Annotated in this window: 103 protein-coding genes and 2 pseudogenes (1 of these 105 running past the window's edge); 49 read left to right on the top strand and 56 right to left on the bottom strand. The window is 62.1% G+C overall.

The features are described from left to right. From LDH74_RS04855 to LDH74_RS04840, 4 genes are all read right to left on the bottom strand, one after another. Positions 1 to 1,469 carry the 5' portion of a formate/nitrite transporter family protein gene (locus LDH74_RS04855; protein WP_226041403.1) on the bottom strand. Its footprint begins 403 nt before the window's first position, so 1,469 of the gene's 1,872 nt are visible here — the first part of the coding sequence; the start codon lies at positions 1,467 to 1,469; the stop codon falls past the left edge of the window. Between the two features lie 94 nt (positions 1,470 to 1,563). Beyond that, entirely contained in the window at positions 1,564 to 2,736 is a 1,173-nt protein-coding gene (locus LDH74_RS04850) for an ABC transporter permease (RefSeq protein WP_226042502.1), read from the bottom strand. Between the two features lie 100 nt (positions 2,737 to 2,836). Continuing rightward, complete coding sequence (locus tag LDH74_RS04845; protein ID WP_226041402.1) at positions 2,837 to 4,714, bottom strand: PrsW family intramembrane metalloprotease; 1,878 nt, start codon at positions 4,712 to 4,714, stop codon at positions 2,837 to 2,839. Beyond that, the gene (locus LDH74_RS04840; protein ID WP_226041401.1) at positions 4,711 to 5,628 is read right to left on the bottom strand and encodes an ABC transporter ATP-binding protein; all 918 of its coding nucleotides are present in this window, start codon (positions 5,626 to 5,628) and stop codon (positions 4,711 to 4,713) included. Before LDH74_RS04840 ends, LDH74_RS04845 begins: the two co-directional genes overlap by 4 nt. 143 nt (positions 5,629 to 5,771) lie before the next feature. On the opposite strand from LDH74_RS04840, the gene LDH74_RS04835 reads away from it, so the two are divergent. Further along, positions 5,772 to 6,194: an SRPBCC family protein gene (locus LDH74_RS04835; protein ID WP_226041400.1), complete on the top strand. Its 423-nt coding sequence runs from the start codon at positions 5,772 to 5,774 to the stop codon at positions 6,192 to 6,194. 513 nt (positions 6,195 to 6,707) lie between these two features. On the opposite strand, the gene LDH74_RS04830 is transcribed toward LDH74_RS04835, so the two are convergent. Then, positions 6,708 to 7,337, bottom strand: a complete 630-nt coding sequence (locus LDH74_RS04830; RefSeq protein ID WP_226041399.1) for a flavin reductase family protein — start codon at positions 7,335 to 7,337, stop codon at positions 6,708 to 6,710. Between the two features lie 132 nt (positions 7,338 to 7,469). Between LDH74_RS04830 and LDH74_RS04825 the strand changes: the two genes are divergently transcribed. Beyond that, positions 7,470 to 7,823 carry a helix-turn-helix domain-containing protein gene (locus LDH74_RS04825; protein WP_226041398.1) on the top strand — a complete coding sequence of 118 codons (354 nt, stop codon included), beginning with the start codon at positions 7,470 to 7,472 and terminating at the stop codon, positions 7,821 to 7,823. 78 nt (positions 7,824 to 7,901) lie between these two features. On the opposite strand, the gene LDH74_RS04820 is transcribed toward LDH74_RS04825, so the two are convergent. Together LDH74_RS04820 and LDH74_RS04815 are read right to left on the bottom strand one after the other, a co-directional pair. After that, positions 7,902 to 8,348: a UPF0179 family protein gene (locus LDH74_RS04820; RefSeq protein ID WP_226041397.1), complete on the bottom strand. Its 447-nt coding sequence runs from the start codon at positions 8,346 to 8,348 to the stop codon at positions 7,902 to 7,904. 139 nt (positions 8,349 to 8,487) lie between these two features. Next, the gene (locus LDH74_RS04815) at positions 8,488 to 8,919 is read right to left on the bottom strand and encodes a DUF5820 family protein (RefSeq protein ID WP_226041396.1); all 432 of its coding nucleotides are present in this window, start codon (positions 8,917 to 8,919) and stop codon (positions 8,488 to 8,490) included. 476 nt (positions 8,920 to 9,395) lie between these two features. Between LDH74_RS04815 and LDH74_RS04810 the strand changes: the two genes are divergently transcribed. The 7 genes from LDH74_RS04810 to LDH74_RS04780 all read left to right on the top strand — a co-directional run bounded on the left by LDH74_RS04810 (position 9,396) and on the right by LDH74_RS04780 (position 18,981). After that, on the top strand, positions 9,396 to 9,623 hold the full coding sequence (locus tag LDH74_RS04810; RefSeq protein ID WP_226041395.1) for a hypothetical protein: 228 nt from the start codon (positions 9,396 to 9,398) through the stop codon (positions 9,621 to 9,623). Then, positions 9,620 to 11,692, top strand: coding sequence for a serine protein kinase PrkA (locus LDH74_RS04805; RefSeq protein WP_226041394.1), 2,073 nt, complete (start codon positions 9,620 to 9,622; stop codon positions 11,690 to 11,692). The genes LDH74_RS04810 and LDH74_RS04805 overlap by 4 nt, the downstream gene beginning before the upstream one ends. A gap of 1 nt (position 11,693) precedes the next feature. Continuing rightward, positions 11,694 to 13,982 (top strand): kinase anchor protein, encoded by a 2,289-nt coding sequence (locus LDH74_RS04800; RefSeq protein ID WP_226041393.1) that lies wholly within the window; start codon positions 11,694 to 11,696, stop codon positions 13,980 to 13,982. Further along, a complete protein-coding gene (locus LDH74_RS04795; protein ID WP_226041392.1) occupies positions 13,973 to 15,298 on the top strand; it encodes a YeaH/YhbH family protein in 1,326 nt (441 codons plus the stop codon). The genes LDH74_RS04800 and LDH74_RS04795 overlap by 10 nt, the downstream gene beginning before the upstream one ends. After that, entirely contained in the window at positions 15,291 to 17,309 is a 2,019-nt protein-coding gene (locus LDH74_RS04790; protein WP_226041391.1) for a SpoVR family protein, read from the top strand. The genes LDH74_RS04795 and LDH74_RS04790 overlap by 8 nt, the downstream gene beginning before the upstream one ends. Before the next feature lie 194 nt (positions 17,310 to 17,503). Beyond that, entirely contained in the window at positions 17,504 to 18,529 is a 1,026-nt protein-coding gene (locus LDH74_RS04785) for a HEAT repeat domain-containing protein (protein WP_226041390.1), read from the top strand. Positions 18,530 to 18,591: 62 nt separating this feature from the next. Then, on the top strand, positions 18,592 to 18,981 hold the full coding sequence (locus LDH74_RS04780; RefSeq protein ID WP_226041389.1) for a secondary thiamine-phosphate synthase enzyme YjbQ: 390 nt from the start codon (positions 18,592 to 18,594) through the stop codon (positions 18,979 to 18,981). A 100-nt stretch (positions 18,982 to 19,081) separates the two neighbouring features. On the opposite strand, the gene LDH74_RS04775 is transcribed toward LDH74_RS04780, so the two are convergent. Further along, positions 19,082 to 19,747, bottom strand: coding sequence for a glycerophosphodiester phosphodiesterase family protein (locus LDH74_RS04775; protein ID WP_226041388.1), 666 nt, complete (start codon positions 19,745 to 19,747; stop codon positions 19,082 to 19,084). Positions 19,748 to 19,931: 184 nt separating this feature from the next. Here LDH74_RS04775 and LDH74_RS04770 point away from each other — a divergent pair, with 184 nt between their 5' ends. Together LDH74_RS04770 and LDH74_RS04765 are read left to right on the top strand one after the other, a co-directional pair. Further along, a complete protein-coding gene (locus LDH74_RS04770) occupies positions 19,932 to 20,378 on the top strand; it encodes a response regulator (RefSeq protein WP_226041387.1) in 447 nt (148 codons plus the stop codon). Positions 20,379 to 20,453: 75 nt separating this feature from the next. Further along, positions 20,454 to 21,188 carry an SDR family oxidoreductase gene (locus LDH74_RS04765; protein WP_226041386.1) on the top strand — a complete coding sequence of 245 codons (735 nt, stop codon included), beginning with the start codon at positions 20,454 to 20,456 and terminating at the stop codon, positions 21,186 to 21,188. Positions 21,189 to 21,252: 64 nt separating this feature from the next. Here the strand turns inward: LDH74_RS04765 and LDH74_RS04760 are convergent, their stop codons facing one another. Beyond that, positions 21,253 to 22,605, bottom strand: a complete 1,353-nt coding sequence (locus LDH74_RS04760) for a sodium-dependent transporter (RefSeq protein ID WP_226041385.1) — start codon at positions 22,603 to 22,605, stop codon at positions 21,253 to 21,255. A gap of 157 nt (positions 22,606 to 22,762) precedes the next feature. On the opposite strand from LDH74_RS04760, the gene LDH74_RS04755 reads away from it, so the two are divergent. Then, entirely contained in the window at positions 22,763 to 24,307 is a 1,545-nt protein-coding gene (locus LDH74_RS04755) for an acyl-CoA carboxylase subunit beta (protein WP_226042501.1), read from the top strand. A gap of 4 nt (positions 24,308 to 24,311) precedes the next feature. Next, a complete protein-coding gene (locus LDH74_RS04750) occupies positions 24,312 to 24,680 on the top strand; it encodes a hypothetical protein (RefSeq protein ID WP_226041384.1) in 369 nt (122 codons plus the stop codon). Positions 24,681 to 25,074: 394 nt separating this feature from the next. Here LDH74_RS04750 and LDH74_RS04745 read toward each other — a convergent pair whose 3' ends face one another. After that, positions 25,075 to 26,235, bottom strand: a complete 1,161-nt coding sequence (locus LDH74_RS04745; protein WP_226041383.1) for an SPFH domain-containing protein — start codon at positions 26,233 to 26,235, stop codon at positions 25,075 to 25,077. A 267-nt stretch (positions 26,236 to 26,502) separates the two neighbouring features. Between LDH74_RS04745 and LDH74_RS04740 the strand changes: the two genes are divergently transcribed. Next, a complete protein-coding gene (locus LDH74_RS04740; protein ID WP_226041382.1) occupies positions 26,503 to 28,341 on the top strand; it encodes an acetyl-CoA carboxylase biotin carboxylase subunit in 1,839 nt (612 codons plus the stop codon). Positions 28,342 to 28,585: 244 nt separating this feature from the next. Then, positions 28,586 to 29,002: pseudogene (locus tag LDH74_RS04735) on the top strand (SPASM domain-containing protein); the annotation flags it as partial. A 392-nt stretch (positions 29,003 to 29,394) separates the two neighbouring features. Here the strand turns inward: LDH74_RS04735 and LDH74_RS04730 are convergent. Further along, complete coding sequence (locus LDH74_RS04730) at positions 29,395 to 29,700, bottom strand: CGCGG family rSAM-modified RiPP protein (RefSeq protein WP_226041381.1); 306 nt, start codon at positions 29,698 to 29,700, stop codon at positions 29,395 to 29,397. Positions 29,701 to 29,788: 88 nt separating this feature from the next. Continuing rightward, positions 29,789 to 30,262: a pterin cluster protein gene (locus tag LDH74_RS04725; protein WP_226041380.1), complete on the bottom strand. Its 474-nt coding sequence runs from the start codon at positions 30,260 to 30,262 to the stop codon at positions 29,789 to 29,791. A 136-nt stretch (positions 30,263 to 30,398) separates the two neighbouring features. Here LDH74_RS04725 and LDH74_RS04720 point away from each other — a divergent pair, with 136 nt between their 5' ends. Then, complete coding sequence (locus LDH74_RS04720) at positions 30,399 to 31,736, top strand: hypothetical protein (protein WP_226042500.1); 1,338 nt, start codon at positions 30,399 to 30,401, stop codon at positions 31,734 to 31,736. Between the two features lie 20 nt (positions 31,737 to 31,756). Here LDH74_RS04720 and LDH74_RS04715 read toward each other — a convergent pair whose 3' ends face one another. Genes LDH74_RS04715 through LDH74_RS04705 form a run of 3 tightly spaced genes read right to left on the bottom strand, consistent with a single transcriptional unit; the run spans position 31,757 to position 33,843 of the window. After that, a complete protein-coding gene (locus LDH74_RS04715) occupies positions 31,757 to 31,957 on the bottom strand; it encodes a hypothetical protein (RefSeq protein ID WP_226041379.1) in 201 nt (66 codons plus the stop codon). A 46-nt stretch (positions 31,958 to 32,003) separates the two neighbouring features. Next, on the bottom strand, positions 32,004 to 33,209 hold the full coding sequence (locus tag LDH74_RS04710; RefSeq protein WP_226041378.1) for a hypothetical protein: 1,206 nt from the start codon (positions 33,207 to 33,209) through the stop codon (positions 32,004 to 32,006). Positions 33,210 to 33,216: 7 nt separating this feature from the next. Next, positions 33,217 to 33,843 carry a hypothetical protein gene (locus LDH74_RS04705; protein WP_226041377.1) on the bottom strand — a complete coding sequence of 209 codons (627 nt, stop codon included), beginning with the start codon at positions 33,841 to 33,843 and terminating at the stop codon, positions 33,217 to 33,219. Positions 33,844 to 34,091: 248 nt separating this feature from the next. On the opposite strand from LDH74_RS04705, the gene LDH74_RS04700 reads away from it, so the two are divergent. After that, positions 34,092 to 34,373: a HalOD1 output domain-containing protein gene (locus LDH74_RS04700; RefSeq protein WP_226041376.1), complete on the top strand. Its 282-nt coding sequence runs from the start codon at positions 34,092 to 34,094 to the stop codon at positions 34,371 to 34,373. 94 nt (positions 34,374 to 34,467) lie between these two features. On the opposite strand, the gene LDH74_RS04695 is transcribed toward LDH74_RS04700, so the two are convergent. From LDH74_RS04695 to LDH74_RS04680, 4 genes are all read right to left on the bottom strand, one after another. Further along, the gene (locus tag LDH74_RS04695) at positions 34,468 to 34,863 is read right to left on the bottom strand and encodes a thioesterase family protein (protein ID WP_226041375.1); all 396 of its coding nucleotides are present in this window, start codon (positions 34,861 to 34,863) and stop codon (positions 34,468 to 34,470) included. Between the two features lie 111 nt (positions 34,864 to 34,974). Further along, complete coding sequence (locus tag LDH74_RS04690; protein ID WP_226041374.1) at positions 34,975 to 35,727, bottom strand: ribonuclease H-like domain-containing protein; 753 nt, start codon at positions 35,725 to 35,727, stop codon at positions 34,975 to 34,977. Positions 35,728 to 35,803: 76 nt separating this feature from the next. Continuing rightward, positions 35,804 to 37,597, bottom strand: a complete 1,794-nt coding sequence (locus LDH74_RS04685) for an AAA family ATPase (RefSeq protein ID WP_226041373.1) — start codon at positions 37,595 to 37,597, stop codon at positions 35,804 to 35,806. Positions 37,598 to 37,855: 258 nt separating this feature from the next. Beyond that, complete coding sequence (locus LDH74_RS04680; protein WP_226041372.1) at positions 37,856 to 38,533, bottom strand: hypothetical protein; 678 nt, start codon at positions 38,531 to 38,533, stop codon at positions 37,856 to 37,858. 135 nt (positions 38,534 to 38,668) lie between these two features. Between LDH74_RS04680 and LDH74_RS04675 the strand changes: the two genes are divergently transcribed. Further along, a complete protein-coding gene (locus tag LDH74_RS04675) occupies positions 38,669 to 39,403 on the top strand; it encodes a hypothetical protein (RefSeq protein ID WP_226041371.1) in 735 nt (244 codons plus the stop codon). 35 nt (positions 39,404 to 39,438) lie between these two features. Here the strand turns inward: LDH74_RS04675 and LDH74_RS04670 are convergent, their stop codons facing one another. The 3 genes from LDH74_RS04670 to hflX all read right to left on the bottom strand — a co-directional run bounded on the left by LDH74_RS04670 (position 39,439) and on the right by hflX (position 42,369). Beyond that, positions 39,439 to 39,798, bottom strand: coding sequence for a nucleic acid-binding protein (locus LDH74_RS04670; RefSeq protein WP_226041370.1), 360 nt, complete (start codon positions 39,796 to 39,798; stop codon positions 39,439 to 39,441). Next, complete coding sequence (locus tag LDH74_RS04665; protein WP_226041369.1) at positions 39,795 to 40,955, bottom strand: thiolase family protein; 1,161 nt, start codon at positions 40,953 to 40,955, stop codon at positions 39,795 to 39,797. Before LDH74_RS04665 ends, LDH74_RS04670 begins: the two co-directional genes overlap by 4 nt. Before the next feature lie 109 nt (positions 40,956 to 41,064). Then, positions 41,065 to 42,369: a GTPase HflX gene (gene hflX / locus LDH74_RS04660; RefSeq protein WP_226041368.1), complete on the bottom strand. Its 1,305-nt coding sequence runs from the start codon at positions 42,367 to 42,369 to the stop codon at positions 41,065 to 41,067. A gap of 548 nt (positions 42,370 to 42,917) precedes the next feature. Here hflX and LDH74_RS04655 point away from each other — a divergent pair. After that, positions 42,918 to 43,232, top strand: coding sequence for an FUN14 domain-containing protein (locus tag LDH74_RS04655; RefSeq protein ID WP_226041367.1), 315 nt, complete (start codon positions 42,918 to 42,920; stop codon positions 43,230 to 43,232). Positions 43,233 to 43,283: 51 nt separating this feature from the next. On the opposite strand, the gene LDH74_RS04650 is transcribed toward LDH74_RS04655, so the two are convergent. The 7 genes from LDH74_RS04650 to LDH74_RS04620 form a co-directional block, all read right to left on the bottom strand. Then, positions 43,284 to 44,009: a ribosome assembly factor SBDS gene (locus tag LDH74_RS04650; RefSeq protein WP_226041366.1), complete on the bottom strand. Its 726-nt coding sequence runs from the start codon at positions 44,007 to 44,009 to the stop codon at positions 43,284 to 43,286. A gap of 200 nt (positions 44,010 to 44,209) precedes the next feature. Continuing rightward, positions 44,210 to 44,986, bottom strand: coding sequence for an archaeal proteasome endopeptidase complex subunit alpha (psmA, locus tag LDH74_RS04645; protein WP_226041365.1), 777 nt, complete (start codon positions 44,984 to 44,986; stop codon positions 44,210 to 44,212). A 4-nt stretch (positions 44,987 to 44,990) separates the two neighbouring features. After that, positions 44,991 to 45,476, bottom strand: coding sequence for an Rpp14/Pop5 family protein (locus LDH74_RS04640; RefSeq protein WP_226041364.1), 486 nt, complete (start codon positions 45,474 to 45,476; stop codon positions 44,991 to 44,993). Positions 45,477 to 45,499: 23 nt separating this feature from the next. Continuing rightward, entirely contained in the window at positions 45,500 to 46,132 is a 633-nt protein-coding gene (locus LDH74_RS04635; RefSeq protein WP_226041363.1) for a class I SAM-dependent methyltransferase, read from the bottom strand. Further along, positions 46,116 to 46,820, bottom strand: a complete 705-nt coding sequence (locus LDH74_RS04630) for an RNase P subunit p30 family protein (protein WP_226041362.1) — start codon at positions 46,818 to 46,820, stop codon at positions 46,116 to 46,118. The genes LDH74_RS04635 and LDH74_RS04630 overlap by 17 nt, the downstream gene beginning before the upstream one ends. A 302-nt stretch (positions 46,821 to 47,122) precedes the next feature. After that, positions 47,123 to 47,941 carry a DUF5821 family protein gene (locus LDH74_RS04625; RefSeq protein ID WP_226041361.1) on the bottom strand — a complete coding sequence of 273 codons (819 nt, stop codon included), beginning with the start codon at positions 47,939 to 47,941 and terminating at the stop codon, positions 47,123 to 47,125. Between the two features lie 400 nt (positions 47,942 to 48,341). Then, positions 48,342 to 50,489, bottom strand: coding sequence for a hypothetical protein (locus LDH74_RS04620; protein WP_226041360.1), 2,148 nt, complete (start codon positions 50,487 to 50,489; stop codon positions 48,342 to 48,344). Positions 50,490 to 50,654: 165 nt separating this feature from the next. Here LDH74_RS04620 and glyA point away from each other — a divergent pair, with 165 nt between their 5' ends. The 4 genes from glyA to LDH74_RS04600 all read left to right on the top strand — a co-directional run bounded on the left by glyA (position 50,655) and on the right by LDH74_RS04600 (position 54,933). Next, positions 50,655 to 51,902, top strand: a complete 1,248-nt coding sequence (gene glyA / locus LDH74_RS04615) for a serine hydroxymethyltransferase (protein WP_226041359.1) — start codon at positions 50,655 to 50,657, stop codon at positions 51,900 to 51,902. Positions 51,903 to 52,070: 168 nt separating this feature from the next. Continuing rightward, the gene (locus LDH74_RS04610; protein ID WP_226041358.1) at positions 52,071 to 53,012 is read left to right on the top strand and encodes a hypothetical protein; all 942 of its coding nucleotides are present in this window, start codon (positions 52,071 to 52,073) and stop codon (positions 53,010 to 53,012) included. A gap of 115 nt (positions 53,013 to 53,127) precedes the next feature. Then, positions 53,128 to 53,940 (top strand): alpha/beta hydrolase, encoded by an 813-nt coding sequence (locus LDH74_RS04605; protein ID WP_226041357.1) that lies wholly within the window; start codon positions 53,128 to 53,130, stop codon positions 53,938 to 53,940. Positions 53,941 to 54,039: 99 nt separating this feature from the next. Beyond that, entirely contained in the window at positions 54,040 to 54,933 is an 894-nt protein-coding gene (locus tag LDH74_RS04600) for a bifunctional methylenetetrahydrofolate dehydrogenase/methenyltetrahydrofolate cyclohydrolase (protein WP_226041356.1), read from the top strand. 85 nt (positions 54,934 to 55,018) lie between these two features. Here LDH74_RS04600 and LDH74_RS04595 read toward each other — a convergent pair whose 3' ends face one another. Continuing rightward, positions 55,019 to 55,744 (bottom strand): Zn-ribbon domain-containing protein, encoded by a 726-nt coding sequence (locus LDH74_RS04595; RefSeq protein ID WP_226041355.1) that lies wholly within the window; start codon positions 55,742 to 55,744, stop codon positions 55,019 to 55,021. 2 nt (positions 55,745 to 55,746) lie between these two features. Here LDH74_RS04595 and LDH74_RS04590 point away from each other — a divergent pair, with 2 nt between their 5' ends. From LDH74_RS04590 to LDH74_RS04565, 6 genes are all read left to right on the top strand, one after another. Further along, positions 55,747 to 55,890, top strand: a complete 144-nt coding sequence (locus tag LDH74_RS04590) for a hypothetical protein (RefSeq protein WP_226041354.1) — start codon at positions 55,747 to 55,749, stop codon at positions 55,888 to 55,890. 216 nt (positions 55,891 to 56,106) lie between these two features. Then, positions 56,107 to 56,787, top strand: a complete 681-nt coding sequence (locus LDH74_RS04585; protein WP_226041353.1) for a hypothetical protein — start codon at positions 56,107 to 56,109, stop codon at positions 56,785 to 56,787. A 399-nt stretch (positions 56,788 to 57,186) separates the two neighbouring features. Further along, complete coding sequence (locus tag LDH74_RS04580) at positions 57,187 to 57,333, top strand: hypothetical protein (protein WP_176548075.1); 147 nt, start codon at positions 57,187 to 57,189, stop codon at positions 57,331 to 57,333. Positions 57,334 to 57,834: 501 nt separating this feature from the next. Next, the gene (locus LDH74_RS04575; protein WP_226041352.1) at positions 57,835 to 58,110 is read left to right on the top strand and encodes a PadR family transcriptional regulator; all 276 of its coding nucleotides are present in this window, start codon (positions 57,835 to 57,837) and stop codon (positions 58,108 to 58,110) included. A gap of 242 nt (positions 58,111 to 58,352) precedes the next feature. Next, positions 58,353 to 59,651, top strand: coding sequence for an MgtC/SapB family protein (locus LDH74_RS04570; protein WP_226041351.1), 1,299 nt, complete (start codon positions 58,353 to 58,355; stop codon positions 59,649 to 59,651). A gap of 61 nt (positions 59,652 to 59,712) precedes the next feature. Further along, positions 59,713 to 61,068 (top strand): aminotransferase class III-fold pyridoxal phosphate-dependent enzyme, encoded by a 1,356-nt coding sequence (locus LDH74_RS04565; protein ID WP_226041350.1) that lies wholly within the window; start codon positions 59,713 to 59,715, stop codon positions 61,066 to 61,068. A 106-nt stretch (positions 61,069 to 61,174) separates the two neighbouring features. On the opposite strand, the gene LDH74_RS04560 is transcribed toward LDH74_RS04565, so the two are convergent. From LDH74_RS04560 to LDH74_RS04540, 5 genes are all read right to left on the bottom strand, one after another. Next, positions 61,175 to 63,439, bottom strand: coding sequence for a cation:proton antiporter (locus LDH74_RS04560; protein ID WP_226041349.1), 2,265 nt, complete (start codon positions 63,437 to 63,439; stop codon positions 61,175 to 61,177). Between the two features lie 183 nt (positions 63,440 to 63,622). Then, positions 63,623 to 64,915 carry a phosphoribosylamine--glycine ligase gene (gene purD, locus LDH74_RS04555; protein ID WP_226041348.1) on the bottom strand — a complete coding sequence of 431 codons (1,293 nt, stop codon included), beginning with the start codon at positions 64,913 to 64,915 and terminating at the stop codon, positions 63,623 to 63,625. A 160-nt stretch (positions 64,916 to 65,075) separates the two neighbouring features. Then, positions 65,076 to 65,894 carry a twin-arginine translocation signal domain-containing protein gene (locus tag LDH74_RS04550; protein ID WP_226041347.1) on the bottom strand — a complete coding sequence of 273 codons (819 nt, stop codon included), beginning with the start codon at positions 65,892 to 65,894 and terminating at the stop codon, positions 65,076 to 65,078. Between the two features lie 126 nt (positions 65,895 to 66,020). Then, a complete protein-coding gene (locus LDH74_RS04545; RefSeq protein ID WP_226041346.1) occupies positions 66,021 to 66,635 on the bottom strand; it encodes a hypothetical protein in 615 nt (204 codons plus the stop codon). Next, on the bottom strand, positions 66,632 to 67,219 hold the full coding sequence (locus tag LDH74_RS04540; RefSeq protein ID WP_226041345.1) for a hypothetical protein: 588 nt from the start codon (positions 67,217 to 67,219) through the stop codon (positions 66,632 to 66,634). The genes LDH74_RS04545 and LDH74_RS04540 overlap by 4 nt, the downstream gene beginning before the upstream one ends. A gap of 175 nt (positions 67,220 to 67,394) precedes the next feature. Between LDH74_RS04540 and thyA the strand changes: the two genes are divergently transcribed. The 8 genes from thyA to LDH74_RS04500 all read left to right on the top strand — a co-directional run bounded on the left by thyA (position 67,395) and on the right by LDH74_RS04500 (position 78,131). Beyond that, positions 67,395 to 68,411, top strand: coding sequence for a thymidylate synthase (gene thyA / locus LDH74_RS04535; RefSeq protein WP_226041344.1), 1,017 nt, complete (start codon positions 67,395 to 67,397; stop codon positions 68,409 to 68,411). Beyond that, positions 68,408 to 68,965, top strand: coding sequence for a dihydrofolate reductase (locus LDH74_RS04530; protein ID WP_226041343.1), 558 nt, complete (start codon positions 68,408 to 68,410; stop codon positions 68,963 to 68,965). The genes thyA and LDH74_RS04530 overlap by 4 nt, the downstream gene beginning before the upstream one ends. A gap of 207 nt (positions 68,966 to 69,172) precedes the next feature. Then, positions 69,173 to 71,899: an aconitate hydratase AcnA gene (acnA, locus tag LDH74_RS04525; RefSeq protein WP_226041342.1), complete on the top strand. Its 2,727-nt coding sequence runs from the start codon at positions 69,173 to 69,175 to the stop codon at positions 71,897 to 71,899. Positions 71,900 to 72,614: 715 nt separating this feature from the next. Further along, positions 72,615 to 73,130 carry a calcium-binding protein gene (locus LDH74_RS04520; RefSeq protein WP_226041341.1) on the top strand — a complete coding sequence of 172 codons (516 nt, stop codon included), beginning with the start codon at positions 72,615 to 72,617 and terminating at the stop codon, positions 73,128 to 73,130. A 304-nt stretch (positions 73,131 to 73,434) separates the two neighbouring features. Beyond that, on the top strand, positions 73,435 to 73,860 hold the full coding sequence (locus LDH74_RS04515; protein WP_226041340.1) for a calcium-binding protein: 426 nt from the start codon (positions 73,435 to 73,437) through the stop codon (positions 73,858 to 73,860). A gap of 114 nt (positions 73,861 to 73,974) precedes the next feature. Continuing rightward, entirely contained in the window at positions 73,975 to 76,200 is a 2,226-nt protein-coding gene (locus LDH74_RS04510) for a thioredoxin domain-containing protein (RefSeq protein ID WP_226041339.1), read from the top strand. 198 nt (positions 76,201 to 76,398) lie between these two features. Then, positions 76,399 to 76,569, top strand: a complete 171-nt coding sequence (locus LDH74_RS04505) for a hypothetical protein (protein WP_226041338.1) — start codon at positions 76,399 to 76,401, stop codon at positions 76,567 to 76,569. Continuing rightward, positions 76,566 to 78,131 carry a carboxyl transferase domain-containing protein gene (locus LDH74_RS04500; RefSeq protein ID WP_226041337.1) on the top strand — a complete coding sequence of 522 codons (1,566 nt, stop codon included), beginning with the start codon at positions 76,566 to 76,568 and terminating at the stop codon, positions 78,129 to 78,131. The genes LDH74_RS04505 and LDH74_RS04500 overlap by 4 nt, the downstream gene beginning before the upstream one ends. Before the next feature lie 54 nt (positions 78,132 to 78,185). Here LDH74_RS04500 and LDH74_RS04495 read toward each other — a convergent pair whose 3' ends face one another. Then, complete coding sequence (locus LDH74_RS04495) at positions 78,186 to 78,566, bottom strand: thioredoxin family protein (RefSeq protein WP_226041336.1); 381 nt, start codon at positions 78,564 to 78,566, stop codon at positions 78,186 to 78,188. Positions 78,567 to 79,078: 512 nt separating this feature from the next. Between LDH74_RS04495 and LDH74_RS04490 the strand changes: the two genes are divergently transcribed. Continuing rightward, on the top strand, positions 79,079 to 80,062 hold the full coding sequence (locus LDH74_RS04490; RefSeq protein WP_226041335.1) for a PLP-dependent cysteine synthase family protein: 984 nt from the start codon (positions 79,079 to 79,081) through the stop codon (positions 80,060 to 80,062). A gap of 100 nt (positions 80,063 to 80,162) precedes the next feature. Beyond that, positions 80,163 to 80,933, top strand: a complete 771-nt coding sequence (locus LDH74_RS04485; RefSeq protein WP_226041334.1) for a hypothetical protein — start codon at positions 80,163 to 80,165, stop codon at positions 80,931 to 80,933. Positions 80,934 to 81,121: 188 nt separating this feature from the next. On the opposite strand, the gene LDH74_RS04480 is transcribed toward LDH74_RS04485, so the two are convergent. The 6 genes from LDH74_RS04480 to cyaB form a co-directional block, all read right to left on the bottom strand. Beyond that, on the bottom strand, positions 81,122 to 81,811 hold the full coding sequence (locus LDH74_RS04480) for a phosphatase PAP2 family protein (protein ID WP_226041333.1): 690 nt from the start codon (positions 81,809 to 81,811) through the stop codon (positions 81,122 to 81,124). Between the two features lie 348 nt (positions 81,812 to 82,159). Then, the gene (locus LDH74_RS04475; protein ID WP_226041332.1) at positions 82,160 to 82,786 is read right to left on the bottom strand and encodes a DUF5804 family protein; all 627 of its coding nucleotides are present in this window, start codon (positions 82,784 to 82,786) and stop codon (positions 82,160 to 82,162) included. Between the two features lie 395 nt (positions 82,787 to 83,181). Further along, entirely contained in the window at positions 83,182 to 84,360 is a 1,179-nt protein-coding gene (locus LDH74_RS04470) for a tRNA sulfurtransferase (protein WP_226041331.1), read from the bottom strand. Positions 84,361 to 84,452: 92 nt separating this feature from the next. Beyond that, positions 84,453 to 85,706 (bottom strand): MFS transporter, encoded by a 1,254-nt coding sequence (locus LDH74_RS04465; protein ID WP_226041330.1) that lies wholly within the window; start codon positions 85,704 to 85,706, stop codon positions 84,453 to 84,455. A 537-nt stretch (positions 85,707 to 86,243) separates the two neighbouring features. Then, on the bottom strand, positions 86,244 to 87,449 hold the full coding sequence (locus LDH74_RS04460; protein WP_226041329.1) for a methionine adenosyltransferase: 1,206 nt from the start codon (positions 87,447 to 87,449) through the stop codon (positions 86,244 to 86,246). Positions 87,450 to 87,529: 80 nt separating this feature from the next. Beyond that, positions 87,530 to 88,087, bottom strand: coding sequence for a class IV adenylate cyclase (gene cyaB / locus LDH74_RS04455; RefSeq protein ID WP_226041328.1), 558 nt, complete (start codon positions 88,085 to 88,087; stop codon positions 87,530 to 87,532). An 88-nt stretch (positions 88,088 to 88,175) separates the two neighbouring features. On the opposite strand from cyaB, the gene LDH74_RS04450 reads away from it, so the two are divergent. Both LDH74_RS04450 and LDH74_RS04445 read left to right on the top strand, forming a co-directional pair. Next, a complete protein-coding gene (locus LDH74_RS04450) occupies positions 88,176 to 89,153 on the top strand; it encodes a peptidylprolyl isomerase (protein ID WP_226041327.1) in 978 nt (325 codons plus the stop codon). A 103-nt stretch (positions 89,154 to 89,256) separates the two neighbouring features. Then, positions 89,257 to 90,249 carry a hypothetical protein gene (locus tag LDH74_RS04445; protein ID WP_226041326.1) on the top strand — a complete coding sequence of 331 codons (993 nt, stop codon included), beginning with the start codon at positions 89,257 to 89,259 and terminating at the stop codon, positions 90,247 to 90,249. Between the two features lie 24 nt (positions 90,250 to 90,273). Here LDH74_RS04445 and LDH74_RS04440 read toward each other — a convergent pair whose 3' ends face one another. After that, a complete protein-coding gene (locus tag LDH74_RS04440) occupies positions 90,274 to 90,900 on the bottom strand; it encodes an ATPase domain-containing protein (protein ID WP_226041325.1) in 627 nt (208 codons plus the stop codon). 232 nt (positions 90,901 to 91,132) lie between these two features. On the opposite strand from LDH74_RS04440, the gene pyrB reads away from it, so the two are divergent. From pyrB to LDH74_RS04420, 4 genes are all read left to right on the top strand, one after another. Beyond that, a complete protein-coding gene (pyrB, locus tag LDH74_RS04435) occupies positions 91,133 to 92,077 on the top strand; it encodes an aspartate carbamoyltransferase (protein WP_226041324.1) in 945 nt (314 codons plus the stop codon). Continuing rightward, a complete protein-coding gene (pyrI, locus tag LDH74_RS04430; protein WP_226041323.1) occupies positions 92,070 to 92,558 on the top strand; it encodes an aspartate carbamoyltransferase regulatory subunit in 489 nt (162 codons plus the stop codon). The genes pyrB and pyrI overlap by 8 nt, the downstream gene beginning before the upstream one ends. 323 nt (positions 92,559 to 92,881) lie before the next feature. Next, positions 92,882 to 93,727: a hypothetical protein gene (locus LDH74_RS04425; RefSeq protein WP_226041322.1), complete on the top strand. Its 846-nt coding sequence runs from the start codon at positions 92,882 to 92,884 to the stop codon at positions 93,725 to 93,727. 303 nt (positions 93,728 to 94,030) lie between these two features. Continuing rightward, complete coding sequence (locus tag LDH74_RS04420; RefSeq protein ID WP_226041321.1) at positions 94,031 to 95,389, top strand: hypothetical protein; 1,359 nt, start codon at positions 94,031 to 94,033, stop codon at positions 95,387 to 95,389. A 156-nt stretch (positions 95,390 to 95,545) separates the two neighbouring features. Here LDH74_RS04420 and LDH74_RS04415 read toward each other — a convergent pair whose 3' ends face one another. The 5 genes from LDH74_RS04415 to LDH74_RS04395 all read right to left on the bottom strand — a co-directional run bounded on the left by LDH74_RS04415 (position 95,546) and on the right by LDH74_RS04395 (position 98,477). Next, positions 95,546 to 95,959: a hypothetical protein gene (locus tag LDH74_RS04415; RefSeq protein WP_226041320.1), complete on the bottom strand. Its 414-nt coding sequence runs from the start codon at positions 95,957 to 95,959 to the stop codon at positions 95,546 to 95,548. A gap of 113 nt (positions 95,960 to 96,072) precedes the next feature. Then, a complete protein-coding gene (locus LDH74_RS04410) occupies positions 96,073 to 96,837 on the bottom strand; it encodes an enoyl-CoA hydratase-related protein (protein ID WP_226041319.1) in 765 nt (254 codons plus the stop codon). Positions 96,838 to 97,090: 253 nt separating this feature from the next. Continuing rightward, on the bottom strand, positions 97,091 to 97,759 hold the full coding sequence (locus tag LDH74_RS04405) for a helix-turn-helix domain-containing protein (protein WP_226041318.1): 669 nt from the start codon (positions 97,757 to 97,759) through the stop codon (positions 97,091 to 97,093). A gap of 192 nt (positions 97,760 to 97,951) precedes the next feature. Continuing rightward, positions 97,952 to 98,092 carry a hypothetical protein gene (locus LDH74_RS04400; RefSeq protein WP_226041317.1) on the bottom strand — a complete coding sequence of 47 codons (141 nt, stop codon included), beginning with the start codon at positions 98,090 to 98,092 and terminating at the stop codon, positions 97,952 to 97,954. 226 nt (positions 98,093 to 98,318) lie between these two features. Beyond that, positions 98,319 to 98,477, bottom strand: coding sequence for a hypothetical protein (locus LDH74_RS04395; protein ID WP_226041316.1), 159 nt, complete (start codon positions 98,475 to 98,477; stop codon positions 98,319 to 98,321). A 270-nt stretch (positions 98,478 to 98,747) separates the two neighbouring features. On the opposite strand from LDH74_RS04395, the gene LDH74_RS04390 reads away from it, so the two are divergent. The 3 genes and pseudogenes from LDH74_RS04390 to LDH74_RS04380 all read left to right on the top strand — a co-directional run bounded on the left by LDH74_RS04390 (position 98,748) and on the right by LDH74_RS04380 (position 101,594). Continuing rightward, the gene (locus tag LDH74_RS04390; protein ID WP_226041315.1) at positions 98,748 to 100,232 is read left to right on the top strand and encodes a hypothetical protein; all 1,485 of its coding nucleotides are present in this window, start codon (positions 98,748 to 98,750) and stop codon (positions 100,230 to 100,232) included. Positions 100,233 to 100,397: 165 nt separating this feature from the next. Beyond that, a pseudogene (locus LDH74_RS26630) lies at positions 100,398 to 100,853 on the top strand (site-specific integrase); the annotation flags it as partial. A 60-nt stretch (positions 100,854 to 100,913) separates the two neighbouring features. Then, positions 100,914 to 101,594, top strand: a complete 681-nt coding sequence (locus LDH74_RS04380; protein WP_226042499.1) for a site-specific integrase — start codon at positions 100,914 to 100,916, stop codon at positions 101,592 to 101,594. A gap of 62 nt (positions 101,595 to 101,656) precedes the next feature. Here LDH74_RS04380 and LDH74_RS04375 read toward each other — a convergent pair whose 3' ends face one another. The 6 genes from LDH74_RS04375 to LDH74_RS04350 form a co-directional block, all read right to left on the bottom strand. Next, a complete protein-coding gene (locus tag LDH74_RS04375; RefSeq protein ID WP_226041314.1) occupies positions 101,657 to 102,145 on the bottom strand; it encodes a hypothetical protein in 489 nt (162 codons plus the stop codon). A 2,345-nt stretch (positions 102,146 to 104,490) separates the two neighbouring features. Further along, positions 104,491 to 105,747 (bottom strand): hypothetical protein, encoded by a 1,257-nt coding sequence (locus tag LDH74_RS04370; protein ID WP_226041313.1) that lies wholly within the window; start codon positions 105,745 to 105,747, stop codon positions 104,491 to 104,493. Then, positions 105,710 to 106,201 carry a hypothetical protein gene (locus LDH74_RS04365; protein ID WP_226041312.1) on the bottom strand — a complete coding sequence of 164 codons (492 nt, stop codon included), beginning with the start codon at positions 106,199 to 106,201 and terminating at the stop codon, positions 105,710 to 105,712. Before LDH74_RS04365 ends, LDH74_RS04370 begins: the two co-directional genes overlap by 38 nt. Further along, positions 106,201 to 106,662 (bottom strand): SocA family protein, encoded by a 462-nt coding sequence (locus tag LDH74_RS04360; protein ID WP_226041311.1) that lies wholly within the window; start codon positions 106,660 to 106,662, stop codon positions 106,201 to 106,203. Before LDH74_RS04360 ends, LDH74_RS04365 begins: the two co-directional genes overlap by 1 nt. A 1,049-nt stretch (positions 106,663 to 107,711) precedes the next feature. Then, on the bottom strand, positions 107,712 to 108,131 hold the full coding sequence (locus tag LDH74_RS04355; RefSeq protein ID WP_226041310.1) for a hypothetical protein: 420 nt from the start codon (positions 108,129 to 108,131) through the stop codon (positions 107,712 to 107,714). A gap of 374 nt (positions 108,132 to 108,505) precedes the next feature. Next, entirely contained in the window at positions 108,506 to 109,474 is a 969-nt protein-coding gene (locus tag LDH74_RS04350; protein WP_226041309.1) for a hypothetical protein, read from the bottom strand. Between the two features lie 2,318 nt (positions 109,475 to 111,792). Here LDH74_RS04350 and LDH74_RS04345 point away from each other — a divergent pair. Then, positions 111,793 to 112,029 (top strand): hypothetical protein, encoded by a 237-nt coding sequence (locus LDH74_RS04345; RefSeq protein ID WP_226041308.1) that lies wholly within the window; start codon positions 111,793 to 111,795, stop codon positions 112,027 to 112,029. 208 nt (positions 112,030 to 112,237) lie between these two features. Here the strand turns inward: LDH74_RS04345 and LDH74_RS04340 are convergent, their stop codons facing one another. Together LDH74_RS04340 and LDH74_RS04335 are read right to left on the bottom strand one after the other, a co-directional pair. Continuing rightward, positions 112,238 to 113,278 (bottom strand): hypothetical protein, encoded by a 1,041-nt coding sequence (locus tag LDH74_RS04340; protein WP_226041307.1) that lies wholly within the window; start codon positions 113,276 to 113,278, stop codon positions 112,238 to 112,240. Positions 113,279 to 113,643: 365 nt separating this feature from the next. Continuing rightward, positions 113,644 to 114,915: a hypothetical protein gene (locus tag LDH74_RS04335; protein WP_226041306.1), complete on the bottom strand. Its 1,272-nt coding sequence runs from the start codon at positions 114,913 to 114,915 to the stop codon at positions 113,644 to 113,646. Positions 114,916 to 115,343: the final 428 nt, after the last annotated feature.

Genomic DNA, 115,343 nt, shown 5'->3' with positions numbered 1-115,343 from the left:
GAGGTGTCCAGGTCTCGGTCCTTGAGGACGAGGAAATCGCAGGGGAGGTTGTTGGTCAGCTTTCTGATCCGGCTCTCGGCGGGACCCGCGCCCCACGGTTGCTTGTCTCCCCAGCCGAGGACGACGAGGTCCGCCCGCTCGCGCTCCGCCGTGTCGAAGACGTCCTCGAACGACCGGTGGGAGACGACCGTCGAGGTCTCACAGCCGATATCGTACGACGAAATCGTCTCGCGGATCCCGTCCATCTTCCGCTCGGATTCGGAGACGATCCGCTCGTTCCGTCCGGAGCCGTAGCGCATCGACCGCCGATCGGGTATCTGGACGATGTGGACGGCGTGGACGACCGCGTTCTCGTGGTCGTTCGCCAGCGTACAGGCCAGATCGACGATCCGCGACTCGGTGCGCGGATTCGAGATCGGGACGAGCACGCGGTACGTCCCGCTCTCTTCGATCTCCGACACGCCGGCGGTGTCGATCAGGGGGACGTACGACCGACCGGCGTAGCCGCCGAACAGCCACTCCCGTATCGAAAGCTGGCGTTCGTTCCCATCGAACCGGGCCGACTCGAGGCGGCGTTCGCTCGTCTGGAAGTAGTTGACGACGGTCACCAGCAAGATGCCGCCGATGGTGTTTCCGAGGAGGACCGGGAGAACGAACTGGGTCAGGCCGGCGAAGAGACCGAACTCACCGAGGAAAACGACGTAGGCCATCTCGGTGAACGATGTGACGACGTGGAACAGGTTGCCGATCGGGATCGCGAGGAACGCCATGTAGACGATGACGATTCTGGCGATCGTTTCGCGCGCGGAGTACTCCACCCAGACGACGCCGGCGACGATCAGGCCGGCAAAGGTCGCCTTGAAGAACAGATCGAGCCACGCCGTTTCCATGCCGTGGGTCCCGAGATACATCGCCGCGTCTGCCGCTTCGGGCGAGAACACGCCGCCCCACGCGAGCGCCGCCGCACCGATCGCACTGCCGGTGAAGTTGCCGGCGAGCACGATCGTCCAGTGGCGCAAGAGCGCGGGAATGCTCGCGATTCGTTCGAGGGAGAGCGCGACCGGCGGGAGCGTGTTCTCGGTGTAGAGCTGGTAGCCGCCGATGATGATGTAAATGAAGCCGAGCGGATAGAGCAGCGCGCTCAGTATCGGATGGCCGTCGGTCGAGGCGTACAGCGAGGCGTATAGCAGGACAGTGATCGTGATCGCGAAGCCGGCGGCGATACCGCTGAAGAAGAGTTCGCGGCTCCCCGAGGTGACTTCCTCGTCGGCCGCGGCGACGATCCGCTGGAAGACCTCGTCGGCGGAGAAGCGATCCCGAACGACCGCGCCGACCGCCGGTGCGCCGCTTCTGGATCGTTCGACCGCCTCTCGGACCTGTTCTTGCTCGGGCCGATCGCTGTCCCGCTGCTCCTGATCGGGCGGCTCTCGGCCCGTCCGCTCCTGATCGGGTGGGTCGGGGTTACTCATTACCAGATACGCACCCCTAGAGGGACTAAGCGTTTAGGATCTGCCATCGCCGTCCCGTCAAAAGGGTCTCGTGGAGCGGGGACCGTCTCGAGCCCTACAGCGAGTCGGGATCGAGTCGATCGATACCGCGCTCGAGGGCGACGAACGCGCCGATCGCGAGGAGACCGTACGCGGCGAGCAGCACCCACGTCGTCGGCGTCGGGTTCCCGATCGCGAACTTCGCGACGGTGTTCGCGGGGTGCTCGGGCAGGACGGTCGCGAGGACCAGCGCGCCGACGGTGGCCGTCGAGTAGAGCAACTGGGCCTGTCGCCTGTCGGGTGCCCACAGCGCGATCGCGACCCCGCCGGCGACGACCAGCAACGATAGCGCGGCCACCAGAACGACCAGCGCCACGGGACTCGCGATCGCGGTCCCGTTGAACGAGAGCAAGAGGAGCCACGCGATCGCCTGTAGCGGTGCCAGTGCCGCCGTCGCCAGCAGTTTCGCGTCGATCACGTCCGCGAGCGAAAGCGGCGCGACGCGGAGCAACTCGAGGGTTCCCCGCTGGCGCTCCTCGATCAGCGAGTCCACGACGATGGAGCCGCTGATGAACACCGGCAGGAAACACAGCAGCGGCAGCAGGATGGTGTAGGTGAAGCCGACGTACGGGCTCGCCTCGATCTCGTCCGGTACCGGCACCGGTGACTGCTCCAGTCGACCGCTCTCCACGTGTCCCTGGCGCTCGACGCGCTCGACGTGCTCCAGGGTGTCCCGAAGCTGGACGACGAGCAGGGTCGTCTGGAGCCCCGACTCGGGCGCGGTCGCTCTGACGACGAGTTGCCCGTCATCGTTTCTGTTCGCATCCAGGACGGCGGAGACGCTGCCGCGCTCGAAGGCGTCGTAGGCAGCCCCTCGATCGTCGTACTGTTGAGCGGTGACGCCGTCACGTTCGTTCGCGACCGCGAGCAGCGTATCGGTATCGTCGCCCGTGACGGCGATTTCGGTCTGATAGCCGTCGACCGCCCCCGGATCTGACAGCGAGACGAGGCCGACGACCAGAAACGAGGAGAAGGCCGCGATGAACAGCTGAATCGCGAGCGCCAGCAGGATCGTCTTCTCGGAGCGCAGCGAGGCCAGTTCGCGGCGCGCGATAGCCCAGCGCGCACCCCAACTCGAGCCCGCGTCGGTCCCGCCGTCCGCTCGTACCGGGGGATTCGGCCCCCGTCGGCTCGAGTCTCGGGGATCGTCGGCTCCGCTCGAGCGGGACCGCCACTCGGTCCGCGCAATTCGAGCGCTCTCGCCGTCTCCGTCGCCGATCTCGCCGTCGTCACGCTCACCGCTGCCAATCTCACTGTCGCCGATCTCACCGTCATCGGTGCGGTCGCGCTCACGCGACAAGGGTGATCACCCCCAGATTGTAGGCCGCGTGAACGACGATCGCCGCGAGGAGGCCGCCGACGTAGCCGAGCCGGCTGCGACTCGCCCCGAGCGCCGGGATGACGGCCGTCACGACGTGCAGGGCCAGCGGCGCGAGAAAGACGACGGCGAGAACGAGCGGCTCGTCCGAGACGGCCGGACCGAACGCGGCGGTGCCGACCGGGAGATCGGGGAGGCCCACGAACTGGACGACGTGGGTGAGCTTCTCGCCGACGAAGAAGCCGGCTCCGGAGAGCGCGCCGAGCACCGCGGCGGTCCCCAGTGTCGGCTCGAATCGCGATCGGGCGAAGCCGGCGTAGACGTGCACGCTCTTCGCGATCTCCTCGACCGTCGCCGCGATGAGGATGATCAGCGGTACGGCGATCGCCTGGGGGACGACGAACAGCAGGGCGACCGCGAGGAGCTGACTCGCGAACACGAACGGAATGAACAGGATCGGCAGCACGAAGACGCTCCGGCGACCGCGAATGCGGTTCGCGATCGCGTCAACGACTTTGGCCGGGATCGGCTTCTGGGCGAACATGTCCTCCTCGCGGTAGACGCCGATCCCGAGCAGGAAGCAGACGGCCGCGCCGAGGTAGAAGGGACCGGTCGAGAACAGGTACTCCCCGAGTCGGACCGACTCGCCCTGGAGATCCATCACGACCAGCGTCAGCGGTGAAATCAACGCGATGGCGTTCACGTCGGCGAAGACCGCCGGAATGAACGTGTACGTCGTCAGGAAGACGCTGATCGTGACCGTCACGAAAGTGAGTTCCTTGAACGAGCGGGCGAGCATCGCCCCGACGAACGTGGCCCCGAGGAAGAGCAGGGCGATCGGTAGCGCCGCCGCGATCGCTATCGGCCCGCCCTCGATCACCCACGCGATCGCGACGACGACCCCGACGAGTCCGAGCAAGTACGGGAGGGTCTTCCCCGCGACGATCTCGTGACTCGAGGCCGGCGAGACGAGCAGCAGTTCGCCGCGGCGTTTGACCCGCTCGTCCATGATCGTGCTCCCGTAGGCCTGAATGACGAAGTTCATCGGGACGACGAAGAGGAACGCGAGCACGAGCGATTCGAACGGGAACGGCGGCGAAATCGAGCCGGGGCGGTCCGGTGCCGTCGTCGACGTCGATCCGTCGCCGACGTTCGGGACCTGCGTTCGGCCGTCTCCGTCGTCGGTCCCGCTTCCGCCGTCTCCGTTCGCCCCGGATTCGTCTCCGGTGCTCCCGTCCGTGTTCCCGCCGGTTCCGTCCCCGCTTCCGCCGTTCGTCCCGTCCCCGCTATCGGTTCCGTCGCCGGCTCCATCTCCGTCACCGGCTCCGGAATCGGTCGCCCCGCCGAGATCGCGCTGCTGATACTCGATCGAGACGAGCACCGGGTACGCGGCCGCCTGGTCGGCTTCCTCGTCCATCAGTTTCCCGTTGTACGCCTCGACGGACTCGCGAAACGCGTCGTAGGCGGCCGCGCCGTTGTCGCCGAGGTGACCGATCCGACCGTCTCGAGTCACGACCACGTCGACGGACGCCTCGTCGCGAACGGCGATGGTGCCGGCGTTTCCGTCGCCGTCGGTCGTGACGTCCTCGAGCGGGACGGGCCGAAACTGCTCGCTGTCGACGGCGACGTCGTAGTACCGGCTGTCCTCGTCGACGCCGACGGTGTAGATCTCCCGCTCGAGGCCGAGTCCCTCGTCGGCGACCGAGAACCCCGCGGTCCCGATCGCGGCCACCATCACGACGAGGACGAGCGCAGTCTTTCGATCGACGGTGCCGGCGCTCCGGGCGACCTCCCAGCGAGCGATCCGGGCCGTGCGCGAGACGATCCCGCGGAGACGGCCGTCGCTCACGTCTCGGCCTCCACCGGCTCGCTCGCCACCTCGAGGAAGATATCCTCCAGGCTCGGGGTCTTCGTCTGGATATCGGTGACGCGGCCGCCCGCCGCCTCGACGGTCTCTCGGACGGCGTCGACGGCGGTCATATCGCCGACGACGTGGCGGACCTGCCCGTTCTCGTGAGTCACGTCGATCGGCGAGCCGGCGTCCGCGAGGCCGTCGCTGCCGTCTCCGGTCGCGTAGACGTGATACTCGGTGCCGCCGTGGGCGTCCCGAATCTCCTCGAGCGTGCCGCGGGCGACGATCCGGCCGTCGTTCATGATGACGATCCGATCGCAGATGCTCTCGACGTGGAAGAGGTTGTGTGCGCTGAAGACGATCGTCTTCCCTTCGTCGCTCAGTTCCTCGGTGAACTCGATGATGTAGTTGGTCGTCAGCGGATCCAGTCCCGACGCCGGCTCGTCGAAGATCAGCACGTCGGGGTCGTTCACCAAGGCCCGCGCGATCGCGACCTTCCGCTGCATCCCCTTCGACATGTTGCCGATCTTCCTGTCGCGGTGCTCGAGGTCGAGGCGGTCCAGCGAGTCGTGGATCCGCTCGCGGGCCGCGTCGCGGGGCACGTCGTAGAGATCGGCGAAGAACTCGAGGTAGTCGATCGCGGTCATCTCCTCGTACAGCGGGGACTCCTCGGGGAGGAAGCCGAGGCGGCGCTGCATCGCGGGCTCGCCGGGGGTGTGGCCGGCGACGACGGCGGTGCCGGCGGTGGGCTCGATCAGCCCGGCCAGCATCTTCAGCGTCGTCGTCTTTCCCGCGCCGTTGGGGCCGACGACGCCGAAGACCTCGCCTCGCTCGATGTCGAAGGAGCTGCCCTCCACGGCGACGAAGCCGCCGTACTCCTTCCGGAGGTCGTCCACTTCGAGTATGGCCATTGGATAGCGCGACTGAGGGAGCCACCCCAGTAAAATCTAGCGGCCAGTGACTTTCAGGCCGAAGGCACTGATCTGTCCGTCGTGAGCGCGTCCGACCTCATTTCGTGGTAATCCCCATAGGTCGGGAGCGCGTAGGAACGACCATGACTCGAGTCAGGACCACGAGAACACCCGACGGCCGTCGCCTCGAGGTTTCGAACGTCATGGCCGTCCCCGCAGCCGACGCCTGGGAGATTCTCATCGACACGGTACAGTGGCCGGAATGGTCCCCGATCGTCCGCGGCGTCGAGTCGACCGATCGTCGGGTTCGATCCGGGACGACCGGGCGGGTCAGAATACCCGGCGCTTGGATCCCCTTCCGTATCACGGAGTGCACGGAACGACGGTGGACCTGGCGCGTGACGGGGATTCCGGCCGCCGGACATCGCGTCGACGACCTCGGTCGCGACCGCTGTCGGATCGCGTTCGAACTCCCGATTCACCACGCCGGATCCGCACCGGTCAGTCTGCGAGCGCTGGAAAATATCGAAACGCTGCTCGAGGACGAAGCGGCGACCGTTCGATAGTAGGAAAACCACATCTCACTCCAGACCGGCCACCCGGCGTGCGGTGGCGCGCGCTGTCGGCCGACCGAACGTCGCGAGGCGCGAACATTGTGAGCGCCTCGAAAAGCGAGCGGTGACCGCAGGGAACCGTGAGCACAGTGAGGGCGGCCGACGATGCTGCGCGTGGTCGTCGCGAGCAGAGCGAGTGACGGCTTGGAAGTCGCGGAGCGTCTTCCAGTGGATGAGCGAGCGACGATAGGAGCGAGCGAATCGGTTGGGGAGGGCGTGGCGATTCCGTGTGCCACGATAGCAGGACACTTCTTCCCATTCATTCCTATCAGAACTAACTGCTCCATCCACACCTCGCACCGATCAAACCGGATGCGCCGTTTGCGACACGCTACTCGCCGACCGTTTCGGCCTCGAGCCCGAGTGTATCGAACCGATCGTTCGTCCCGACGGACACGCGATTGCGGCCAGCAGCGACAGTTAGTGCTGTATGAAAAGTGGCGGTTTCACGACACCGACCGCGGGCTACGGCGGCCGCTCGAGCGAGAACCGATCGGTCGTCCGCGCGTAGTGACTCCCTGCGAGTCGGCCGACGGCGTCGATCTTCCCCACGTCGATCTTCCCGTCGGTGGTCACGGATTCCTCGAGGTGAACGTGGCGAACCTCGCCGAGGACGAGCGTCGAGCCGCCGACGTCGACGAGGTCGTGGAGGGTACACTCGAAGGCCACCCTCGCATCGGCGACTCGCGGTGGGTCGACCGCGGTCGAGTCAGCCCGCTCGAGGGCGGCGTGATCGAACTCGCTCTCGCCGGCTGGCAGCGTGGCGCTAGTTTCGTTCATTGCCGCGGCGAGGTCCTCGGTCACGAGGTTGACCACGAATTCGCCGGTGTCGCGGGCGTTCCGCGGGGTGTCCTTGAGTCCCTCGGCACCGTCGACCGGTGCGAATAGCAGGACGGGCGGCTCGACCGACGCGACGGTGAAGAAGCTGTACGGCGCGAGATTGTCGACGCCGTCCTCGCTCCGGGTGCTGACCCACGCGATGGGGCGCGGGACGACCGCACTCGAGAGGATTCGGTAGAGGGACCCGTCGGTTTCGTCGACGTCGATCTCGAGGGCGTCGGTTTCATCACCGGCGCTCGACCCGTCGTCCGTCATCGCGGTCCCTCCGGCGATCGATCTCCGGTCGGCGTCAGAGCTGAACGCCCGCAATCTACTAACACGATGTTATCCGGTTCGGAACCGAACTACTAAAACGGTTCGCGACGTAGCCGTGACCAGATCCCACCGATGTCATCCCCGCAAACGAAATCCCGCGAGACACACGACGACGCCTGTCCCGTCATCGCCTCCCTCGAGCAGATCGGCTCCCAGTGGCGGCTGGCGGTGCTCCACGAACTCCTAGACGGCGAACAGCGCTTCAACGAACTCAAGCGCTCGACCGGCGCGAACGCGCGGACCCTCTCGCGCGTGCTCGACGACCTCGGCGAGATGGGCTTCGTCGAACGACGCCTCGAGGAGGACGCCCCCGTCGCGACCTTCTACAGCCTCACCGACAAGGGCGAGTCCCTGGAGCCCGTGTTCGGCGAAATCGAGTGCTGGGCCGGCTCGTGGCTCGAGGACGGCGAACTCGAGGCGCAGTAGTCGAGACCGTTTCCCGGCGAGAATAGAGCCGAAGCGGACGAGTATCCGCAGAAAAGACGTTCTCCGGACGCGAGTCGATCAGTCGTCCGTCTCGAGTTCGACTAACTCGAGCGGCCGGTCGAGATGACAGACATCGTGTGGCGGCTCGCCGATGATTTCTCGAATGCGATACTCCTCGTCGAATTCGACGCCGTCGGGCTCACAGTACTCGTGGCTCGGACAGGCGACGTAGGGACAGGGACCGGGGAGGCTCGTCTTGCTGCCGGCGAACGCTCCCTTGGACGTGATGTTCGCGCGCGTTGGCGCGGGTTCGACCTCGACGGCGCGAACGCCGCCGTCGTGCATGGCGCACTCGAGCGTCTGGGCGTTCTCGCGGATGGAGGTGATGCGATACTTCGTTCCGGGCTGGAGATTGAGACACTGACTGCGATAGGGACAGCCGGCGCAGCCGTCGGCCTCGCCCTGATAGACGAACTCGGTTCCGGGCTCGGCCAGCCGGGAGCCGACGAGTGTAACGGTCGACATACCCACGCGTAGTTTCCACTGGCGGTTAAGCGTCACGTCCCGGCGGTCGATCGGAGTGTCGCATCCCAGCGGTCAACCGGAGTGTTACGACGAAGGGGTCGAACGGGGTTCACGGTGAGGTGGCCGGACTCGAGCGCGGTCACTCCGCGCTCTCGCCGTCGGTGAGGTCGTCGAGGCGGTCGAAGTACTCCTCGCGAGGAACCTGATAGAGCGATCGGTAGTCGATCTCGCCGTTATCGAACTGGCGGGCGAGTGCAACGGTCCGTTCGAGGGCTTCCTCCCGGGTCGGGAACCGAAGTGTCTCGTTCAGCGAGACATCTGGCTCGAGGTAGAGGGTGACGAACCAGTCCGCTGAGTCGGCGGTATCGGCGGGGTTGACACCGGGGCGGCGGGTCCGCTTGCCGTGGGTGAGATACAGCGTCGGCAGACAGGGTGCCGGGAAGTCCGCGGCGTTGAAGACGTCCGGTCGGTACGCGAGGACCAGCCGGCCGTCTTCCCCCTGGCTCCAGACGGTCCAGTCGTCGGGGAGCCGCGAGCGGTCGATTCCACCGTCCGTCTCCGAATCCGGCATGGGGGTCGATAGGACTGCCGGCCCTATAGTAGCCACCGAATCGGTGGGGGAACCCTCCCCGTGGACACCGCAATCAGTCGGTCGATGGACCGCCCGGCCGCACCGGTTCGCCGGTCGAGAGCGACGGATCGAACCAGTCGAGAGCGGTCCGTCGAACCCGTCGAGATCGACGTGACGAACCGAACGTGGAAGAGCGCGCGCGAGCCGACGTGGACGTTGCAGGCCGGTGATTTATCCGATAGATCGCTGAATATGTGGTGTGATACCGACCACCACTATAGACTTCTGGCAGTATTTGCCTGCAATAAACTTCTGACAAATATCTTTTGGGGCTAAGGCTAAGTACCTGGATTACTCACTCATTAAATACTATCGGTATCCGTTCAGCGGACCGATCCACTCCGCGCCCGTCCCCGGCGCATCGTTGTCCGCGGCCAGCGGGGTCACCGCACGACATCGAGTGGAAGAGACGACACATGACACGCAATATAGCCGCCCGCGACGGAGTCGCGCTCCACGAGAATCTCCTCGAGGAGCCCGACGAGTACGACGCGCTCACGTCTGGTGACGCGACGCGACGGATTCCGACTGTTCGGCCACGAGATGGCTCGATCGGTCGAACGACGTCCGCTCACGTCGTCCGAACACGCACGGACGACTGCACTGCAGACGGGGGAACCCCGAAACTGGCAATGATACCATGACCGGCGACATCGAGACACTCGAGCAGCTCAGTACGGATTACCAGGAATCGATGCCCGCAGACCTGCGGGAAACAAAGTCCTTCGACTGGTACCTCGAGGCGGTGTACGAGGACCCGAAGATCGCCCGCAACGCCCACCAGCGCGTCGCGGACATGTTCGATTACTACGGCACCACCTACGACGAGACCGAAGGGGTGGTCGAGTACCAGCTCGCGAGCGAGGACCCGCTCGGCGACGGCGAGAACACCTTCTACGGAAAGGTGATCCACCAGTCGATCCACGAGTTCGTGAACAAGGTCAAATCGGGTGCGCGACGCCTCGGCCCCGAGCGCCGAATCAAGCTCCTCCTCGGTCCGGTCGGCTCCGGGAAGTCCCACTTCGACAAACAGGTCCGCAAATACTTCGAGGACTACACGCTCAGGGACGACGGTCGGATGTACACCTTCAAGTGGACGAACCTCTGTGACGTGATTCAGGACCAGGACCCGGCCGACGACACCGTCCGGTCACCGATGAACCAGGACCCGCTCGTCTTGCTCCCCGTCGAGCAGCGCCAGCGGGTCATCGACGACCTCAACGAGAACCTCGATGCGCCGTACACGATTCAGAACGAGCAGGCGCTGGATCCCGAAAGCGAGTTCTACATGGACCGGCTGCTGGCGTACTACGACGACGACCTCCAGCAGGTCCTCGAGAATCACGTCGAGATCGTCCGCTTCGTCGCCGACGAGAACAAGCGCCAGGGCCTCGAGACGTTCGAGCCCAAGGACAAGAAGAACCAGGACGAGACGGAGCTGACGGGAGACGTCAACTACTCGAAGATCGCCATCTACGGCGAGAGCGATCCGCGCGCGTTCGACTACTCGGGTGCCTTCTGTAACGCCAACCGCGGCATCTTCTCCGGCGAGGAGTTGCTCAAACTCCAGCGGGAGTTCCTCTACGACTTCCTCCACGCGACCCAGGAGCAGACGATCAAGCCCAAGAACAACCCGCGGATCGACATCGATCAGGTAATCGTGGGTCGCACCAACATGCCCGAGTACAAGGACAAGAAGGGCGACGAGAAGATGGAGGCGTTCAACGACCGGACCAAGCGGATCGACTTCCCGTACGTCCTATCCTACGAGGACGAGGCCAGCATCTACGAGAAGATGCTTACCAACGCCGACGTCCCCGACATCAACGTCGAGCCACACACCCTCGAGATGGCGGGGCTCTTCGGCGTCCTCACGCGCATCGAGGAGCCCGACACCGAAACCGTCGAACTGCTCTCGAAGGCCAAGGCCTACAACGGCGAGATCGACGAGGGCGACGACATCGACATCAAGAAGCTCCGCGAAGAGGCCGAGGCGACCGCCGAGATCGGTGAGGGCATGGTTGGCGTCTCGCCCCGATTCATCGGCGACGAGATCGCCGAGGCGATCATGGACTCGAAACACCGCCAGCGCGGGTTCCTCTCGCCGCTGACGGTGTTCAACTTCTTCGAGGAGAACCTCGAGCACCACGGCTCGATTCCGGAGGACAACTTCGAGAAGTACTACCGCTACCTCGAGACCGTGCGCGAGGAGTACAAGGAGCGGGCCATCGAGGACGTCCGCCACGCGCTGGCCTACGACCTCGACGAGATCCAGCGCCAGGGCGAGAAGTACATGGACCACGTGATGGCCTACATCGACGACGACACCATCGAGGACGAACTCACGGGCCGCGAGCAAGAGCCCGACGAAACCTTCCTGCGCAGCGTCGAGGAGAAACTCGACATTCCCGAAGATCGGAAGGAGGACTTCCGACAGGAGGTCTCGAACTGGGTTTCCCGCCGTGCGCGTGAAGGTGAAGCGTTCAATCCGCAGGACAACGAGCGCCTGCGCCGCGCCCTGGAGCGCAAACTCTGGGAGGACAAGAAGCACAACATCAACTTCTCCGCGCTGGTGTCGGCCAACGAGTTCGACGACGACGAGCGCTCCGCGTGGATCGACGCGCTGATGGAACAGGGCTACTCCGAAGGCGGAGCCAAGGAAGTACTCGAGTTCGCCGGCGCGGAGGTCGCCAAAGCAGAGATGGAAGACTAACATGGCACGAGGAACCGACTACGTCAGCGACGCCGACCGCGCCCTCGAGGAGACCTACGAGGAGCCGATGCACCTCGCGGCGTACGTCGATCGCATCTTCGAGAACCCCTCGATCGCTTCTCACGCCTCGAAGTACCTGCTCGAGGCGATCGAGGCCGCCGGTACTCGAACCGTCGTCGAGGAGGGCGAGGAAAAGGAGCGCTATCGCTTCTTCGACGACCCGCACAACGACGGCGAGCACGCGATCCTCGGCAACACCGAGGTGCTCAACGGGTTCGTCGACGACCTCCGATCGATCGCCGCCGGCCGGGCGAAAGACGAGAAGATCATCTGGTTCGAGGGGCCCACGGCGACCGGCAAGTCCGAACTCAAACGGTGTCTGGTCAACGGGCTGCGCGAGTACTCGAAGACGCCCGACGGTCGCCGCTACACGGTCGAGTGGAACATTTCGACCGCCGCCGCCGGCGAGCGCGGCCTGAGCTACGGCGGCGACGCGAGCGCCGCCGACGAGCAAAACTGGTACGAGAGTCCCGTCCAGGCCCACCCGCTGTCGGTGTTCCCCGAGGACGTTCGCGAAGACCTGCTCGAGCGACTCAACGCGGAACTCGACGATCACGTTCCCGTGCAGGTCGACGCGCAACTCGACCCGTTCTCCCGGGAGGCCTACGACTTCCTCGAGGAGCGCTACCGCCGGGAAGGCGAGGAGGAACTGTTCTCGGCCATCACGGACGAGGATCACCTCCGCGTGAAGAACTACGTCGTCGACGTGGGCCAGGGCGTCGGCGTCCTCCACTCGGAAGATGACGGCCCGCCCAAGGAGCGCCTCGTCGGCTCGTGGATGCACGGCATGCTCCAGGAACTCGACTCGCGGGGCCGGAAGAACCCGCAGGCCTTTAGCTACGACGGGGTGCTCTCGCAGGGCAACGGCGTCCTCACTGTCGTCGAGGACGCCGCCCAGCACGCCGACCTGCTCCAGAAGCTGCTGAACGTCCCCGACGAGCAGTCGGTGAAGCTCGACAAGGGAATCGGAATGGACGTCGACTCCCAGCTGCTGATCATCTCGAACCCCGACCTCGAGGCCCAGCTCAACCAGCACTCGGATCGAAACGGGATGGACCCGCTGAAGGCCCTGAAGCGCCGGCTGGACAAACACCGCTTTGGCTATCTAACGAATCTAAGCCTCGAGACGGAGCTGATCCGCCGCGAGCTGACCAACGAGACCTCGGTCTGGGAGGCCGAGAGCTACGACGAACTCGAGGATCGGATCCGCGCGCCGGTGACGGTGACGGTCAAAGGTCAGGACGGCCGCACGCGGACGCAGGAGTTCGCCCCGCACGCAGTCGAGGCGGCCGCGCTGTACGCCGTCGTCACGCGACTGGACGAGGAGAACCTTCCGAACGGGCTCGATCTGGTCGACAAAGCCCGGATCTACGATCAGGGTTACCTTCAGGAGGGGGACACCCGGCGGGAGAAAGACGAGTTCGACTTCGACGACGACGGCAACGACGGCGACCACGGGATTCCGGTCACGTACACGCGAGACACGCTCGCCGAACTGCTTCAGGCGGATCTCGATCGCCACCACCCTGACCTGCGGGTCGAGGACGTCGTCATGCCCCGCGACGTGTTGAACGCCATGGTCGAGGGGCTGGCCGACGCGCCGGTCTTCTCGACGGGCGAGCGCTCGGAGTTCGAGAACCGCGTCGTCCCCGTGAAGAACTACGTCTACGACCAGCAGGAGTCGGACGTCATCGAGGCCATCATGCACGACAAACGCGTCGACGAGGAGACCGTGGCCGAGTACGTCGAACACGTCTACGCCTGGGAGACCGAGGAGCCGCTGTACAACGACCGCGGCGAGCGCGTCGAGCCCGATCCGCTGACGATGAAGCTCTTCGAGATCGAGCACCTCGGTCGGTTCTCCGAGTCCGAATACGAGGGGAACCTCCCCCGCGAGAGCGTCCGGAACTTCAGGCGCGAGAAGGTCATCACCTCTCTGAACCGCCACGCCTGGGAGCACCGCGACGAGGACTTCTCCGTCGAGGACGTCGACCTCACGGCGATCCCGGTGATCAAGACCGTCCTCGAGAGCCACGACTGGGACGACGTTGAACGGACCTTCGAGGACTTCGACCCGCGACAGTGGAGCGATCCCCCGAGCGGCACCCAGACGGCGGCGGTCAAGGAGGGAACGATCGCAACGATGGTCGACCTCTTCGGGTACTCCGAGGCGTCGGCCGAACTGACCAGCAGACACGTCATGGGACAGGTGAGCTACAGATGGGACTGAGAGACGACCTCGAGCGATTCCGCGAAGTCGGCGAGGAGCGCCGCGAGGACCTCGCCGACTTCATCCAGTACGGCGACCTCGGCCGGAGCGGGCCGGGGGAGATCAACATCCCGGTGAAGATCGTCTCGCTGCCGGAGTTCGAGTACGACCAGCGCGACAAGGGCGGGGTTGGCCAGGGCGAGGACGGCACGCCCGACGCCGGCCAGCCGGTCGGACAGCCCCAGCCACAGCCGGGCGACGACGGCGAGGACGGCGACCCCGGCGAGGAGGGCGGCGACCACGAGTACTACGAGATGGACCCCGAGGAGTTCGCCGAGGAGCTCGACGAGGAGCTCGGCCTCGACCTCGATCCGAAGGGGAAGAAGGTAATCGAGGAAAAGGAGGGGCCGTTCACCGATCTCACGCGAAGCGGCCCCAACAGCACGCTCGACTTCGAGCGGATGTTCAAGGAGGGGCTCAAGCGCAAGCTCGCGATGGACTTCGACGAGGAGTTCCTGAAGGAACTGTGCAAGGTCGAGGGGATCGAGCCCCGCGAGGTCTTCGAGTGGGCTCGCGGCGAGAGCCTCCCGGTGTCGATGGCGTGGGTCGAAGAGGCCTACAGCAACATCCCCGACGAGGAACGCGGCAAATGGGCCTCGATCGAGGAGGTCGAGAGCGAGGTCGAGCGGGAGAGCGTCCAGCAGAAGATCCGCCGCGAGGGGATCAAACACGTCCCCTTCCGTCGCGAGGACGAGCGCTACCGCCACCCCGAGATCATCGAAGAGAAGGAGAAGAACGTCGTGGTCGTCAACATCCGCGACGTCTCCGGCTCGATGCGCGAGAAGAAGCGCGAACTCGTCGAGCGAACGTTCACGCCGCTGGACTGGTATCTGCAGGGGAAGTACGACAACGCCGAGTTCGTCTACATCGCCCACGACGCGGACGCCTGGGCGGTCGAGCGCGACGAGTTCTTCGGCATCCGCAGCGGCGGCGGGACGAAGATTTCGAGCGCCTACGAACTCGCCGCCCAGCTACTCGAGGAGTACCCCTGGAGCGACTGGAACCGGTACGTCTTCGCGGCGGGCGACTCGGAGAACTCCTCGAACGACACCGGCGAGCGCGTGATCCCCCTGATGGAGGAGATCCCGGCGAACCTCCACGCCTACGTGGAGACCCAGCCCAGCGGGAACGCGATCAACGCCACCCACGCGGAGGAACTTGAGCGGCACTTCGGCACCGACGCCGAGGACGTCGCGGTCGCGTACGTCAACGACGAGGCGGACGTGACCGACGCGATCTACGAGATCCTCTCCACGGAGAGTGATGACAATGAGTAATTCGGACAGATTCCGCAAACAGGCGATCGCCAGCGATCTCGAGGAACCGGTCGAAGAAGCCCGGAACCTCGCGGAAAAGCTCGGCCTGGAGCCCTACCCGGTGAAGTACTGGATCATCGACTACGACGAGATGAACGAGCTCATCGCGTACGGCGGGTTTCAGAGCCGCTACCCGCACTGGCGGTGGGGCATGCAGTACGACAAACAGCAAAAGCAGGGCCAGTACGGCGGCGGGAAGGCCTTCGAGATCGTCAACAACGACAATCCGGCCCACGCGTTCCTCCAGGAGTCGAACACGATCGCCGACCAGAAGGCGGTCATCACCCACGTCGAGGCCCACTCGGACTTCTTCGCGAACAACGATTGGTTCGGCATGTTCACCCGCGGCCGCGCCGACGAGGACCAGGTCAACGCCGCCGCCATGCTCGAGCGCCACGCGCGGGCCATCGACGAGTACATGTCCGATCCCGATATCGACCGCGCCGAGGTCGAGAAGTGGATCGATCACTGCCTGAGCCTCGAGGACAACATCGACCAGCACCAGGTGTTCAGCCGCCGGCTCGACATCGACGGGGCGGCTCACGAGGAGATCGACGAGGATCTCGCGGAGAAACTCGACGAACTCGAGCTCTCCGACGAGATCAAAGGTGAGGTGTTCGACGAGGCGTGGGTCGAGAAACTCGAGGGCGAGGACATCGCGGCGAACTTCCCCGAGGAACCACAGAAGGACGTGCTGGCGTTCGTCCGCGAGCACGGCAAGCAGTACGACGAGGAAGCCGGCCGGGGCGTCGAGATGGCGGAGTGGCAACGCGACATCCTCGACATGATGCGCGCGGAGGCGTACTACTTCGCCGCCCAGAAGATGACGAAGGTGATGAACGAGGGCTGGGCCGCCTACTGGGAGTCGACGATGATGACCGACGAGGCCTTCGCCGGCGACGACGAGTTCCTCAACTACGCGGATCACATGGCGAAGGTGCTGGCCTCCGGCGGTCTCAACCCCTACAGCCTCGGGATGGAGCTCTGGGAGTACGTCGAGAACACGACCAACCGGCGAGAGGTCCTCGAGGCCCTGCTGCGCGTCGAGGGCGTCTCCTGGCGGAACCTCACCGAGGTCGTCGACTTCGACGAGGTGCTCGACGAACTCGAGCCGCCGGCGGCCATCGAGACGATCACTCCGGAGACGCTCGATTCGCTCGAGGAAGTGCCCGACGAGTGGGTCGACCGCGAGGCGCTAAAGCGGGCTCGAGACGGTGAGATCGACGTGTCGAAATACCCCTGGAAGGTGCTGACCTACGAGGGAGTCGCTCGTCGGCACTACTCCCTGGTCAAGCGCCAGAACCGCGGCTTCCTCGCGCGGGTCAATCAGAACGAACTCGAGCGGATCGGCCGCTACCTGTTCGACGACGCTCGCTACTCGTCGGTCGCAGCGGCGCTCGAGGACGTCGACTTTGCTGCCGGCTGGGACCGGCTGTTCGACGTGCGGGAGAGCCACAACGACGTGACGTTCCTCGACGAGTTCCTGACCCGGGAGTTCATCACCGAGAACAACTACTTCACCTACGAGCACTCGCAGGCGACCGGGCAGTTCCACGTCGCCAGCGACGCCGCAGAGGACGTCAAGAAGAAGCTCCTCCTGCAGTTCACCAACTTCGGGAAACCGACGATCGCGGTCTACGACGGCAACTACAACAACGCGAACGAACTCCTGCTCGGCCATCAGTACAACGGCGTCATGCTCGACATCGGACAGGCCAAGGAGACCCTCAAGCGGATCTTCGAGCTATGGGGCCGGCCGGTGAACCTGCTGACGATCGTCAAGGAAGTCGACGAGCACGACATCGAGGTCGCCAAGCGCCGCAACCGCGAGCCCGAACCGGAAGAGCAGGGGAAGCTGATCCGGTACAACGGCGAGACGATGACGACCGAGGACGTGGCGTGGGACGAGGTCGAACACCTCGCGGCCGACGACGTCGACTACGACACCAAGCCCGAGGAGTGGCTCGCCTAGGGACGCTCGACGCTCGGTCCGTTTCGTGACTCGAACGATCGATACTTCGAGCCCGATCAACCTCGGTTCGATCTCGAGCGCCGATAGTTCGAGTCCGAGAAACACGTAATTTGACGCTATTCCGCCCGAACAAAGGCTATTTCGCCGCCATTCGGCCAGAACGCTTTTATAGCCTATCTCCAATGCAGGAGACGATGGATGGGGAATGGGGCGAGGCCGTCGAGCCCCGGGGCCGGGGGGCCGCCGGGGTCGACCTCCCGTCGGTACTCGCACGACTCGACGAGCAGGAACCGGCCGAACAACGGGCCGCAGTCCGCCGAATCCGCACTGCGATCGACGAGCGCAGCCAGGCGGCGGCGTACGTCCCGACGGTTCCGAAACTCCGGACGCTGCTCGAGCGGACGGAAATCGACTTTCGCGGCGAGATCGCCGCCTGTCTCGCCGATCTGGCGGCCGAAGCGCCGACCGACGTCGCGCCGTCGACCGGATCGATCGTCGCCGTCGCCGTCGAGAACGCCGACGAGCCGATGGCGGAGGAGCTACTCCGGTGTCTCGCCGCCGTCGCGGCCGAGCGGCCGGACGTGCTGGTCGAGCACGCGGCAGTGATCTCCGACGTAGTCGAGCGGCGAAACGGCTCCGATCGGTGGGGGATCCGCGTACTCGCGCACGTCTCCCGAGAGGACCCGGCCGCGATCGAACCGGCCGCATCGGTTCTCATCGATGCGCTGGCGGCGGACCCGGTCGAAAACGGGCCGCCCGCGCTCCGAGCGCTCGGTCGACTGGCGCGCTCCGACGCGGCGCTGCCCTCCCTCGAGTTCGTCGCACAGGCCGCCGCGCTCGTGGATCACGACGACGCGCCGTTGCGATACGACGCGATCGGCTGTCTCGGCGACGTGGCCCGCCGCGATCCCGCCGCGGTCGAGCCGGTGTGTGCCGAACTCGGAGCGGCGCTGTCCTGCGACGACCCCGATACTCGCGCGATCGCGGCGGTCGCGGTCGGCCGCGTCGCCGCCGGCGTCGAAACCGCCGTCGACCCGGTTCGCGGCCAGTTGCTCGAGTTGCTCGCGGACGACCACCCGCACGTGCGAGCGAACGCCTGCGTCGCGCTCGGTCACGGTCGCGTCGACGCGGCCGTCCCGCATCTGCAAACCCTCGTGAGCGAGGATCCGGCTCCGAACGTGCGCGACCGCGCCGCGTGGGCCACCCGACAGCTTTCGTAGGGGTCTGTCGTTCGTCGGTGCGGACCGGAACGCAATCTATCCTCGCGGTCGTCTACTCGCGCATGGCGTTTTCCGTCGAGACCGAGTCGCGGCTGACGACCGTCGACGTGACCGATCGCATCGCAACGGCCGTTCCCGACGGCCTCGAGTCGGGGACCTGTACGGCCTTCGTCGAGCACACGACGGCCGGCCTCGTCGTCCAGGAAAACGAACCGCGGCTTCGCGGCGACCTCGAGTCGTTCCTGCGGGATCTCGTTCCGGACGGGGGGCACGCACACGACGAACTGGACGGCAATGCGGACTCGCATCTGCGGGCCGCGCTGATCGGTCCGGACGTGACGATTCCGGTCGAGGACGGGGAGCTGGCGCTGGGGACGTGGCAGTCAGTGTTGCTCGTAGAGTGCGACGGGCCGCGAACGCGGACGGTGTCCGTGACGACCGTCGGCGACTAATTGCTGGCCGCGCGGCGCAACGCGCCGCGCTACTGGGCGTACGCGAGTGCATCTCTTGCGACCTGACCGTAGCGGTACGTCCGGCACCCGCATCGAGCGATTACACATCGATCGGTCGATCCGCCGAAACGTAATCGACGCCGCGGCGCGCGAGTAGTTTCGCCACCGCTCGTCGTTCGATCGTCCACGCGTGAACCTCGAGTCCCACCGCCGTCGCCCGCGGGACGACCCGTGTCGCCAGACAGCGCCAGTAGCTCGCCCCGAGGACATCGCAGTCGAGTTCGACCGTCGTCGTGATCGGCGTCTCGAGGTGCCGACTGACGAGCAGCCCGATCGGTTGACTCGGATCGCGGTCGCGAACCGTCCGCAGTTCGGAAACCAGAAACGAGGTAAGGACGACGCGATTGGCGAGGGCCGCGTCCTCGAGAGCGACGAGGACATCCGCGGCGATGCCGGACTCCTTGAGCTCGATGTGGACCTCGACGGTCGGTGGCAGGGCCTCGAGCATAGCCGCGAGGGTCGGGATTCCGTCGCCGGATCCGCGCACCGCGTGAACGGAGAGTTCCGCGAGGGAGGCGTCCGCGACGGTCCCGGTGCCGTCGGTGACGCGGTCGATCGTCTCGTCGTGGACGACGACGAGTTCGCCGGAGCCACAGCGTCGCACGTCGAACTCGACGGCGTCGGCGCGGTCGGCCGCGGCTCGAACGGCACTAATCGTATTTTCGGGAGCTGTCGCGGCGAACCCTCGATGCGCGATGAGCCGCATGCAGTGTTCATCGGGCCTCGGCAACTTTATTCGGACGTTCGTTCGCAATCGTCGCCTCGGACCGATCGGTACCGCACGAGTCCCAAATTATGTAGCGAGCAGCCTTAACCGAGTGCCATTACAAATGGAAATTGATTACTAAAGTGCATAAACCAGTCCCGTATCTTGGAGTTCAACCACCGCTATGAGCGGTCGACGCGACGAGCCGATCGACGTGCTCCTCGTCGAGGACGACGACGATGATGTCCGTCTCGCCCGCGAGGCGTTCGCCGGGTTGGCGATCGAGTCCTCGATTCGCGTCATCGGCGACGGCGCGGAGGCGCTCTCGCTCCTCACCGGCCGCGACGGCGAGCCGCCGGTCGTTCCGGACCTCATCCTATTGGATCTGGACCTGCCGCAGATGGACGGTCTCGAGTTCCTCGAGGCGGTGACGGCCGAGCCCGAGCTCGCACGGCTCCCCGTGCTCGTGTTGACGCGATCGACGAACCTGTCGGACGTTCGCGCGAGCTACGACCTCGCGGCCAACGCGTACCTCACGAAGCCGACGGAGTCGACGGAGTACGCCGAGATGGCCGAAGCGATCGCCGAATTCTGGTTCCGCCGAGCGGCCCTGCCGACGAGCCATTCATAACAGCGGCCCGGTACCCGCCGTCGGCCGATCGCCGACGCCCCACCTTTGATGCGAGCGGACCGCACACTGTTCGGTATGTCCGTGCAGACCGAGTTCGACGTCGACTTCGACGGAACCGTTGCGGTGATCACCGGTGCCAGCGGCGCGCTCGGCAGCGCCGCCGTCGATCGCTTTCTCGAGGCGGGCGCGACGGTCTGTGCCGTCGACGTGATCGCACCGGACGACGAGGACAGCCTGCTCGAGCGCGACCCCGACGGTGAATCCGATCTCGAGTTCTACGAGGCCGACCTAACCGACGAGGACGACGTGGCGTCCCTGATGGAATCGATCGCCGACGACCACGGCCGGATCGATCACCTGCTGAATATCGCCGGGACGTGGCGCGGCGGCGATCACGTCGAGGACACCGACCTCGAGGAGTTCGACCTCCTGCTGGACGTCAACCTGAAGACGGCGTTTCTCGCGTCGAAACACGCCCTGCCCCACCTCCAGGACTCGACGGGATCGATCGTCAGTATCAGCGCGCGGTCCTCGCTCGAGGGCGGGGAGGGGGACGGCCCCTACCGAATCACGAAGGCCGGTATCCGACTGCTGACGGAGACGCTCGCCGAGGAGAACCGCGGGACGGTGCGGGCGAACTGCGTCATGCCGAGCGTGATCGACACGCCGATGAACCGTGAAATGATGCCCGACGCTGACCACGACTCGTGGGTTGATCCGCTCGAGATCGCGGACGTGATGGCTTTCCTCTGTAGCGACGGGGCTGCGGTGACGAGCGGAGCCGCCGTACCGGTGTATGGCGAAGCCTGAGGCTCCCTCGAAACGCGCTCGAAAAATACGATCGCGGTCGGTCGAAGCGGATTTCGGTGACCGGTCAGAGGTTCGCGCCCAGCCACTCAGCGAAGCCGCCGGTCAGGAACCCGTAGTAGTCCCATGCGTTCAGCGCGACCAGGACGATCAGCGCGAGGACGACCGGCACCCGAACGAACCAGACCCACGCCGATCCCAGCGAGCCGGCGTCTTTGATACCCTTGCTGACCTCCTCGAGCGCGAGGTCCGGAACGACCCAGCCGACGAAGACTGACAGCAGGAGGCCGCCGAGCATGAGCAGAATGCTGTTTGCGAAGCCGTCGTAGAGGTCGATGAAAATGAGATCGAGCGCAGCGGGAACCCCGACGACGAACATCGCGACGCCCAGTGCGACAGTCGCTGGAACGCGACCGATGCCGTGCTCGTCGATCAGATAGGAGACGACGACCTCCATGATGCTGATCGCGCTCGAGAGTGCGGCGATGGCGACGGTTCCGAAGAAAACCGCGCCGAGAACGCCGCCGAGGGGCAGTTCGGCGAACGCCGCGGCGAGGCTCACGAAGATCAATGCAGGGCCGGAGGCACCAGGTTCGATTCCCGCGGCGAACAGGATGGGGAAGGCAATGAGACCGGCGGTAAACGCGATGAACGTGTCGAGTCCGGCGATGATCCCGGCGTCCGACGCGAGGTTACGGTCCTCGCCGAGGTAGGACGCGTACGTGATCATCACGCCCATCCCGAGCGAGAGCGTAAAGAACGCCTGTGCAGCGGCCGCCGGGAGGATCTCCGTCCAGTTGTTGGCGATCGTACCGAATTCCGGCGAGAGATAGTACGCGTAGGCGTCGCCCGCGCCCTCGAGCGTGAACACGTAGGCGGCGAGGCCGAGCGAGATGATGATGATCGCCGGGACCATCACCTTGACCGAGAGTTCGATCCCGCGCTCGATACCGAGAGCGACGATCGCGACGACCGCGGCCATGAACAGCGCGTGCAAGAAGACGGCATCGAGACCGCTCGCCACTTCGCCGAACTGTGCGGGTGCACCGTCGGCTGTGTAGTTGCCCTGCAAGCCGATGAGAACGTATCGAAGCGTCCACCCGGCGACGACGCTATAGTACGACAGAATGACGAATCCGGCCGTAACGAAGACCCATCCGATTTTCGTCCATGCACCGCTCCCGATTCGTTTCAATGCACCTACCGGGTTTCGCTCCGTATTTCGACCCACGACGAACTCGACGAGAATGACCGGGAACCCGATCCCGACGATTAACAGGAGGTATATAACCAGGAACGCTGCACCGCCCTGTTCACCTACCTGATAGGGGAACCGCCAGATGTTTCCTAATCCCACTGCGCTCCCGACCGCAGCAAGGATAAACCCTGTTCGTGTGGCCCATGATTCGCGTTGTGCCATACCCGCTTTTATAAAAACAACCCTATATAACTTTTCGTGGTCGTTCTATCATTTGCCAGATGGAGAGTTATTAATCGTGATGGTGTTACGGAATCCTTTTCCAGTTGGTCCTCGCACAACGGCGTATGAATCGCGCAGGGGTGTTCCCGACATGACGATGGAAGACCGCATCGACGAACTCGAGGAACTGCGAGAGGAAGCCCGCAAAGGCGGTGGCGAAGCCCGAATCGAAAAACAACACGACAAGGGGAAGATGACCGCCCGCGAGCGGATCGACTACTTCCTCGACGATGGCACCTTCACGGAGTTCGACCAGCTCCGGACCCACCAGACGAGCCAGTTCGGGATGGAAGAGAAGAAGGTGCCCGGCGACGGCGTCGTCACGGGCTACGGCGAGGTCAACGGACGAACGACGTTCGTCTTCGCCCACGACTTTACCGTCTTCGGCGGCTCCCTCGGCGAGGTCTTCGCCGAGAAGGTCTGCAAGGTCATGGACATGGCGATGGAGGTTGGCGCACCGGTCATCGGACTCAACGACTCCGCCGGGGCCCGCATTCAGGAGGGCGTCAAGAGCCTCGCGGGCTACACCGAAATCTTCCGCCGGAACCAGGAGGCCAGCGGCGTCATCCCACAGGTGTCGGGGATCATGGGTCCGTGTGCCGGCGGCTCAGTCTACTCGCCGGCGATCACCGACTTCATCTTCATGGTCAAAGACACCAGCCACATGTACATCACCGGCCCCGGGGTAACCAAGACCGTCACCGGTGAGGAGGTCTCCCACGAGGAACTCGGCGGTGCGATGACCCACTCCAACAAGACCGGCGTCGCCCAGTTCGCCTGCGAGAGCGAGGAGCAGGCGCTCGACGACATCAAGCGGCTCCTCTCCTATCTCCCGCAGAACAACGTCGAGGATCCGCCTCGAGTCGAGCCGTGGGACGACCCGGACCGCCGCGACGACCAGCTCAAAGACATCGTTCCGCCGAGTCCGCAAAAGCCCTACGACATGACCAACGTCATCGACAGCGTCGTCGACGAGGGCTCGTTCTTCGAAGTCGCGGACAACTTCGCGAAGAACATCGTCGTCGGCTTCGGCCGATTGGACGGCCGCTCGGTCGGTCTCGTCGCCAACCAACCCCGCGTCAACGCCGGCACGCTCACCGTCGACGCCTCGATGAAGGGCTCGCGGTTCGTCCGCTTCTGTGACTCGTTCAATATTCCGATCGTCACCTTCGTCGACGTCCCCGGCTACATGCCCGGCACCGATCAGGAACACCGCGGAATCATCCGTCACGGTGCAAAGCTTCTCTACGCGTACGCGGAAGCGACCGTCCCGCTGCTGACCGTCATCACCCGGAAAGCGTACGGCGGTGCCTACTGCGTCATGGCCTCGAAGAATCTCGGCGCGGACGTCAACTACGCCTGGCCGACCGCCGAAATCGCGGTCATGGGTCCACAGGGCGCGGTCAACATCCTCTATCGCGAGGAACTCGCCGAATCCGACAACCCCGATGAACTCCGCGACGAACTCATCGACGAGTACCGCGAGGAGTTCGCCAACCCCTACACCGCGACGGACAAGGGCTTCCTCGACGACGTTATCGTCCCCACGGAAACCCGACCGCGGCTGATCGACGACCTCGAGATGCTCGAGACCAAACGCGAGCAAAACCCCGACAAGAAACACGGCAACATCCCGCTGTAGTCAGATGACTTCCAGCCACCAGACGACGGCCGACGACGGCGGACGAGCCGAGGGCGACGGGCACACCGGAGCGACGGCCGACAGCGACGATTCGACCGGGCTCGAGGCGGCGCTGCCCGCGGACGTCTCCCTCGACCTGCCGGACGATGCAGCGGAGGACGAGGCCGCGGCCATCGCGGCCGCCATCGGTGCGCATCTCCACGATCACGCGCTCGCGGCCGCCGCAGCAGCGGCTGAGGGCGAGGAAACGTGGGACGACAAGCGCTGGGCGTTCGCCGGCCGGGTTCGCGCGCAGCAACACCGCACCGTTCGCGTCCCGCGCGAGGCACCGACGGATCCGTGGTCGGCTGCGGGCCGAACGAAACAGTTCTGAACGCGCTCGTTCCACTCGTTTTCGGATCGTGCTCGCCGTGAAGTGGCATCGGAGTGATTACGAGCGGATGAGCACTCAAGCTGAGAGATCCGTGGACTCGAGCGAGCGAAACGAGAGGCGCTGTTGGAATACTCTTCTTCAGATGCGTTTTGCCATGAGAAACAGGCTCGATACTGGGTCGGAACGTTTTACTCCGGACAGACCAACCGGCGTGCGGTGGCGCGCGCTGTGCCGTGGCGAACGACAGTGAGCCGCGGCCCGAAACTGCGCGAGGGATGAGCGAACGCTAGTGAGCGAATCGGCTGGGGAGGGCGTGGCGATTCCCTGTTGGCACTATAGCAGGATGCATTGTTTCATCCAATTCGTCTATAACATATCAACAGTACGGGTAGCGCTACTCCGAATCGGATCCCAGTTCGGGTTCCGGTTCGGCTTCGTCTTCGGTTTCCGACATCGTGATCGGTTCGTCGGCCTCCATTCCCACGTCCTGCCCTTCCTTGATCGCTCGAGCCTGCTCTTCCATCGCTTCGACATCCATCTCGGCTTGCTGGTCGATCTCGCCGATGATGTCTGCGATGTCGTCCAGCCCGATCAGTTCGCGGGTCTCGTCGTCGAAATCGAGGCTCTCGAGGTCGGTCCCGTTCCCCTCGACATCGCTGCCCGAGAGGTGCTTACCGTAGCGGCCGACCAGCGAGGTGAGTTCCTGGGGCATGACGAACGTCGTCGACTCGCCCTGACCGATCTCGGCGAGCGTCTCCATCCCCTTGTCGATGACGGCGCGCTCGCCCATCGACTCCGCGGAGCGCGCACGAAGCACGGTCGAGATCGCGTCACCCTGGGACTCGAGAATCTGGCTCTGTTTCTCCCCCTGGGCGCGGATGATGTTCGACTGTTTGTCACCCTCCGCTTTCTCGACGGCGCTGCGGCGTTCGCCCTGCGCCTCGAGGATCATCGCGCGGCGACGGCGCTCTGCGGAGGTCTGTTCCTCCATCGCGCCCTTGACGCCGGCCGAGGGCGTGACTTCGCGGACCTCGACCGATTCCACTCGGATACCCCACTCGTCGGTGGGCTCGTCGAGCTCGGTCCGAATTCGCTCGTTGATCATCTCGCGCCGGCTGAGCGTGTCGTCGAGTTCCATATCGCCGATCACGGCGCGCAGCGTGGTCTGGGCCAGATTCGAGACCGCGCGCTGATAGTCGTCGACCTCGAGGAAGGCGCGTTTGGCGTTCATGACCCGAATGTAGACGACGGCGTCGGCGGTGACCGGCGAGTTGTCTCGGGTGATCGCTTCCTGCTGGGGGACGTCCAGCGTCTGCGTTCGCATGTCGAACGTGTAGATCCGCGACACGAACGGCGGGACGATGTTCAGCCCCGGCTCGAGCAGTTTGCGGTACTCGCCGAAGACGGTCAGCGCGGCCCTGTCGTAGGCGTCGACGATCTCGACCATCTGCCAGACCGTGATCACCACGAGGAGCAGGACGACGGCCCCGATGAGCAAGAGCGGCTCCTCGAGTACCGATTGGGATTGCAGCGGACCGACTGCGAACTCGTACATTGTGCGTTCTAGCGGGCGGAACCGGATAACGATTGCCCACAACTAGCATACGACGGTCCCTCGCATGCGCGCTGGGTCAGTCTCGATTTACCGGGCGCTGCTCGAGGCCGTTAGTGCGTCGCTCGCCGCTGTCGACGGTTCGAGCGTGTGGTTCGCCCGGGACTGGTATCTCGCCGGGAACCGGTATCGTCGACTGGCAAAATCTGTCGCGTTCTCGAATCAGTTGCGAAAAAGTAAGGTAGGGGCCTCACGACTGTTTTCACAGGAATGTTCAGGAAGGTTCTCGTGGCGAACCGCGGGGAAATCGCGGTCCGCGTTATGCGGGCGTGTGAAGAGTTGAACATCGGGACTGTCGCCGTCTACTCCGAGGCTGACTCGGACTCGGGTCACGTGCGCTACGCCGACGAGGCGTACAACGTGGGGCCGGCTCGCGCAGCTGACTCCTATCTCGATCACGAAGCGGTCATCGAGGCCGCGCAGAAGGCCGACGCCGACGCGATCCATCCCGGCTACGGCTTCCTCGCGGAGAACGCGGAGTTCGCGGGCAAGGTCCAGGACGTCGAGGGGATCACGTGGGTCGGCCCGTCCAGCGACGCGATGGAATCGCTGGGCGAGAAGACGAAGGCCCGGACGATCATGCAGGAGGCCGACGTGCCGATCGTTCCCGGGACGACGGACCCCGTCACCGAGCCCGAGGAAGTCAAAGAATTCGGCGAGAAACACGGCTACCCGATCGCCATCAAGGCCGAAGGCGGCGGCGGCGGCCGCGGGATGAAGGTCGTCTGGGACGAGAGCGAAGTCGAGGACCAGCTCGAGAGCGCCCAGCGCGAGGGCGAAGCGTACTTCGACAACGACTCGGTCTACCTCGAGCGCTACCTCGAGAAGCCCCGTCACATCGAGGTCCAGATCGTCGCCGACCAACACGGTAACGTGCGCCATCTGGGCGAGCGCGACTGTTCGCTCCAGCGCCGCCACCAGAAGGTCATCGAGGAGGGCCCCTCCGCAGCTCTCACGGACGAACTACGCGAGAAGATCGGGGAGGCCGCTCGTCGGGGCGTCGCCGCCGCCGACTACACCAACGCCGGCACCGTCGAGTTCCTCGTCGAAGAGGAGCCCGGCCGCGACGGCCGGCTCGGTCCCGACGCGAACTTCTACTTCCTCGAGGTCAACACGCGGATCCAGGTCGAACACACCGTCACCGAGGAGATTACGGGGCTCGACATCGTCAAACGACAGCTCAAGATCGCCGCCGGCGAGGAACTCGACTTCGCGCAGGACGAGGTCGACATCGACGGCCACGCGATGGAGTTCCGGATCAACGCCGAGAACGCGGCCAACGACTTCGCGCCCGCGACCGGCGGTACCCTCGAGACCTACGATCCGCCGGGCGGGATCGGCGTTCGCCTGGACGACGCGCTCCGGCAGGGCGACGAACTCGTCACCGACTACGACTCGATGATCGCGAAGCTGGTCGTCTGGGGCGAGGACCGCGACGAGTGTATCGAGCGTTCGCTGCGCGCGCTCCGCGAGTACCAGATCGGGGGGATCCCGACGATCATCCCGTTCCACCGGCTAATGCTCACCGACGAGGAGTTCGTCCAGAGCACGCACACCACGAAGTATCTCGACGAGGAACTCGACGAGACGCGAATCGAGGAGGCCCAGGAACAGTGGGGCGGCGACATCGGCGACGGCGGCGCGAGCGAGGACGAGGACGAGGCCGTCGAGCGCGAGTTCACCGTCGAAGTCAACGGCAAGCGCTTCGAGGTCGAACTCGAGGAACACGGTGCGCCGGCCATCCCGACCGGCGACGTGTCCGCCGGCGGCCAGTCGAGTCGACCGGAGCCGGCGGGCGGCTCCAGTAGCGGCGGCGAGACCGACATTCAGGGCGACGGTGAGACGGTCGACGCCGAGATGCAGGGGACGATCCTCGACATCGAAGTCGAGGAGGGCGACGAGGTCGCGGCCGGTGACGTGCTGGTCGTCCTCGAGGCCATGAAGATGGAAAACGACATCGTCGCCTCCCAGGGCGGTACCGTCACCCAGATCGCCGTCGGGGAAGGCGATAGCGTCGACATGGGCGACACGCTGGTCGTTCTCGAGTAACGCGGTCGCGGTACTGCAGTTACGGACCGACCCCCACCGTGAACGTATTCGACGGGGGTCTCCGCTCATCGACTGCTACAGCGACTGCAGCGACCGCTGTTCGGTTCGAGTCGCGAAAATCGGTCGTTCGAACAGTGACCGCTCACTCCGCGCTCGAGACGCCGCGCGTCTCGCCGTCGGTGTCATCCCAGGGGAGCGGCCCGTCGTACCCCTCGGGAACGAACGGACAGAGCGGATCGCTCGCGTGGAGTACGCCCGCGAGGAGTTCGGCGAGGCGAAAGCGCGAGCGGTCTCCGACCACCTCGAGCGAAACGGCGGCGACCCGACGGGCGAACGGATCGCCGACGTGGACTATCAGGGGAACGTCCACCCGACGCAGTTCTGGCAGGGATACAGCCCGGGGAACGTCCGAGACCGTCCCTTCGACGAGATCTGGGAGGACGAGTCGAACCCGCTGCTCGAGGCGCTGCGGAACCGCGAGGAACGGTTGAACGGCAAGTGTGCCGACTGTCAGTACCGGTCGATCTGCCGCGGCGCCTCGCGGCTCCGGGCGCTGGCGACGACGGGTGATCTCTTTGCACCCGATCCGAAGTGTTACCTTCGCGACGAGGAAGTACGGGGCGACGGTGCGGGATCGATCGCCGGCGATGCCGCGGACTGATCCCCTCGAGTCCCGCGCTCGGAACCGCGAATCGAGATCGGTTCACCGGACGCGACCGCCCATCGATTGGAGCCACGGACAGCGTCAGTACACACCCGATCGCACGATGACTGTGTGGTCGTGGTCGAATGTGTAAACGGTTTCAGTCGATATGCTGGCGTCTGGAGTCGGGTCTCGCGGGGAGCTGTCCGAGACACTCCCGACAGTACGTGTAACACCGGTCGTTCTTCGTTTGGCAGATCCGACAGGTAACCGGTTCGTCTATCGCTTGCGTTCGCGCGCTCATTATCGTTCCTACTGAACGGGGTCAAATAGCCCTCCGGCTGACCAATGCAAGGAATAGCGGGCCGTCCCCCGATCTGCCCGTCGCGGGACTCCGCTTTCGTGTCCCCTCAATCATCGCCCACGTGGACGCGGGTCACGTGCCCGCCACAGCCACACCGGTCGACGTACTCGAGTCGGATCCCGTCGAACGCGGCCTCGAGTTCGTCCCAGAGATACGTCTCGGGATGGCCGTGGTCGCCGTGGGTGACGAGATTGACGTGGAAACCGGCGGCCGTCGCGTCGACTGCGTCTTTCGCCTGCTCGAGGAGGAGCTCTCGATCCGCGGCGTGTTCCGGGCCCTCGAGATTCGCCGACCACGAGGCGTCGTGCTGGCTCCGCGTGACCGGTTCGACGCCGGAGACATCCTGGGTCATGGTTCCGACTCGGTCCCGAACGTGCCTAACGGCTGAGCCGAACGGGTTCGGTGCCGCCACCATCGCCGCCTCGGGCGAGCGAGCCAGCTCAACAGCAGAACATGAACGGGTAGAGCAGGGCGACGCGGTCGTCGTCCGTCAGCTCCGCCTCGAATCCGCCGAGGTGTTCGTTGAACCGGCCGTTGATACAGACTCGAGCGTACGGCCGGGTTTGATCGCCCTCCGGATTCTTCCGCCACGTGCCGGGCAGGTCGTCGGGCACCGGTGCCCAGCCGCTGTGGGTCGCGTCCGCTTCGGTCTCGGCGATGAGCATGTCCTCGAGGTCGTACTCGGCGAAGAACGACTCGAGGAAGTCCCGAAGGCGGTCGCCTTCGAACGCGAACTCGAGTTCGTGAGTGCCGACCGCGTCGCGGACGTGGCCGGTACAGCGGACGGTGACGGTCGTCGTGTCGGCATTTCGATCGGCCGTCGTGTCGGCCTCGCGGTCGGTCGGCGTTTCGGTCCTCCGGCCGCCCGTCGCGGCCGGCTGCTGGTCGACTGTCGTCGCTCGGTTGGTGTCCATCGTGGGTCACGGTACGGTTCGAGCGGGCAAACGCTCCCTTCCGAACGTGTTCGGGGCGAACGGGACGGCCGCCGGGGGCGAAGCGCGAGACATGAACGGAATGCCTGGCGGGTTACGAACCGACCGGCAGCCCCCGATGGCGATCCCGCTGCGGCACTTCGTGCTCGCGCTGGGATTCCTCGTCGTCGGGGTCGGCGGGAGCACCGTCACGACCGTTGTGACGCTGCCGGGACTGGCGGGGCTGGCGCACCTTCATCTCCTGTTAATCGGGTGGGTCGCGGTGACGATCATGGGCGCGATGACCCAGTTCGTTCCCGTCTGGTCCGGCGTGACGATCCACTCGAGGCGCCTGGCGGTCGCTCAACTGTGGCTCGTTTCGGCCGGACTAATCGGTTTCGCCGCAGCCCTGCTCGCAGGCGCGCTCGAGTGGCTCCCGGTCGGCGGGGCGCTCATGCTGGCGGGGATCTGGGTGTTCGTCTACAACGTCGGGCGGACGCTCGCACGTGCGCGCCCGTTCGATTTTACGGAGCGACACTTCGCGTTCGCGCTCGCGTGTTTCGGGCTCGTCGCCCCGTTCGGGTTCTTGCTGGCGGTCGACTTCACGACGCCGGCGTTCGATTCGGTCGCCGTCTCCCGGTTCGAAATCCATCTCTCTCACGCGACGCTCGCGCTGTTCGGCGCGCTGCTCGCGACCGTCGTCGGCGCGCTCTTTCAGCTCGGGCAGATGTTCACGCAGGCGGAGCCGGATCGACTCGACGAGCGATTGCTGACTCTCGAGCAGCTGTGTTTCCCCGCGGGGATCGGTGCGCTCGCACTCGGACGGGGACTCACTATCGAACCGGTGGCGCGAGTCGGCGCGGTCGCGCTCCTCGTCGGACTCGCCGCGTTCGCGATCGTACTCGGACGCCTCCTGGTGGGTGCGACGGTCGATCAATCACCGATGCTCGCTCGCTACCGGGTCGTCGTGGGGTCACTGCTCGTCTGGCTCGCCCTCGCCGCACCGACGTGGTGGACTGATCCGATCGCGTATGGGTCGCTGTTCGGTCATCCCGACGCACAGCAGCTCTTGCTGCTCGGCGTCTTCGGCTTCGTCGTCATCGGGTCGCTGTATCACATCGTTCCCTTCATCATCTGGATCGAACGCTACAGCGATCGACTTGGCTTCGAGCAGGTGCCGATGATCGACGACCTCTACGACGACCGCCTCGAGCGCGCGGACTTCTGGACGACGCTCGTCGGGTTCGGCGGGCTCTCCGTGGCTCCCCTAGTCGGATTGCCGTCCGCCGCAGTCACCGCGAGCAGCATCATCGCAACGTTCGGCGTCGTCCTGTTCGTCGTGAACATGTTACTGACGATTCACCGGCACGGACCGGACGGGATCGCCGGCGTGCTCGCGGGCGCGCTCGAGGCAGACGAAGAGCCGACCAAAGCGGGCGGTGGAGGGCCCGACATAGACGTTTCGCCGGACCGGTAGCCGAAGCGACCATCTCGAGGCTACTCCTCGGCCGAGACGCCGACCGCCGGCTCGTACCGCCGTGACTCGATCGTCGAGACGACCAGTTCGCCGTACTCGGCGGCGGTCAGTTCGCCCGCGTTGTACTCCGCCGCGCGGACCGTCTCTATCGTCGCCGATCCGTAGAACGCGGGCGCGTCGTCGAGGATCGTCGTCCACGGGATCACCGCGACGCTCGCCATCCGCTGGCTCGAGGCACGAGCCGAGTGACGGAGCCGCTCGCGCCCGCTATCTCGCTCGCTCGAGAAAGATCGTCCACAGGACGGCCGCGTACAACACCGCGCCGAGAACGGAGAGCCAGCGACCGACCCCGACGAGCGGCGATGCCGATGCGAGCGAGCCGCCGACCTCGAGGCCCAGCCCGCCCAGTAGCGCCGTGACCGACCACCGCGCGGTTCGATCGCCGATACCGGCGGTCGAGGCGACGGCCGGCGGGTAGAAGTGGTACGTGGCGCCGACGATCGTCAGCCCAACGAAGCCGCCGATCGCGAGCCGATAGTGCGCGTCGAAGGCGGTCGCCGGAACGCTCGAGGCGGGCGCGAACGAGAACGTCAGCCCCAGCAGGGCGACCAGCGCGGCACAGACCGCAGCGCCGAGGATGGCGCGCCAGCCGACCCGACGGCGGTCGCTCCGTCGGACGAGGTCAGCGATTGTGACGGCGAATACGAGCAACGCGATCGCCTGAAGCGCGGCGCCGAGGCGGAAGAGCGATCCCCCGCGAAAGTCGACGGCAAGCAGTACAGGGCCCGTGACGCCGGCGAACAACACGACGCCGACGAGGGACGGCCGAATCGAGACGACCAGCAATCGCGGTAACAGCCGGAATCCGACGGCGAAGACCAGCAGGCCGGCCGCCCCGGCCGCGAACAGGTGGGTTGTTGCCGGTCCCGGTGAAACGGGGGACGGCTCGAGGCCGAGTGCCGCGGCCAGGGGGAGCGCCGAGCCGACGAGCAGGTAAGTGAAGGCGACCGGGAGGGCAGCGTTCGCGAGTCGGTCGACTCGCCGGCGGTGGGCGCTGGCCTCACCGGTTCCGGTTTCCCGCCCGGTCGGATTATCCCGGACGGTCCATAAGAGCGCGGTGGCGAAAACGAGGCAGCCGAGGAGCCAGCTCGTCGCACCGGCGACGGCGACGACCGGCGGCTCGAGTCCGGCACCCGCGGCGAACGCCCCGACCGTGCCGACCAGCGCGAACGGGAGGTGAATCGCCGGCGCGTACGGAACGGCCAGTTCGCGCGCGAAGTACGACGGGACGAGCGTGTATGCCTTCCCGAAGGCGACGTGAAAGACGAATCCGGAAACGCCGAGCGGGACGGTCGCCGCTCGCGGAACCCCGACCGCGACCGCGACCTGCCACGCGACGAAGAAGCCGATACCGGCCGCGACGAACGCTCGAGACCAGCGTGAGATGGTCGCCGTCCCAGTCCGTGCTCCCATCGATCGATTAGAAGGGGAACCGGTCCGTCGTCCCGTCAGCGTCCCCCTCGCGCTCGAGGGGGGCGGCCGACCCCGGTCCGGTCGACTCGCCCGGTACGTCACCGGACTCGCGATATCGCATTTCGAGCCCCTCGAGGGATTCGTTGAGCGACTCGGCCTGGTGGTGGGTTGGCCGGACGCGGACGGACACGAGATCGTACTCGTGGCGATCGCTCAGTCCGTTCCACGCGCGGAACGACCCTTTGATGAGCGCGCCCGCTTGCGGACAGAACTCCGTGGTGGGGCTGAACTCGGCGCGCAGAACGGACGGATCGTCGGCGTCGAGCGCGTACCGGTAGCCCGCGTCGGGATGGCGTCGATCGAGGTTGAGCCGCGCGAGGTTGTAACCGAACGTCGCGTCGTAGACCCCACGCTCCGCGAACAGCTCGCGAGCGGTCTCGTGGACGGCGACGTGTGCCTCGCCCTCGAGAACGTCGTGGCCCTCGAGGAACGGGCCCGGTTCCGGAACGTGCTCCGAGACGAACGCATCTGGTTCGTCGAAGTCGGTATCGTCATCCACCGCACGTCCGCTGGAAAAGGGGTTCATCGTGAATGCGGCTACGATCCGGTTCCGCCAGTAGATATTGCCGAACATGTAACGCAGTCCGGAATCTGGACTCGGAACCGATGGATTGCCGATTTCCCGAATCAATAACCAGTGATTGTGCACTGACTATCAGTCCCTGAATAGTTTTAGAATATATGAATACAATAAATTTAGACCATAATTAACTACCAATATGATCAATAGAGTGCATATATAGTCATCACTGATCGAATGTGAGGTCCAAGACCTGGTTGAGGCCAGAGGATTTATACCCGATCGATGTAAGAGTCCGGCCAATGCTACTCTCAGTTGATCGCTCGGACGCGACAGTCTCGCAGTCAGTAAGTTTCGACGTTATTGCAGCCGTCGCCGAGCGTGAAGGCATCGATCCCGTCGATCTCGAGCCGCCCGAGTATGAAGCCCTCTACGACGTTATTAACCCCGAAGCGCTCGATTCGCTCTTTGCGAGCCGAGAAAACGGTCGACAGCGACCGACCGGCTGCGTCGAATTCCCCTTCTGTGGCTATCAGGTCACCGTCGCGAGCGACGGCGAGGTCGAGGTCTCCGTCCTCGAGTAATACGGATTACGCTCGTTAGATCCAGCGTACCCGCGACCCGTAATACGGGTGCGCCGGGACAGAGTTACAGCAGCCCGGATCACTCGTTCGGCGACTACTTTCGCTGCTCGAGTCGCGTTCGCCACTCGGTCGGGAGCGGTCGCGACTCCCCCGTTTCCGAGTCGACGAGCACCTGGACAGTAGTTGCCGTCGCCGCACGCGACCCGCCCGCGCGGATCTCGTACTCCATCGGCAGACTCGACGTTCCCAGGTCCGCGACGCGGAGCGCGACCGTAACGTCGTCGTCCGCCTCGATCGGCCGTGCGTACTCGAGTTCGAGGCTCGCGAGGACGGTGTCGGTCTCGGCCAGCGAAACGTCGAGTACGTCCCTGAAGTAGGCCTCCCGCGCCTGCTCGAGGTAGGTGGCATACGTCGCATTGTTCACGTGGCCCATGAAATCGAGATCGCGAAGTCGCACGTCGACGGACGTCTCGTAGCTAAAATCGGTCATTGCGAGCCAGTTCGGGACGATTCCCATATATATCTACTCGTCGCCGTCGCGTTGTACGACTGGCACGGTTCCGACGAAAACCGCTCGAGGCGACCGACTGGTCTCGGCCGCTCACTCGTCCGCTATCGCGGCCTCGAAAACGGTCTCGTGGAGCCGATCCGCGACGATTTCCATCAGCGGCTCCATGTTGCGGGTGTCAGCGCGGTTGTACTCGACGAGCGTCTCGAGGGCCCCGTCGTCGCCGCGTTCGTACTCGTGCCAGAGACGGACGGCGTCACGCCCGCTGAGGTCCGGCATGTCCCGGTCGATGCCGAGTTCCCGTTCGATCGCCTTCAGTCCGCCGTCGAGCCCCAGCTTTTTGCAGGGGTACATGAGATCGACGTGGGGCACGCCGATGTCGACGTCGAAGCACGTCTCGAGGAACGGAACGTCGAAACGCTGCCCGTTGAACGTGACGAGCAGGGCGGCGTCGGCGAGTTCGCGCTCGAGGCGATCGCTCGACAGATCGCGGTTCCTGACGAACGTCTTCGTCTCGCCGCCCCGGTGGAGGCTGACGGTCGTCACGTCGTTCGTGTCGGCACTCAGCCCGGTCGTCTCGATGTCCAGAAAGCAGGTCTCCGCGCTGACGTTCTCGTAGCACCGCCAGCGACTCGACGCCGGGAGCGCCTCCGCGAAGACGGAGATGTCCCCGCGCTCGAGGTGGGTCCGCCCCTCGTCGATGAAGGTCTCGATCCGGTCGGCGAGCGTCGAGCCGACGACGCTGCCGTCGAACTCGTCCCAGTGGGTGACGCCGTTCTCCCAGAGGCGTCGTTCGGTGGTTTCGCCGACCCCGCGGACGGGAATGAAACTGTTCTCGATTCGCACACCCGTTCAGGGGAACGGGGTGGGTAAAAACGTGTGGATCGGTCGCCGTCTGCGACGCCGTCGACGAGGAATCCGATTAGCTATCCGGGCTGTTATCCGAGAGGTACAGCGTCCGATCGACGATGCTGACGGCCGCTTCGCCCCACCGCTGAATCGCGGTGCCCTCGGAGTCGGCGATTTCGATGACGATCCGATCCCGACCGATCGTCACGTCGGCCGCCGGCGTCGACTCTCGATCCGCGAAGCTCTGTAGCTGATACTGCAGTAGTCGCTTCGTCGACCCCTCGATTTCGATCGTGTCGGGCTCGAACGCGAGCGTCAACACCGCCCCGCCGTCGCCGGTTTCCTCGGCCGTCACGTCGAACCGGTGGCTCGAGAGCTCCGGTGCCGGCGCGTTCTCGTTCATCGTGTCGACGGCGTCCTCGACGGACACGTCCTCGGCCTCGAATTCGTCCTCGTCGAACTCGAACGGCGAAAGCGCCTCCGCGGGAGCCGCGTCGTCCGCGTCCGATTCCGTGACAGCCGCCCCACCGGAGTCGGCCGCCGCGTCGTCCTCGAGCGAGGATTCCTCGCCCGCCGGCTCGGGTTCGGTCGAGCCGTCGGCGACGTCGGGGACATCGGAGCGATCCGGATCGTCCGGGTTCGCGTTCGCGGATTCGTCGTCAGCGAATTCATCGTCAGCGGATCCGTCATCAGTGGATGCCGTTTTCGCTCCCTCCGCTGGAGCGTCGGCGTCCTCGGTCAGATCGTCGAACGAGAGCGAATCGATGTCATCAGGTGAGTCCGAGGATTCGTCGGCGGGGTCCTCGAGCCCACCGTCGGCCGCATCGTCCGTTTTCCCGTCGCCCGGTTCGCGCGGTTCGGGGTCCGCTCGCTCTGTCGTCTCGGACGCCGCGTCCGAGGCCTCCCGAACGTCGGCTGCCGTCTCGCCGTCCTCGGTCGGATCGCCGATCTGTTCGCTATCGTCGCCGTCGGCCGCATCGTTCGTTTCCCCGTCGGTCGCGTCTCCCGGCACCGTCTCGGAAGCAGCGACGCGCGTCTCGGTTTCGGCCCCCGTGCTCGAGCCGACCGGCCCCGCTGCGATCACGTCGGAGTCGTCGGTTCCGTCGTCGGATCCGTCCGTGAGTGCGCCGGCGATCGTCGGCCGGGCCGCTGCGATCGCCTCGTGATCCAGCGGCGTGGCGTACCAGGCGGTTCGATCCGGCGACGTGACGAACCGGCCGCGATTGCGTTCGGCTCGCGGGTGTGCGGACGGTTCGTCGTCGGCGTCGGATTCGGCGTCCGATGCCGATTCGTCGGCGGAGCCCTCGTTGTCACCCGCCTCATCGGCTCGGTCGTCCGACTGCGGATCGTCCGCATCCGGCCGCGGCGATTCGGGTCGGTCGACCGTCTCGCTCGAGGTCGCACCCTCGTCCTGTTCCTCCGCACGTCGAGCCGCAGCCGACTGCTGTTCGGCCTGCTGGGAATGCGACTGTGGCTGTGGACCAACCCCGCCCGGCGGGTCGCCCGTCGGTTGTCCCTGCTGGGGGCCGGCCTGTGGCGCCTGCTGGGGGCCGGCTTGTGGCGCTTGCTGAGGTCCGGCCTGCGGCGCCTGCTGGGGCTGGTTCGGGCCCGGACCGGAGCTAATCGTGCCGCCGCTGAGATGCAGTTGCGTTCCTCCACCACCGCCCCGTGCGTTGGACATTCCGTCGAGGTGGTGAGCGATATCCGTCAGATCATCGTCGATGTTGTCCTCGAGCTTGTCGATTTTGTCGCCGACGCTTCGCAGAGCGAGGGCCACGTCCCAGAGGACGACGACGCCGAAAAACAGGAGCGCGAGGAAAACGGTAACGGCGGCTCCACCGAGAAGCTCAGTGTTGGCTTCGACCATATATGCTACTCTGTGAACCGATAGGTCGTTCGATATATAGACCTTATGCCGTAACACCGATGGTACTGGAGGGAGACCGCTAGTAAACCGTCGAACAAAGCGTTCTGTGACTACTTTTGACTCCGCACGCTCCGTCAGGATTACAGACCTATTCGAAATACTGACAGCTGTGAACGGAAGATTCCATCGGGCGATCGTCACTCCCGAACGACAGAATACACCTATCGCGCGACAGCTATGGGGTCAGTTGATCAATCGTCAGTTCGGACGGGAGAGCTCGAGCCAGTCGGTGGATAACTCCGGATCGCGGAGCGACCACCGCTGTTCGGCAATCCCGTCGCGGGATCGGACCGTAACGACGGCGTCGAACAGCGGCTCGACGAGGGAGACCACATCGCGGTCTCGCGCGAGCGGCAAGTGAAAGTGTCCGATTCCGCGAGCCCGATCGACTCGTGACGTCGCCAGGTGAAGCAGTCGAAACACCGTTTCGATCTCGTACTCGCGACAGAGGGGGACCAGCGAGTCGACGCAGACGCGCAGCTCGGCCGGCTCGAACCCGTCGGCGGCGTCGGCGAACTCGTCGACGGCTTCGACGAGTTCGATCCCCAGTTCGCGCGGCGACTCCGGACCGCCGCGGACCGTCGGGTTCGTTCCCGGTTCGGTCGCCAGACCCGAGTACTCGATCGTTCGGAACCAGTTCGCTTCCGGGGCGTGGCAGGCGCTCTCGCACGCGACTCGAGTCCCCTCGCCCGAGACCTGCAGTCGATACACGGACTCACGCTCCGGTGGTCCGAACAGTCGCTGGCAGACCGTCTCGTGTGCCGCTTCCGTCTCCTCGCCGACGAGCAAAATGTTGCTCCCGTCCCGTTTGAGCGCGTCGAGCGCCCGTGCAAACGTGGCACCGTCCGGCACGAGACCCCCTCGCTCGTCTTCCATTTCGTTCTAACGGAGCGGTGGCCCTGCAATAAAAATTGTGCCTGGCATGCGATTCGAAAAGCGACTCGCGCTCCTCGGTGCGGTTCGTATCGGATCGATCGGCCGGTTTTTGAGCCCGGCGGTCGTAGATCGCGTATGGCCGACCACGACGACGAACTCGTCGACGCCGTTCGCGAACTCACGCGAACGATCGACGCGCTTCGAACGGAACTCGACGGGCCGCGCCGCCGGCCGCCACTGCGACCGCCGACGCCGCGAGAGCTCCTCCGGTTCACCGACGAGGTAGCCCTCCCCGCCGCGCTCGCAGTCCTCGAGACCAGCGTCCGCGCGCTCGAGGCGTTCCAGCGGAGTCTCAAAGTCGTTCGCACCGAGCGGACGGCTCGAGACCGAACGTCGGCGACCGCTGATGCAGCGAGCGAGCGCGCGAACGAACTCCGGCGGACGACGCTCTCCCAGCTCGATACCGTCCTCACTGAACTCCAGCGAGCCGCTTCGGAGGGCGGACTTCCCGCCAACGAAGAGGCGCGCAACCTCCTCACGGAGGCCCGCGAACTCCGCGACGACGTGGACAGTCGTCTCCGAGCGGCCACCGAGCGGGAATCGGACGCGGAACCGGCGGGCTCCGATCGAACGCCCACCGACGGCGCGGTTTCGATCGATATCGAGGACGGGCCCCTCGGCGACGCCGACACGAGCACGGCCGACGACGAACCCGATACTGCCGTCGACGTCGACGCCGAACTCGAGACGCTGCGAGATCAGTACGGCGAGGACGGCGACGACTCGAGCAAGAACGATAACGACGGATCGGACGCGGATGGCTCCGGTGCTGGGGCTGATGGGACCGAAAACGGAAGCGACGAAAACTGAATCCGCTGTACTGGGCGCGGATATCCCCGAATCGCTTAGACCGGCTCGAACCGGTAGCCGTCCCACTCTTGGCTCTCGGGCTCTCTGATCCCCGCACCGGGTTCGCGGAGCTCGTCGACGTAGACCGGCTGGACCTCGTCACCAGTTTCGACATCGCCGGTGGTCAGCTGGCCGATCGCGCGGACCGGTTCGCCCTCCACGTCGAACTCGACGATCGCGAGGTGATTGGGCTCGCGGACGCCCGGTGGCGTCGCCGTACTGGTCGTCCACGTCACGACCTCCGCGGTGTACTCGCTGAGGTCGATCGTCTCGACCGGCTCGGTTCCGCCCGGTCCGCGCGGGTGACCGGGATAGCTGATCGAACCGTCCTCGTATCGCGTCGCGTCCATCGTCATTGTGCTGCCTCCATGATGGTCGTAATTACGCAGTTGCCAAAGCCGCCGACGTTACAGCACAGCCCGACGTCCGCATCGACCTGTCGCGGGCCGGCCTCGCCGACGAGTTGTTCGTAGATCTCGACGCCCTGTGCGACGCCGCTGGCGCCCAGCGGATGTCCCTTCGACTTGAGTCCCCCAGACGTGTTGACCGGCAACTCGCCGGTGTCTCGCTCGGTGTAGCCCTCCTCGACGAGTTTCCAGGCCTCGCCCTGCTCGGCGAAACCCAACCCCTCCATCTGCAGGAACTCGAGGATGGTGAACATATCGTGGAGTTCGGCCACGTCGATGTCGTCGGGGCCGCGGCCGCTCATCTCGTACGCTCCCTTCCCGCTCTCGACGACGCCGCCCATCACGGTCGGGTCCTCGCGCTCGTGGACGACGTGGGTATCGGTGGCCCCGTCGATCCCCGAGATGACGACGTAGTCGTCGGCGTATTCGTCGGCGACGGACTCGGGACAGAGCATGAGCGCGGCCGAGCCGTCCGTGATCGGACAGAAGTCGTACAGCCGTAGCGGGTCGGCCACGATCGGTGACTCGAGGACCGTCTCCAGCTCCACCTCCTTTTGGAACTGGGCGTGGGGGTTGTCCACGCCGTTTTTATGGTTCTTGACCGCGACTTTCCCGAGGCTCTCGCGGGGGGCGTCGAACCGCTCGAGGTAGTGACGCGCGGTGAGGCCCGCGAACGACGGCAGGGTAACGCCGGTCTTGTACTCGACGGGATGAGTCAGCGACGCGATGACGTCGGTGGCCTCCCCGGTCGTCTTGTGCGTCATCTTCTCGCCGCCGACGAGCAGGGTCATATCGCTGGCCCCGCTGGCGACCGATTGCCAGGCGGCGAAAATTCCCGCGCCGCCGCTCGAACTCGTCTGATCGACTCGCTGGGTGTACGCCGGCATCGCGTCGAGGTCGTGGGCCAGGGCGTTCGGCACGCCCGTCTGCCCCTCGAACTCGCCGCTCGCCATGTTCGAGACGTACAGGTGTTCGACCTCGTCGGCCTCGACGCTCGCATCCTCGAGACACTCGATTCCCGCCTCCGCGAGGAGGTCCTGGATCCACTCCCCCTCGCGTTGCCCGAACTGGGTCATCGAGGCGCCGATGATTGCAACACGTTCCATATCCTACGGGACTCGAGTCAACGATTTATAAGTGAGGGTCGTGACAGCGGTCGACATCGCACCGCCGGGACCAGAACGGAGCGAACGGGTTCGGACCGGGGTCGCGCAGCTACGACGCCGATTCCGCCGCGGCCGTCCGCAGCTCGCTCGCGCGCGAGCGCGCCTGTGAAATGACCGCCTGTCGGGCCTCGAAGGAGACGACGACGTCCTCGTCACCGTAGGTGACGTCGTCGACGTTCGCGTTGTCGTGGATCCACGAGACGACGCTCATCGTGTCCTCGGTCATCGGTAACACGAGGCGTTCTTCCACCCAGTCGGGCAGTTCGCGGTCGATCCGCTCGAGCAGGCTCTCGACGTTGAGCCCGTCTTTGGCGCTGACGGTCGCTGGATTCGGCGCGAGCGACGAGAGGGCTTCGCGCTTCTCCGCGAGTTCCTCGTCGGTCACCTGATCGATCTTGTTCAGCACGGTCACGATCGGGGCCTCGTTGCGCTCGTAGAGCGTGTCGTGGGAAGTGACCAGCTTCTCGTGGATCTCGTCGATCGGCTCGCTCACGTCGACGACGAGCAAGACCAGATCCGCCCGGTACACCGAGTCCAACGTCGACTTGAACGACTCAACCAGCCAGTGGGGCAAATCGCTGATGAACCCGACGGTGTCGGTCACCAGCACGTCCCGACGGTCGATCGCCGCGCGCCGAGTCGTCGTTCCCAGCGTCGTGAACAGTTTGTCCTCGGACTCGGCCGTCGGGTCAAGATCGGGGTGTAGCTCCTCGTTCTCCTCGACCTCGAGGTCGGTCGCGAGCTGGCGCAGCAGGGTCGACTTGCCCGCGTTGGTGTAGCCCGCGAGCGCGACCAGGTCGAACCCGGAGTCGCGACGGCGCTGTCGGCGCTGCTGTTCGGTTTGCTCGATCCGCTCGAGTTCGTCGTTGATCCGGCTGATCTGGGACTTGATGTCCCGCTCGCGGCTCTCGTCGTACTCGCCCAGCCCCATGAACCCGGGGTGTTCCTCGCGCTTGGCGAGGCTCGTTTTCGCCTCCGCCCGGGGCAGTTCGTATCGGAGCTCCGCCAGTTCGACCTGGAGCTGTGCCTTCCGGGTCTGGGCGCGCTGACCGAAGATCTCGAGGATCAGCGTGAATCGGTCGACGACCTCGACGCCGTCGGGCAGGAGTTGCCCGAGGTTGTACATCTGGTAGGGGCCGAGCCGGTTGTCGAAAATGACGGTCGTGGCGTCGGTCTCCGCGACCAGTTCGGCTAGTTCCTCCGCTTTCCCTTCGCCGATCTGGAGGGCCGCGTCGGCTCGTCGGGACTGCGTGAGTTCGCCGACGACGGAATAGTCCGCCGCCCGTGCCAGGTCGCGGATCTCGCTCGTGTCTGCGGTGCCTGAATCGACGCGTTTGACGATGATCGTATTCATGCGAAACGGTGTGCGTCCCCCGGGCGCGTTCGGTCGTGCTCGCTCGAGTTACGTCGCTCGTCGATCCAACGGATCGCTGTTCGCACGCGGCGCTCGCGCCGACGGGGCGACCATCGCCGAAGTGAGGAGATAACGCTAACGATGCCGGTCGAACACCTCTGTTGGACGGTCGCGACTCATACCGAATCGTACGCGGCGAACCGTCTTGAATCCAGTGCCCGACGCGTGCACCCGATTCGGTCGCGTCGCTCGTCGGTCCGACGGATCGGCCGCACCGCGCGGGCCACCTACCGTGATAGTCAATCCACGACGAGCCACGGCGCGCTCAGACGGTCTGCTGTACCGATGTACCGGCGCAATCGTGACCCGTCCTGCGGTTGCTCCGGAACTGTCTTCCGACAGTCCGTCTCAGTCGTCGAAATACACCATCAGCAGATGACCTGTTTGTCGGGTTTAGTGTGACCGGCCGGCAAAACCACCCGACTGAATGCGGACCGAATCCGATCGACCACAACAGTCATAGGAACCGACTCGAAAGGGAGCGGATAATGATCGATCTCGATCCAACGACACTCGGCCTCGAGTTCGGGGGTGGCGCGCTTATCGGCGGCGTCATCGGGTTCGCCACGAAAAAGATCGCGAAGCTGCTCGCGGTCATCGTCGGCGTCCAGCTGATGGCCTTTCGCTACCTCGAGTCGCAGGGAATCGTCGTCGTGGACTGGAATCGGCTTTCGGCCGGCATCCTCAAAACGCAAGAACGCGCGCAGGGCGCGGACGTTCACTGGTTTCAGTCGGTCCTCTCGACGCTGTCGATCGGTGCGGGCTTTACCGGTGGCTTCCTGATCGGCTTTCAGCGCGGCTAATCGGCACTCCGGTCACTGCGAATCCGCTCGACTCCCTATCGCGTCTTCCGATTATCGCGTCTTCAGATCGTCCTTATCCTTAACGATCTCCGTCTCCGCGTTGCCGCTGGTATGTTCGTTGACGGTGTCGTAGAACTCGTTTTGCAGTCCGGCCGGGAACGTCAACACGCCGATCCACGAGCCGTCGTTTTGCCACTCCTCGCGCTCGAGGTCGCCGAACTGTCGGATCTTCGCCTGCGCGCTGCCGGCGTGATCGGCCGGCACCTGTACGGCGACCGTGACCTCCTCGAACCGGATCGGAATCACCGGCCGCAGCGCGTCCAGGGCGTCGTCGACCTGCTCCTGGACGGGCTCCATCGGATCGACCGTGAAGCCGGCCTCCTCGAGGGCGTTCTCGATCCGTTCGGGCGGATGGGGCGCGTTGTCCATCTGCGGGTTGACCGCGTTGCGCGTGATGGTGTCGACCAGCTGCTTGCGCTTTTGTTCTTGCATCTCGCGGCGCTGATCGGCCGTGATCTGGATCTCGCCCCGCTTGATCACTTCGGGGATGATCTCGAGGGGGTCGGTCGTCTCGAAGACTTTCTCGAGATCGTTTTCGGCGGGCCGATCGCCGCGGGAGGCGTCCTCGAAGACGTCCTCGGCGGCGATCACGTCCTCGAGTTCGCCGTCGAACTCGTCGCGTTTGATCTCCAGCGCTGCGTCCGGATCGACTAGCACTTCGAAGCGCGCCCCGTGTGACTCGAGTCGCGCCGTCACGGCCTCGTCAAGCGAAATCATGAGTGAGGGTTCCGCCGCCAATTAAAAGAGTGTTTCCCGAACTGATCCCGGGCTCTCGATCGAATCACGTCGTGGCGTCTCGAGTTCGATCCGTTTCAGCGCGGCTGAGACGGAGCTAATCGTCGATTCGGAGCGAGGGACTCGTACTCAGCTCGGTGAGTCGGAAAAACGGGAGTCGAAAACCGAAACCGGCGTCTCGATTACTCGGCAGGTTCGTCGTCGGGCTCGTCCTCGTCGTCCTCGCCCGTATCGAGGAGGTCGTTCTCCGCTAGGTGGTCCGCGATCCGGTCCTGGTCGAACTGTTCGAAGGACTCGGTTTCGACGTCGATGGTCGCCAGTCCCACTTCGTTGGGGAGCAGGGAGCCGTCGTTGACCGACGCGAGCGCGTCGAGGGCGAGCCGGATACCGCCGTCGAGGTCGGCCTCTTCATCGTAGTTTTCCTCGAGGTAGGTCTGGAGTTCGCCGCGGTCGGAGCCGACGGCCAGGGCCTTCCACTCGTAGGGCGTCCCCGACGGATCGGTCTCGAACAGGCGCGGTTCGCCGTTCTGGATGCCGCCGACGATCAGCGCGACGCCGAACGGTCGGGCGCCGCCGACCTGCGTGTACTGCTGGATGTGGTCGGTGACTTCCTTGGTCAGCGTCTCGACGCCGATTGGCTCGCCGTAGCGCAGCTGGTTGACCTGCGTCTGGCGGCGGGCGAAGTCGATCAGCTGGCGGGCGTCGGCGACGTGGCCCGCGCTGGCGATGCCGACGTGGTCGTCGGCCTTGTGGATCTTCTCGACGCTCGAGTCCTCGAGCAGCGGGGAGGGGACTCGTTTGTCGACGGCGAGTACGACGCCGTCGTTCGTCCGGACGCCGATACTGGCTGTGCCTCGCTTGACCGCCTCGCGAGCGTATTCGACCTGGTAGAGTCGGCCGTCGGGCGAGAAGATCGTGATGCCGCGGTCGTACGCCTGCTGTTGTTGTTGTCCCTGCATAGTATCACACTAAATCGTAATCGAGGTCTGTCGCGCCCACGAACGCCTCATCGAGTCGGACGTCCCCACTGCCGTTCCGCAGGACGGCGACTCGCTCCTCGTTCCCGAACACGACGTTTCTCTCTTCGGATTCTTGCCCGTCGCGTCCTAAATAGTTTTCTTCAGCGGCCCGGATCGTGCCACTGATACCGCGGACTCGAATCCCGACGGGAGCGCCATCGATTCCGTCGATACAGGCGAGTGCCGCCCGGGCGGGCTCGGTCTCTCCGCGGCGGACTTTGACGATCGCGTCCCCCGTTCCGTCGGCGAATTCGAACCTGACGACGGTCAGATCGGCGTCGGCACTGCCCGGATCGCCCAGCAGGTTCTGGCCCGCGTACCACAGTTCCCGCTGGAGCGATCGGCGGCCGATCCGCTCGTTCGGCCACGTCTCGAGTTCGACGGCGAGATACCGCCAGCGCGGGCGAAGGTGTTTGGGAAGGTGTTTCATGTTATTTTGGAACGTGTTTCATGTTACTCCTCGGGCGTCGCGTCGACCGCGGTCGGACTCCGTTCGGCGACCAGGACGCCGACCTGCTCGTGGACGCGCTCGACCGCCGTCAGCGAGAAGCCGGCGTCCGTGAAGGTGTCCGCGAGCATCCCGACGGTCGCCGGATCGTCGACCTCGGGCGAGTAGAAGGGGTCGTCCGGATCCGACTCGCCGAAGAACATCACGTCCCCGAGGACGAATTTGCGGGGCTCGAGGTCGGCGATGACCGCGATCGCCTCGCGCTTTTCGGCGTCCGAGAGGTGGTGCAGGGCGAAGTTCGAGGTGACTATGTCGACCGGACCGTCGTAGTTCGGCTGTCGGAAGGTCCCGGCATCGAACTCGAGGTTCGTGAGACCTTCCTCGTCGGCTTTCCGCTCGGCTTCGGCCATCATCTCCTCGCTGATGTCGCGACCGACGACCCGGTCGGCGTCGGGGGCGAGCGCCAGTGCGATTGCGCCCGTCCCGGTCCCGAGGTCGAGGACTACGTCGTCGGACGCGGGCGCGGCGTGTTCCACGACGAGATTCGCGCAGGCGTGGTACTCGTCGGATTTCGAGTCGTCGTACTCGCCGGCCTTGTCGTCGAACCGGGCGGCGTGCTCCTCAAGAGTCCTCTTCATACCTGCCTCGTTCGACCCCCGGCTCAATGAACGACTCGGAGTCGATGTGGCGATTCCGCTCGGCCAGTCGCCCCCACTCGGCGAGGCCGTCCTCGATAAACTCTCGCGCGAACCCGATCTCCTCGCCGAGCGCGTACAGTTCGCGGGGGGCCCGCAACTCGAGGTGGGAGGTCGGGTCGGCGCTGACGACGTAAGGCGCGTCGTAGTGATCGACGATCTCCCGGAGCTTCCGCAGGGACTGAATGATCCGGACCCGGCGGCCGCCGCTCTCCCGGAGCACGCCGGAGAGGTCGAACTCGAGGCGAACGCCGTTCTCGACGGCGGCTTTCACGAGCACGTGGTTGACGTCCCCGTTGCCGGCCATCGGATGCGCGAGCACGTCGACCTTCGCCTGTTCGACGGCGAATCGGTTCAGCGCGTTCGTTCCGCCGTGGATCCCGACGATGGTTTCGGTGGTCCGGTGATTTCCGACCGAGCCGCTGGCCTGTTGTCGATCGTCGGCGCGGATCTCGACGCCCTCGACCACGTCGATGCCGTACTCCTCGCGGATCCGTTCGGGGTCGTACGCCGCTCGAGCGTCGGCGTGGTTGCGCACGACCACGCCCTCGAAGCCGTAGTCGGCCGCCGTTTTCGCGAACCTGGCGACCGTGCTCTTCCCGTCGGGGTGAGCGTAGACGGCTTCGTACATACTCGAATCCTCTCACGGCGGTGACTTGGGGTTTGCGCCATGGAGGTCGAACGGAGAATCAATTCCAGACCCGCGTGGCCGGGAGGGCGCCCGAACGAACGTGAGGGCGCGCGACCCGGGGAAGGGCAGGCGGTTCAGCAACACGACCGCGAGCGACCGAAGGGAGCGAGCGGCTTTTTGGTCGAGATTTTTGCGCGAGTGGTGAACGAAGTGAACCCGAGCGGAAAAAGGTCGGAGTGAGTGCTTTTAATCGAATTTTTGCCGAGGGCGCGGCTTTGCCGCGCCCGCAGAGCAAAACTTCGTTAATTGAGTATGGACTGCGCCACGGTAGCGAGCTGGCCGTTGTCGGCCTCGCTGAGTCGCTCGTCGCCGATCTTGAGGCGCAGGCGCGGCCGGCCGACGTCGATCGGGACCTTCTCGGTGTCGATCAGGCCCATGTCCTCGAGCTTGGTCTTCGTCCGGGAGAACGTCGCCTTGGAGGCGATCCCGACGTCCTCGCCCCACTTGCTGATGTCGTAGAGCAGCGCCTCGTTCTTGGCCGCGACGAGCAGCGAGATGGTGACCTCGTCGAGGCCGTCGCCGTCGCCGCGGGCAGTCTCGAGCGAGTCGAGGATCGACGCGAAGTCGGCCTCGGCTTCCGGACTGATCTCGTCGGCGAGGGTTTCGCGAACGTCCGTGATCGGGGGCGTCCGGAGGTTGAAGTCGGACGCGTCCTCCCAGCGGGCCGCGTATGTGTCGTAGGTGTCGGTGACGAAGCTCTCGTCGTCGGTGATGAGCCCGCCCACGCGGTCGCCGGCGTGGACGACGGCGACGACGCGGTCGTCGGTGACCAGCAGCGAGTTCTCGGGAGCCTGCTCGAGCGTCCGCAGCGAGAGCGCGCCGTTGCTGATGAGGTCGGCCGCGTTCGAGGCGACGATAAAGTCGTCCATGATCTCTTTCAGCGTCCGTTCGTCGGCGAGCATGTGTACCGACGGCAGGTCGCCGTCGAACGTCGTTGCGACGGAAACGAACTCTTCGATCGCTTCACGCGACGGGTTGACCATATACACATCACCGCTCGCCTCCTCGAGAACCGACTTGAGGATATCGTCAATCTGGTGGTTGAGTAAATTCGAAGTCATGCCTATACAGAAGTAATCGAGACCGTAGCACTTAATTTTGGTGGCCGTTCGCACAGCAGAACTTCTCGTCTTCGCCATGAACCGGTAATTTTTGTCCCATAACTCGTTAGTTCGCCGATGGAATACCGGTGACACTTACGGGGAGGGAGGCTCGGTCGGCGGTGTACAGATCAGCGAGGTGATAATACTGGCGGGGACGAACACATATGAATACTAACAATAATTATATACCGCGAACCTGTTATTACGATATCGTATGGGTGTTCGAGACAGCCGACCGCGGTCGATCGTACGCAAGGTAGTCGACTGGGAACGAACCGGACTGCAAACCGATGGATCGTCGCAGAACGTCACGATGCGGGCGAAACGTGTCAGTACGTACGGCGGGCCGTAGGATCGCTCACTGATCGAACCGGGGCCACAGCTCTTTCGACCAGTAGATGTCCCCGTCGTATATCACGGACGCTTCGGTCTCTTTGAGCATCGTTACGAGCTCCGACGCGGTCAGCCTGAACGTCGATTCGTTCCCGCAGAGATAGGCGTACTCGTTGGTCTCGGTGTGCGGGTAGTAGTACGACCCGGTCGCTCGCGTCGAGTAACAGTCGACGCCCAGCAGATACTCCTCGTCGCCCTCGTCCGGGAGTTCTTCGAGCGTCACGGTTGTCGGTGGCTCGTGTTCTCCCTGCGTGAGCGAGTGCGTGCCGTCGCCGACGACGGCGTAGTCCTTGCCCATCATGATACGACGGCGTGCGAGTCCCATCGCCCGTTCGATGCTGAAGCCGTGGACCAGCAGTTTGGCGAACGTCGAGCCGACCTTGACGGCGTGGTCGTTCAGGACCTTGGTGACCGTGACCGCGCCGGCGACGCTGCCCTTCTCGATCAGTGCTCGCCCCTCGTAGAAGGAGCCACAGGCGTTGAGAAAAAACGTCTGCGCGCGACAGCGATCGAGGCTCGAGGCCGCGAGCGTCCCGTCCGGACAGCAGAGCCCGCCGGTTTCGCAGTGGCCGATGTAGTGGACGAAGTCGTGATCGTCTTCGAGGAGACGGGCGAGCGCGGCCGTCTCGAGGGATTCCTCGACGGTGATGTCCATCGTCAGCTCCTCGGAGCGCTGTCGATAGATCTCGGCGACATGGTCGTGCTCGCCGGCCATCTCCGGATCGTTGAGGACGACGCAGATGGAGGTGGAATCGCTCTCCCGTTCGAGGAACTCGAGGCGGTTGTGGTAGGCCGCTGGCGCGGATTTGAAGACGTCGATCGGAACGCCGTCGGCGAGCCAGCCGTGGGTTCGACCGCTCCGGAGGTCGGGTTTGACGATGTCCACCGACGCAACCCGCCCGGCGCTGGCTCTGGTCGCATCGGATCCGGAGCGGCGCTTCGTCCGCTCGCGGTCCGGATCGTCGCCCCGATAAAAATCCTCGAGCGAGCGTTCGACCAGCTCTCTCCCCTCGAGTTCGGAGGTCCGGGGGGTGTAGATCATGCTCAGTCGATCGAGTAGGAACGGGATCGTTTCGACGCTGGCGTACTCGGGCGCGACGTACGTCGAGAGGTGCCATTCCGGGAGCCGATGCTTGATCGCCGCGTAGGGCACGTCGAGGTAGGTCGCCAGCCGGTCCTGTGGGGACGCCTCGTACAGCGTCTCGGCGTCGATCTCGAGGGCCTCGAGCAGGCTGAGTTCCGAAAGGCTCGTCGCGTAGGGACCAGCGTTGCGGACGAGACAGTCGAGAAAGAACGTCTTCCGGAGCAGCCGCTCGACGTCGCGCTCGAGGTCGGGCATCGGCGAGAGCTCCGTTTCGATCGCGCGGTCGACGAGTCGGAGACGCGGTCGGACGGTGCCCGAACCGGTTCGGCGACCGAGCGCGTCATCGGTCGTGCGGACCGTCGCCTGGAGGTAGTACGCCAGCGGGGCGGTGACGAACAGCGACTCGTAGTCGGGCGGGACGACCAGTTCGATCCCGTGATCAGGCGTGTCAGACCGGATGCAGTCGGAGATTTCGAGGGTATCGCCGCGTTCGATCAGGGACGGGTGGCCCCGAAGCGTCGGGTACGAACGGTCTGGATTGTCCGTCTTCTGCGAGGCGGCCATGTGCGTGATCGCGTCGGCGACGGCCGACGGGGAGTCGGGGACGGTGATCGTCCCCGCGGGAAACTCGTGACGACAGCGGAGGCCGAGAATAACGCGGGTTCGGTTCGGAAAGGAGACGACGATCTCCTCGTAGTCGTCGGTCCTCTCGATCCGTACCGCACCGGAAAAACGCAGGTACGCTTTGATCTCCGTATCGATGTCGACGACGTACTCGCCGGGCGACAACGTGAGCGGCTCGCCGGCGGGGTCGAGCTCGTACTGTTCGTCGAGGCCGAGTGAGAACGCATACACTACCGCATGCGGGAACCGAAGTTCGTCAGTCGTCACGACGACCGTCTCGTCGACCGGGCGCGGAATATCGATATCGGAGGGAGCGACGGTGAGGTCGGATCCGTTGACCGTCAGCTCCGCGTTGTCGGCGTCGGTGGCGTGGAGGATGTCGCCGTTTACCGCCCACTCGATCATTCGGTTGGCTGAATGTCACTCCGGTAAGTTAGTTGTATCGGGGTGTCACCGAGTACCAAACTATTGCTAATAACCGTTCGAATTCGTCGCGTCGCGGACCGCCGGTAGTGGCTCGATTTGCCGGGGAAGGGTACACTTATACAGCCGCCAGACCGCACTTCGAACATGGACCACGACCAGGTTCGGGACGTCGACCCCGCCGTCGCCGACGCGCTCGAGGGCGAGGTAGACCGTCAACGAGAGACGTTACAGATGATCGCCAGCGAGAACCACGCCAGCGAGGCGGTCATCGACGCGCAGGGAAGCGCCCTGACGAACAAGTACGCCGAGGGGTATCCTGGCGAGCGCTACTACGGCGGCTGCGAGTTCGCCGACGAGGTCGAGGAGCTGGCAATCGACCGCGCGACGGAGCTGTTCGGCGCGGAACACGTCAACGTCCAGCCCCACTCGGGCACCCAGGCCAACCAGGCCGTCTACTTCGCGATGCTCGAGCCCGGCGACAAGATCCTCTCGCTGGATCTCAACCACGGCGGCCACCTCAGCCACGGCCACCCGGCGAACTTCACGGGCCAGCTCTACGAGGTCGAGCAGTACGAGGTCGACCCCGAAACGGGCTACATCGACTACGACGACCTCGCCGACCACGCCGCCGAGTTCGACCCCGACATCATCGTCTCGGGCTACTCCGCGTACCCCCGCGAGATCGAGTGGGAGCGCATTCAGGACGCCGCCGACGACATCGACGCGCTCCACCTCGCGGATATCGCCCACATCACCGGCCTCGTCGCAGCGGGCGTTCACCCATCGCCGGTCGGCATCGCCGACTTCGTCACCGGCTCGACCCACAAGACCATCCGCTCGGGTCGCGGCGGCATCGTCATGTGCGACGCGGAGTACGCCGACGACATCGACGCCGCAGTCTTCCCCGGCGGGCAGGGCGGTCCCCTCATGCACAACGTGGCCGGCAAGGCCGTCGGTTTCAAGGAAGCTCTCGAGCCCGAATTCGAGGACTACGCCTCCCAGACGGTCGCGAACGCGAAAGCGCTCGGCGAGAGCCTCTCCGAGAACGGCCTCTCGCTGGTCTCGGAGGGCACCGACAACCACCTCGTGCTCGTCGACCTGCGCGACAGCCACCCCGAGACGACCGGCGGCGACGCCGAAGAAGCGCTCGAGGAGGCCGGCATCGTCCTCAACGGGAACACGGTGCCCGGCGAGACCCGCTCGCCGTTCAACCCGAGCGGGATCCGCGCCGGCACGCCGGCGCTGACCACGCGCGGCTTCGACGAGGACGACTGTCGGCACGTCGGCGACCTGATCGCTCGCGTCGTCGACGCCCCCGAGGACGGGGCCGTTATCGAGGACGTTCGCGCGGACGTTGCGACGCTGTGCGACGAGAATCCGCTGTACGAATAGCGCGGTAGCGTCGTCCAGACCACCGCTGTGGATCTCGGCTCCGTTCGATTAGTTTTCAGTCTCTGAATAATCGCTGGCGACGCCGGTGGTCCCCGCTCGTTCGTGCTCACGCAGGCCCTGTCACTCGCCGGCACGCGCTTTTTCATCCGTCTGGCCGTACCGCCGCCAATGTCCACGCGTCCGACCGGAACCATCCTGGACGACGACCGGTTGCTCGAGCTCCGAGAGACCGACGAGACGGCGGCCTCTCAGTTGGCGGTCGAGGTGACACCGGTAGCCGAGTACATGGGTGCCTCGAGCGGCGATCAGATCGGGTGGGACGTCGACCAGCACGGAGACCAACCGATGCTCGTCTTCAGCGGGATCGAGGACGCGGCGACCACCAGCGCGCCCTACCCGCGGGAGCTCCGCGAGGAAAACGGCGAAATCGTGGCACCCGTCCCGGACCCGCTGGTGCGCGCCGAGCCACCTATGGGATTGGGAATCGCGCTCGAGGTGTACGACGCCGGTCGACCGCTGTTGTTCGACGCCATCACAGCCGGCGAGACGATCGGATTGGTTCCGATCCGCTTCGACGACGGGGAAGCCTACCGCGCCGAACCGTTGCCGGACGTCGGCGACGACAGCGATCCCGTCGCGGAGGAAGTCATCGAACGCGAGGGCCGCGGCGATCCGACGCCCCGTCCGGAGACGATGGATGCGCCGATCGATTCGGACGTGCTCGAGTCGGCTCTCGCCGAAGCCGGCGGTGATGTCTCCGAGGCCGACGTGATCGGGATCCTCGAGGCCGTCGAGACCCACGACCTCGTCGGGACGGGCGACCACGTCGCCGGCGTCCCGCCGCTATCGGTCGACGAGCGAGCCGTCTGCCTGTTGCCCGAGGACGTTTGGACGGAGCGGTTGGGACCGGAACTCGAGGCGAAGGCCGTCGACGTGGATACGGACGTGCTATCGTTCGCCCGCGATATCCACGATCGACAGGCCCGGATCCTGATCGACGCGGCCGAGACGACCGAGTATCAGGGGGTCGTGGACGAGTACGCGCTGGTCGTGACCGACGCGCGGGACACGACCGAGTGGGACGTGGCCGAACCGGAGACGAACCGCTAGCGGGCGTGTCGATGCTCGAGCAACTGGCCCGGCCCTGACGCCCTCATTCGGTGAGACGGTTCGCTCTCTTCCGCGTGACATACCTTTTTCATAACGGTTCCCGTTACCGACTCGCATGGAAGACGAGACGGCCACGGAGATCTATCGGACCAGAACCGACGCGCTGACGACCGACGTCGGCGAAGGCCAGCCCGTCGTCTTCGCGCACGGAACGCTGATGGATCGGACGATGTTCGCGCCCCAACTCGAGGCCCTGCGAGACGAGTATCGGGCCGTCGCCTACGATCTGCGGGCGCGAACGGATCGGTACGCGCCGGGCTACGACCTGTGGGATCTGGCCGACGACTGCGACGCGCTGCTCGACGGAATCGGCGAGGAAAGCGCCGTCATCGCCGGGATGTCCATGGGTGGGTTCATGGGGCTGCGATTTGCCCTCGAGTATCCGGAGCGGGTCGACGGACTGGTCCTGATCGACACGATGGCGACGCCCCATCCCGAAGCGGAGCGGGCGGAGTACGGGGCTCTCGTCGAGCCCTACGAGGACGTGCTCGAGCCGATGCCCCGCGAGATAGCCGAGGGGTCGGCCGCCGAATTGTTCGGCGAAACGACCCGCGAGGGGAACCCGGAACTCGTCGGGGCGTGGGTAGACCGCTGGGCCACCTATCCCAGCCGCGCGGTCCACTACGAACTTAACTCGTGGCTCGGCCGCGAGGACGTGACTGACCGCCTCTCGGAGATCGACGTGCCGGTCCTGATCGTCCACGGCGAGGAGGACCCCTCGATCGCGCCCGAACAGGCCGAGCCGATGCTCGAGGAGTTACCCGACGCCGAGATGGAACTGATCCCGGAGGCGGGCCACACCTCGAATCTGGAGCAACCGGAGCCGGTCAACGATGCGATCAGGGCGTTCCTCGACGACCGGTTCTGAGACGAATATATCCACGAACGTGTGTATTACCTCCGTCTCTGGACCGATTCTGCGCACGAATCCGGGGATTAATGGGCCTCGCGGTCGCCCACTCGAGTAATGACCGAGATTATCGACGGCAACGCCGTCGCGAGCGAGATTCGGGACGATCTGACCGATGCGATCGAAACCCTCGCGGACGCGGGTTCGCGGCCGGGGCTGGCGACCGTGCTGATGGGCGACGACCCCGCGAGCCAGACGTACGTGAACATGAAACAGCGCGACTGCGAGGAGGTCGGCATCGAGAGCCACCACGTCGACGTCGACGGCGACGCGCCGCCCGAGGAACTGTTCGACACCATCGCGGATCTCAACGACAACGACGACGTCCACGGCTACATCGTCCAGGCACCCGTCCCGGACCACGTCGACTACCGCAACGTGATCCGGCGCGTGGACCCGATCAAAGACGTCGACGGCTTTCACCCGGAGAACGTCGGCCGACTGGTCGCCGGCGACGCTCGCTTCCGGCCCTGTACACCACACGGGGTACAGAAGTTACTCGAGTCCGCCAACATCGATCCCGAGGGCAAGGACGTCACCATCGTCGGCCGCTCGGATATCGTCGGCAAGCCCCTCGCCAATCTGCTGATCCAGAAGGCCGAGGATGGCAATGCGACGGTGACCGTCTGTCACTCACGAACAGATAATCTCGCCGCGAAGACGCGCAGCGCGGACATCGTCGTCGCGGCGGTGGGCGTCCCCGAACTCATCGACGGCTCGATGCTCGAGGACGGGACGGTCGTCATCGACGTCGGCGTCAACCGCGTCGACGCGGATACGGAGAAGGGGTACGAACTCGTCGGCGACGTCGAGTTCGAGAGCGCCGAGGAGAAGGCGAGCGCGATCACGCCCGTCCCCGGCGGCGTCGGTCCGATGACCCGCGCGATGTTGCTCTACAACACGGTCAAAGCCGCGAGCCTGCAGGAAGCCGTCGCCGTCGACCTTCCGTAATTTTCTGGAGCTCCCCGCCGTCCTGCAGTCAGTTCGTCGTCTCTGATTTCACCGGTCGTCGACTGGATCGCTCGCTCCCCGCCGATCAGTCGATCGAACCGAACTCGAGGCCGTCCAGTCGCTCCTGGGCCTGCGAGAGCGCGAACTCGTCGCCGCGGAGCCCGTTCGCCAGGTCGCGCGTCGCCGCGACGAGTCGTTCGGCGGTCCGCGGATCGACGTCGCCGTCGAGCATCCGGATGCGCGTGACGTGTTCGCCGAGGGTCTCGAGCGCGCTTCGTTCGCTCGCGGTCAGCTCCCGGTCGTCGGTCCAGGTCCGGACGTCGCGGCGATACTCCCGGACGGCGTTCGCGTACGCGAGCCCGCGGGCCGCTCGCAGCGATCGCGGGATCTCCTCGGCGGGCGGGCGCTCGCCCTGATCGGCGTCTCGGAGCAGCGAGAGGAAGTACAGCTCCTCGCGGTCCTCGAGGCGAATCTCGCGCGCGACGATGTCGGCGACGTGGAGCAGTTCGATCGCGGCGAGATAGGTATCGCCGAGCTCCCGAAGGGTGCCGGCGTTGACGAACCCGCGGCGGCGGACGTACTCGCGACAGCGATCGCGGGCCCGTTCGGCGAGGTCGTCGGTTCCGATCTCGTCGATCGCGTTCCGAACGGGTGTGAGATCGAACGCCACCTGCATGTCGGTGTGTTCGGTGCGTTCGTCGACCCCGACGCTGCGCAGGCTCCCGCAGGCAGGACAGCCCACGCTGCCCGTCTCGTAGTACGACCAGCGAGTCTCACACTCCGTGCACTCGCGCTCGCCCCGGATTTTCATGGGTGTCGTTACGACCGGCGCACAAAAAGGGCCACCGAACCCGAACCGGCGACGACATCACCGCGTCGACCGAGGCCTCGGTCCTCCGCCTCGAGCCGACGGAGATCGAACTCGGAGAATACGAGACAGTGACGACGGTCGCTTGAATTATCAGTTTCGAACCATAATTCGCTGTTGGACGTCGAAATCGGCCGGCCGATCGGACGATCTCGACGCTGAGAGCCGTCTCGGTCGGATGTTGTTCGCACGTGACGGTCCGATAGCGATGACTGTAATCGGCAATAGAGCGCCTCTCAATGGGGTATTAACGGGCTGCAGGAGCAGGCCACATTGGAACCAGCCGGAACGTTCTATCCAGATATATGTCTCGCAACAGACTAAACCGACGATCGTTCGTGACCGCGGCAGGAACAGCGAGTGCGATCGCACTTGCCGGCTGTGCCGACAGCGGTCCCGGCGGAAACGAATCGGAGGACGACCCGGAAGACGGATCCGAGAACGAATCCGGGGACGAAACCGGCGACGACGAAACGTACGCGCTGACCGTGACCGTCGAAAACGACCAGGGACCGGTCGAAGGCGCGACCGTCGCCCTCGAGCAAGCCGGGATGACCGACGGCGGCGAGGGCGGCACCGGCAACGAATCGGACAACGAATCCGACAGCGAAGTCGGTAACGAATCCGAGAACGAGTCCGATAGCGGAATCGGTAACGAATCCGAAAACGAATCGGAGAACGAAACCACGACCGACGGTGGCGCGACGGACATCGGTCAGAGCTTCCCGATGGAAGACGAGACCGACGAGAACGGCGAAGTCGAATTCGAGGAACTCGAGAACGGCGAGTACACCGTCACCGCCGAAAGCGAGGGTGAAGAGACCGAAGACGACGTCGAAATCGACGGCGACGACGAGGAAGTTACGCTGACGTTCGGCGAGGGCGATACGACCGGCAACGAATCCGAGTCGGGCAACGAGACCGAAACCGGAGTCGGGAACGAAAGCGACACCGGAGACAACGAGACGAACGGGACCGGCAACTAAACGGTTCCGCTGGTCCCTGTCGCCGGAGCCGTGTCCCGTCCCGTCGCGACCCGTCGTGTCGACCGGTGCCACGAACGAACGCTGCCGAAATTCCCCTCTTTTGTGTCAGTGATACCGTCGGTCGATGCGGTTCGCGTATCGATCGCACGGTCGCTCGTCTCGGCTGCCGACGATGACTGAAACGCGTTCGAGCGACCACGGATGCTGGCCGACGGCACACCGAGCAACGGTCACCACTGGCCGCGACCCATTCATACCCGTTTCGCGACGGAACGCTCGATTTCGTGACGAAACAGTGCGGTCGACCGGCTACACCTGCTGTGGAACGCCTCGAGCCGCTCGAGATGCCACCGGGCGACGTGTGGCGGTTTTTTGTCTCGCCGGCCGATAGTAGCGGGTATGCGCGACGAAGAAGAAGTCCGAGAGCAGTACGAGTTCATCAAAGAGCACCTCGAGAGCGACGAGATGCGCCACGACGGTGTCGAACAGATGTTCACCTACTACAAACGGGCACTGGGTTGGGTACTCGAGGAAGAACACATCTAAAGACATGGAAGCCGGGAGAGCTGACCGCGATTACGAATAATCGAGGAGAGAGCTCCGCCCTTCAGTTCGGGGATGATGTCAAGCGTTGTCGTTACATTTAAGTACACACAACAAAATCTTCTACGTGACGCTTCGCTTGGAGGGCCGAAGCGTCAGCGGGGACCAATTCAGGGCGGCAAGCGATCGCGTGACATTTTTCCGTCACGCGATCTGCTTTCCTGTTTCGACTATCGTACCACAGAGTGGCAACGCTTCGTTTCTGCTCGAGTGTATTGGGACCCAATACTGATGCGTACTTTCAATATAATTGTACCGAAACGAAATGCACGTACTGTAAACATGACCTCCGCATTATGGGAGATTCGTCGGATGATTCGTCACGGGCGTTATGGATATCTCCCGCACGAAACGACGCGTCTCGCTGGTAATAGCCTGCTTTCGCTCGTAACAACCCGATAGCCTTATTAAAATTCGACAGTAAGTACGATTGGTACTTTCCCAATGTACGACCTGACAGGATTTCAGCGTGACTTGCTCTACGTCATCGCTGGCGAGGACGAACCTCACGGACTGGCGATCAAAGAGGAGCTCGAACAGTACTACGAGAAGGAGATCCATCACGGTCGGCTCTATCCCAACCTCGACACCCTCGTCGACAAGGGACTCGTCGAAAAGGGCCGCCGAGACCGTCGAACGAACTTCTACACGCTCACCCGCCGCGGTCGCCGCGAACTCGAAGCCCGCCGCGAGTGGGAGACACAGTACGTCGAGCTGTAGCAGTACGTCGAGCTGTATCGCAGTCGCCCCGTTCGCTCGCTACCGTGATCGCCGTCCGAAACGTCCGGTAGTATAACTGACAGCCGTCAGTATCGTATTGTTGTCCCAATCTATTCTCGGTCCGTCCGATCGACGACACCGTCGCAGCGTCGCTCCCAATCGGTTCTCGGCGTCTGCTCCACCGGTCAATTCGTCCCGCAGTCGGCAGGTCGCTTATATACGATCACGGTGAACGATCAGGAGTGAACGAGGTCGCGCTGCAGGTTGCCGACGCGCCGCTCGAGGAGACGGTCGTTCGGATCGCGCTGGCCGGCGCGCTGGGGATGTTTCTCGGGCTCGAACGTGAGTGGTCCCAGAAGTCCGCCGGTATCAGAACGTTCTCGCTGATTAGCCTGCTCGCCGCCGTCTTTACCGTTCTCGTCGTCGAAACCGAGGGTGTCATCGGCGAAAGCCTCCTGGTGCTCGGCGGCGTGCTCGTGATTGTTCAGGGCGTGTTGCTCGCGGTCCAGGGGCTCATGAGCGAGGACGACACCGGGCTCTCGCTGACGACATCGGTCTCGATGCTCGTCGCCTACGGTGTCGGTGCGCTGGTTACCGTCGGCTTCATCCTCGAGGGGGTCACCGTCGCCGTCCTCTCGTCGCTGTTGCTCGTGTTGAAGCGAGAGCTCCACGAGTTCGCGTGGGGACTCTCCCACCAGGAGATGCGCTCGACGACCGAGTTCGCCATCCTCGCGTTCGTCATCTACCCGATACTCCCCGCCGAGACGACCGTCGAGTTCGCCGGGCTAACGATCCCGCTCGAGCCGCAGGTCATCTGGCTGATGGTCGTCGCCGTGGCGGGAATCGGGATCGCCAACTACGCGATCGTCTCCACCTACGGCGGTCGCGGTATCGCGATCACCGGCTTTTTCGGCGGGCTGGCCTCCTCGACGGCGGTCGTCGGGACGATGCTCGATCACGTCAATCAGCGACCCGAGGCGTCCTCCTACGCCGTCGCTGCCATCTTGCTCGCGAACGCCGCGATGGCCGCGCGAAACCTTGCGATCGCGGTCGGCTTCACCGCCGGGAGCGGCTCCGAGATCCTCCTCGAGGCGATCGTTCCGCTCGGAGCCGTCATCGTCCTCGCGTTCGCCGTCGCCGCGCTCACCGCCGACTGGAGCGAGTCTGGCCCGATGGAACTCGAGAGCCCGTTTTCACTGAAAAACGCGCTCGGATTCGGGGCCGTCTTCCTCGTTGTCCTCGTGTTCGGCTCGCTGGCGGAGACGTGGTTCGGCACGCTGGGCTTCTACGCGACCGCGGTCGCCAGCGGTTTCGTCTCGAGTGCCGGCGCGACCACCTCGGCGGTCGTCCTCTACCGCGGCGGGCAACTGGGGGCCGCCGAGGCGACGATCGCAATTTTGCTCGCGACGGTCTCGAGCATCGTCGTCAAGGCCCTGCTGGCTGCGACGTCGACGAACGACGGCTTCCGGAACCGAGTCGCTATCTACAGCACGATCCTACTGGTTGGCGGTGCGCTCGCGTCGGCGTTCGTCGTCGTATAGTGGTTCGCACATCGTCGTATAGCGGTCAGTAACTTTACCCGATGCCGGTCGTAGGTATCGTATGGACCGAGCAACGGTCGAACCGCAGGTAGAGACCATTCCCGGCGACCGGGCCCGTGAGTGGGTCGACTACCACCATCGGTTCGCCGCCCCGAGCACGTACGTGTACGAGTTCGTCTGGGACGCGGGCGGCGAGGCCATCGGCCCGTTCTGCACCGACGTGGACGGCAACGTCCTGCTCGATTTCACGAGCCACGTCGCCGCCGCGCCGCTGGGCTACAACAATCCGACGATTTGCGAGAAGCTCCGCGCGTTCGACCTCGTCGATCCGCTCAAAATCGCGGGTCAGGACTTCTACGTCAGCGGCGGCGGCCGACCCGACGATCCCGACTTTCCCGGGCCGACGCAGCTGATGGATCGGTTAGTGGCGATGACGGACCACTACGACATGGACCGGGTCTTCCTCTCGAACTCCGGGGCCGAGGCCGTCGAGAACGCGATCAAGATCTGCTACGCCGCGGGCGGCCACCGCGCGTTCACCTTCGACGGCGCGTTCCACGGCCGAACGCTCGGCGCGCTCTCGCTCAACCGCTCGAAGGCCGTCCACCGGAGCGGCTTCCCCGAAATTCCGGGCGTCGTCAGCGTCCCGTATCCCGCGACCGACGAGGCGTACGAAACTCACTGGCGGACCGACGGCCCCGGCGGCAACGTCGTCGCCGACGCGCTCCACCCCGAGCGCGGCGTGGTCGACCCCGACGAGGTCGCCTACCTCATCCTCGAGCCGATTCAGGGTGAGGGTGGCTATCGAGTCGCCCACCCCGAGTCCGCCCGCGACCTCGAGGCGCTACGCGAGGCGTACGGCCTCCGGATCGTCGCCGACGAGATCCAGTCCGGACTCGGACGGACGGGCGAACTGTGGGCCGTCGATCACCTCGATCTCACGCCGGACGTCATCACGAGCGGGAAGGGCCTGCGCGTGGGCGCGACGATCTCGCGATCGGATGTCTTCCCCACCGAAAAGAGCCGCCTCTCCTCGACGTGGGGCGCTGGCGATCTCGTCGCCGCCATGCAGGGCGTGCTCACGATCGATACCATCCACGAGGACGACCTGCTGGCGAACGTTCGCGAGCGAGGTGCACAGTTTCGGACGCGACTCGAGGACGCCATCGTCGACGGCGACGCACCCGGCGCGATCGACGTTCGCGGCCGCGGGCTGATGCTCGCCGTCGAATTCGATACCAAGGCGCGCCGGGACGCGGTGCTCGAGGGCGCGTTCGAACGCGGGCTGTTGACCCTCGGCTGTGGTTACAAGACGCTACGATTGCTGCCGCCGCTCGACGTGACCGAGCGGGAGATCGATCTCGGAGCGCGATTGCTCTTCGAGTCGATCGAGGGCGTTGCGGCGGACCGTTCGTAACGCTCGGCCGGCCCGATGGATCGCCGCGGGATCGATCGAGACCCGAAACGAACGGGTCGCGAACGGGGCTACAGTATTGCTCCGGCTCGTACGCGTCGCGGCCCGCTCAGAGCGAACTGAGTACCGCGACCGGACACGGAGCGTTCCGGACGACGTACTCGACGCGGTGACCGAGAAACGCTCGCCGGGAGATCGGACGCATGTTCGACCCCAGAACGATCAAGTCGGCGTCGGTCCGGTCGGCGAGATCGACGATTTCCGCTTCGGGAGTCTCCGAGAGCGACACTCTCGTCAGCACCGTCGCGCCGAGTCGTCTGCCGAACGCCGCCTCTCGATCGACGAGCTGTTCGCCGATCCGAACGTGCTCGGAGAGGTCCGGTCGCGTTGCGAACCGATCGTCGAAGTGGGGCTCGTCGACGACGTGAACGATTTCGACGAGCGCGTTTTCCGCCGCGGCGATGGTGAACGCGACCTCGGCGGCGTGGCGATTGGACACCGTGCCGACCGTCGGGAGGAGGATCCGGTCGATGCGCTCGTCCGCCCGATCGAGCGACGAATCCGGAGCGAACGGTGTACTGACGACCATCTTCGGGCACGTCGTCTCCTGAATGATGCGGTCGACCGTCGTGCTGAACAGGGATTCGCCGGGACGGTCGCCGACGGCCGATTCGCCGAGGACGGCGAGATCGTAGCCAGCGTTCAGCTCCTCGAGAATCGTGTCGGCGACGGTACCTCGAGCGGTTCGAACGAACGTTCTCGAGGGCTGATCCCGTTCGCGTAATCGGCGTTCGATCGGTTCGAAAAACCGGTCGGCCTCGGCGGGCGAAACGGCGGCACTCCGCTCGGATTCGCGTTCCGCTCGTCCCGGTGCGAAGCGGCTACTCCGGAGCCTCCGGAAAAGTCCGCCGTGGGTTCCGTCCGAGTCGTCGGAAGCGTCGTTCACGTACATCACCTCCAGATCGATCTCGCGATCGCGAACGAGCGGCTCGAGGAGACGGGCGGCGTATCGGCTGTCCGCCCCGCCCCGGGTCGGCAACAGGATCCTCCCGAGGTTGTTGACGAAACTCTTCCGGAGGAATTCCTCGCGTTCGATGCGCTCGCGCTCTCCCTCGCTCATCTCGATTTTGGGGATCGACCACCGCATGATCGCCGGTGCGATCAGCGAGGTCGCGATGGCGACCGCGACGATGATGCTGTACATATCCGTCGTCAAGATGCCCGCGCCGAGTCCGACGGTCGCGACGATGATTTCCATCGCTCCGCGAGCGTTCATGCCGCCACCGATCGTGATTCCCTCCCACCTCGAGAGGCCGGCCAGCCGGGACGCGCCCATGATCCCGGCGAACTTCCCGAAACACGCCACGCCGAAGACGACGAGTCCCGCGGCGAATACCGTCGTATCGAACAGGGCGGCGACGTTCATTCGCAGTCCAGCGATCGCGAAGAACAGCGGCGCGAAGACGCCGAGCGTGATCACTTCGAGGGTGTGCCGGAGTTCGTAGGAAAAGCGCTTGACCTGCCCGACCAGTACCCCGACGACGAACGCTCCCAGGATCGCCTCGAGCCCCACGTACTGAGTGACCGCGCCCGCCGCGAGCGCGAGCACCATCACCGTGGATATCAACGCGACGTCACTGCCGAGGACGGTTCCGACCCAGCGAACGAGTGCGGCGACGAACCGACGACCGATCGTAAACGAGAGTCCGAGAAAGACGAGCACCGAGAAAAGAGTCGTCGCGACCGATCCGATATCGACGACGCCGGTTCGAGCGAGTCCCGCGACGATCGCCAACAGTATCCATCCGATCGTATCGTCGATCATCCCCGCGGCGAGGATCAGTTGCCCGATGTCGCGACGGATGACGTCGAGTTCGATGAGCACCTTCGCGATAACGGGGATCGCGGAGATGCTCATGGCCGTCCCGATAAAGAGACTGAATACGAGTCGCTGGTCGGGCGAAGCGATGAACGTTACCGGGAGCACCCAGCCCAGCGCGAATCCGGTCGTAAAGGGGACGATGATTCCGCCGAGCGAGAGGATGGCCGCAGTTCGTCCCTTGCTGACGATGAGATCGACATCCGTCTCGAGACCGGTGACGATCAACAACATGATGAGACCGAGCCACGAGATGACCTCGAGCAGGTGGAACTGGCTCTCCGAGACCGCAAACAGCGATCCGTAGACGCCCGGTGCGACGAGGCCGAACACTGAAGGGCCGAGCAGAACGCCCGCGAGCAGTTCCCCGACGACCGTCGGCTGGCCGATCCGACTGAACGCCTCGCCTACCGCTCGTGCGACGAAGAGCAACAGCGTGAGCTGGACGATGACGAGAAGCAGTTCGTGGTGCCCGAGCGGTTCGATAACTGCCATCGGGATCCACTCAGATCGGAGCGACCTCGGACGATCGTCTCCGTCCTCTCGTGGGACCCCCAGATACTTCGTTCCACGGTGCTCGACGGCGGTGTGAAATTCAACGTTGCCGGACAGTCAGCGCAGCGGATGTCCGACACACTGGCCCTGTGACGACAGGACGGAGTAGCGTTTCGTCTCGGTTCACTCGCCGCGAAGCTCGGTCATGTGGTCGATCCGGCGCTGGATGAGGTCGGCTTTGCCGATGTCGTGGCGAACGCGCAGTCCCTCCTCGCCGGCGACGGCGAGCGCGTCTTCGGCGATCTCCTCGGCCTCGCTGATCGAGTCGGCGACGCCGACCAGCGCGAACGATCGGGAGGTCGTCGTGTAGATCCCGTCGTCGCGCTCGTCCACGCTGGCGTAGTACAGCAGGGCGTCGCCCGCGCTCTCCTCGTCGACCTGCACCTTCGCACCGGCCTCGGGATCGGTCGGGTAGCCGTCGGGGACGGCGTACTTGCAGACCGTCGCCTGCTCGGCAAAGTCGAGTTCGGGCGGGGCCTCGCCGTTCCGTGCCGCGGTGAGTACGTCGAGGAAGTCGGTCTCGAGGACGGGCAGCGTGTTCATCGCCTCGGGGTCGCCGAAGCGGGCGTTGAACTCGACGACGCGGGGACCGGTCTCGGTCAGCATGAACTGGCCGTAGAGGATCCCGCGATAGTCGTCGAGGGCGTCGACGGTGGCCTCGATGATCGAGGCCGCCTCGTCGTAGTCGTCTTCGGTCATGAACGGCAGTTCGTCCGTCGCGTCGGAATAGCTCCCCATGCCGCCCGTGTTCGGCCCCTCGTCGCCCTCGAACGCGCGCTTATGATCTTGCACTGCGGGCGCGGTGCGGAACTCGCCGTTGGCGACGAACGCTTGGATGGTGATCTCCTCGCCGATCAGTCGCTCCTCTAAGACGATCCGGTCGTAGTCGGACTCGCGGATGTACTCCTTGCCCTCTTCGGCGGTGACCTGGTCGCCGATGACTTTGACCCCCTTCCCGCCGGTCAGCCCGGCGGGTTTGATCGCCAGATCACCGTCGTACTCGTCGATATAGTCACAGGCGGCCTCCACGTCGTCGAACGTCTCGAAATCGGGACAACCCGGAATGTCGTGCTCCGCCATGAACCGGCGCTGGAACGCTTTGTCCGTCTCGATGCGGGCCTCCGCTTCTTTCGGACCGAAGGGGTAGATCCCCGCGGCCTCGAGTTCGTCCGCGACGCCGGCCTCGAGGTACGCTTCCGGGCCGATGATAGCAATCGTCGCGTCGATCTCCTCGGCGTAGTCGACGACTGCCTCGGGATCGGTCGACTCGAGCGTTTCGAACCCGACTGCAATCCGGGCGATGCCGGGATTTCGGTTGCCGGCACAGGCGTACAGGTCTGCCTCGCTGTCCTCGAGCGCGCGGGCGATGGCGTGCTCGCGGCCGCCGCCCCCGATCAGCAGCACGTTCTCTCGCATGGTCGAAAGCGGAACGCACGAACCTGTAAGCGTTGCTCTTTCCCCGGCCGGAACTATCCACGTTCGTGGACATCTCCGCCGTCCGATCGGGCGAGCGTCGATTCCCGGCGGGCGATCACGCTACCCGAACCACCGCTGACTCGAGGTGAGGCCGCTCGAGCTACCGGAGGAACTCGTCGTCGAAGGTGAGACTGTCCTCATCGACGGGACTGAACTCGGCGGCCACGAGGTTGCCCGCCGGATCGAAGATTTCGGACTCGTCGCGCATCACGTAGAGCTGTCCCGTGTCCGTTTGTGCACCCTCCTGTGCGAAGAGGAGGAATCGCTGGTTCGTTCCGAGGTATCTGGCATGGACCGTGTTGTAATCGGTGAACAGGCCGCTCTGCTCGACGTCCTGAGGGAGCCAGCCCTGCGCGCCCGAAGTGATTTCGAACAGCGCACTCGAGTAGAAGTCGTCCGGACGGATGGCGGCTTCGCCGCCGCCATCCTCCAGAATTTCGAAGTCCTCGTCCTCATCGTATTCGAAGGGGAGGTCCTCGTCGGTGAGCGGACGATACTGGACGCGAACGAGATCCACGACCGAAAGCTCGTCTTCGGTCGGCGACGATAACCGGTCGTCGAACACGTACACCTCGCCCTCCTCGATCGCGGCGTCCTGCGGAACGAAGAGATACCCTTCTTCGTTCGTGTTGAAATATTCGATGACTCGGGCATCGTGGTTTCGCAGCGCCTCTGGGTCGTCCACGACGGGGGCGTCCTGCAGCGGCGGTGAGACGACCCGGAAGACCGCGCCCGAAAAGTACGTCTCGCCGGTCGCGATCGCCGCTCGAAACTGTCCGTCGCTACCGCCATCGCCGCTCTCAGCCGATGTCTCCTGTGCCGTCACGTTCGCGGTCGCTCCGAGCCCCAGTGCGACCGATGTGGCTGCTCCCGCCTTCACGAACCGGCGTCGTGACTGCCACGTTGACTGATCACTCATAGTGGTCTCTGCCCCTCTCGGGCGATTGGTTACTCATTCCGTCGGTGGATAGTACTCGTGCTGGCTGTTGCAGCCGTTCGGTAGCGCCGTCGCTCTGAACGGGACGACGGAACATTGAGAGGTGAGCTACCCCTCCGAATTAGAGCGGAGCCGGCTTCTGAAGAAGCCGACGAGTTCGCTCACGTAGCCCGTCCCCCAGACCGCCATGATCACCGCACCGACGGCGTTGAACACGAAGTCCGTCACGATGTCGTCGATCCCGTAGACGGTGACCAGCCCGCCGAAGGCGAACTCGAGGACTTCCCAGAAGACACCGATCGCGAGGACGAAAACGACGATGAACACCGATCGAAACTTCGGCGGCACGTCGATCTCGTCGGAGTGGAGTTCGAACGCCCGGAACGAGGCGTATCCGAGCCCCGCGATCACCACCGCCGAGACCGTATGCGTGATCTCGTCGTACCACTGGAACAACTCGTAGAGGCCGAGCGAACCGATGGTGTGGAGAACGACGGCGAGCGTGATCCAGAGGACGAGCCCGGCATCCATCGTGTATCCGTACTCCCGGCGCAACACTGCCGGCAGAAGCGTGATGCCGAGTGCGAGACACGCCGTTACGGTGATGCTGAACCATCCCGTTATCACACCATAGCCGACGAGTCCGAGAAGGAGCAGTTGCTGCGCTCGCACGAGGAACCGCTCCTGGGAATCCGATAGTCCGAACGCCTCAGTGAGCCTCATGATGACCCCGTGCCGCTCGTCTGTCGACTGACTGCACCGACGGGCTCGAATCGTTCGAAGTACCACTGGAAGAGCCCGCCCATTACGAGCCCGACGACGGTGACGATGACGAAGTCCCACTGGAGTTCGGTCTGGGAGTGCAGGAAGTCTGTCCCGAGCCAGGAGTCCGAGTAGAACTGGGCGACGGTCCAGAGCGCCTGCAGCGCCATCGTCGTCAGGACCGCAAAGGCGACCGTGAACCGACGACTCAGTTCCACCGACGTGAACGTCTCTAGTTCGACGACGACGATAAGTGCGAGCGTCGCGATTACGAGGTACGCCGTCGTTTCGAACGGAAAGCCGACCAGCCCAGCACCGACGGCGAGCGCTGCGACCGACAGCAGCGGCCAAGGAACCATCGCGGTCCAGTCGCGGGTCGTCACCGCCGGCACCGCTGCCACGGCCACGACGACCAGTACGAATCCACCCCAGATCAGGACGTTCCGAAGCAGACTTTCGATAGCACCGAGCGCGACGATACCCAGTAGTAGCCAACTGATGACGGCGTTCGTCCGCTCGTCATTGACGATCCGTTCGAGCGTCACTACTCGTCTAGCTGGGTTCGAACGCACTAAAACCCGAAGCCGTTTGCAGTGGATAGGAGCACGAGGCGCGCCGTACCCTTGGTTCCGAAGAAGTCGAGACCGGGCGTCTGCGCGCGGCGCTGCTCGGTCGTAGGACCGATACCGATAAATTCGCACGGTCTGAACGTCACTCTCAATGCGACAGTACCTCGAGCTCGTCGACGCCGTGCTCTCGACGGGGACGCACAAGCCCAACCGGACCGGCGTCGACACGATTTCGTCGTTCAGCGAGCACTACGAGGTCGACCTGCAAGAGGGGTATCCGCTGCTGACAACCAAGGAGATGGACGGCTACCGCTGGAACTCGATGCTTCACGAGGTCTGCTGGTATCTCTCCGGCGAGGAACACATCCGCAACCTCCGCGAGGAAACCAAAATCTGGGACGCCTGGGCCGACGAGGACGGGAAGCTGGATACGGCCTACGGCCGGTTCTGGCGTCGGTTTCCGGTACCAGATGCGGACGCGCAACTCGAGGGTGAGTCTTGGCCCGACGAGAGCCACCAGTGGGTCACTCAGGAGGCGGACGACCGGCGGACGTTCGATCAGCTCCAGTATGTTATCGACACGCTCTCGGAGTCGCCGAACTCGCGGCGGCTCGTGGTCAACGCGTGGCACCCCGCCAACGCGGCCGTCTCGACGCTCCCGCCCTGTCACTACAGCTTCGTCTTCAACGTGCAGGGCGACCGGCTGAACTGCCACCTCACGCAGCGTTCGGGCGACACCGCGCTCGGGATTCCGTTCAACATCGCTGCCTACGCGCTTTTGACGAAAGTGATCGCCCAGCAGACCGGCTTCGAACCGGGCACCTTCGCACACACCGTCGTCGACACGCACGTCTACTGCGGCCGCGGCGCGCGCGGCGACTGGTACGCCGACAACCTCGAGGCCCTCCAATCGAAGCTGGCCGACGCCGACGAGCAGGAGGACTATCTCGACATCAAAGCGTGGCTCGAGTCCGAAGCGCCGGCCGAAGCCGAGGGCGACGAACGGCTCGATCACGTTCCCGGCCTGCTCGAGCAACTCTCCCGAGAGCCGCTCGAGCGCCCGACGCTCGAGGTGGCTGACGTCTCGATCGACGAGCTGTCGTACGAGGACGTCGAACTTCGAGGCTACGACTCGCACGACGGAATCGAGTTCTCGGTGGCCGAATGAGCGGGGACCGGGACGCGGCGGCGAACGCGACGCAGAACCTCGAGACCGACCGCGAACTCGTCGGCATCGTCGCCGTCGCCGACAACGGCGTCATCGGGAAGGACGGCGACATGCCGTGGCACATCTCCGAGGACCTCCAGCACTTCAAGGGGACGACGATGGGGCATCCGGTCATCATGGGCCGGGTCACCTACGAGGGCATCCTCGAGACGCTGGGCGAACCGCTCCCCGGCCGGACGACCGTCGTATTGACGAGTCGCGACCTCGAGATGCCGGAGCGCGCGGTGGTCGCGGATGGACTCGAGGATGCGCTCGAGGAGGCCGACCGGGCCGCCAGCGAGCGCCACGACGACGCCGATCGAATCTTCGTCGCGGGCGGCGCGACCGTCTACGAGCAGTTCCTGCGCGCGCTGGATCGGATGATCGTAACCGAGGTCCACGAGGAACCCGACGGGGACACGTTCTTCCCGGATTGGGATCGCGAGGAGTGGCGGGAAGTCGACCGCGACGGCCGCGACGGGTTCGACTTCGTCGAGTACGCTCGATCACTCTGACAGTGTGAACATCTCGCAGAGCGTCAATTCCACATCTGTGGTGAGTACGTGCAGATATTGCCAGGTTTCTGTAACTCGTCAAGAATAGTTCGTCCAGCGACAACATCTTCAACTCGAGCAGGCAACCCACCGTCAAATACGGGGCGTATATAAGCTCTACTCCGGGATCTCGGCAGTTTCAAATGTGGTCGTCCCCAAGTGGGGATAATGTCAACCGATGAGTTCTCGGGTGCAATCCGGGAGTTCGAACACGACGGTGAAACGTACAAGATGGCCGACCTCACGGTCCTCGAGGAACAGGGCCTCTGTGACCTCGAGAAACTACCCGTGAGCATTCGGGTGCTGCTCGAGTCCGTCCTCCGAAATGCCGACGGCGAGATGATTTCGGCCGAGGACGTCGAAAACGCGGCCTCGTGGGAGCCGGACGTCCCCGACGTCGAGGTCCCCTTCCAGCCCTCGCGCGTCGTTCTCCAGGACCTGACCGGCGTTCCCGCAGTCGTGGATCTGGCCGCACTGCGCTCGGCCGCGGATCGCGCGGGCAAGGAGCCCTCGATCGTCGAACCCGAAGTTCCGTGCGACCTCGTGATCGACCACAGCGTTCAGGTCGACTACTTCGGCAGCGAGGACGCCTACGAACAGAACGTCGAACTCGAGTACGAGCGAAACGAGGAGCGCTATCGCGCGATCAAGTGGGCCCAGCAGGCGTTCGAGGACTTCAACGTCGTCCCGCCGGGAACCGGGATCGTCCATCAGGTCAACCTCGAGCACCTGGGCAAGGTCGTCCACGCACGCGAGGAAGACGGTGAACAGTGGCTGCTGCCCGACACGCTGGTCGGCACCGACAGCCACACCCCCATGATCGGCGGCATCGGCGTCGTCGGCTGGGGCGTCGGCGGCATCGAGGCCGAGGCAGCCCTTCTGGGGCAGCCAATCACCATGACGCTGCCCGAAGTCGTCGGCGTCAAACTCACCGGCGAACTGCCGGAGGGCGCGACCGCGACCGACCTCGTGCTCCACATCACCGAGATGCTCCGCCAGGTCGGCGTCGTCGACAAGTTCGTCGAGTTCTACGGTCCCGGCGTCTCCCAGCTCTCGGTTGCCGACCGCGCGACGATCGCCAACATGGCCCCCGAGCAGGGATCGACCATCAGCATGTTCCCGGTCGACGACGCGACGCTCGACTACCTCGAGCTGACCGGCCGCGACGACGACCACATCGAACTCGTCAAGGAGTATCTCGAGGCGCAAGGTCTCTTCGGCGAGCACGATCCGGAGTTCACCGAGGAAGTCGAGTTCGACCTCAGCTCCGTCGAGCCCAGCCTCGCCGGTCACAAGAAGCCCCACGCACGCATTCCGATGGGCGATCTGGACGAGCACTTCCCGACGCTGCTCGCAGAGGAGGGCGTTATTGACAGTGGTGCAGCGGAGGGGGACGGCGGACTCGTTGCCACGGACCAGCCCGGTCTCGGCGAGAAGATCCCCGTCACGCTCGAGGACGGCACCGAGGTCGAGATCGGCCACGGTTCGGTCCTCGTCAGCGCGATAACGTCCTGTACGAACACATCGAACCCGTCGGTGATGGTCGCCGCGGGCCTACTCGCGCGCAACGCGCTCGAGCAGGGGCTCGACGTGCCCGACTACGTCAAGACTAGCCTCGCACCCGGGAGCCGGGTCGTCACGGAGTACCTGAAGCAGGCCGACCTGCTCGACGACCTCGAGGGCCTGGGCTACAACGTCGTCGGCTACGGCTGTACGACCTGTATCGGGAACGCCGGCCCGCTGGCGGAGCCGATCGAGGCGGCCATCGACGAGCACGACCTCTGGACGACCAGCGTCCTTTCGGGCAACCGCAACTTCGAAGCCCGCATCCATCCGAAGATCCGCGCGAACTACCTCGCCAGTCCGCCGCTGGTCGTCGCCTACGGCCTCGCGGGCAAGATGGATATCGACCTCGAGAACGAACCGATCGGCACGAACGACGACGGCGAAGAAATCTTCCTCGAGGACGTCTGGCCGGACCCACAGGAAGTTAAAGAGACGATCCACGAGAACGTCTCCGCCGAGTTGTTCAGAGACAAGTACGCGAGCGTCTTCGAGGGCGACGAGCGCTGGGAGGCCCTCGACGCGCCCACGGGCGAAGTCTACGACTGGGACGACGAGTCGACGTACATCCGCGAGCCGCCGTTTTTCCAGGACTTCCCGCTCGAGGAACCCGGCGTCTCCGACATCGCGGACGCGCGCTGTCTGCTCACGCTGGGCGACACGGTGACGACCGACCACATCAGCCCCGCGGGGCCGTTCGGCGAGGACCTGCCCGCCGGTCAGTGGCTGCGCGAACGCGGCGTCGAACCCTACGAGTTCAACACCTACGGCTCCCGCCGCGGGAACCACGAGGTCATGATGCGCGGGACCTTCGCGAACGTCCGCATCGAGAACCAGCTGCTGGACGGAAAGGAGGGCGGTTACACGATTCACCATCCAACTGGTGAGGAGACCACCGTTTTCGATGCGAGCGAGCGCTACCGCGAGGACGACACCCCGCTGATCGTCATGGCCGGCGAGGAGCTGGGGACCGGCTCGAGCCGCGACTGGGCCGCGAAAGGAACGGACCTGCTCGGCATCCGCGCGACCATCGGTCAGAGCTACGAGCGGATCTACCGCGACAACCTCCTCGGCATGGGCGTCCTGCCACTGCAGTTCGAGGATGGTGAGGGCTGGGAAGAACTCGGCCTCGACGGCTCCGAGTACTTCGACATTCGGGGCTTGGACGACGGCCTCGAGCCCAACGCCGAACTCACCGTCGTCGCGGAAGACGATGCGGGCGAAACGACCGAGTTCGACGTGACCGCACAGGTCGGCACGCCCGCGGCGGTCGAGTACGTCGAGAACGGCGGCGTGCTCCACCTCGTGCTCCGCCGCCTGCTCACGGAATAGGAGGGAGTAGCGGACTCGAATCGAGCGCGACGATGTCGCACTCGTCGCGGGCGTTCGCTGGAACAGGGGCCGATCGGATCCTGTTTCAGTTTCAGGGACGAAATCGCGTATTTGCAATACGTATCCGAAACGGGCTAGAGTTCGAGACGGACCTCCTTTCGACCGGTAGATCGATACGGACGCGCTGCAGGCGATGGAGAAACGGACACCGGACACCGGACACCGATTGAATCCGGTCGTCGATAGAGCAGCAGGCCGACAACGGGCACCGGAGTTCTCGAACAGTACACCGGACAGTCGCGACACATGATCGGTTTTCAGTATTCACTTCCCGGTGAACAGTCCGAGGAAATCAGATGTTTCACCGCTCAAATCGCCTCGAGGGCGACGCTTTCGGTGAACGATGGCTCCCGACTGCACAACAGAATCCGGCCCTGCCGATGTCTCGTCGCGCGTGTCGGTGATCGCTTACCTTCTCGAGTTGTGACAAAATTAACGAATCGAAACGCGGATCGTGACACCCATCGCGACCGATAAACAATCGTTGTTGATAGTTCGAACCGCGTTGGCACAGATGCCCGATAAGCGACTGTATTGGGCCCTAAAGGGACGTTTTCTCGATCACAATTCGTTCTGGACGGTGAAACGATAGCCGTCACTTATGCGAAAATTCGATCAAGGGATGTCTGCCCCGAAGCGGGGACAAGTGAGAGACATGACAGACGAAACAGATAGCGGACTATTCGATGACTCGCGGCGATCGTTCATGAAAAAAGGCGCGCTCACTGCGGGCGCAGTAGCGCTCGGGACTGCTGGTGCGGGGACTGCAGCCGCTCAAGGCGGTGGCCAAGTTACGGTGTTCGTAGACGACTACGAGCCCGGTGCCGACTTTACCGTCGCCTCGGCGCTGAACGACGGTACGAAAGACGAGTTGTTCCAGGAGGCCGGTCTGGGGGAGGAGTTCGACACCCCGGACGACTGGGACGTCTACATCATCAGCTACGACATGGGCGGATCCGCCCCGTCGCTGGGATTCCTGATGACGGAGGACGTCGATCTCAGCGCCGGCGACAGCGAGACGATGGGAACGGACGGTGAGTTCCGCAACGCCGAGTTAGGCCTGGTCGAAGCCACTCCCGGCGAAACCGGCGGCGGCGGCGGTGGCGCCGAAAGCGAGGCACCGGCAGGCGGCAACGAAACCGCCGGCAACGAAACTCCCGGCGGTAACTAACCGCCCCGGCTTCACCGCGTTCGCGGACCCGCGGTGAGGAATACCGCGAAAGGGAACGTCGTGTGACACCTCCGAACGATTACGACGGCGGCGATATCGGTCGGACATACCGATATCGTTCCCGGGAAAACGGCCTATTTCCCCGCCTTTCTGCGAAACCGAGGAGACATCAGTGAACGACCGTGAATAGCGAGTCTCCCCACGTTACTCGCGGATTGATCGCCTCGAGTCGTGGAAACGATCGCGATCGCTTATCCGATTCGTTCCGCCATCGTCACTGGCCCGACGAGGGTACGTGACTCATATGACTGGAAAAACCGACGATTCGACGCGATCGATCGCGAAGCGGGGAACCATCGCTGCCACTGCACTGGCGCTCGGTACCGGCGTGACCGCTGGAACTGCGACCGCGCAGGACGACGAAGAGATCGTGCTGTTCGGCGACGACTATCTGGCCGGTGTGAACTTCGATGTCGTCTCCGAACTCGAGGGGCAGACGGTGTCCAACGTCTTGCAATCTGCTACCGACGGGGCCAGCCAGACGACGTTCGAGACGCCGGACGACTGGGACGGCTACATCATCCAATACGATTCCGGCGAAGACGCCGCGATACTCGGACTCCTCTTCACCGAGGACGCCGATCTGAGCGCCGGCGACAGCGGATCGATGAGCGAGGAAGCGTCGTTCCGAAACTCGGCACTGAGCCTCGTCGAGACCGATCTCGACTAACTCGCTCGCTTCGGTTCTTTTCCGAGGCGCGATCGGCGTTTCGACGGGTCCACGCGAGAGCGGTCGCCTCCGGATCACCCGTTGCTTTTAGCCGCGTCGGCCGTAGGATTGTCCATGAGCGATCCGACCCAGCACAACCGGCTCGAGGCGGAGGAAAGCCCCTATCTGCGCCAGCACGCGGACAACCCCGTCAACTGGCAGCCGTGGGACGAGCAGGCCCTCGAGGCCGCTAAAGAACGCGACGTGCCGATCTTCCTCTCGATCGGCTACTCGGCGTGTCACTGGTGTCACGTCATGGAAGCGGAGAGTTTCGAGGACGAGTCGGTCGCCGAGGTACTCAACGAGAACTTCGTCCCGATCAAGGTCGACCGCGAGGAGCGTCCGGACGTCGACAGCATCTACATGACCGTCTGCCAACTCGTGACCGGACGGGGCGGCTGGCCGCTTTCGGCGTGGCTCACCCCCGAGGGGAAGCCCTTCTTCGTCGGAACGTACTTTCCCCGAGACGGACAGCAGGGCCAGCCCGGCTTTCTCGACCTCTGCGAGCGCATTGCCGACTCCTGGGAGAGCGAGGATCGCGAGGAGATGGAACACCGCGCACAGCAGTGGACCGACGCGGCGACGGATCGACTCGAGGAAACCCCGGATTCGGCGGGAGACGGAACCGAGACCGGTAGCAGCCCGGAGCCACCCTCGAGCGACGTCCTCGAGACGGCCGCGGACGCGACGCTGCGTAGCGCAGACCGCCAGCACGGCGGCTTCGGCTCCGGCCAGAAGTTCCCCCAGCCCTCGCGGCTTCGCGTGCTCGCTCGAGCGTACGACCGAACCGGTCGCGAGGAGTATCTCGAGGTGCTCGAGGAGGCCCTCGACGCGATGTCTGTGGGCGGACTCTACGATCACGTCGGCGGCGGCTTCCACCGCTACTGCGTCGATCGGGACTGGACGGTCCCTCACTTCGAGAAGATGCTGTACGACAACGCCGAGATTCCGCGGGCCTTCCTCGCGGGCTACCAGCTCACCGGCGAGGACCGCTACGCCGAGATCGTCGCTGATACCCTCGCGTTCGTCGACCGGGAGCTGACCCACGACGAGGGCGGCTTCTTCAGCACGCTGGACGCCCAGAGCGAGGACCCCGAAACCGGTGAGCGCGAGGAGGGTGCATTCTACGTCTGGACGCCCGTGGAAGTGAGAGACGTACTCGAGAACGAGACCGATGCAGCCCTCTTCTGTGCGCGCTACGACATCACGGAGTCTGGCAACTTCGAGGGGACGAACCAGCCCAACCGCGTGGCCCGGGTTTCAGAACTGGCCTCGCAGTTCGATCTCGAGGAAAGCGAGGCTCTCAAGCGGCTCGACTCAGCCCGACAGCGGCTGTTCGAGGCTCGCGAGGAGCGCCCCCGTCCCAACCGGGACGAGAAGGTACTCGCGGGCTGGAACGGGCTGATGATCTCGACCTACGCCGAAGCGGCGCTGACGCTCGGCGAGGACGACTACGCCGAGACCGCCGTCGACGCCCTCGCGTTCGTCCGCGATCGGCTCTGGGATGGGGACGAGAAGCGACTCTCTCGGCGTTACAAAGACGTCTCCGAGCCACGCTCGGAGGCTCGTGAGACTTCGTCTCACGGTGGTGACGTCAAGGTCGACGGTTACCTCGAGGACTACGCCTTCCTCGCGCGCGGAGCGTTCGACTGCTATCAGGCCACCGGCGAGGTCGATCACCTCGCGTTCGCGCTCGAACTGGCCCGCGTTATCGAGGCCGAGTTCTGGGACGCCGAGCGCGGGACGCTCTACTTCACCCCCGAGAGCGGCGAGTCGCTCGTCACGCGCCCCCAGGAACTGGGCGACCAGTCGACGCCCTCCGCGACCGGCGTGGCGCTCGAGACGCTGCTCGCGCTCGACGAGTTTGCCGGTGAGGACTTCGAGGGGATAGCAGCCACAGTCCTCGAGACTCATGCGAACACTATCGAGGCGAACGCGCTGGAGCACGCGACGCTCTGTCTCGCCGCCGATCGGCTCGAGTCGGGTGCGCTCGAGGTGACGATCGCTGCGGCGGAACTCCCCGAAGCGTGGCGTGACGGGTTCGCGTCGCGGTACTACCCCGATCGACTCTTCGCGCTGCGACCGCCGACCGCGGACGGACTCGAGGCGTGGCTCGAGACGCTGGGACTCGAGGAGGCGCCCCCGATCTGGGCGGGCCGCGAGGCACGCGACGACGAACCGACGCTGTACGTCTGCCGCGATCGGACGTGCTCGCCGCCGACGCACGTCGTCGAGGAGGCGCTCGAGTGGCTCGGCGATTCGGGTGAGAACGCGGAAGGCGAGTCGGACGCGCCGTTCTGAACCTGCCGCAGAACTGCCCCAGTCCGCGGAGCCGCCGGCGTTCGTCTCGAGACGGAACGTTCGAGTGCCACGTGATGCGGCGGTCTCACGCGTTCTCTACGCGACACGTCAATTGTTAGCGCTCGTCCCTCCGTCCGAGAACAATGTTACCGCATCTCTGGGATTCTTGTACGTAGTTAGCCAAGTTCCAGAGAGACAATGGCAACCACGTTCGACGATCGGCCGATCGAGGAGAGCGCGACGGACGATCACTTCCCGATTCGACTCCCCGGCTTCGTACGAGCCGACGAGATGCTCGGTAGAGACGGATTACAGACGGGAACGAACGAGATGCGGACGTTCGAACTCCGGGAGGCGTGTCTCGAATGAGCGACGATCCGTTCGAGGAAGTCGCCGACGCGAAGCGGTCGCTCTCCGACGAGGCGCGCGAGGAGGCCGCCGCGCGCCAGCGCGACCTCGGTAAGCTAACCGCCAGAGAGCGCGTCGATTACCTGCTCGACGAGGGGACGTTCGAGGAGATCGGCCGCCTCGCGTCGCCGATGCCGACGACGCCCGAGACGACCGACTGGGTGCGCGAGGACGCCCCCTCTGACGGCGTCGTCACGGGTTACGGAGAGATCGACGGCCGCTCGGTCGCGCTAATCGCCACCGACTTCACCGTCAAAGGTGGTTCGATCGGCCACGCCGGCGGCCGGAAGATGGCGCGGGTCACCGAACGCGCTCTCGACCGCGGGCTCCCGCTGATCATGCTCCACGACGGCGGCGGCCACCGCATTCAGGAGGGACTCGACGCCGCGCCCTTCGCTCGCGGCGACAACGGCTTCTCGAAGCGCCAGACAGCCCTCTCCGGGTGGGTTCCGGTCGTCTCGGCCATGATGGGACCGGCCTTCGCCGCGCCGACCAACTTCGCGGCGCTGTCGGACTTCGTGCCGATCGTCGAGGGGACGGGGACAATGGGCGTCGCCGGTCCGTCGCTCGTCGAGGCCGCGCTCGGGGTCGACGGCACCAAGGAGGAACTCGGCAGCGCGCGGTTCCAGACGACCGAGACCGGGATGGCCGACCTCGCCTGCGAGGACGACGAGGCCTGCCTCGACGCGATCCGGACGTTCCTCTCGTACCTGCCGCGAAACGCTCGCCGGGAGCCGCCGACGGCCGACTCGCGACCGCCGGCCGTCGACGGCGAGCGGTTGCGAGAGATCATCCCCTCGAGCCCGCGCAAGGGGTACGACATCGACGCGATCGTCGAGGGGATCGTCGACCGGGACTCGGTGTTCGAACTGAAGCCGACCTACGCGCGGAACATCGTTACCGCCTTCGCTCGCCTCGGGGGGGAGCCGATCGGCGTCATCGCCAACAACCCCCGGATCAAGGCCGGAACCATCGATACCGGCGCATCGGAGAAGGCGGCCCACTTCGCGGCGATCTGCGACGCCTACGGGCTCCCGGTCCTCACGCTGGCCGACGTACCCGGAATCCTGCCCGGCCCGGACTCGGAGCGCGAGGGGATCGCTCGCCACTCCGCGAAGCTCCCGTTCGAACTCGCGCGTGCGACGGTCCCGATCGCTAACGTCGTCCTCAGACGCGGCTACGGCTTCGGCTACGTGGCGATGGGCGGCGGCCGCTCGATCGACTCGGAGTTGACGGTGCTGTGGCCCACGGCCGAAGTCGCCGCCATGGGCATCGAGGGGGCCGTCGACATCGCGTACCGCCGAGAGATCGAGTCCGCGGACGACCCCGAGGCCCGACGTTCGGAACTGATCGAGAAGTTTAAGGACAGAACCGACGCCGTCCGAGCGGCCTCCCGCGTCGGAACCGACGGCGTCGTCCAGCCCGAAGACACCCGCGACCGGGTCCTGCGCGCGTTCGCTCGAGCGGACGAACCGCACGAGGACGACTGGCCGCCGAAGAAACGGCCGATCAACCCGATCTGACCGCCTCGGGTTGCCTGCTGGCCGTCTTCGTCGGTCAGTCCGATCGAACTGGAACTACGCCGACTCGGTCGCGGTTTCGATCTCGTCGGCCAGCCAGACCGCCGGCGGCACGTCCTCTTCCTCGACGAACCGCGTAATTTCCTCGCCATCGTCGTTCTCGACCACGATCGTCGGAATGTACTCGATACCGTACTCCTCGACGCCGGGACCCTGCTTGTCCTCGTCCAGACTGAACTCCTCGATCCGCTCGTCGGGGACCGCGGCGGCCTCGAGCGCCGCGCCGAAATCGGGCAGCAGGGCGCGACAGTCCTTGCACCAGTCGCCGGCCCAGATCTTGTACACTACCTCGTCGTTGTGCGCTGCGAGCGTATCGACCGCGTCCTCGTAGGACGCCGCGTCCCACGTGGGGTTCGGCCGCATGGTCTCGAGACTCATACCCACGGTTTACGTCTCGGACGGCTTAACCGCGGTGTTTCTGGCAGGTCTCCGCTCGAACGTCCGTCCGGCGTTGCTCGGACTCGGCCGACCGACCACCGCTGGGTGGGACTGAAAGGGGCTGACGGGCTGAGCGGACGCGAAGCGTCCGCGAGGTCGTCGGCGCTCAGCGCCGACTGCTCGAGGGACCAGCGGTCCCTCGCCGCTCGGGAGAGCGGTGCTCTCCCGTTGGTCGAGGAAGACGGGCGACGAAAGCACCGTCTGAGCGGAGTGAAGACAGCGCGCAGCGAGCCCCTCGACTCGACTCCGTCAGGGGCTTTCTGGACCGTTGCAGCTCTGAAACGCGCGTCGTGAGCGGAAACGCGACCGACGACTAGCCGGCACGTCCTGCCTGAGTCCAGTACGGGTCTATACTGTTTGCTGTAAGTCAGGGAACGGATTCGCCGACGCTGGCGAATCCGTGTAACTCGTTACAGCAAACAGTATACGTCTCGATTCCATAGAGCGTGCCAATGAAAGGGAGTATCCTGGACACCATCGGTTCGCCGCTCGTCCAGGTCGAATCGCCGGAGGGCGTGACGGTCGCCGCGAAGATCGAATCGTTCAACCCCGGCGGATCGGCCAAGGACCGGCCGGCCCGCGAGATGATCCGAGCGGCCGAACGCGACGGCCTGATCGAACCCGGCGACTCGCTCGTCGAACCGACCAGCGGCAACACCGGCATCGGCCTCGCGCTCGTCGCCGCCGCTCGCGGCTACGACCTGACGATCGTCATGCCGTCGGACAAGTCCGAGGAGCGCCGGCAGATCATGGCCGCCTACGGGGCCGACCTCGAGCTCGTCGACGGCGAAATGGCCGACGCCCGCGCTCGTGCGGACGAACTCGAGGCGGCTGGCGCGATCCAACTCGGCCAGTTCGAGAACCCGTCCAACCCCGACGCACACTACAAGACGACCGGCGAGGAGATCATCGAGCAGGTCGGCGACCGCGAGATCGACGCCTTCGTGGCCGGCGTCGGCACCGGCGGCACGATTTCGGGAACCGGCCGCCGACTCCGCGAGGCGTTCCCCGAGATGGAGATCGTCGCCGTCGAGCCGGCCAGAAACGCCGTCCTTTCGACGGGCGAGGCCGGCAAAGACGAGTTCCAGGGCATGGGGCCCGGGTTCATCAGCGACAATCTCGACCTCGACCTGCTCGACCGCGTCGAGACCGTCAAACTCGAGGACGCCGAGGAGGAGTGTCGCCGCCTCGCACGCGAGGAAGGTGTCCTCGTGGGCCAGTCCAGCGGCGCGACGAGTCTCGTCTCCCAGCGCGTCGCTCGAGAGATCGCCGACCCCAGCGTCGACTGTCCCGAGGTCCCGACCGCCTTCGACGATAGCGGCGAACCGGCCTCGCCCGAGACCGACGGCGGTCAGGCGGCAGAAGACTGCCCGCTGGTCGTCACCGTCTTCTGGGACAGCGGCGAGCGCTATCTCTCGACCGGTCTCTTCGACTGAGCGGAGAGCGGGCGAGGCGCTCGAGGAATCGCAGCTGACGAAAAGAGTTATTTCACCTAGCCGAACCGCCTTTACCTCCCCGTTCGTACGATCGGTTACGATGACATGTCCCTCCAGACGGACGTTGCTGTGTAGCACTGCGACGCTGATCGGTCTCTCGGCGGGCTGTATCGCCGACGGCTCTGAAAGCCCGTCCGACGACGATGACGACCGGAACGACGCCGACGAGGGCTCGCCGTCTCCTGACGGTGCCGAGAGCGACCCCGAGTCGGTCGGCGAGGATGGAGAAATCGAGGATCTCCCGGACGGAGTGGCCGAGTACCGGACGCTGGCCTATCAGTACGGTTCGGAGCCGACGGAGTCCGACGTGGGGCTCCTTCGGGACGCCGACGACGCCGCGAACTGGCTCGAGGAGCGATTCCCGTCCGACACCGAGCCGCTCGACGAGTTCGTCGACGAGACAGATTTCGAGACGTCGATTCTCGTCTCGCTCGAGTCTAACGCGCCCACTCCGTGTTACGAGATGAGCCTCGAGTCCATCGACATCGTCGAGAGCGACGGTGAGGATGACACCGGTACCGACGGCGACGACGAAAGCGACGAGGGAGGTGACGACGACGGTACCGACGAACTCGTCCTCGAGGCGGCGGTCCGTGACACGTCGGCCGAGGACGAGGTCTGTGTCCAGTCGATCGCGACCGTCGGCCGTCTGGTTCGGGTGACGTTCGAGACGGAACCGCTGACGACCCTCTCGGCGACCATCGTCGGTCACGACGGCAGTACCACCGGCGTCTCGATGGCCAGCGACAGCGCGTCCGCGTCCGAGAGCACGAGTACCGATTCGGAATCGGACAGCGGTAGCGACAGGTAACCCGGAAACAGTAGTCGGTGATACAGTTTCTTCATTCAGAATTAGGTGCGAAACTGAAATGCCTGATTTAGTACCTACAGATGCCTACTTACCGGCTAGTTTTCTGTGATCAAGGAAGAAAGACACTCCCTCCCAGCAGGGGTTTCTAGACGCACTTGTTTACTTCTGGAAGGCGGCACTGAAAGCGGTCAGTCGTCGGTGACAGTGACTGGTTCCGGCTGCGGCCCACCGCGCTCGAGGTGGGCACGGATTGTCGGCGTGGCGAGGTAGCAGCCGTACGCTAAGGCGAGGCCGACGACAAGGTCCGTGAGCCAGTGGATGCCGAGATATATCGTGGCGGCGAGGATGGTACCGGTGATCGCCCAACTGAGCCGTTTGTAGCCACTGGGTGCGTAGAGGGCTGCAGTTCCGGCGAGGCCAGCGTGCAGGCTCGGGAATGCCTTTTGGAGGGTGTCGACATTCTTCATGAATGTCTGAATCGGGCCGGTGGATTCATAGAGTACTGGCTCGACGCCTTGCAGGTAGTATCCAGTGACGCCGACGGGCACGAAGTAGAAGAATGGCATGGACACAATGAGAACAGTCGTGTACGTGGTGACGTAATCAAGTGCCCGGTTGCGGCCGTGGCGATATTTTAAACTAACGTACGTAGCGAGGAGCAGCGTGGGGTACACAAGAAGATAGACGATGACAAATACCGTGGTTAGGATAAGGTTTGGGTCGGGCTGGAGTACTGCGACGGCATTTCCCTCAAGAGCGTACATAAGATCTGTGCGGAGCGGGTACGGTGACTGTTCGGATGCCATGCCGACGATACTCGAAATGACGAGTACCCCCGCAATGTAACAGGCGTCGCGGAGGTCAAGTGGAGAGTGCATCAATATGAGTGTTGAAAATCATTTTTTAAATACCTATTGATTATAAAACAGTAGTATATACCATATGAATCACTTCCGTATTATGCGGGCGATGTCTAGTTTAGCACTACCTCGCACCGGCTACGATAACCCAAGCAGAACGACTGTTGCTAGGACTAAGGCTAGTATTGAGGCCGACATATCAATCTATTTTATTTCTACATACACTCTGATTATTTATGCAGTTAAAGTTGGCCAACGACCGGTGAGTAGTTCATCTGTACTGAATGGGATTTCCATAGCTAATTCTGGCTTAAGAAACTGTGCGACTAGCTACTAGTGACGGCTCGTAGCGCCTCAGGAACCGACTCACGGTGAGTATTCGGCTTCGGTCAGGCGGACGACGAGGGTGTCCTCGACGTCCCTGAGATCGTACTCGGGGAGTTCACCGCCGGTCCGGCGAACGTACAGCGGTTCGACGAGTCGGCAGGTCGGCTCAGCGGCTCCTGCCCGACCGGCCCCGCTCGAGGCGGAATCGTCCGCCCCCTCGCTCTCATCTTTGCCCGCGGCGTCGGCCGGAGCGGTCGAATTGGGGTCAGTTCCGAGACTCGAGTCAATCGGATCGGTCGCGTCGTCGTTGGCCGGCTCGGTCCCCGGGTCGATCCGTTCGAGGCCGTAAATCTTGCAGAACTCGGCCGTTTCCGCCGGCTCGATCTCGCCGTTTCGGAGCCGTTCGGCCAGCGGCCGCGAGAGCCACTCCGCGTCGCTAATGCTGGGCTCCTGAATGAGCGCCTCGTCGACGAACCGCGTGAGATACCAGTTGAGATCGTTTAGCAGGGAGACGGCAGCGCCGACGCTGACCGTCCGGACGGCGAGCGAGTTCTCGAACGGCCGCTCGAGGTCGTACGTCGCGAGGGCCTCGCGGGACGTCTCTCGGGAGAGCAGTTCGTACTGGAGATTGCTCCCGGCCTCGCCGACGAGACAGACGCGGGTCACTATATTGTGGTGGGTGCGACGGTGTAATGTCGGTTTCGGCTTCTAGACGAGTGTGCTAGGAAATTCTACAACCTCAGACACACGGCTTTCCGTGAGACCACAACTGTGATGAAAGCCCCTGAGCGGCTCGAGTCGGGCGGCTCGCTTCGGTCCTCGATCGCTCGCACGCTCGCTCCCTGTGGTCCTTGCATCGCCGTCCTTCCTCGAGCAACGGGAGAGCCGTGCTCTCCCGAGCGGCGAGGGACCAGCGGTCCCTCGAGCAGTCGGCGCTGAGCGCCGACGACCTCGCGGACGCTTTGCGTCCGCTCAACACGTCAGCCCCTTTCAGTCCCACCCATCGGTGGTTGGCCAAGTTGTCTACGAGCAGAGAGAAAACAGATCTCGCACGAGCCGATTCAGGGCTCGACCAGTGTCGCGTTCTTCGCCGCTTCCTCGGCCCGCTCGAGCAGGTCGTCCGGTTCCGCCGCGAGCAGCGGCTCGAGACGGGCGTTGGTTTCGACCTGATCGGGAGTGACCCGGTTGCAGCCGGCGTCCATGGTCGAATCCGTGTAGGTGCCGATTTCGCGGGCCTGGGCGACGATATACTGTTTGTCGCGGGTCAGGAGGGGGCGGTGGATCGGCAGTCTGGTAGCGCGGCTGGTGACGCCGAGGTTTCGAACGGTCTGGCTGGACTTCTGACCGGCGGCCTCGCCGGTGACGATGCCGTCCGCGTTGACGCGCTCGGCCAGCGTTTCGGCGGCGCGATAGAAAAAGCGCCGCAGGGAGAGCATTCGGCCCTGCTCCATCTCGCTGACGAGAAGGTCGACGGTCTCGCCACCCGGAATCTCGTAGACCTGCATGTCGAAATTGGGGGCGTACTCGGAGAGGATCCGAACCGTCTCGAGCGCCCGCGCCTCGTGGTCGATTCCGCCGTAGTCGCCGAGGTCGACGTAGGCCGGCACGACCGGGCTCCCGCGTTTCATCATCTCGTAGGCCGCGACCGGCGAGTCGATCCCGCCGCTGACCAGCGAGATGACCGGCTCCTGTGACCCGAGCGGGAGGCCGCCGGGGCCGTCGACGTGCTCGAGGTAAATGAACGCCACGTCCTCGCGCACTTCGACGCCGAACGTGAGATCCGGATCGTCGAGGTCGACTTCGGGCTCGAACTCGTCCGCGACGGTCTCCCAGATAGCGGTACCGGCCTCGCGGGCCAGCTCCTCGCTGTCGTAGGGGAGCGTCTTGTCCGATCGGCGCGCGTCGACCGCGAACGACCCGCCGTCGTAGTGCTCGCGAGCGGTCTCCTCCAGCGCCTCGAGGATCCGCGCCTTCTCGACGCTGACGGTCAGGGCGGGACTCGCGGAGACGACCCCGAAAGTGTCCGCCGCGGCCGCGGTCGCTTCTTCGATGGCGTCTTCGCTCGTGTGAATCAGCGGCCGGTTCCACCGGCGCTCGACCTCGCCGGGAATCGATCGGTCGGCGAGGAGGGCCTCGAGGTTCTCCGCGAGGAGCCCCTCCATGTACCGCTTGACCCTGTTGCTCTTGGTGTTGACGTCCCCGTGACGGACGAGGACGGTATCGGCTCCCGGCGGGTGCATGGACTGTGATAGTCGGCTGCATCTATAAGGGGGTTACGAGGGGCGAATCGGTCTCGAGCGGACGGGCGACTGCGACGGGATTCCAGCTCCGATCAGACGATGGATTCCTCGACCGTCGGGCTCAGGCTACCCGTATAGGAGTAGATCCCGGCCACGAGAACGGCCCCGGCCAGCAGCGGAACGATCGCGCTGAGCGCGTACAGCACGTCGTAGCCGACCGCGTTGGCAAAGGGCAGGGAAATCAGCGGGCCGAGGCCCCCGCCGACGTCGCCGAAGATATTGTTGGTTCCCATCGCTCGCCCCATCCGCTCCTCGGGCGTGAGATCCGCGAGCAGGGCGGTCAACGGGCCGCCGACGCCGCCCTGGCCCGCCCCGATCAACCCGCACGCGAGAATGACGGCCCCGAACGAGGGCGCGACCGTGAGGACGACGAACCCGGCGCAACTGGTCGCGAGGAAGGCGAGCAGGACGGGCATACGAGCGCCGACGGCGTCGCTGATCTTCCCGCCCGAAATGGTGAAGACCGCCCCCGAGAGGGCGGAAACCGCCATCAGCAGTCCGGACGTTCCCTGTTCACCGTAGTCGATGCCGTAGCCCGCGAACTCGAGCGAGAGCGTGAGCGACTCGACCTCGAGGTACAGGACGAGCGTCGAGAAGAGGACGCCGATGTACGCGAAGTAGAGCCCGAAGTTGACCAGCCCGACGGTGAGCGCGGGCAGCGTCGTCTCGAAGTCCCAGGGGTTGATCGACGAATCGACCGACTCGACGTGAGTCTCGGGGACGATGAAGTAGGCGATAATGCTCGCGAGGCCGGCGAAGGAGGCCGCGAGGACGAACGCGGCGACGTTGCTGTAGACTTCGCTGACGATTCCACCGAGCACCATCCCGGCGGGGAAGCCGAAGGTGATCCCGGCCCGAACGATGCCCATGCTCGTTCCCCGCGAACTGGCCTCGCTGACGTCGGCGGTGATGGTGTACGCCGTCGCGAACACGAGCGAACTGCCGATCCCCCACGTGACTCGCGCGACGACGAACCAGAGTTCCGGCATCGCGGACTCGATCGCGATCACGTAACCGAACGTCGCGAGTCCCTCGATCGCCAGTCCGGCGACGAACGGTTTCCGAGTCCCGATCCGATCAACAAGGACGCCCGCCGGCCCGTTCGCGACCAGCCGGGTCCAGCGGTTCGCGGAAAGGATGACGCCGACCATGAACGCCGAAATCCCCAGCACCTCGCCGAGGTTCGGCAGGATCGGGAAGACGACGCCGCCGCCGAAGCCGACGAAGAAGGTGCTCGCGACAACGGCGTAGACGACGCGGTTCGAACTGGTAGACACCCGTGACACTGGTGATCGCTCTCGAGTAGTGTTTCGAAACGGAAGCTGTTACCGCAGAGAATGCGATCGTGCGTAATGGATCTATTGGACCCACGCCTCTCTCGTCCCACACGGGGACGGTTCGGGCTTCACCCGATTTCGGGGACGGTACGCTCTCGAATAGGCGGTATCACCGCACCGTCTCACGGTCCTAACCCAGTTAGTGATCTATCAGCGAAGTTGGTATACACTCGCTCCGGTATGATATAACACGTACGCAGAACTGACGAGGAGACCCACTCCTAGCAGAAGAAACAGCATGTGTATCGTCCCTCCAGCACTCAAAGCGCTACCAGCGGTCATCACGAATCCGAGGAATACACCGAAAACGCCAAGAATCGACTGAAAGAGTACCGCAGCGAGGGACGCCTCGTCTCGAGGTAAATCGTTTTCAGTTATCGACTCTACCGATTCGTCTGAAGCCATCATCGGTACGTTCCATCGGATAGATGAAAGTGTATCTGAATGACAGCTCTAAATTACACGCTCGGCGAGAGGAGGGAATTCTTAGAACGTCGTGAGCTCGCCCTCGATCACGCTGCGGGTGATCTCGGTGACGTCCGCGAGCTCTCGGTCGACGATCGCTTCGACGTCGGCCTCGACGTCCGAGACCGAGACGCCGTCGTCCGTGACGACGTGCACGTCGGCGACGTGTGGCTGGTCGATGGGGCGACCGATCTGGGAGAGAAGGCGCACGCGCAGGTCGCGGATCCCGTCGACGTTACCGACGACCTCCTCGGCGATCTGCGTCGAGAGCAGGTTGTAGATCTTCCCGATGTGGTTGACCGGGTTCTTCCCGCTGGTCGCTTCCATCGACATCGAGCGGTTGGGCGTGATGAGACCGTTCGCGCGATTGCCCCGGCCCACGGAGCCGTCGTCGCCCTGCTCGGCGGAGGTGCCGGTGACGGTGAGGTAGATCGAGCCCTCCTCGTAGTCGTCGGCCGTATTGACGTGGACGTTGACCGCGCGGTCCGTGTGCTCGCGCGCGACGCCGTCGACGAACTCCCGGACGGACTCGACGGCCTCGACGTAGCCGTCCATGTTCGGGATGTACTCGTCGACCATCGCCGCGGCGACGGTGACGTCGATCTCCTCGCCCTCGCGCTTGCCCATGATCTTCACGTCCGGACCGAGCGCCGGATTCTCGGCCGCGTACTCGCCGTTCAGTCGTCGCTCGGCCTCGAGGACGATCTCCTCCGTTTCGGTCAGCGGCGCGTGGCCGACGCCGAAACTCGTGTCGTTGGCCATCGGGACGCTCACTTCGTCCTCCCCGAAGACCTCCTGTAAGTCGCCGCTGCCTTCGCCGAGTTTCACGTCGACGACGACGTCCTCACCGACGGTCAACTGGGGAATGTTTTCCTCGAGGTACTCGCGGGCGGCCCGCAGCGCGATCGTCTCGGCGGGGATCGTCTGTCCCTCGTAGTGTTTTGTCGCGCGGCCGACGATCAGCAGGTAGATGGGATCGACGACCTCGCCCCCGCCGAAGGCGGGTGCCGCCTCGCCGGCGACGAGTTGTGTCTCGTCGGTGTTGAAGTGGAGCACTTCGCCGACGCGGTCAAGATACTCGCGTGCGAGCGCCCCGGCGACGCTCTCGGCGATCCCGTCACAGATGGAGTCGGGGTGTCCGATTCCCTTTCGTTCGACGATTTCGACTTCCTGGTCCTCGACCGCTTGCCGCTCGATAGACTCGATCCGGATGTTCCGCTCACTCATTGACGGAAGTTGACGGAGCGAGTTCGTATAACTTGCGGAAACAGACACGTACCAGAAAATGCTTGCAGGTAATGGGGCTGTCAACTGCCAGTCGCTTCGGACTCGAGCAGGAGGCCGAGATACGAGGTTCTGAGCTGGTCGTCGGGATCGAGACCCAGTCGCTCGAGCACGTCGTATGCGCCCTCGCGAGCCGCCTCGAGTTCGGCCTCCCCGTCGACGTCGGTCTCGACCTCGACGTACTCGCCGACGTCGTCGACCGAATCGAGGGTGACCGTGTAGCCCTCGAGCGTGAATCGCTCTCGGTCCTTGCGAACGGTCGCGGCGGGTTCGAAGCCGAGGTTCGCTAGAATCGCGTCCATCGTCTCGCGGTCCGCGACGCTCGTCTCGGCCTCCTCGCGGGTCTTGGACTCGTCGTCGACGAGCGGCCCCTTGTAGGTGACGCGGGTTTCGTCGGGAGCGTCCTCGGGTCGTTCCGAGCGGATCCGTAGCGCCTCGTCGGTCTCGGCGAACTCGCGGTGGGGCGCGTCGTAGTAGGTGTCGACCTGGACGACGGCACCGCGAGGCGTCGCCTCGAGGGCCTCGAGACGGTCGCGGACGGCCTCGAGATCGGCGGGGACCTTCACTTCGACCTCGTACATGGGCGGGGGGAGGGACGGCGGTCGTAAGTATCGGTCGCTCTCGCCCGAAAACGTCGTACTTAAATGTAGACGGCCGGACGTACAACGTATGACTGAGGATCAAGAGGCCGAGCTCGAGGAGCAGGCCGATGACGTCGACGAAGAAGCAGCCGAAGAAGCCGCCGACGAAGCCGAGGGGCTTCAGGAGGGCGACTTCGTCGAACTCGAATACACCGCGTACACCGTCGAAGACGAACAGCTAGTCGACACGACCGACCCCGAGGTCGCCGAGGAAGAGGGCGTCGACCAGGAGGGCCAGGAGTTCAAGCCGCGAACGATCGTGCTGGGCGAGGGCCACATCTTCGAGGCCGTCGAACAGGGGATCGTCGGCTCCGAACCCGGCGACTCCGGCACCGTGACCGTTCCCGCCGAGGACGCCTTCGGCGAGTACGACCCGGACGATGTCCAGACCGTCAGCGCCGAGAAGATCGACGAGGACGACCGCTACCCCGGCGCGAACGTGCAGATCGACGGCCAGCAGGGCTACATCAGCACGATCATCGGCGGCCGCGCCCGCGTCGACTTCAACCACCCGCTGGCCGGCGAGGACGTCGAGTACGAGTACACCGTCACCGAGGAGGTCGACGACCGCGAACAGCAGGCCGCCGGCCTGTTCGAGATGTACCTCGGGATGGAGCCCGAACTCTGGATCGACACGGACGAAGTCGAGGAAGAGGTTCCCGTCGAGCCCGACGAGGACGCGGACGATGATGACGAACCTGCAGAACCCGAGTTCGAGACCGAAACCGTCGAAAAGGAGACGCTCTACCTCGAGGCCACGCCCCAGATGACGATGAACCAGCAGTGGATGATGGGCAAACAGCAGATCGGTCAGGACATCATCGAGAAGGTCGGCGTCGACCGCGTCATCGTCCAGGAAGTCATCGACGGGATGGGCGGCATGGGCATGGGCGGGATGATGGGCGGCATGGGCGGTATGGGCGGCGGCGACATCGAGGAAGCGCTCGAGGACGCCGACGTCGACGCTGACGAGATCGTCGAAGAGCTCGAAGGCGCGGAAGAGTAACACCACCCTGCGATCGTGACCGTTCTGTGGATCGCTGACGACGACCACGGACGTGCGCGTCTCGCCTTTTTCGCGTGCGGGAACGTAGACCCGACCGGCCACGATGGACGATGCGACGAGCGACGACCGCGGAGGGTCGAAATCGGGAACCGGCGTTGGGCAGCCGATTCGGTGGGTGTTACTCACCGGGAACCGCTTCGCGATCGCCGCCGTCCTCTCGGCCGCGCTCGGGACGTCGTATCTGATGCTGTCGATCAGCGGCGTCGCACCGTTGGTGGACACGCAACCGCTGTTGTACGTCTTCAGCGGGCTGATCTCGGGGAACTTCACGCTGATAACCGTCGTCGTCTCGATCAATCAGCTGGTGCTCTCGCGAGAGCTCCGAACGCCGGGTCAACTCGAGTCGGAGATCGAGCGGACGATCGACTTCCGCGAGGAAGTCGAAGCGGTCACGAACCGAACCGCACCGGCCGAACCGGCCGGGTTTCTCCGACTCGTCGCCGAGAGCACGCGCCGAGACGCCCAGCGGCTCGGCGGACTGTCCGTCGGCTCGGTGCCGGCGGATGCTCGGGACGAGATCGACGAGATCACGACGGAGATCACGGACGAGTTCGATCGAATCGACGCCTACATCGAGGCGTCCGCGGACGGTATCTTCAACACGCTCTCGATGATGCTCGAGACGAATTTCGCACACGAGATACAGCGGCTCGAGGCGGTCCAGCGAACGCACGGGGACGACATCCCCGCGGCGGTGGACGAGGCGATCAGCGACGTTCGCGATCGGTTGCGGGAGATGGACGTCGCCCGTCAGTACTTCAAATCGATGTACCTGCAGGTCGAACTCTCCCGGCTCTCGCGATACCTGCTCTACGCGGGTGTCCCCGCCGTCGGCACCGCCATCGCCGCGCTGTTCGTCCTGACCGCGGCGGGGCCTCCCTTCGGGGAATCGGTTCGTGTGGTCCTCTTTCCGACGACCGTCGCAGTGGGCGTCTTCCCCCTCGCGTTGCTGTTCGCGTACATCCTGCGAACGGCGACGGTCACCGAGCGCACCGCCGCGATCACGCCGTTTACGACTCCCGAGCAGGAACCGTGACCGAAGGGGGGAACGGCGGCGATCTCACGCGATATCGCGGCTGGTGTCGATCGCGACTTCCTCCGTGAGTTCGAGCTTGATCGCTTCGGTCGGCTGGCTGCCGCCGCGGAACTTGGGAACCGTGAGATGGTTTTCGAGTTCGCTGCCGGTGATCTTGGTCCGCAGATCGAAGACGGCGTCGACGGCGTGGATGGTCCGTGCACGGTTCGCGGGTTCCTCCGCTCCTTTCAGACAGTGCAAGACAGCGATGCTTCCGGTCTCGAGCATCGTGGCTTTGAGTTCGTTGAGAAAGGCGACGTACTCCTCGGTGTCGCGCCGCTCCAGGACGTCCATCGTGTCGATGATGAGGTTGGCTCCGTCAGGCAGCGCACCGATCAGTCGCGTCGCCTCCTCGATCGGGGTGTCGCTGGTGACGTGTCTGACGGTCGGGCTGCCGACGGACGACGGGGAGGACTCGATGGCGTGGCGGACGGCGTCGTCGGAGCGTTCGGTCGAGAGGTAGAGGGTTCCGCGTGCGGCCGTCAGTTCGTAAAGGAGGAGTTCGGACTGGCTGGCCGGCTCGGCGGTGTACGCGACGAGACATCCCGGGGGGAGTCCGCCGTCGAGCTTTCGATCGAGTACGTCAATTCCGGTATCTAGCCGACCGACCATACAATTGTGACCAATTACTGTAGTGTCTGTATAACTCTTTGCCCTCGGGGGCCGCCCGCTCGAGTCGTCGTCGGCTCTCGGAAACGCAAGCGGATACGGCCTGCAGAGAACTAACGTAACAGTAACGGCCCGCCGAGGACCGACGTGCCGGGGCGGTCCGACGAGAACCGACGCGGTGCGGGCGGCGTCGAATGGGGAGATTCAAGGGGACCGCCACAGCCTACACGAACGAATGCGCCACGATCACCTCATCACGAGCAAACAACTCTCACGGGCGGACATCGAGACCGTTCTCGACTACGCGGCCGAGATCGACGCCGACCCGTCGACCGTCGCGGACCGTCAGGCGGGGACGTTGCTCGGCCTGCTCTTCTTCGAGCCGAGCACGCGGACGAAGATGAGCTTCGAGACCGCGATGAAGCGACTCGGCGGCGACGTCGTCGACATGGGCTCGGTCGAGTCCTCGAGCGTGACGAAGGGAGAGACCCTCGCCGACACCGTCCGCGTCATCGAGGGGTACGCCGACGCGCTCGTCGTGCGCCATCCCAAGCAGGGATCGGCGACGATGGCGAGCGAGTTCGTCGACGTCCCGCTGGTGAACGCGGGCGACGGCGCGGGTCACCACCCGACCCAGACGCTGCTCGATCTCTACACGATCCGGGAGAACGCCGGACTCGACGACCTGACCATCGGCATCATGGGCGATCTGAAGTACGGTCGGACCGTCCACTCGCTGGCCTACGCGCTGACGAACTTCGATACCCGCCAGCACTTCATCAGCCCGGAGAGTCTACAGCTACCGCGGGAGGTCGTCTACGACCTCCACCAGCAACAGGACGGGACCGGCATTCGAGAACACGACGCCCTCGAGGGGATCCTGCCCTCGCTGGACGTCCTCTACGTCACGCGGATCCAGCGCGAGCGCTTCCCCGACGAGAACGAGTACCAGCAGGTCGCCGGCGAGTACCAGATCGACGCCGAGACGCTCGAGGCCGCGAGCGACGATCTGACGGTGATGCATCCGCTACCCCGGGTCGACGAGATCGCGCCCGAGATCGACGAGAGCGATCACGCGGCGTACTTCGAACAGGCGCACAACGGGGTCCCGATCCGAATGGCGCTGCTGGATCTTCTCTTGAGCGACGACGCGGGAATTCGAGGTGACGGCGATGAGTAACGGTCACGACCACCACGACGGCAACGACGATCACGAACTGCGGGTCAGCAAAATCCGCGACGGAACCGTTATCGATCACGTGCACGGGGGCCAGGCGCTGAACGTCCTCGCCATCCTCGGTATCGACGGCACCAACGGCGAGGAGGTCTCCGTCGGGATGAACGTCCCCTCGGATCGCCTCGCGCGCAAGGACATCGTCAAGGTCGAAGGCCGCGAACTGAGCCAGGACGAAGTCGACGTGCTCTCGCTGATCGCGCCCGACGCGACGATCAACATCGTCCGGGGCTTCGACGTCGTGGAGAAACACCGCGTCGAACGACCCGACGTCGTCGAGGGCGTGCTCTCCTGTCCGAACGCCGGCTGTATCACGACCGGCGACGAGCCCGTCACCTCGCGGTTTTCGGTGCTCGAGGACGGCGTGCGCTGTTCGTACTGCGAGACGATCGTTCGCGACGAGATCGCGTCGTTGATCGACACCTGAGATGGATTGCTTCCCGGGTTTCCGGCGCGACTGTGACCATCCTGCGGGTGCGACGACCGACGGGCACCAGTCCGTCTGAGCGACGTGGCGCTCGGCGTCGATTCTCTGGACGGGATGACCATCCAGAATATCTAAGTATTTGCCGCCCGTATTACTCGCTGTACATGTCACGTACCGTCAAAGTCGTACTCGCCCTGTTCGTCATCGCCGTCCTCTACAAGGTCGCCTTCAGCGGCTCGTCGGACGTCGAAGTCGACTACGAACCGACCGAAGAATAGATCCGATTCCGAACGGCTTACGGGGATGGCGGCGTACTCCGAGTTATGTACGGCGTCGTCACCCGTAACGCCGAAGAAGTACGGTGGCCGGAGTTCGACCGCGGCTTCTACGAGGTCAAAGACGTGACCGGCCGGTCCGCCGAACCGATCGCCGACGGGGTAAACATGGTCTCCTGTTTCGGCGACAACGCCGCCGCCGACGCCGATCCGTCGCTGCTCCCCGTCGACGACATGGGCCGACCCGCCGACCGGGAGCGAGAGTACTTCGACTGGGCCTACATCTGTCCGTCCCGCGAGGACTACCGGGAGGGCCTGTTCGAGATTATCGACGACTGCGCCGCCGAAAACGAGGACGTCCGCCTCGACGACATCGGCTTCCCCCGCGCGGAGTACTGTCACTGCGGCGTCTGCGAGCAGGAGTTCGAAGCGAGCGAATACGACGACCGCGTGGAGTGGCGAGCCAGCGTCATCACCGAATTCGTCGAAGAAGCGGTCGAACACATCCCCGGGACGGTCTACATGACGCTCTATCCCGATCCCTATCCCGGCCACCTCCGCGAGCGCGCCGGCATCGACCTCGCGGCCGTCGAGGAGTACGTCGACGAGTTCGTCGTCCCGCTGTACGACACGGCCTACGGGACGACCTACTGGCTCGAGACCATCGCAAAGGGATTCGAGAGCGCACTCGAGACGCCGTTTAATATCGAGTTGTACGCGGTAAACGTCGATGTCGACAACCTGATCCACGCGACCGAGGTCGCCGAGGAGTACGCCAACGGGGTCTTCTTCGGCTACGAGGCGAGCAACGGACGAGCGGCCCTGCGGCGGATGCAGGCCGACGAACGCGAGGGCGTGACCCACGGCGAACCGGATTCCGGCCCGGAGTCCTGACCGCGGTCGGCGTCCACTGTCGGTCCCAAGCGACTATTACTGCCTTCTCTCAGTCGGTATCGGTGTAAAATTCGCCCGACAGCGCATTCTCGAAACGGTTCGACGGCGAGGACCTGTCCCGCACGTATTCCAGTTTATTCGCGTTCGCCCGGGTTACGAGTAGTTACGGCTCGCGGTCGTCCGGGTTACGAGCAGTTACGTCGTGTTCTGGACGGAACCGACGCGGCCCTTTATTTGCGTCTCGGTCGCGCTCAGTCGTGGCCGCGGATCACGGCGGCGACCGCAGGTCCTCAGGTGACTACTATGCGACAGAACCAATCCCAGCAGTCGACGGACACACCGCAGATGGCGGAATCAACGATGGACCAGAGCCAGCAGGCGATGGAGCAACTGATCGAGCTCCAGCGGAACATGGCCCGCATGACGCTCAGCGCGCTCGAGTGGCAAGAGACCGCACAGAAACAGGGGCTCGAGATGACGCGGTCGATGCTGCAGAACACGCCCGGCCAGCAGTTCACGGAGTCGATGATGGAGCGCTATCTGCAGGGAATGGAGGCCGTAATGCCCGAGATGGAGCGGGTCATGGAACAGGGTTTCGAGGCCGTTTCCCAACCCCAGATGAATCAGCGAGAGCAAATGGGGGGCCAGCGCGAGCAGATGGGCGGACAGTTCACTGACCGCGGACGACAGGACCAACGGGAGAGCGCTCAGTACGGAACGCGCGGCCGGATGGAATCCCAGCCACCCCAGGCTCGAGGAAGCCACCCCTCGACCCAGGGACTGCAGCGCCAGTCGACTGGAAGCCAGCAGACGGGACAGTCAACGAGCGCGCAGGGTGCGACGGATCGGCAGGGAATCGATCAGCAACCCGAAACGTCGATGGGTCAACAACGAGGGATGCAGCCGGGTCAACGACAAGGGATGCAGCAAGGCCATCAACAAGGAATGCAGCCGAATCAACAGCAGGGGACGGGGGGAGATCAACAAGAGACGAGCGACCGCTCTCAGTCTCAGCAGCCCCAGCAGTCTCAGCAGTCCCAACAGTACACACAGACCGGCGAGTGGATCTCGCCGGGGGAATACGGCGGTGAATCGGCCGGTGCGACCGGCTCCCAGCAGCAGCCGATGACGACTGAGCCGAGCCACTCGAGGCAGTCCGAGTTTCAGCAGTTCGGACAGGGCCACCAGCAAGATCGTCAGACACAGGGGCCCCGCCAACGGCCTGAAACGCAGCAACACCGGGGGACCGAAACGCGGCAGGGACAGGAGCGAGCCCAGCACGGTGGCCCGACCCAACGCAATGAACAGGGGCTCCCCGACCGGGAACGCGGACAGTCGGCACGGCAACGACAGTCGCCCATGCAGACCGGCCAGGGCCGCTTGCGAGAGCAGTACTCACAGCCGATCGATCCCGACCGGCGGGGACAGGGCGAACGGCACTCCTCGACGGATCGAGGGCAGCAAGGACAGTCGGCCCAGCGCGGGCCACCGTCTCCGCGCAGTTCCGAAACGGACGCGGTCCGCGAGCCCGATCGCGACGAACCGAACGTGACCGACGAGACCGATGAGACGAACGAAACGGATCGCTCGGCGGACCGATCCGCGCGATCGGCCGCACCCGAGGAGGACGCCGACGAGGAGCACGGTATCGATGAAGAGTAGCGAGGGCAACCGAACCCGGACCCTTCGGTGACATGCGGCTCGAGACGTTTTTCGAGGTGAATCAGGCTCCACGGACCCCGCGGCGGTAACGGGACGAAAAAACGACGATCGTGTTGCAGCCGGGACGGTCGATCCGAAGGAACCCGAGGAACGGTATTATCGGGTGTTGTCGTTGCCGAGGAGGTCGTCATCGTCGTCGTCTCGTATCACGCCCTCGTCGTCGCTGCCGCTAATATCGTTTTCGTCCCGATCGATACCGCGATCGTCCGTCGTTCCGGTGCCGGTTCCGGTCGTTCCGGTATCCATATCGCCGGTCGTGTTGGCACCGGAGAGGTCTCGCTCGAGGCGGATTTCGTCGTCTGTCACGCGACCGATCGCCTCCTCTTGCAGCGGGTACGTATCTTCACCGCTATCGCCCCAGCCGAGTGTGGCCTTGATCGAGTCCGTGATTCCGGGGTCCGGTTCGACGTGGGCTGTACCGTGCTCGACGGTAGTGATCATTCCGACCTCGTCACCGTCTGCGTTGACGACGGACTTGCCAACGTCATCTTCGGTAATCTGTGGGGACATTGCGTTTTGACGAAGGATAGATTTGTGCAAGGTCGTGGTGCTTGCGGACGCTTGCGACCGGACGCGTTTCGGGTTGCGAGACGGATAGTCGGACGAACGCGAGTCCGGTTCGATTACTCGAACTCCGGTTCCCGATCCTCGAGGAAGGCGGTCACGCCCTCCTCGTGAGCGGCCGACGTGCGGGCCTGAGCCTGCAGCAGGTTCTCGTAGTCCAGCGCGTCGTCCCACGACCGACCTAGGTTCTCGTGCATCGCCTGTTTCATCATACCGATCGTGGCCGTGGGCCCGTTCGCGAGGCCGTCGACCGTCTCTGCGACCCGATCGTCGAGCTCCGCGGCGGGGACCGCCTCGTTGACCAGCTCGAGGTCGGCCGCGCGTTCGGCGTCAAAGAACTCGCCGGTGAAAGCGAGTTGCTTTGCCGCTCGGAGCCCCACGATGCGGGGGAGCATGACGGTCCCGCCGGTGTCGGGAACCAGGCCGACCCTGACGAACGCACACGAGAACGTCGCGTCGGCGGCGGCGTAGGCGATGTCCGCGAGCGCGACGATCGAGAGCCCCGCGCCGATGGCGTCGCCGTTGACCTTCGCGACGATCGGCACCGGGCATTCGAGCATCGCCTCGACGACGCGGCCGAAGGTTTCGGTGACCTCCTCGTAGGCGGCCGTGGACGATTCGGGCGTCTCCGCCAGCGACTCGAGGTCGCCGCCGGCGCTGAATGCGTCGCCCGCGCCGGTGATGACGATCACGTCGTCGGTCTCCGGAGTAGCCCCTTCGATCGCGTCGGCCAGTTCGTCCGCGGTCTCCGTCGTGAGTGCGTTGAGCGCATCCGGGCGGTCGAACGTCAGTCGTAACACACCGCCGTCGCTGTTGATCTTCATGCCCTACATGTCGTGTGCGAGGATAGTAATGGTAGGTGGTCTCCGCACGCACCGTCAGTACTGTGTCCGCCTCAAGGTGCGTATTCAACTCGGAGGGCACTCTCGGTCGGTGGACAGCCGGTAAAAACATCGAGTCGGTCGTCGGACGGGACCACCTCTAGTAACCGCTGAAAGTCACTGCGCGCCTAATCGAACGATAGCGTTGCGATCAGTGTGCAAATCGTATCAGCGGCTACTATAGAGACGAGCGCGTTCAGTTCGTCGGAATCGCCGGTGCGGCGGCGTCCTCTTCGGTCACGTTGAGTTCGGACGTGACGAGCGCGCGGTAAGCTCGGCGTAGACGCTCCGAGAGCGCCTGATGGGAGATTCCCAGTTCCTCGGATAGTTCCTGCATCGAGACCTCGCGCGGAATTTCGAAGTAGCCGTGATCGATCGCCGCGACCAGCGTCTCGTACTGGCGGGCCGTCAGGCCACACTGGGAGTGGCTTTCCTCGGCCAGATCGAAGAGTCGGACGATCGTCGGCGTCACGTCGTTGTCGTCGAGACGGTCGTACAGTGAACTGACGCTCTCGCGGTCGACCACGCGGACGCTGAGCAGCCACGTGCCGTTGGACGCCGAAGCGCTCAGTACCGTCCCGCCCTCCTCGAGGACGATCTCGAAGGGGTCGACCGTGTTGGGTTCGAACTCGATGTCGTAGAGCCAGCGGTCCTCGTCGCTACTGATCTGGGAGTACGTCCCGATGGCGCCCGCCTCGTCGAGTGCGTCCTCGACCTCCGACTGTGATGGGCCGGAGAGCCAGAGGCCGTGACCGCTCGAGGCGATCACTCGCTCCATCTCGCACGTGAGTGAGGGAACGGACTCGAACAGCTCGCCGGTTCCGGTTCCGTCTGCCGGAATCTCGATGTCTGCGATAGATGTCATGAGTCTCACCCGTAAATAGAACGAGGACATCCATAACCCCACTTCCAAAGCACTTAGAAGAGATTAGAGTGACTATCACTCTGCCTGATTGGTTCGCGAGATTAGAAGCGCGACAGCGTCGCAGAGACGGCGAATGAGCATGTCGTACCGTTCCGATCAGCAGTTGGACGGTGACGGTGACCACGACCGTGATCAGAGCGAGCGCGATCGGAACATCGCATCAGCCTCGCTCGCGAGTGCCGAGACGCGGATTTCCGTCACCGTGATTCGCGGTGTGTACGCGACCATCAGCGCACCGAACTCGTTGATCGTCCGGCCCAGCGGCAGCACCACGTTGGAACGATTCCGGCGGCGATGGGTTTGCGCGCGAGCAAAAACGACGAGAAACGGTATGGCAACGAACGGCTAGACCAGGATGACGCTGACCTGACTGCCCGCGGCGAGCACCGCTCGACGGTTTCTCGGAGCCGACCCGAACCGGTCGTCGTGGCTGGGCAGACGCCCCCTTCGATCACCCGCGCTGTTGGCACGTCGCTGTTCGAACCGACGAGTCGTTTCGTCAGAACAGTTCGACGCGGATCCGGTCGACCGCGAGGTCGTCGGCGACGGCTTCGGCGTCGGACTCGAGACGAACCCTCGCGTGACCGGTTCGCTCGAACGCAAGCCCCTCACGTGACGGTGTCGGCGGACGGGGTCGCTCGAGCGTCGGGGTGCACACCTTCTACGTCGGTCGTTTGAAACGCAGCGACGATCCTCCGGGCGAGCGAAACTGTTTCGCCTGTCGAGTCAGTCAGTGCAATCGCTTAACTCGCTGCTAAGGACTCGAACGGCCGGCGAGCTGATTCCGCTTGTACCTGCTCGAGAGCCCGTCAGGAACGGTTTGACCGACCGTTCAATCATTTCAACGGGTTCGGATTGAATTACCTCGATTATACGTAATAGGCACCGTTTCTGAGGGGGAGTCGTGACTTCAAACGACTCACGAACTATGCGGTTCGGTCGGCGATCGTATCTGAAAGGCTGTGTCGTCGGACTGGGTTCGACGCTCTCAGTTGCCGGGGTGGCGGGAGCGCAGAGCGGGGAACAGACCGAACAACAATACGGGACCGTCGTCGACGTGGTCGAGGCCGGCGCAGACAACGAGGGCGACGAGTCTATCACGCCCGTCTTGCGCGAACACGTCGATGACGATACGCTCCTCACATTCCCGCCGGGGCGGTACTACATGGACGAGCAACTGCGGCTCACCGGGTTCGAAAACGTCGGGTTCGTCGGCGAGGACGCGACGCTGGTCCCGGCGCCCTACCACGAGTTCGATGGCCCGCAGTATCGCCTGTTCCGGATGGGAACGAGCGACACCCCCGGACGGACGCTCCGCTTCGAGGGATTCGACATCGACCAGACGGCGTCGAACACGGGGATCCGCGTCCTCAGTGCCCAGATCGAGGACGGTCTCGTCGTGCGGAACGTCTTCGTCCGCGGCGTCCACGACAGCGGGACGTGGGGGCCGGGGCTGTTCAACATCACCGACCCCGACGGGCGCGGTCTCGTCGAGCGCTTCTGTGCGGCCGACGGCGCCGATCACGTCGACGACACGCCGAACGCGGGGAACCTGTGGCGCGGACCGACCGGAATCGCGGCCGACCAAAATCACCGCGGAACGCTCGTGTTCGACGACTGCGTGCTCGGCGGCTTTCCGGACAACGGACTGTACGCCTCGAGCGAAACCGGTCGAGTCGACGTCGACGGCGGCCGATTCCAGAACAGCGCGACCGCCTCGATCCGCCTCGGCGGCGCGACGGGCACGATCAGGGACGCGACCATCGTCGTCGACGAGAATCCGCACGACTCGAACGGTCAGCACGCGATTCGTCTCGATCGCGGGGACCAGTTCGCACTCGAGGGCGTCAGTATCGACGTCCCCAAGCCGAACGGTGACGCGATCAAAATCATGAACAGCGTCGACACCACCTCGATCACGGGTTCGGAGATTTCCGTCGCCGACGGTTCGAGCAACGGGATCCGGATCGACCCCAAGGCGGGAGCGACGGCGATCCAAGACGTCGACATCGAGATCAACGGGAGCGCAAACGCGGTTCAGATCCGCGGGCAGGACGCCGGAGCGGTCGACCTGCAAGACGTTCGAATCACCGGCGACGCGGACGGATCGACGATGCGCCACGCGATCCTCTGTGAGCGAAACGGCTGTCGGTTCGACGGGCTCTCGGTCGAACAGCGCGGCCCCAACAAGCGACGCGGCCTCGAGCTGCGGGGCGACAACGCGACCCTCGTCGACTCGGAATTCACGACGACGCACACGCCGATCGTCGTCCACGGTGCGGATGACGTGGCGATCGAGAACTGTTACGCCAATTCCCTGACGGACAGTAACTCCCTGACCATCATCAGCGACTCCGGTTCCGTCTCCCTCGCGAACAACGAGTTCCCCGACGGGGTTCGAGACACTCGGTAACGCGGCGGCTCGCGTCGCGTTATATCGGGTGGTTCGACTTACTTCTGGCTCGAGTGCTCGGAGGAGTTTCGCTCCGTTACTGGCTGAGATCCATCTCCGTCTCGATTGAGGATCGGTTTTGCCATTTGCGAATTCGCTCGCGGCGAGAAGCGGGCCGGGCGCGAGATGATTCTGGTTGCGGTGCCGGGGTGCAGTAGCTCCCGGGACGCCGAACCAGCAGTCTTTGCGGTTAGCGCTTACGCGCGAACACGCAAAGGAGACACGGACCGTCTGATTAAGGGCCTGTCCTGCCGGACTATCAACTCACTTCCCCTCAACCAGTGGGCAACTTTCCGTCGACACCTGGCATCTAGAGGCGGACAAATGACAAAATTAGAACCACTCGAACCAGAACACGCAGTCCAGATGTATCTCAAGCAGCGTCAAAATAATGTTGCAAAGTCAACACACAATGCCCATAGACTCCGACTCAAACATTTCGTTCGTTGGTGTGACGAACAGTCCATTAATAACCTTAATGAACTCAACGGACGGAAGCTATTCGAATTTCAACAATGGAGAAAACAGGATGGCGAACTGAATCGAGTTTCCGTTCGGACTCAGCTCTCTACCCTCAAACAAGCGATCAAGTTCTGGGAGTCAATCGACGCAGTACACCCTAATCTCCACGAGAAGGTGGATATGCCTGAGTTACGGAATGGAGATGGTGTCCGATCAGTACAGATTGAAGAGGAACACGTTCAGCGTATACTCGAGAAACTCGACCGATTCGATTACGCTAGCCTAAGGCACGTCATCGTCCTCCTACTCTGGCGTACTGCAATGCGGATGGGGTCCCTACGCTCGCTCGACGTAGACGATGTCAGTCTCAAGGATGGCTACCTCGAGCTCAAACACCGGGATGAGTATGGTACACCACTGAAGAACGGGCAGAGTGGAGAGCGTTCCGTGGCACTCTCGGAAGATACAACTCACGTGATTGAAGACTGGATCGAGCATCGTCATCCCAGGACCAACGATGAGTATGGACGGACACCTCTCGTTGCCACCAACTATGGTCGTATCAGTCGCTCCAATATCCGGAAAAACGTGTATTTAGTGTCATCGCCACAGTTCCTCGGAGACGACTGCTCCTGTGATGTTAACGAGCACAGTTACGAGCGAATCCACAAATGCGACGATGCTGTCAGTCCTCACGCGTTCCGACGTGGGTCAATAACACATATGATACGAAATGATGTTCCAAAAGAAGTAGTCTCGGGACGAAGTGATGTGAGTCCCGATGTAATGGACAAACACTACAACGAGATGACTGAAAAAGAGAAAATGTCGCAACGACGGGAATATCTAGATAATATCTAATACTCATTGACCAGTAGTTCCAAGTCTTATTACTGGAGGTGATAATGGAATTGAGGCATATGTTATACAAAGAACTCTGCTAAGCTATTCTCGACAGAAATCCTATCCTCTTGAAGGGCAAATCTATATGGATCATCGTCAATGATTTCGAGATAACTTGCTTTGATTGGTTTAATAGTCCATTCTAGTGATGGATTATATCTAGTCTCCCTTAGATATAACCATTTAGGTGCGACAAGAACGTGAGAATAGCCTGCAATTGAATAATCATATAATTGGTTGATAGCTTCTTTCTGCATTCCCGAAGACGATTGCGATTTTATTTCAAATGCTATGCCTTTTAGATCTTCAGATACCGTATCTTTTATGTCGATCACAACATCTATTTTTCTCCTTTTTCCAGATTGGGGTGGGCTTATCCAACGCTCAGTACCAACGGAGACGGTAGATGGATTCTCATAATACACCTCAACATAGTCGCAAAGGCGTTCTTTGAGTTTCTTCTGTATCATTTTGTGGTTGGACCGTATATGTGGGTAATCATCTCCCATACATCTACTATCTTCCTTGTTTCCATTAGTTATGCATCCTCAGTGGCGTAATAATATATTTTGTTAACAACATTGAAGACGTATCGAAGGGGTATTTCTATTGAACAAGATCTGTTTAGATAGAACCAGCAGAGGTATTGTTACTACTGTTTGGAATTATGCTGCTAGCCAAATTTCAGGTACCATGAGTCTTAATCGCACAGATAGCGTCTCAACCCATATTGAGGGACTCTATCAATATTGTTTTGAGAACATGTAAGCAACTACGTTCCCAGAAATATCTTTAGTCCGTAACATTCAGAATAGTGTATTTTGATTCTCATCCTCACAGTTCTCCTCATACCATTCAAGCTTGTGATTAGGTGACTCTCGCTGTTGCCAGTGATCTTCATCGTCTGGAGCTTTACTAGCGACGTGACCGGCGAGTGACTCTGGGTCATCGAATGTTGATGTGCAGCCATCGATTGGGCAAATATAGCGCTTCATGCTATTCCAATCTATAAGCTTACTTGAATTACTTCTGATACCGATTCGAGATGATAACAGGAATCTCCACATGGACCGAACAGGACAAAACCTGCCTAGGTAATGAGTGTCGGAATCTCGCCAAGTAGGCTAATGTCGATGTTGTCCCAATTACAATAGTTGAGGATCAGATGGCTTGGACAAAGGTGGAGATTCTATCGGGAGCTGTCATGTCGACGATCACGGCGGGCATCCAAGTGTAAATGTCGTCGCTTAGACAGCAGTAGGGGTGGGAAGTAATTTCGAAGACGGTAACTCAGGACGACATCGACAGTAGACACAACCGGGACACTGTCTCAGCAAATGGTCTACTAAACCGATAAGGGACCTGTTGGGGCTATATCGATCTCCCCAGCATTTGTCTTGAGCAGTTTACTCCTCTTTCGGATGTTGGTTTTCATAATATAGTGTGTTTTATAATGAATCCTGAATCCTTTCGTCGACGAAGGTCGGCCGGTGGATATATCAGAAAAAAGTTCGTTTCAAACCTTACTAATCAATCTGATAGTTATCTCAGACACTCGAGGTTATTGACTAAAACAAGTCACATGTTTATGACTAACAAAACCGACGGTTGTCCCGAATATGGTAACGACTTTATGATTTTAAACGGCGGATGTACCCTTTGCCCCAACTGCGGGTTCAGTCCCTGTTCGTAACGACTGGGGGATCCCAGCAGTAGCTACAATCGATTCTGACAGGGACCACGTCGATTCAGATCGTTTTCAACTTCGTCTGAATGGTTTCCATCGTATCGAAACTGAAATCGCACAGGTCGTCTCCTATTCCTTCTAATAGGATATTCATTTAGGTTAATTCGAATTTTTCTAAACCTACAGTAGTGCCGTCCCTCGAGAAGTTCAACAGTTGCCTCTGAACCGATTCCTCGAGATCGGAATGGCGAACCATTCAGCGCCCCACTGAATGCGCTGAGTCGCCTGTGAGCCGGCTACGATTGGATCCCAGCGCGCATCGATAGAGCGGATCCCCGACATAGCTCGAGAGAAGGAGGTCGACTTCTCTCCTCAGGAATACCCCCTCCCCCTGAGTAGGGAAAGGGGTCTACAGGGGATAGGGTTCGTTTGAAACAAACAGTGGTTTGCTTCTACTACAAGTTAACGAAGAGTGTAGTTTTGAAACATACAGCTGTCTGTTTTATATCACAACGACAGCTACAGCACAACTATGGGCCGTCACATCGAAGATGAGACGTCCCTAACAGCACTAAGGATTGGGGTCTTGTTGTGGGTAACAGCACTGCAGTGTTGTAGTGAAGAAGGCTACAGCAGACAGTGGTTGCCTCCTAACGAACAGCAGGGCCTCTGACGTCGTTCCTCCCGACTGAGATCCCCTCTGACCAGATCGTGGACATCTTCCTTCTTGAGTGAGCTCAATCCGACTCGAGGTTCTATCTCTCAATTCTTGCAACGTTAACTTAGAACCGCCAGCAAAGAGAACACGGTTGGGGTTGTTTTGTATTAGACCTATTCTCTCTGGGATAGCAGAACTTAGCTAATTGGCTGATGGTGAGTTTGACATTCACGGAGCTGTTTAGTTAGAAAAGGGTATTGATTCTTATTCATTAGAAGGAACAGTCTTACTATTCTAAGTTACTTCTTCACTCTATACTATGCGGTTCGGGTAATTGGTCGGTAGAGAGGCTCTAGCCCCATTTCGCTCGTAGCGATAAATATGAGTTAGCTACTGAAATCCATGTCTTTATTTAAAAATACCTAAACCTCACAATCAGTACTGTAGTAATACACGGAATGATTAGTGTGTTAAAACAATATTATAATTGAGACATAATTTTTGGTGTATTAGTTCACAAGCTCTGAACGTTCCTTAACAGCATTAATCCACCGGGGGAGATAATCAAAGTCCTTGTTTGGACTGATTTGTCGAGCGTTGGTATACGGATAAACATACTCTTGGCGATCAGACTCCAGTTTCGATATGATTGTCTCGAACGATTTGATTTCTACCTGACGTGCATGACGCCATCTCCGTTCTATGTAGTGTTTCTGAAGATGATTCATGAGGGGATCATCGCTTTCTTGGTGTGCTACGGTATCGTCCCAGTCGTCGAAATGACGTTGGCAAATATCGCATTTACACATCGCGGAGTCTGTTCGTTTCATTAACTCGACTGCGGCGGGGACCTTAAGGAAATCTTTGATTTGGTCCACATAATATCGAAGAAGCATCCCGCCCTGATCAGTGTACTCTGTGGTTTCAGTGTACTCTTCACCATACATGACGCCGTATGTTGTCCCACCTAAGCCGAAGTAGGATAGCAGATTGGAGAAGTAGTCTCCGTAATAGAAGTGAGGTTTGACACCTGCCTCTGAAATATCGTAGACGAGGTCGATAACATCCTTGTAGGTGCTCTCGTATGTGTTGTGTTTCCCGAGTTCCTCAATCAATAAGAAGCACTCGTCAACATCATAATCCTTCACCAGCTCAACTAGGCTCGTTCTATGTGAACGATCTCGGATGAACGACTTGGTTGTGTGGATACAGGGTTTGAGAGAAAGCATAGCTTCTGCTTTCGTGGTGTCAAGAATTGTTCTGTTGGGTCCTAGATCCGATTTTTCGTTAATCCGGTGATGCCATGGGATGACAGCTTTTGGCATTACCTCATCCGGATCGACCTCTTCGTACTTTCCTGACTCCTCTTTCAGCTGGTTTGGAACAAAATTTTCCTGATAGAGTACGACTGACCTGCTAATTCCGCGAATAATCTCCTCGTCTAAGTGACGAGGATTCACGTTATCGAAATCGAACAGGGCTTGCTTCAGAGGATCTCCCAGTTCGTTTACGTAGCTATCGTACCATCCTCGGATTGTTCCGTCAGGATATCTGAAGTCGTCCCCTGACCTGAAGTCCGAGATTATCGGCTCAACATAGTAGTCTAGGCTTCGTTCCTGATTCAGGTTTTGGATGAATTGGGGGAGTGCCTTCTTAGAATAAGCAAGCATCTTTCCGTCGATGATGAGCGAGTCGTACCGTGGATACTCTCCCTCAACGGCATGCTTGTTATTCAGACTGTTGTATCGGAGTGTCGTCTCGAACATTATCTTCTATCAAATTGAACACTATATCCCGGCTACATAACTGTTCCCCCGTTTTTTGGGGTGCACAAACCTGATTAACGTTCTCTGAGATTGAAAACAAGCCGACTGGCGTCTCTTCAACTCTCTCCACGAGGGAATCAGTCACTCGTTCTTCCCACACAGCAAGGTAGGAGAAGTCGACAAAATCCGTGTTTCGCCATGCTTGCTCAATTCCCCTGCTCACCTTATCCGATTTCATCTCAATTGCGACAGTTGTCTCTCTGCGAGCGCATAGAATATCAATAGGATAACAAAACACGCGTCCCTCAGTAGTGTACTCAAGGTCGTGGGTTGTGAGATAGTCTGTCAAGATACCCAACTGGTATTTCTCTGGAATATAAAAATCGTCCCCAGCACTGGTCGTTGCCTTACTTTCCTCAGCTTGAATTGTTTGAATCAGGTCTTCCGTGCTCATTATGCGGTCTCCACCAATATTTCGTCTTTAATCTCTGACTCCGTTGTGAATGCAGGGTATTCCTCGTATACGTATCGGAGCAATTCTCGCAACTCCATCGGGTTATATTTCTCAACTAACGCTCTGAGTTCCTCATCGTACTCAGCGTCAAGTTGGTTTGACAGTTGGGATGCGATTTTCTCTCCCTTCGGAGTGATATAAAATACCTTGTTTGTAAACTCTTCGCCGTCGGAATCGCCTGCCATTGGCTCAGTCTCAATCGCTTTTAGCTGCTGGAGGAAGCGGATTTCCTCATAAACGTGCTTCGAGAACGGCCCCATTTTGTGAGCAGTGAACTCGAAAGCTAGTTCGGGGCCATACTTTTCGAAGAACTCAGTCTCCTCCTCGACGAGAAAAAGGAGCTTCTGGAGCTTTGTGACGCCTTGAATCGACCCCGCGTGGTGGAAAAGAATGAATACCACATCTGTCCGTCGGTCTATTTGGTCGATTCGTGGCATATGGGTCTGGGTTTGACCACAGTGCCCTGTTTCTTGAGCGTTTCCATAAATCCGTCTTGTACTCACCGATCACTATCCTTCGCAGACCGTCTCTCAGTCTGTGCTACATTCGCGCCCTGTATCTTGCAAAGACTCAACGAAATACCGATCTGTTGTCAGAAGCGGTCTGCAAGATACAGAGGATGAGTACAGCACGGCAACCGAGTTTATTTCACGACGAGGCTGGTGAACTATCCGTCCACTACAGTTGCGTATTTCGTGATGGACAAAGTCACCTCTGATCCTACCAAAGAGATATTATTATTCCAGATTGATATACATATATGACTGCGACTCGGCACCTACACAGGTTTCAGAGTGATTTTGTCCGGATTCTTGCTCTTTGGATCCTCCTCACGGGCATTATCACCACGATGGTCCTCAATTCTTTATTTCCGTTTCCTTTCTTTGGCGATGTGAATGGATGGGATATGTATAATTATGTGATTGGGCCGGGGCTTCTCCTTCTTGTCGGCTCCTATGTTGGGTGGCTCTCGACTCGCCCATGGAGAGCCACTATTGGAACGGTCTTCCTCCTCTGGGGCGCTATGACGTTATTCCTCGCATGTCTCGGCGGAGGGTGTCGAATACCCGAAAACTACGAGCATTGGCGGCATATCAAATTCGCCATTGACGCAGGAATGGTTGGCCCGACCCTACTCGTGGACACTCAGCCGGAACCCTGCACATTTTCTTGTTCCTATCGAATCAAATTAATTCCACTTGCCATCGGATATGGATCGTTAGCTTTCGCATTACTTGCAGACGGAAATCAGAGGCAGTCTGATTGAAAACCAACAGGAGTGTTGACCGACAGAACTTCTTTAGTCAGCAAATCATTCCAGACGACATCCGGAGAGGCTGAGTCTTACCTTGATAACTATACCTCCTGTACTGAGCGCGGTATTCTGCTCGGGAATAACTGTAAACAAGAACGGTGATTCGGTAGAGGGACGCGCGGACTGAACGTGCCATCACATGTCTCCTTTGAGATCGTCGTCTCGTATGATTACCTCTCCAGATCCGGTGACGAAAATATATACATTACCACAATTAACTACTGTTTCTTTGATTGCATCCGCTCTTCTGGGGAGGCCAGCCTCAAATGTGTAGGATTGGTCGTAGGAAACCTCTAGGTCAAGCTCAACACCCGTACTCGTGTCCGTATCGGGAGCCACTTTGATAGTATCTGAGAACACAATCTGGTTCTCATCATCGGTAATCGTGACCTCTATCGATTTTGTTTTTGCCGATTCATTGTATAGAACGACTGGCCATTTTTCCCTGAAACATTCGCTTTCATCCTCCCCTGATTCCCCATTCAGGCACCCAGCAACAAATATGGAGGGAAAGGAGCCGAACACAGAAAGAAACGTACGGCGATTAATGGCCATTAGATATGATTGTGTTGTCATCAGCAAAAAACTTTCCAAACCTGCCTCAGAGATGAGAATGAACGTACATACATAGTCTGTCAGCTACCCTATTATTCTTTGATTCTCTACCGAAGGATATGTGTCTCACCTATACTGAGCGTTCGACCCTTCACGTAGATCGCGCTCTACCGAGTGCCACATTCGCGCACTGTATTCAGCACGGCTTTGTCATCATCACTGACAGCTGATAGAAGTAATAGCTGTCAGTCCGCACATGAAGTGGGCATATGGTTCACGATAAAATACTATGAATAATATGATTCCAACAGAGCCAGACGTTTCAGTTCTGTACCCAATTCTAAATAAAGTAATCGTATCACCAACCGCTGTTATTAATCAGAGATCGTTACATGATGACCAGAAAAGATATCATAGTTTGATCGGATGGCCGTTTGAATAGTTCCTTCACCGTAAGTTCGTCCATCACTGTAGTGGACTATATCCCACTTTGAGCGCATCCGTTGTGATGAGCGGAAACAGTCCTCCATTAGCTGAGCGTCTTCCTGACACCAGAACGCGAGATCAGAGACGAAGGCGAGATCTGCCTCTGAGGCCGTTGGAAACCTATAGGCGGATTCTGCTGGTGAATTCCATCGACTGAGAGCTCGCTCTGCTTTTGAACTACCATCCTTTGTATACTCTTCCAGAGTTCTTCTGATATCCTTAGAAGTGAGATTTAGTGATCTATCAGATGCGCTACTAAGCTCGTAATCGCTGTATTCTTTATTCGTATTGACCGATTCAGTTTGTTCAGGAAGATACGTGCGCTGGAGGTCGATGAGTGGATTGCACTCGTTGGTACTTCCTTGGTTGAAACACCTGACTGAATCATATGGGTCTAGCTGATTTCCAGTTAGGACTACATATTGCCCTGAGTCATACACTTCGATTGTCCCCCTATCCTTGAGTTCAGCTTTTTCATTTCGATCAGGAAGACGTGTACCTTTACACACTAGATGGAGCCCAGTCTGGGAACGGCTGGCTTCTACATAGGTGTTGAGTCGTTTAACGATTTCAGCCACCTCGTCACTGACCTTTGTTGGTTTTGGAGGTCCTATATCATCGAAGTCGATTATGACGAATGGATCATCTGGGAGAAGTACATATGCCGGTTCACCGTTCTGACGGTTAGACAGACGACATGCCTTCTGGAAGGCCATTTGATTCTCATATTTCTGCCATCCTTTTGCAGGTATGACGGGTACCTTGTTCGTCGTAACGACCCACTGATCTCGTCCACGGAGTTCTTTAGGAACTAACCCCCATCCGTGTTGTCTCTGCGGTCCATTCTCAGAAGACATTAATTTGCATCCCCATATTTCCGAAATGCATAATCGATCACCATATCGACTATTTCTCTATCTAGAACTGGTACAGTTGTAGCCAGTTTTGCGACTCGAGTTCCTTGAGCCTCTTCTGGGCTATCACACATAATCAGTAAGGCGAAGGCGATACATGCTCCATGAATACCCTTATGATTCCGGTTGAAACCTACTAGATTAGTCCTGTGAACCCGCGATAAGGCAGTTGTTCGGGCCCATCTTGGAACGTCACAGTTCTGTAAAATAGCATCACATCGATTTAGATTGTCTTCCCGCTCTCGGATTGACTTCCTATCGGAATCGTCTTCCCAGGTATGCCCTCGCCCCATTTGTAGGGTCCAGAAACGGTCGAACTTATGGGTCCGATGGGAGTATCTCTCAGGGAGATCCTTAGCATAGAAGGTTGTACGTGCAGTGGATTTTACATTCTCTGCGTCCGGACCCATATTCTCCCATGTCTGCCATTGTCCACCAGTGAAACAGTAATCTGATCTCTCTGGTATCTCTGAGCTCTGACCAGAGTGAGTTAGAGCATAGAAGGACACCCGCTCATCATCAGGGGGATGTGCAGGTTCACGGTAGTCGGGACATTCACACTCGGTTGTAACGGTTGTGTTGGTTTCTGAACTTGTTTGCATATTATTCTCGCATGACCCTACCTGCACTTGCTCTGTGTGACAAAACCCTTTTTAAAGAGACAGAGCAGACGCTCTACTAAGCCACACTAGGGTAGCGCCGGAATCAGGCTTGCATGCGACTTTCCAACGTAATCTTCGTTACTGCCGACCAGCCTAAAACGCTCTCAACAGAACTAGTTTCTCGATAGATATAAGTGATTTGGTTATGGGTGACAGATGTAACGATAGCTAACCTACGTTCCGCGTTCCGAGTATTACAGATAGAACCTTTCTACCGACTGATCACCCGAACTGCATAGAATAGAGTGGAAGAGCAACTCTGTAAGAATGCAACTGACTTGTTCAAAAAGAGTAATCTCGAGATTAGCGTAGTTGTGAAGAAAATCAAACCACGCTAGATGATTCAAAGCCAAATGCGTGATAATCAGAGACCCCCTGTCCGTGTTCTCTTGCCGTAAAGACAAAACAATATTATCTATTATAACCTTCTAATTTGAACTCTTTTCTCGGTCTCAGGTTTTTTCTCTATGGGGTTATACAGTCAGTCTCTAGTCAATATCGGTCATTAATATCCTTCGATATCTTTCCTATCTTTTTAGAAGATGCTCTGTACTCTCTCACAAGAGTTCTAGATACCCTAATGAAATCCCATTCAGAAGAAATCGAAACGTTGTGGTGATCGACTGAGGTAGCTTAGATCGCACCCTAGTAACGTCGTTCCCCCTTGATCGTCGACGCTTTTCTCCCCCGGGTGATCTTACTTCGACTCAAGAGTTTCACCCTTTCTATTCTTACTGTAGTGGAATTCACTCTCGAGTTGTGGTGCCCGGTCCATGATGATCGACCAGGAGGATTCGTACTCCTCTTCAACGCAGTGCTGTCTTGCGGAACAGTCCAACCCTCTGAGGGCCAATACCTATGCTGTCTGTAGCCGATTTCGAACCTTCGGTTCGGGATCGTGCTACTGCGGTCGCTGTGTATGTTATAAACGGTATCATGCACCTTTCAAAATTACGCCGTCTATCTGTGAAAATTCAAAAACGTCCATGATGATTCCTCACGAACCTGGCGTATCACACTGTCCGACAGACGAGGCCGACCTCGTCTCCCACAGTCAAGTACACTGAGGTTAAGTTAGATAGATATCAAACATCTCGCTATTTTTTATATCGGGTGAAAACTTCTTCCTATCAAGAAGGGGGGAACTCGTGCGCGAAAAATACTAAATTTTGGAACTACATTATGGGTGTTTGAACGGAAACTGGAATATTACGCCTATACCCCGATATTCCGATACAATCCCATGGTGAGCAAAGAGGACGGTATCTCCCCTGTATAAACTACCTCATTCCTGGTCTAATTCCCTCTTTTGATATTCATTTAGATGCCAGAGATGACGGGGTGCCGTTCACTTGGTAATTCAAATTAAACAGAGCTCGTTAGGTATTTGGCCGATCAATGCGATTAGAAAGTCAATAACGTCAATCACGAGTAGTTGAGAACCACGAGGTTGATATCTCGGGCGATATCAACTCCTTTACCGGCTGGAATTAAATTACACCGGCCGAATTCCGGGTGCTCAAGCAATATCATTATTCGTAGATCACACGCCACAGAACACTAACGGCATTGTATACAATCCCAGGAGGTGCGCGTTCAATGCCTCCGCATGATTACGACGACCGCCGGGTAGAGGTCTACTTCGGCCCCTCACGTAAAGTTGATGTGACAAAAGAGGAACTGGCGATCTACATTCTTGAGGAGATGGCTCTCGAACGTTCTGACGGTGGGCCGAAGTGGACTGAAGGCGTGGCCGAGCTCGTCGAACGTGGGATGGAAGCGTTTGAGGAAGAGTATCAGAATGATCCAGAGTATGCGGAGAAGATTGCGAAATAGAATAGAAAATTTGATGTATACCGAAGTGAGCTCAGAGAGCTCGCCACTACATAACAAGAGCCAGTCGACACTTAGGAGAAAAAGCAAAAATAACAAGTAGAGACGCCTTTGACGAACTTTTCGAATCAAGGATAATTGACCCTGACTCGATTTAAAACAGAAGATCCAATTATTGAGTGGGTATTTAGCGTATATCTCACTCGAAATCTCAGCTATCACTTAGTGAAAAATTAAATTCGAGATAATTCATATGTTTTTGTTTATCAAATTCAAATGTTTCTTTGCTCTGACCAGAGAGATATTCGAAAATAGCTTCTATGTCCTCTGGGCTGATATGGACAGCCTGATATTGGCTATTGCTGATCATCTCTGGTTCATTAGCATGTTTGGCGGGTGTAGAGAGGTATTGATTTAATGCATTCTCGAACTTCCCCATCTTTTGTTTTATATTTGAACGGTTCTCGATCTTCATTTGGGTCATCTTAGTCAGAGCATCTAATCCAAAGTAACAAATCGAACCTCTCCATTCAGTTTCCGAAGGAAGGTTTTGTTCTTGAATGAATTCCGCGAGACGAGTAATACTCGTTTCCGCAATTCCAGGAGAGAACAAACATATTCCATGGATCTGGTCATAGATGGGTTCCGTTTGTTGCTTCGAATTGAGTTCCTGGAGATGGCGGAATATTTTGCTATATTCATCAGACAGATTTGTCTCATCATTAGATGACAAGTCAACAAATTTAGCGTCCCACATGTAGAGACAATCGTTACCAGGCCAATTCAAAGTTAGCGTGCCATCAGGAACTCCAGTTCCTGGTTCAGTTCCACCATAGAGGTGCGAAGTACCGATAGAATATTTTAGCATAGAGTCAACACAATGCTCAAAGTCAGACCAATCCATATGCCTGAGGACATCATCTGATGTACACATTTCAAGAGCGATAGAAGCCCGTTGTTCAATATCTACAAGAGGTCCCCGCTCAGTGATCTCTTGATATTTGCTTTTAATGGCCTTTTCCGAATCACTGTCGATCAGTTCACTAATTGTGAGATAGGGCAGACCTAGTCGATCCAACTCATCGGAACAACTCAAGGACCCGTCAAGGAGTATAAAGAAACTGGATCGATTGTAGATTCGAAGCCATTTGATGGTCGTTCGAGGGATATGCTCAAGGAGGATATGAACTGTAATCCGCTCTGTGTCAGTATGAGCCTCAAATACTGGTTCAAGGCGATCACCGTTATACACTAATCCGTTTCTCTTTTTACTGACTGAACACTCTAACACGTCCTTTACCTTATCACGGACAAAACTGTAGATACCAGACTCTTTTAGAGCTATCCTTGAGCTTTGCTTAATATCCTTATCAGATAAGTATATGTCTCGTCCACACTCAGGACAGCTAGTATGCTTATCTGATGTAGATACCTGGATTTTCCCTCTACAACCCTTATCTAATATCTGAAAATAGTCTTCATCATCGGGATCAACACAGTCTATGTACTGGTGCTCCTGAATCTCGCACAGTCCCGTCGATTGCAATTCCTTGGCTTTCGTACGCTCAGAACTAGACAGATTCGTCTTTCCGTCTTTTAGGATATGGTTCGAGCTGATCAAGATTTCTCAAACCGGACCTCTACGTCCATGTACTCCTTTATTTGCCCCTCAAACTCTTCGCGTTCTTCGTCACTCGGATACGATGCATTATACCGGAAGATCCACCCCTCTTCACCCTTTGATGAGCCTTCCCGAGGTAGGAGTGTGAAGTCCCGACCTTCATAAACAAACGTAATATTTTTCACATCATCCGGGTGATTGAGGAGTTCAACGTTTCGCTCTTCGAACCAATCTAATGTTTCCTGAACACCTTCGTTAGCTTTTAGCTGGATTTCCGGACTGTTCGGGAGATCAGCGTTCTCTACGTTTACACCCTTAAGAACCAAATCAGTATTGTCTTCAATATCTTTAGCAAGACCTATTGCGGACTTGAGCTCTTCATAAGTAAGTTCTTGACCCATATCATCGAACTGGTGGTCTTCGATCTCATCTTCATCAATCCCATCATCGTCTTCCTCTTCCTGGAAAGTCTGTTCTATGGCTTCATTGATTCCACTTAGAGCATTAGACGCGATTTTCTTTTTCTCTGAAAATATCTGGAGTTCTGTTCCATCAAAAATCAGTACAACAAACTCAGCCGGTTCCTCCTCGAGATTTTCATCAACTTGTCTCTCGACTTCGTCTCCGAGACGACGTTTGATTAGGAAGTAGAGTTTTTCATCATGTGTGAAACTATGCCACGGCCGGTACGAGTCTGTGATGTGTTCTAGTGATTCCGCAACTTTATCGATATTGAGCGCATCTAACTTTTCTAATTTAGACTCTGAGTGACGAATTAGTTGAGGTTTCCTACCGTAGCAATACTGGAGACCCAATATATTCCGGAGTACCTCTGGTTTAAACAGTTGAATCATAGACACCATTGCATCTCTACTCCCTGACTCCATAATATCCTCATAGAGAGTGATGAAATCCGCACCGGCAACTTCCCCTTCTATCTCTTCAAAACAGGCGACAACACGTTTCTTATTCTTTCCATTTGCAAATCGATATGCACAGAGGATGTTCTTTCCGTATTCTTCATTATCATCAAGAATATGACTAAGTAGTGGTTCTCGTTCATATGGAATTTGGCTTAATTCTCGTTCGAGACACCAATGAACTTTTAACAATTCCTTACTTATTCTGTAGTCCTCTATGACATATTGGTTGAGCTGGGACCTATATCGATCCCATTCATCGTCAATAAGTCCATATGGGGTTTCGAGATCGAGCCAGAATGAGCGAGAGATATCTAAGTTAGGTGTGTCCGGCTTAACCTTCGACATATACACACATACTAACAGTTCCAATATATCTCTTTCCCTATCTGTCCTTCGAACCACCATTCCCAGAATATCCCGACTCGCAAGGTCTTTCAGTTGTCTACGTACTTATTAATCGCTTAGATTGACTTTCTCGGCCGTCTCTATTGTTAGAAGGGCTTGATGTTCCACATGCGAGAAGGCATCAATGATCGGCTTGTCCTGTGTTTTTAGACTGGCATCAAGATTGGATTCTACTTCTGAATCTTTGCTTTCCAAGCACATTGGTGGATGTCCTCATGCGGACACGAGTCTAAGTTTGCTGGTTCCGGTTTAATCCGAATTAGTTGATAGAACAACGAGCACTGTCCTGCGGAGGCAGTCTAACCCTCAGGCGGGCCCATCCTTAAGCGGTTCGTGGCCGGTTTCGAATCTCCGATTCGGGATCGCGC

Source organism: Natrinema sp. DC36, from assembly GCF_020405225.1.
Lineage (GTDB): Archaea > Halobacteriota > Halobacteria > Halobacteriales > Natrialbaceae > Natrinema.
This window is presented reverse-complemented; position numbering and strand designations above follow the sequence as displayed.

Bases quoted from the DNA above. Each gene is read 5' to 3' on its own strand.
- LDH74_RS04840 (WP_226041401.1), bottom strand. From the start codon at position 5,628: ATGGCCATACTCGAAGTGGACGACCTCCGGAAGGAGTACGGCGGCTTC.
- LDH74_RS04835 (WP_226041400.1), top strand. From the start codon at position 5,772: ATGACTCGAGTCAGGACCACGAGAACACCCGACGGCCGTCGCCTCGAG.
- LDH74_RS04830 (WP_226041399.1), bottom strand. From the start codon at position 7,337: ATGACGGACGACGGGTCGAGCGCCGGTGATGAAACCGACGCCCTCGAG.
- LDH74_RS04825 (WP_226041398.1), top strand. From the start codon at position 7,470: ATGTCATCCCCGCAAACGAAATCCCGCGAGACACACGACGACGCCTGT.
- LDH74_RS04820 (WP_226041397.1), bottom strand. From the start codon at position 8,348: ATGTCGACCGTTACACTCGTCGGCTCCCGGCTGGCCGAGCCCGGAACC.
- LDH74_RS04815 (WP_226041396.1), bottom strand. From the start codon at position 8,919: ATGCCGGATTCGGAGACGGACGGTGGAATCGACCGCTCGCGGCTCCCC.
- LDH74_RS04810 (WP_226041395.1), top strand. From the start codon at position 9,396: ATGACACGCAATATAGCCGCCCGCGACGGAGTCGCGCTCCACGAGAAT.
- LDH74_RS04805 (WP_226041394.1), top strand. From the start codon at position 9,620: ATGACCGGCGACATCGAGACACTCGAGCAGCTCAGTACGGATTACCAG.
- LDH74_RS04800 (WP_226041393.1), top strand. From the start codon at position 11,694: ATGGCACGAGGAACCGACTACGTCAGCGACGCCGACCGCGCCCTCGAG.
- LDH74_RS04795 (WP_226041392.1), top strand. From the start codon at position 13,973: ATGGGACTGAGAGACGACCTCGAGCGATTCCGCGAAGTCGGCGAGGAG.
- LDH74_RS04790 (WP_226041391.1), top strand. From the start codon at position 15,291: ATGAGTAATTCGGACAGATTCCGCAAACAGGCGATCGCCAGCGATCTC.
- LDH74_RS04785 (WP_226041390.1), top strand. From the start codon at position 17,504: ATGGATGGGGAATGGGGCGAGGCCGTCGAGCCCCGGGGCCGGGGGGCC.
- LDH74_RS04780 (WP_226041389.1), top strand. From the start codon at position 18,592: ATGGCGTTTTCCGTCGAGACCGAGTCGCGGCTGACGACCGTCGACGTG.
- LDH74_RS04775 (WP_226041388.1), bottom strand. From the start codon at position 19,747: ATGCGGCTCATCGCGCATCGAGGGTTCGCCGCGACAGCTCCCGAAAAT.
- LDH74_RS04770 (WP_226041387.1), top strand. From the start codon at position 19,932: ATGAGCGGTCGACGCGACGAGCCGATCGACGTGCTCCTCGTCGAGGAC.
- LDH74_RS04765 (WP_226041386.1), top strand. From the start codon at position 20,454: ATGTCCGTGCAGACCGAGTTCGACGTCGACTTCGACGGAACCGTTGCG.
- LDH74_RS04760 (WP_226041385.1), bottom strand. From the start codon at position 22,605: ATGGCACAACGCGAATCATGGGCCACACGAACAGGGTTTATCCTTGCT.
- LDH74_RS04755 (WP_226042501.1), top strand. From the start codon at position 22,763: ATGGAAGACCGCATCGACGAACTCGAGGAACTGCGAGAGGAAGCCCGC.
- LDH74_RS04750 (WP_226041384.1), top strand. From the start codon at position 24,312: ATGACTTCCAGCCACCAGACGACGGCCGACGACGGCGGACGAGCCGAG.
- LDH74_RS04745 (WP_226041383.1), bottom strand. From the start codon at position 26,235: ATGTACGAGTTCGCAGTCGGTCCGCTGCAATCCCAATCGGTACTCGAG.
- LDH74_RS04740 (WP_226041382.1), top strand. From the start codon at position 26,503: ATGTTCAGGAAGGTTCTCGTGGCGAACCGCGGGGAAATCGCGGTCCGC.
- LDH74_RS04730 (WP_226041381.1), bottom strand. From the start codon at position 29,700: ATGACCCAGGATGTCTCCGGCGTCGAACCGGTCACGCGGAGCCAGCAC.
- LDH74_RS04725 (WP_226041380.1), bottom strand. From the start codon at position 30,262: ATGGACACCAACCGAGCGACGACAGTCGACCAGCAGCCGGCCGCGACG.
- LDH74_RS04720 (WP_226042500.1), top strand. From the start codon at position 30,399: ATGGCGATCCCGCTGCGGCACTTCGTGCTCGCGCTGGGATTCCTCGTC.
- LDH74_RS04715 (WP_226041379.1), bottom strand. From the start codon at position 31,957: ATGGCGAGCGTCGCGGTGATCCCGTGGACGACGATCCTCGACGACGCG.
- LDH74_RS04710 (WP_226041378.1), bottom strand. From the start codon at position 33,209: ATGGGAGCACGGACTGGGACGGCGACCATCTCACGCTGGTCTCGAGCG.
- LDH74_RS04705 (WP_226041377.1), bottom strand. From the start codon at position 33,843: ATGTTCGGCAATATCTACTGGCGGAACCGGATCGTAGCCGCATTCACG.
- LDH74_RS04700 (WP_226041376.1), top strand. From the start codon at position 34,092: ATGCTACTCTCAGTTGATCGCTCGGACGCGACAGTCTCGCAGTCAGTA.
- LDH74_RS04695 (WP_226041375.1), bottom strand. From the start codon at position 34,863: ATGACCGATTTTAGCTACGAGACGTCCGTCGACGTGCGACTTCGCGAT.
- LDH74_RS04685 (WP_226041373.1), bottom strand. From the start codon at position 37,597: ATGGTCGAAGCCAACACTGAGCTTCTCGGTGGAGCCGCCGTTACCGTT.
- LDH74_RS04680 (WP_226041372.1), bottom strand. From the start codon at position 38,533: ATGGAAGACGAGCGAGGGGGTCTCGTGCCGGACGGTGCCACGTTTGCA.
- LDH74_RS04675 (WP_226041371.1), top strand. From the start codon at position 38,669: ATGGCCGACCACGACGACGAACTCGTCGACGCCGTTCGCGAACTCACG.
- LDH74_RS04670 (WP_226041370.1), bottom strand. From the start codon at position 39,798: ATGACGATGGACGCGACGCGATACGAGGACGGTTCGATCAGCTATCCC.
- LDH74_RS04665 (WP_226041369.1), bottom strand. From the start codon at position 40,955: ATGGAACGTGTTGCAATCATCGGCGCCTCGATGACCCAGTTCGGGCAA.
- hflX (WP_226041368.1), bottom strand. From the start codon at position 42,369: ATGAATACGATCATCGTCAAACGCGTCGATTCAGGCACCGCAGACACG.
- LDH74_RS04655 (WP_226041367.1), top strand. From the start codon at position 42,918: ATGATCGATCTCGATCCAACGACACTCGGCCTCGAGTTCGGGGGTGGC.
- LDH74_RS04650 (WP_226041366.1), bottom strand. From the start codon at position 44,009: ATGATTTCGCTTGACGAGGCCGTGACGGCGCGACTCGAGTCACACGGG.
- psmA (WP_226041365.1), bottom strand. From the start codon at position 44,986: ATGCAGGGACAACAACAACAGCAGGCGTACGACCGCGGCATCACGATC.
- LDH74_RS04640 (WP_226041364.1), bottom strand. From the start codon at position 45,476: ATGAAACACCTTCCCAAACACCTTCGCCCGCGCTGGCGGTATCTCGCC.
- LDH74_RS04635 (WP_226041363.1), bottom strand. From the start codon at position 46,132: ATGAAGAGGACTCTTGAGGAGCACGCCGCCCGGTTCGACGACAAGGCC.
- LDH74_RS04630 (WP_226041362.1), bottom strand. From the start codon at position 46,820: ATGTACGAAGCCGTCTACGCTCACCCCGACGGGAAGAGCACGGTCGCC.
- LDH74_RS04625 (WP_226041361.1), bottom strand. From the start codon at position 47,941: ATGACTTCGAATTTACTCAACCACCAGATTGACGATATCCTCAAGTCG.
- LDH74_RS04620 (WP_226041360.1), bottom strand. From the start codon at position 50,489: ATGATCGAGTGGGCGGTAAACGGCGACATCCTCCACGCCACCGACGCC.
- glyA (WP_226041359.1), top strand. From the start codon at position 50,655: ATGGACCACGACCAGGTTCGGGACGTCGACCCCGCCGTCGCCGACGCG.
- LDH74_RS04610 (WP_226041358.1), top strand. From the start codon at position 52,071: ATGTCCACGCGTCCGACCGGAACCATCCTGGACGACGACCGGTTGCTC.
- LDH74_RS04605 (WP_226041357.1), top strand. From the start codon at position 53,128: ATGGAAGACGAGACGGCCACGGAGATCTATCGGACCAGAACCGACGCG.
- LDH74_RS04600 (WP_226041356.1), top strand. From the start codon at position 54,040: ATGACCGAGATTATCGACGGCAACGCCGTCGCGAGCGAGATTCGGGAC.
- LDH74_RS04595 (WP_226041355.1), bottom strand. From the start codon at position 55,744: ATGAAAATCCGGGGCGAGCGCGAGTGCACGGAGTGTGAGACTCGCTGG.
- LDH74_RS04585 (WP_226041353.1), top strand. From the start codon at position 56,107: ATGTCTCGCAACAGACTAAACCGACGATCGTTCGTGACCGCGGCAGGA.
- LDH74_RS04580 (WP_176548075.1), top strand. From the start codon at position 57,187: ATGCGCGACGAAGAAGAAGTCCGAGAGCAGTACGAGTTCATCAAAGAG.
- LDH74_RS04575 (WP_226041352.1), top strand. From the start codon at position 57,835: ATGTACGACCTGACAGGATTTCAGCGTGACTTGCTCTACGTCATCGCT.
- LDH74_RS04565 (WP_226041350.1), top strand. From the start codon at position 59,713: ATGGACCGAGCAACGGTCGAACCGCAGGTAGAGACCATTCCCGGCGAC.
- LDH74_RS04560 (WP_226041349.1), bottom strand. From the start codon at position 63,439: ATGGCAGTTATCGAACCGCTCGGGCACCACGAACTGCTTCTCGTCATC.
- purD (WP_226041348.1), bottom strand. From the start codon at position 64,915: ATGCGAGAGAACGTGCTGCTGATCGGGGGCGGCGGCCGCGAGCACGCC.
- LDH74_RS04550 (WP_226041347.1), bottom strand. From the start codon at position 65,894: ATGAGTGATCAGTCAACGTGGCAGTCACGACGCCGGTTCGTGAAGGCG.
- LDH74_RS04545 (WP_226041346.1), bottom strand. From the start codon at position 66,635: ATGAGGCTCACTGAGGCGTTCGGACTATCGGATTCCCAGGAGCGGTTC.
- thyA (WP_226041344.1), top strand. From the start codon at position 67,395: ATGCGACAGTACCTCGAGCTCGTCGACGCCGTGCTCTCGACGGGGACG.
- LDH74_RS04530 (WP_226041343.1), top strand. From the start codon at position 68,408: ATGAGCGGGGACCGGGACGCGGCGGCGAACGCGACGCAGAACCTCGAG.
- acnA (WP_226041342.1), top strand. From the start codon at position 69,173: ATGTCAACCGATGAGTTCTCGGGTGCAATCCGGGAGTTCGAACACGAC.
- LDH74_RS04520 (WP_226041341.1), top strand. From the start codon at position 72,615: ATGACAGACGAAACAGATAGCGGACTATTCGATGACTCGCGGCGATCG.
- LDH74_RS04515 (WP_226041340.1), top strand. From the start codon at position 73,435: ATGACTGGAAAAACCGACGATTCGACGCGATCGATCGCGAAGCGGGGA.
- LDH74_RS04510 (WP_226041339.1), top strand. From the start codon at position 73,975: ATGAGCGATCCGACCCAGCACAACCGGCTCGAGGCGGAGGAAAGCCCC.
- LDH74_RS04505 (WP_226041338.1), top strand. From the start codon at position 76,399: ATGGCAACCACGTTCGACGATCGGCCGATCGAGGAGAGCGCGACGGAC.
- LDH74_RS04500 (WP_226041337.1), top strand. From the start codon at position 76,566: ATGAGCGACGATCCGTTCGAGGAAGTCGCCGACGCGAAGCGGTCGCTC.
- LDH74_RS04495 (WP_226041336.1), bottom strand. From the start codon at position 78,566: ATGAGTCTCGAGACCATGCGGCCGAACCCCACGTGGGACGCGGCGTCC.
- LDH74_RS04490 (WP_226041335.1), top strand. From the start codon at position 79,079: ATGAAAGGGAGTATCCTGGACACCATCGGTTCGCCGCTCGTCCAGGTC.
- LDH74_RS04485 (WP_226041334.1), top strand. From the start codon at position 80,163: ATGACATGTCCCTCCAGACGGACGTTGCTGTGTAGCACTGCGACGCTG.
- LDH74_RS04480 (WP_226041333.1), bottom strand. From the start codon at position 81,811: ATGCACTCTCCACTTGACCTCCGCGACGCCTGTTACATTGCGGGGGTA.
- LDH74_RS04470 (WP_226041331.1), bottom strand. From the start codon at position 84,360: ATGCACCCGCCGGGAGCCGATACCGTCCTCGTCCGTCACGGGGACGTC.
- LDH74_RS04460 (WP_226041329.1), bottom strand. From the start codon at position 87,449: ATGAGTGAGCGGAACATCCGGATCGAGTCTATCGAGCGGCAAGCGGTC.
- cyaB (WP_226041328.1), bottom strand. From the start codon at position 88,087: ATGTACGAGGTCGAAGTGAAGGTCCCCGCCGATCTCGAGGCCGTCCGC.
- LDH74_RS04450 (WP_226041327.1), top strand. From the start codon at position 88,176: ATGACTGAGGATCAAGAGGCCGAGCTCGAGGAGCAGGCCGATGACGTC.
- LDH74_RS04445 (WP_226041326.1), top strand. From the start codon at position 89,257: ATGGACGATGCGACGAGCGACGACCGCGGAGGGTCGAAATCGGGAACC.
- LDH74_RS04440 (WP_226041325.1), bottom strand. From the start codon at position 90,900: ATGGTCGGTCGGCTAGATACCGGAATTGACGTACTCGATCGAAAGCTC.
- pyrB (WP_226041324.1), top strand. From the start codon at position 91,133: ATGCGCCACGATCACCTCATCACGAGCAAACAACTCTCACGGGCGGAC.
- pyrI (WP_226041323.1), top strand. From the start codon at position 92,070: ATGAGTAACGGTCACGACCACCACGACGGCAACGACGATCACGAACTG.
- LDH74_RS04425 (WP_226041322.1), top strand. From the start codon at position 92,882: ATGTACGGCGTCGTCACCCGTAACGCCGAAGAAGTACGGTGGCCGGAG.
- LDH74_RS04420 (WP_226041321.1), top strand. From the start codon at position 94,031: ATGCGACAGAACCAATCCCAGCAGTCGACGGACACACCGCAGATGGCG.
- LDH74_RS04415 (WP_226041320.1), bottom strand. From the start codon at position 95,959: ATGTCCCCACAGATTACCGAAGATGACGTTGGCAAGTCCGTCGTCAAC.
- LDH74_RS04410 (WP_226041319.1), bottom strand. From the start codon at position 96,837: ATGAAGATCAACAGCGACGGCGGTGTGTTACGACTGACGTTCGACCGC.
- LDH74_RS04405 (WP_226041318.1), bottom strand. From the start codon at position 97,759: ATGACATCTATCGCAGACATCGAGATTCCGGCAGACGGAACCGGAACC.
- LDH74_RS04390 (WP_226041315.1), top strand. From the start codon at position 98,748: ATGCGGTTCGGTCGGCGATCGTATCTGAAAGGCTGTGTCGTCGGACTG.
- LDH74_RS04380 (WP_226042499.1), top strand. From the start codon at position 100,914: ATGCCTGAGTTACGGAATGGAGATGGTGTCCGATCAGTACAGATTGAA.
- LDH74_RS04375 (WP_226041314.1), bottom strand. From the start codon at position 102,145: ATGGGAGATGATTACCCACATATACGGTCCAACCACAAAATGATACAG.
- LDH74_RS04370 (WP_226041313.1), bottom strand. From the start codon at position 105,747: ATGTTCGAGACGACACTCCGATACAACAGTCTGAATAACAAGCATGCC.
- LDH74_RS04365 (WP_226041312.1), bottom strand. From the start codon at position 106,201: ATGAGCACGGAAGACCTGATTCAAACAATTCAAGCTGAGGAAAGTAAG.
- LDH74_RS04355 (WP_226041310.1), bottom strand. From the start codon at position 108,131: ATGGCCATTAATCGCCGTACGTTTCTTTCTGTGTTCGGCTCCTTTCCC.
- LDH74_RS04350 (WP_226041309.1), bottom strand. From the start codon at position 109,474: ATGTCTTCTGAGAATGGACCGCAGAGACAACACGGATGGGGGTTAGTT.
- LDH74_RS04345 (WP_226041308.1), top strand. From the start codon at position 111,793: ATGCCTCCGCATGATTACGACGACCGCCGGGTAGAGGTCTACTTCGGC.
- LDH74_RS04335 (WP_226041306.1), bottom strand. From the start codon at position 114,915: ATGTCGAAGGTTAAGCCGGACACACCTAACTTAGATATCTCTCGCTCA.